The sequence below is a fragment of the Pseudomonas fluorescens genome (assembly GCF_000968015.1).
In the GTDB taxonomy this organism is placed as follows: Bacteria; Pseudomonadota; Gammaproteobacteria; order Pseudomonadales; family Pseudomonadaceae; genus Aquipseudomonas; species Aquipseudomonas fluorescens_W.
This window is the reverse complement of record NZ_LACH01000021.1, coordinates 4,777-107,323: the sequence shown is the minus strand read 5'-3', so window position 1 is coordinate 107,323 and position 102,547 is coordinate 4,777. Positions and strand designations below refer to the sequence as shown.

Genomic DNA, 102,547 nt, shown 5'->3' with positions numbered 1-102,547 from the left:
CCGTGAAGAACCTTTTTTTTGTTGTTTGCGTCTAACGTATCTGATGCTTGTGCAACAAACGGTAGAAGGTCGGCCTGGATATCCCCAGCACCTTGGCGGCGATGCTCAAATTATCGCTGTGGCGGTTAAGTACATCGCACAAGGCCTGGCGCTCTGCCCGGTGCTTGTAGTTTTCCAGTGTGCCCATCGGCGCGGCAATGGTCTGCTGGCTGATCAGCCCAAGGTCTCGCGCTTCGATCTGCCGGCCTTCGGCCAGTACCAACCCGCGACGTACCCGGTTGGCCAGCTCGCGCACATTGCCCGGCCAGTCATGCTTGCCCATGGCAATCAAGGCGTCTTCACTGAAGCTGCGCGGACGGCGGCCGGTTTCATGGCTGTAGAAATGGGAAAAGTGGTTGGCCAGCATCGACAGATCGCCATTGCGCTCACGCAGGGGCGCGGTCGCGACCTGCAACACGTTCAGGCGATAATACAGATCTTCGCGAAAGCGCTTCTTCTCGATCGCGGCCTCAAGATCGACATGGGTCGCGGCCAATACCCGCACATCCACGGGAATCGGCTGACTGCCGCCCACCCGCTCGATGTGCTTTTCCTGGAGGAAACGCAACAGGTTCGCCTGCAGCTCCAGGGGCAGATCACCGATTTCGTCGAGAAACAGCGTGCCGCCGTGAGCCGCTTCGATCCGCCCGACCTTGCGTTGATGGGCGCCAGTAAAAGCACCCTTCTCGTGGCCAAACAGTTCGGACTGGATCAAGTGTTCGGGAATTGCGCCGCAATTGATCGCGACAAAGGGTTTGCTGTGACGTTGGGATTGTCGATGGAGCGTGCGGGCGACCAGTTCTTTACCCGTACCGCTTTCACCACGGATCAATACCGGAGACTCGGTGGGCGCCAGCTTGCTCAGCAACTTGCGCAGTTCGCGAATGGGTTTGCTGTCGCCAAGCAACTCGTGTTCAGGCTGATCAATGTGAACGGTGCCCTGCCCACGCAGGCGGGCCATCCCGAATGCCCGGCCCAGTGTCACCTGAACCCGGGACACATCGAATGGCAAGGTATGGAAATCGAAAAACCATTCACAGACAAAGTCTCCTACATTCTGCAATCGCAGGACTTCCTGGTTGAGTACGGCGATCCACTCGGTACCGCTATGGCTGATCAGCTCTTTGACGGCTTCCGGGCGTTCGAGGTGAAAAGGCTGCAAACGCAACAGGCCGACATCGCAGGTTTTGTCGGCGACGTTTTCCAAGGTGCAGCTGTCAACGTCCCAACCCACAGAGCGCAAAACCGGCAGCAGACGATGGCAGTCGTCGCAAGGATCCACTACTAACAGACGTCGTAACGCAGGCGCTTCGATCATGACTGTTCCTTGGCGCCAAATTTATGAAATATTATTAAAAACAGTCGTTTGGCGGACCTGGCTGTAACGTTAGCAATAATTTGACGTGACCTTGTACCGTTTGACTATAGAGCAGTCGCGTTATTAGTTATAAGAAGCGACTTAGTGAGTTGCCTAACGACGCCTTCCTTTCATTCAGCTTTCAATTCCTGTCCACACCTTGAGCCAATGAAAGAAAGTTGATATTTCTTTTAATTGTATGTGACCCGCCCCCCGGTTGCGGGCATCAGTACAAGTAACCAGCCGAACGGTAAGCCCAACCGACGGCACATCACTTGATTGGGCATACAGAGAGAAAAACCCATGAACGCCCCGCTCCGCATCAACGAAGCTCTTTTGATTGCCGACCGCGCATTCCAACCGTTCCAATGCGTGGCCTGGGCCCCACAAGACGGCAATGGCGAACTCAGCCTGACCGTCATCGATCGCACCAACACCCGCAGCATCGGCCGTAAGCAGATCCCAAGCAGTGCCTATACCGATCCTGCGCAACTTGAATGCCTGCTTGAAGCGGCGCGCGCGGAATTGAGTGAGGAGGGTTACAAACTCCAATCATGGTCGATGCCACACTAAGCGTTTTGCGGGTTACTAAACGGTAACCCGCACCCTCCCCGATTAATATTCGAACTTACACACGCCCAACTACTTGGCAGGCTTGTCAGTGGGTCGAAAAGACACTGTTCTGGCACACAGCGACCCTCCGTCTGTTAGTTATGACAGTTGTGCATCCAGTCGTTCAGGGATTGAATGTTTCCTTATACAGTCGCCACCCAAACTCCCGGTTCAGGACGACTCGCAAGGAGCTGCGTGCATGTCAATCCAGACCGAGTTTGCATTACCGGAAACACTGAGCGACGCCGGAAAACTTGATACAACTTTTGCCTCGGCTGGCAAAACCCAGGTGTATTTCGCTGGCAGCCTCTCAAGCATGGCCAACGGGGTCGCGATTGATTCACATGGCAGGTTGTTAGTCGCGGCGAAGATCGGAACGCCAGGCGGTAGCCGCTTCGGCGTGGCACGCTTGCTCGAGGACGGCTCGGCAGATCTGGCGTTCGGCAATCAAGGCAGCGTCATCGGGCAATTTGAACACGGCTTCGAGGCCATGGCCGGCAAAGTCCACGTACTGCCTGATGGGCACATTCTGGTAGCCGGCCTGCACTACGAAAATGCTCACCGGACACTGCCCGCCCTCGCCCTGTTTGATCAGCATGGTCGACCGGCGCAATGTTTTGGCGACAATGGCCGCTACGTCGTGCGTCTGCCGGGCGGTCTTTCCCAAGGCGTACGTGACACCTGGCTACCCCCCGGCGTACCGGGCGCAGAAGCTTGTGATTTCTGCGTGCAGGAAGATGGTCGAATACTGCTACAGGCCAATCATCACTTCGAACTGTCCGATCATGTCGGCATCCTGATACGACTCAACACCGACGGCTCGCTGGACGACACCTTCAACGGTCGTGGCTTCGTGATGGTCAGGCACTTGTTGATGAACACCTGGCTCAGCAGCCTGATGGTGCAACGAGACGGGCGGATCCTGGTGGGCGGTTCGATCAACTTCCCAGAAGAAGGTCTGCTGGCCCGCTATCACACCGACGGCAGGCTCGACGATTGTTTCGCCGTGGATGGTTTCATGACCTTCAAGGCACGCGGGTACAGCGCTCAGGTCAGCCAGATCGTCCAACAGGAAAATGGCGATGTGCAGTGCTTTGGCAGCAGCCGCGAACCGATGCATTGCCTGGCACTGAAAGTACACAGCAACGGCCGCCCGGACATTCATTGCAATGGAGGCCAGCCCCAACTGCTGGAAATCGGTCACAGTGGCTGCCAGTGGACCGACGCAAAGGCACTGCCGGACGGTTGCGTGGTGACGGTCGGGGCCACGATCGGCGGCGTCGAGGCGGATTTCATTCTGGCGCGGCATCTCCCCGACGGGCAACTCGATCGCAGCTTCGGCAATGGTGCCGGCTGGGTTCGCACCCGCCTGAGCCGCAGCCTGGATACCGCAACTTCAGTGGTCATGCAGGCCGATGGAAACATCGTCGTCGCAGGCTATTCACTGGACGGCAACTATCGAGCGATCGTCGCACGCTACCTGGCGTAAGCCTGCACAGTTTTCCTACACTTGATCTTCCCTTCCGCTTACGGCAAGTTGCGCGCTTCTTAATTCAAGGAGTAGCCGATGCCCGGTTCAATGGCTCAGGCGTTCGCGCACAATTTTCTCGGGCATTCACCCCGCTGGTACAAGGCAAGCATTATCGGCTTCCTGATTCTCAACGCATTGACGCTGTGGACCGTAGGCCCGGTGGTGGCCGGCTGGCTGCTGGTGCTGGAGTTCATCTTTACCCTGGCCATGGCGCTCAAGTGTTATCCGTTAATGCCCGGAGGCCTGCTGTTGGTCGAAGCACTGTTGCTGAAGATGACCACGCCCCAGGCACTCTACGACGAGCTGGTGCACAACTTCCCGGTGATCCTGCTGCTGATGTTCATGGTGGCCGGCATCTACTTCATGAAAGACCTGCTGCTGTTTTTGTTCTCACGACTCCTGCTCGGGGTTCGCTCCAAGGCGCTGCTGGCATTGATGTTCTGCTTCCTGTCGGCGTTTCTGTCGGCGTTTCTCGATGCCTTGACCGTGACCGCCGTGATCATCAGTGCAGCCGTCGGGTTTTACTCGGTGTATCACCGCGTCGCCTCCGGCAACGATCCGCGTCAGGACAGTGAGTTTGGCGATGACCAGCACCTGCCCACCCTCCATCACGCCGACCTCGAACAATTCCGCGCCTTTCTGCGCAGTCTGCTGATGCACGGTGCCGTGGGTACCGCACTGGGCGGTGTTTGCACATTGGTCGGTGAGCCGCAAAACCTGCTGATCGGCCATGAGATGGGCTGGCACTTCTCTGAGTTCTTTCTGAAAGTCGCCCCGGTTTCATTGCCAGTCCTGGTGGCCGGCCTGGTGACCTGCGTCCTGCTGGAGAAACTTCGCTGGTTCGGTTACGGCACGCTGTTGCCGGACAACGTGCGTGCGGTTCTGGCCAATTACGCCGCCGAAGATAATGCCGAACGCACCTCGCGCCAACGTGCGGCGCTCATCGTGCAGGGGTTGGCAGCGCTGATTCTGATTGCGGGGCTGGCGTTCCATATTGCTGAGGTCGGCCTGATCGGCTTGATGGTGATCGTGCTGATCACCGCCTTCACGGGTATCACCGACGAACACCGTATCGGCAACGCGTTCAAGGACGCCATGCCGTTCACAGCGCTGCTGGTGGTGTTTTTCGCAGTGGTGGCGGTGATTCACGATCAGCAACTGTTCACACCTTTGATCCAGTGGGTGTTGGCGCTGCCAGCGGATCAACAACCGGGCATGCTGTTTATTGCCAACGGCTTGCTGTCGGCCATCAGCGATAACGTGTTCGTCGCGACCATTTACATCACCGAAGTCAAACAGGCCTTCATCTCTGGCCACATGAGCCGTGAGCATTTCGAGACGCTGGCGATTGCGATCAACACCGGCACCAACCTGCCGAGCGTGGCGACGCCCAATGGTCAGGCTGCGTTTCTGTTCCTGCTGACCTCGGCGATTGCACCGCTGATTCGCCTGTCGTACGGGCGGATGGTGTGGATGGCGCTGCCGTACACCGTGGTGATGGGTGTACTGGGGTGGTACGCAGTGAGTTTCTGGCTGTAACACCAATCAACCTGTAGGAGCTGTCGAGTGCAACGAGGCTGCGATCTTTTGATGTTGCTTTTACAAGCGAAGATCAAAAGATCGCAGCCTCGTTGCACTCGACAGCTCCTACAGGGGTTTCAGCGTTTCAGGATATAGCGCTCGATTGCTTGCGCCGCGCCGTCCTCGGTATTGGCGCCCGTCACCACGTCTGCCTGGCGCTTCACCGCTTCTTCCGACTGCCCCATGGCGATCGACAAGCCTGCGCGATGGAACATCGGAGGGTCGTTGCCGCCATCACCCAGCGCCGCGGTCTGCTCCAGCGGCACGCCGAGAAATTCGGCCAGTGTCGCCAGTGCCGCACCCTTGTTGGCTTGCATCGCGGTCACGTCCAGATAAATCGGCTGTGAACGGGAGACCTGTGCCTGGCCTTCCACTTTGGGCAGCAGCAGCGCTTCCAGCTCAATCAACAACGGCGCGTTGTTGCTGGTGGCGACGATCTTGTCGATGCGTTCCAGGTACGGCTCAAAACTCTCCACCACCACTGGCGGATAACCCAGGCCGTGTTGTTCACGAGGCACCATTGGGCCGTTCGGATCTTTCAGCAACCAGTCGCCACCACTGAACACCCAGATTTCGATGTCCGGCCGGTCGGCAAACAGCGCCAATGCCGTCAGCGCCGCCGTTGCCGGCAAGTAATGTGCGACCAGCAAACTGCCATCCGGGTTGACGATGGTGCCGCCATTGAAGGCTGCCGTCGGCAGGTCGACGCCCAGGGCTTCAATCTGCTGCAACATGGCTTTGGGTGGACGACCGGTGGCCAGGCTGAACAGCACGCCGGCTTCGCGCAAGGAGCGGACCGCTTCGATAGTGCGTTGGCTGAGGCTGTGATCGGGCAGCAACAAGGTGCCGTCCATGTCGCTGAGCAGAAAACGGATGGGCTGTTGCGTCGGCTCACTCATCCGAGGCCGTGCCAGACGCGACCGTCGCGAGTCAGCAGATCTTGCGCAGCCTGCGGGCCGTCTTCGCCTGCGGCATAGCTTTGCACGCTCGTGTCCTGCTGCCAGGCATCAAGGAAAGGCTGCACGGCGCGCCAGCCGTTCTCGATGTTGTCGGCGCGCTGGAACAACGTCTGATCGCCGGTCAGGCAATCGTAGATCAGGGTTTCATAGCCGGTAGACGGCTGCATTTCAAAGAAATCCTTGTAGGCAAAGCCCAGTTCGATATTGGCCATTTTCAAGGCCGGGCCGGGCCGTTTGGCCAGCAGATCGAACCACATGCCTTCGTTAGGCTGAATCTGGATTCGCAGATAAGTCGGTTGCAGCTCATCGACCTCGGTATCGCGGAACTGCGCATACGGCGCCGGTTTGAAGCAGATGACAATCTCGGTATCGCGCACGCTCATGCGCTTGCCGGTGCGCAGGTAAAACGGCACGCCGACCCAGCGCCAGTTGTCGATCATGACTTTCAGCGCAACGTAGGTTTCGGTATTGCTGTCGGGCGCCACGTTGTTTTCCTGGCGATACCCCGGCAACTCTTTGCCGTCGACTTCACCCGCCGTGTATTGGCCGCGCACCGAGTTGGCCAACGCTTCCTCGACCGACCAGGGCCGAATCGCACCAACTACCTTGGCTTTCTCGCCGCGTACCGCATCGGCGCCAAAGGCGGCCGGCGGCTCCATGGCAACCATCGCCAGCAATTGGAACAGGTGATTGGGCACCATGTCCCGCAAGGCGCCGGTGTTTTCGTAAAAACTGCCACGGGTTTCCACGCCAACGGTTTCGGCGGCGGTGATTTGTACGTGGTCGATGTAGTGATTGTTCCAGAACGCTTCGAACAAGCTGTTGGAGAACCGGCTGATCAAAATGTTCTGCACGGTTTCCTTGCCCAGATAGTGATCGATCCGGTAGATCTGGTTTTCCGTCATCACCTTGAGCAAGCAAGCGTTCAAGGCTTCGGCAGTGGGCAGATCGGAACCGAAGGGTTTTTCGATCACTACCCTTCTGAACGCTTCTGGCGATTCTTGCAGCAAGCCGGCGGCGCCGAGACGACGCACCACTTCGCTGAAAAAACGTGGCGCAGTGGCCAGGTAGAAAACGGCATTGCCGGTGCCGCTGGCGGCGATTTTCGCCGCCAGGGCTTGATAGGTGCTGTCGTCCAGGAAGTCGCCCTGGACGTAGCTGATGCCTTTGGCCAACTTGGCCCACAGGTCGGGGTCAAGGGCTTGATCGCCCTTGCCGACCTTGGCGGCCACTTCGGCCCGAATGAAGTCTTCGAGTTTTTTCGCAAAGGCTTCATCGGTGATGGCGTTGTGGTCAACGCCGATGATCCGCAGTCCATCCCCAAGCAGACCGTCACGACTCAGGTTGTACAGCGCCGGCATCAGCAGACGCTTGACCAGATCACCATGGGCACCGAACAGAAACAGCGTGGTCGGTGGTGCGGGTTCTGCCTTGGATTTATTGCGGATCAGACGGGTCATTTTTTCGAAGTCTCCACGTGGCCGCCGAAGCCGAAGCGCTGGGCCGAGAGGATCTTGTCGCCAAAGGTGCCTTGCCCGCGCGAACGGTAGCGGGAGAACAGCGAGTTCGACAGCACCGGTACAGGCACCGATTGCTCCATGGCGGCTTCGATGGTCCAGCGACCTTCACCGCTGTCAGCCACCGAACCCGAGTAACCGTCGAGTTTCGGGTCGCTGGCCAGCGCGTCGGCGGTCAGGTCGAGCAACCAGGACGACACGACGCTGCCACGACGCCAGACTTCGGCGATGTCGCCGACGTTCAGGTCGAAACGCTGGTCTTCCGGCAGGTTGGTGCTGGCCTTGGTCTTGAGGATGTCGAAGCCTTCGGCGAAGGCCTGCATCATTCCGTATTCGATGCCGTTGTGGATCATTTTCACGAAATGGCCCGAACCGGCCGGGCCTGCGTGGATGTAACCGCGCTCGGCACGATCGTCTTCGGACTTGCGGTCCTTGGTCCGAGGAATGTCGCCCAAGCCCGGTGCAAGGCTGTCGAACAGCGGATCAAGGCGTTTAACCACCTCGGCTTCGCCGCCGATCATCATGCAGTAACCGCGCTCCAGGCCCCAGACGCCGCCGGAGGTGCCGACGTCGACGTAGTGCAGGCCTTTTTCCGAGAGGGTTTTCGCCCGGCGGATATCGTCCTTATAGAAGGTGTTGCCGCCGTCGATGATGGTATCGCCAGCTTCGAGCAAGGTGCTCAGGGTGTCGATGGTGTCTTCGGTCGGTGCGCCGGCCGGCAGCATGACCCACACCGCACGTGGCTTGGCCAGGCCAGCGACCAGCGCCGGCAGGTCGATGACGCCAGAGGCGCCCTCTGCGGCCAGGGTGTCGACAAAGGCGGTATTGCGGTCGTAAACAACGGTGGTATGCCCGTTGAGCATCAGGCGCCGCGCAATATTGCCGCCCATGCGGCCCAGTCCAATAATCCCGAGTTGCATGTGCTGATGCTCCCTACTACAAATAATGTGTGTCAAAGGTTATAGCCCAACGCGACTAATGAGGGTTAGTCCAGAGCGCTGGCACATAGTTTCCGGGCATTGTGCCCGATCCAGATTGATAACGTCGGTAATCGTGCCGAAGACACAACGACCATGAAAAATAAAAAAGTTCCCTTCGAGGGCAAAAGAAATCAAAATCGCAGCCGATAGTAAATAAGCACCGATGTCGGGGCGGATTTACAGTTGAGACAGCCATTTGCGAGGTGAGCAATGGGCACATTACAAGCAGCACGGCCAGCACAAACCCTTTACGTCACGATCCGTCGCGATGAATTGCGCCAGTTGAAAGACGAGCGCGAGCAGTTGAAGCAGGAGCTCGCGCAATTGCGCTTGTTGACACAAAGCAATCAGGCCCAGCCTTTGCCCGTCACTTACCGTGTGCCTCACGCCTGATCCCCTCGCTTGATTCGGAAGCAGCCCTGCTGTTTCCGACCTGCCATCCCCCTTTTGACAAACCCGGAAACTCACGAAGTTTTCACATCTGCCTGTTGATACTCCCGCGCCCTATTCCCGCTCGGTATCCGCGCGGCGACCGTTCGTCGGTGACTTTGATGTCCCGACGATGGAAGTGATGACTGGCTGGAGCGCCGAATGGCTTTGTTTAAACGCAGCAATACGTCTGCGAATGGTTTCGACTGGACAGGATTTCTCTGGCTGTTCCTGTTCTTCTGGTATTTTTCCGGCATTACCCAACTACTGATCCAACTGACAGGCACCTCCGGTTTTACCGGGTTCCGCCAGGCCTTTGTGATGAGCGCCATCTGGCTTGCGCCGATGCTGCTGTTCCCCAAACAAACACGTGTCATGGCTGCACTGATCGGTGTGGTGCTGTGGGCCTGCTCGATGGCCAGCCTGGGTTACTTCTTCATTTATCAGCAGGAGTTTTCCCAAAGCGTCATCTTCATTATGTTCGAGTCGAACGTCTCTGAAGCCGGCGAATACATGACGCAGTACTTTGCCTGGTGGATGGTGGCGGCGTTCCTCGCTCACACCGCTTTCGCTTACTTCCTCTGGACTCGCTTGCGCCCGGTGTACATGCCTCGTGGTCGGGCACTGGTGGCTGCAACGGCGATTGTGGTCGCCATCGTCGGTTATCCGCTGGTCAAGCAAACCGAGCGTACCGGCAGCCTTGCCGGCGGTTTCGAGAAGTTCGAATCCCGAATCGAGCCCGCCGTGCCTTGGCAGATGGCCGTGGCCTATCACCGCTACCTCGAAACCCTGGCCGGCATGCAAGACATGCTCAAGAGCGCCAGCAAGATCCCTCCCCTGCACAATTTCAAAGATTCGACGGCCAATCAGCCGGCGACCCTGGTGCTGGTGATCGGTGAGTCCACCAACCGTCAGCGCATGAGCCTCTACGGCTACCCTCGGGAAACCACCCCGGAGCTGGACAAGCTCAAGGATCAACTGGCGGTCTTCGATAACGTCATCACCCCGCGCCCTTACACCATCGAGGCGTTGCAGCAGGTGCTGACCTTCGCCGACGAAGAAAGCCCGGACCTGTATCTGTCGACTCCGTCGCTGGTCAGCATGATGAAACAGGCAGGCTACAAGACCTTCTGGATCACCAACCAGCAGACCATGACCAAGCGCAACACCATGCTGACGACCTTCTCCGAGCAGGCCGACGAGCAGGTGTACCTGAACAACAACCGCAACCAGAATGCCGCCCAGTACGATGGCGACGTGATCGAGCCGTTCAACAAGGCCTTGGCCGACGCTGCTCCGCGTAAACTGATCGTCGTGCATTTGCTCGGCACGCACATGAGCTATCAATACCGTTATCCGTCGTCCTTCGATAAGTTCAAGGACCGCAACGGTGTTCCAGACGGCGTGCGCGACGATCAGGTGCCGACGTACAACAGCTATGACAACGCGGTGCTGTACAACGACTTCGTGGTCTCGAGCCTGATCAAGGACTACGCCAAGTCTGATCCCAACGGGTTCCTGCTGTACCTCTCCGACCACGGTGAAGACGTTTTCGACTCGCCTGGCCACAGCACCCTTGGGCGCAACGAAAGCAAACCGACGGCGCCGATGTACACCATTCCGTTCATGGCCTGGGCCTCGCCGAAATGGCGCGAAAACCATGACTGGAGCTTTGCCGGTGATCTGGGACGGCCTTACAGCAGCTCGCACCTGATCCACACCTGGGCTGATCTGGCGGGTCTGAGTTTTGATGAACTGGATCGCAGCAAGAGCCTGGTCAGCGACAGTTTCAAGCCACGGCCATTGATGATCGGCAATCCTTATGAGCGCGAGCAAAAGGCATTGATCGACTTCAGCCTGATGAAACCCAAAGCCGTGGCAGCCATTCCGGCAGTCGTTCAGAAATAACCCTGCAGAACCTGTGGGAGCGACCTGTGGCGAGGGGATTTATCCCCGTTCGGCTGCGAAGCAGTCGCAAATCCGGTGAATACGGTTTTTCTGAAACACCGTAATCACAGGTTCAGGGCCGCTTCGCGACCCAACGGGGCGGTGCGACGTTTCGCTAAATCCCCTCGCCACAGGTAGCTCCCACATAATTTGTGTTGCCCGAAACCTCGCAAAGATAGTAATTATTCTCGTTTACACCTAAATCCCGCCTCTCCCCTTCGTCTTTGAACAAACGGAATTTTTCCCTCGAAGACAAGGAGTCGGCTGCGATGTTCGCGCCTATCACCCGTTCCATGACCTTTTCCCTCGGCCTGTGCAGTGCCGTCCTGTGCCCCGACTTGCTGGCTGAAACCGGCCCAGAGAAAGAGCCCGGCCGCACCCTCGAACTGGGCGCCACCCATGTCACCGCCCAAGGCTTGGGCAGCACCACCGAAAACACCGAGTCGTACACCACCGGCGCCATGAGCACTGCGACGCGCTTGAACCTGTCGATCAAGGAAACGCCGCAATCGGTGTCCGTGGTCACGCGTCAGCAAATGGACGATTTCAAACTCGGCACGCTGTCCGAAGCCATGAGCCAGACCACCGGCATAGTCGTTCAGCACAACGATTCGGACCGGGTCAGCTATTCGTCCCGGGGTTACTCGATCACCAATTTCCAGATCGATGGCATGCTGAACACCTTCAGCTACATGAAGTCCGATTCAGACACCATCATCTACGACCGCATCGAAGTGGTTCGCGGTGCCACCGGCCTGACCACCGGCGCGGGCGACCCGTCGGCCACCATCAACATGGTGCGTAAACGGCCGACGGCGCAGTGGCAAGTCCAGACCGGTGTCAGCGGCGGCAGTTATGACGACTACTACAGTTATCTGGATGTCGGCGGTCCGCTGGCGTTCGATGGCCGTTTGCGCGGACGCAGCGTGCTGGCCTATCGCGACAGCGATTCGTTCCGCGACAAGTACCAGCAACAACGGGAGGTCGGTTACGGCATTCTCGAAGCCGACCTGACCGATGACACCGTGTTGGCCGTGGGTTACGACTATCAGAACAAACACGTCCAGGGCACGTCCTGGGGCACGGTGCCGTACTGGAACGCCGACGGTGGCAAGGCCAACCTCGGACGCTCCACCAACATGGCCACGTCGTGGAGTTCCTGGCCGCTAAAGGACAAAACCGCGTTCGCCACGCTGGAACACCAATTAGGTGCCGGCTGGCACGCCAAGGCCGCCTACACCCATCGCGAGAGCGACACCGACGGCAAGATCTACTACGGCGGCGGGGGGTTTCCCGAGGCAGATCGCAGTGGCATGAGCGCCAACGTCAGCCACATGCTCAGTACGCAAAAAATGAAGGCTTATGACTTCAATGTGGCTGGCCCTTACTCGCTGTTCGGGCGGGAACACGAAATGATGATCGGCTATGGCGAGGCCGAACGCCGGGAAGATTCCCCCTACATGGTGGACGGCCCCAGGGCGGCGGATTACGAAAGCATCCGCGACTGGAAGTACATGGGTGACATCGCCAAGTTTCCCGACACGGTCACGCGCCTTTCAGGTTCAAAAGACAGTATCCGTCAGAAGGCCGGTTACCTGGCCACTCGCCTGAGCCTGACGGATGACCTGCACGCCGTACTCGGCAGTCGTTACGGCAGCTGGAAAGCGTCGAGCAAGACCAACAAGTACGACAACAACCTGCAACTGAGCAGCGTCGATGCCACCCGCCAGGAACACAACGACATATGGACGCCCTACGCCGGGCTGCTCTACGACCTCACCCCCGAATACACGGCGTACGTCAGTTACACCGACATCTTCAACCCGCAAGACAATCGCGACAGCCATCGCAAATACCTCGAGCCAGTAGTGGGCAGCAACTATGAACTGGGGCTCAAGGGCAGCTTGCTGGAAGAACGCCTTAACCTCGCCACCGCGCTGTTCTGGAGCAAACAGGACAACGTAGCCGAACTCGACGATTCGGTACCACCGGACCCGGTCACCGGCGAGGAGTTCTTCAAGTCAGGCGGCAAAGGCAACAAGGTTAAGGGCTTCGAAGCCGAGCTCTCGGGCGAGGTCATGGCCGGCTGGAACATGACGGCCGGCTACACCTACACCCATTCAGCCAACGGCGAAAAGAAACGCGCCAATACCAACCAGCCGCTGAATATGTTCCGGCTCTCCACGGCCTATCGTCTGCCCGGCGACTGGCAGGCACTGACCGTGGGTGGCGCGGTGAACTGGCAGAGCGATGTGTTCCGCACCGCCAGTCGCCCGGTGGGACGTAATGCCGACGGTGCGGTGATCACCGAACGGACGAAGATGCGGCAGGAGGCCTACACCGTGGTCAAACTGATGTCGCGGTATGAATTCGACAAGCACCTGTCCGCCTCGCTGAACGTCGATAACCTGTTCGACAAGAAGTATTACGACAACGTCGGGTTCTATAACGGTGTGTTTTGGGGGGACCCGCGCACGGTGACCTTGAGCCTGGACTGGAAGCTCTAGGCGCGGGTAATTCCCATTTGACGGAATCGGCGGATAATGTCCCTTCGACATTGCTTCATGGACGAAAGGACCCGACAACTCGTAGTGGGGTACACCATGAAACGTACAACCATGATCCTCGCTGGTCTGATGATGTTCAGTTCAACCGCTGCATTCGCCGAAGGTGGCGCTGAACGCATGCGGTATTACTTTGAGAGCCTGCGGCTCAGCCAAGAGGCGAATCAAAGTAACGCCAGCAACACGGCTGAAATCCGGGTTCCGGATGATCAAACTGCGCAAGTGACAGAGCACTACAAACCGTAACGACAAAGGGCGTCCTGATGGACTAATGCCAGTCAGTTAAGGGCGTGAACACCGCAACCTCTGTGGGAGCGAGCTTGCTCGCGATAGCGACAGGTCAGCCAGCATAGATATTGAATGTTGCGCCGCCATCGCGAGCAAGCTCGCTCCCACAGGTTTTGCTACTTAATTGATCGGCATTAGTCCTAATGGACGCCCTTATTTATGCCCGTAACCTTAAAGCGTCTTGGTCCAGAACAACATCCGACCGTGCGCCGGGTCAAACATGCCTGCGGCAAAACCGAACTTGCCATAGGAAGCCTGGGCGACTGCATTACCTTCCAGCACCTCCAGTGTGATTTTGCAGCAACCGCGCTGGCGAGCGATGTCCTCGACCTTTTGCAGCATCTTCTGGCTCAACCCCAAGCCGCGAAACTTCGGCATCACCGACACATCGTGGACATTGACCAACGGCCGACAGGCGAAGGTCGAGAAACCTTCAAAGCAATTGACCAGCCCGGCCGGCTCGCCGCCGACAAAGGCCAGAACGCTGAACGCGTGCGGACGTTTGGCCAGTTCCGCCGGCAGTTGTTTCAACAAGTCGGCGGACAACGAGTGGCCGCCACCCATCGGGTCTTCGGCGTAACCATTCAGCACCAGCCCAATAGCCTCGGCATGCACCGGATTGGTGTAACTGGCCTGAAGCACAAGAATTTCTGCGGATTCCATTTCCACCCTCGTTCACACATTAAGTTGCCCCAGTGCATCTCGCACTGAAGGGCCGACCGACAATATCGCGGGCACAGCCGTGTCGACAACCCGATCCTGCTGTAATTTTTCGCTCAAGCGCCCCAGATCAGCGCCTCGGTCCACCCCAGCTCAGCAAAATCCTCAGCCCTCAGGCCTGACTCACCGGCACAGAAAAACTCGTCCAGTTGCGGTGGTTTGACCGGGGTGCCGCTGAGCATGGCGTGAACCTGCCCGCGATGATGGATCTGGTGCTCGAACAGATGGGACAGCAGGCGCAAGCGGCTGTCATGTTGCGGCGTGTCCCGGGCGATGGTCACGATCTTGCCGAGGTCCGCATCGCGCATTTGCTCGCAATAAGCGATCAGTCGAAGGTCTACCAGCGTTTGTTCGCGCTTGAGGTCTACTGCGTGCGTAAACGGCTCGTCCTGGTTGAAAAACACATAGCATTCGGGATGCGGGTCATCGCCGCGCAACTCCCGCTCCAGCGCATCCACGTAAAACCAGTCGCAGGTCAGGATGTGATTGAGGGTAGCGCGCAGACTGGGAAAGAAGCTGACCCGCGGTGCCGCCAGATCGGCCGGGCCCAACTGGCTCCAGGCCTTGGCGAGTCGATGATTGGCCCAGGCGTTCTGATAGGCCATGGTCAGCAAATGGTGCGACAAAGGCTGATTCATGTTCGCGGCTCCTTGTTCAAGCTTCGGCGAAGCGTTGCAGCTGCATTTCCTGTAAACGGCTGAGGGTGCGGCGGAACGGAAACGCCAGATAACCTTCGGTGTACAACGACTCCATGGGCACCTGCGCTTCGAGGCACAGCGGCACCTTGCGGTCGTAGCACTCGTCCACCAGGGCGATAAAACGCCGTACACCGTCGTCATGCACCGACAATTGCGGCAACTCGCGATCGCCCGCCACCACCCGTTCGACGCCGTCTTCAGTGCCTCGGGCGATGCGCCCTTCGCGCTTTTGCGCGCTGAGGTTGGGCACGTCACTCAACAGAATAGCGCTGAAGGTGTCGCACAGGGCGATGAAATCCATGGCGGCAAACGGCTGTTCACAGAGATCGGCGTAACGAGTCCAGAGTACGGTTTGACTGGCCTGCACGACATTGAGTGAGCGGTAGCCCACCTTGATCGGGTCACTGGACACCGACTGGCCGACGGTCAAGGCCTTGAACACTTCACCCAGAGCGCTGGGTTGCCCCGGTGCCGCCACCCAGTAACGTTGCAAACCTTTGCCTGGGTGCAGGCGATGATCTTCGCCGCCATCCACCGCAATCACCTGCATATGTTTCTTGATGGCTTCGATGGCGGGCACGAACCGGTCGCGATTAAAGCCATCGGCGTACAGCTGGTCCGGTGGCTGATTGGAGGTGCAGACCACCACCACGCCCTGCTCGAACATCACCTGAAACAAACGCCCGAGAATGATGGCGTCGCCAATGTCGTTGACGAACAGTTCGTCAAAGCACAGGACCCGCACTTCCTCGCTCAGTTCGCGAGCCAGCGCCTTCAACGGGTCGGCGGTGCCGGTGAGCTGAAACGAACGCTGATGCACCCAGCCCATAAAGTGGTGAAAGTGTTGGCGACGGGCCGGGACCTTCAGGCTTTGGTAAAACCGGTCCATCAACCAGGTCTTGCCGCGCCCGACCGGGCCCCAGAGGTACACGCCAGTGATCGGCGTGCGCCCTTCATGCAGCGCCTCGTAGCATTTCTGCAGCGCCCACACGGCATGTTCCTGGGCTTCGTCCTGGACGAAGCCCTTCTGTTCGATGGCGTGTTGCCAGGCGCTTAAGGGGGAGTCGACATTCATGCGCGGCAGTATACGTCCTGTAGCAGCTGGCGCAGCCTGCGTTCGACTGCGAAGCGGTCGCCATCGGAATCCCGGATCTTGCTGATTTACCGAGTTCTCAGGTTTCACGACCGCTACACGGTCGAACGCAGGCTTCGCCAGCTGCTACAGGGAGATGTCTAGCCGGGCAATCTTGCCCTGTTCATTCAGGCGAAACATATAGCGCAATTCCAGCGGGCTGCCGGGAAACGTTCCAGAGATCAGGTTATGCACCAGCACTTTGCCGGTGCGCAGTTGCACGTCGAGCACTTCAACCCGTGGCTGGTAACGCTGGGCTGTGTCTTGCATCCATTGCGCGATGGCGTGAGTGCCGACCTGGTGCTGGCCTTCATCGAACACATTGGCATCCTCAGCGAAAAAACTGGCGACCCGCGAGGTGTCGCAGGCATTGGCCGCAGCAATGTAGGCGGCGATGGCGGGTGCCAATGAAGAGGCGGGATTGGACATGGTTACGGCTCCTTGTTTGTTGATTCTGGAGCCATGCTAAAACAAGCCTGTGTCAGTTCTTGTCAGGAGTGAAGCGCCCTGCTTCGTCCAGTTGCATCTGCTTGCGCCAGGTGCGCAGCAGGTCGCTGCGCCGCCCCGGATAACGCTCGCCCTGCTCGTCCGCCGCCGAGATCCGGTCGGTGCGAAAGGTGCGATAGGCGCTGCGCAATTCACACCAGGCGACGATGATTCGCACCTCGTTCAGAAACCCCAAAGCCAGCGGCCAGATCAACCGTTGACTCGGCACCTGGTTGGCGTCTGCGTAATCAATGTGCAGCTTGATCTGATCGCGGATGGCCTGGCGAATCACATTCAGTGGCACGGCGTTGGGCGCAAAGCCATAGCCGGGCGGCCCCGGCAACACCGTCGGGTTGCGTAACGCGTCCAGCGCTTCAGGCGCCAATACCGCAGCAATCTTGGCCAGCGCATCCGCCGCCGCCTTGCTCAACACCTCATCCCCGCGCTGATCCACATAGCGCAACCCCAGCACGATGGCTTCGGTTTCATCGGCGTTGAGCATCAACGGCGGCAGAAACAAACCGCTGCGCAGCACATAGCCGATCCCCGCTTCGCCGTAGATGGGCGCGCCAAGGGCTGTGAGTTCGGCGATGTCGCGGTACAGCGTGCGTTCAGAAATTTCCAATTCGCCGGCAAGTGTCGCCGCGGTCACCGGACGACTTTTGCCGCGCAGCACTTGCAACAACGTCAGTAAACGAGTGGTCCGCGACACGATTGGCAGGCTCTGTCCGTAAAAGTTGTCGGAGCTTAGCAGAGCCCCCTGTCAGAAAGTGGCAGTAGCAATGAGGCCGGTGGTCGGCCTTTCTCTTGCGAACGGGAAAGCGCCTTGACGGAAAATATTACTCGTATCATATTAAATACATGTCGACAGACATTTATATTCGACCTCAACGCTTTTTCCTTCAGGAGTCATCCCATGCATTACAAAGTCTTCGGCCGAAAAACCGGCTTGCGGGTCTCGGAACTGGCGCTGGGCGCCGGTAATTTCGGCACCGGTTGGGGTCATGGCGCCGAGCGTGACGAAGCCAAACGCATCTTTGATGGCTACCTGGAGGCCGGCGGCAATTTCATCGACACCGCCAACGGCTATCAGGCTGGCCAGTCGGAAGCCATGCTCGGCGAGTTCATCGCAGCGGAACGGGATCGTCTGGTTATCGCCACCAAATACACCCTGGGGACCACGCCGGCTGCGGGCATTTCCCACACCGGCAACAACCGCAAGAACTTGGTTCGCGCCGTGGAAGAAAGCCTGAAACGACTCAACACCGACCACATCGACCTGTTCTGGGCCCACATGAGCGATGGCGTGACGCCGATGGAAGAAATCCTGCGCGGTTTCGACGATCTGGTGCGCGCTGGCAAAATTCATTACGCCGGGTTGTCGAACTTCCCGGCGTGGCGCATCGCACGGGCCGATGTGCTGGCCGAAGTTCGCGGTTTCTCACCGATTGCTGCGATTCAGGTGGAATACAGCCTCGCCGAACGCACCGCCGAACGTGAACAGTTGCCGATGGCCGAAGCCTTGGGCCTGGCCGCGACGTTATGGTCACCGTTGGGTGGCGGCTTCCTCACCGGCAAGTACCGCACCAACGATGGCGACAACCGCGCCGCCAAACTCGGCATGCTGATCCACGCCGAGAAAAGTGCCCGTGAAACCGCCCTGCTCGACACTTTGCTGGCTGTCGCCGCAGAACTGGGCGCCAGCCCGACGCACGTGGCCATTGCCTGGCTGCGGGAAAAAGCCAAGCGTTCGACCACGGCACTGATTCCGATTCTCGGCTCGCGCACCCGTGAACAACTGGATGCGACCTTGGGTGCTTTGAATGTGCAATTGAACGGGGATCAACTGTCGCGGCTTGATGGGGTCAGCGTTGTGGCGATGGGCGTGCCCCATGAATCCATTGCCGGGTCGATGGCGCGATTTACCGGGGCTGAAACCCTGGATCTGCCAATCATCCCAGTGGCCTGACACAGATCAAATGTGGGAGCGAGCTTGCTCGCGATAGCGTCCTAACATTCAACACATCTGTTGTATGTACCGGCCCTATCGCGAGCAAGCTCGCTCCCACATTTAGGTTTGTGTGTTACCGGTCGACTTTGTGTTTAGCGGCATAGAGGCACAGCATTTCCATCGCCAACGTCGCCGCCGCCAGTGAGGTAATGTCCGCACTGTCGTAGGCCGGCGCGACTTCCACGACGTCCATTCCCACCAGATTGATCCCGCGCAAGCCACCGAGAATTTCCAGCGCCTGCACCGTGCTCAAGCCGCCGCATACCGGCGTTCCGGTGCCTGGAGCGAAAGCCGGATCGAGGCAATCAATGTCGAACGTCAGGTACACCGGGTGATCACCGACCCGCGCCCGAATGGCCTCGACGATCGCATCAACACCACTTCGATGCACTTGCCGCGCATCCAGCACTTGAAAGCCCTGGTGATCGTCATTGGTGGTGCGCAACCCGATCTGCACCGAACGCGACGGATCCACCAACCCTTCCTTGGCCGCGTGCCAGAACATCGTGCCGTGATCGACGCGCTTGCCGCCTTCGTCCGGCCAGGTGTCGCTGTGGGCGTCGAAGTGGATCAACGACAGCGGACCATGTTTGCGCGCATGGGCCTTGAGCAACGGATACGTGATGAAGTGATCCCCGCCGAACGTCAGCATCGCGCTACCGGCATTGAGAATGTGCTCGGCATGGGCTTCGATGCTTTCCGGCACCGACTGCGGTGTGCCGTAATCGAAGTCGCAATCGCCGTAGTCGATGACCGCCAGATGGTCGAACGGGTCGAAGGTCCATGGCCAATGGCGTTCCCAGGCAATCCCGGTGGACGCGGCACGAATGCCGCGTGGTCCGAAACGCGCGCCGGGGCGGTTGCTGGTGGCGGTGTCGAACGGGACACCGCTGACCGCTACATCAACGCCGCGCAAGTCGCGACTGTAGCGACGACGCATGAAACTGGTGATACCGGCGTAGGTACTTTCGGCGGCGGTGCCGTAGAGGCTGTCGCGGGTCATGGCCTGATCGTTTTGCATCGGGACGTCCATCTCGGGTTCCTTATTATTGGCGGCTACGGAAAGTGGTCCACACACGGGTGCGCTGACGCATGTCCTTGAGGCTCATGCTGCGGTCGGCGTACAGCCGGTCACGCACGTCGGCGGGTGGGTAAATGTCCGGATCGGTGCGCACGGCTTCATCCACCAGCGGCGTGGCGGCCTGGTTGGCGGTGGCAAAGAACAAGGTGTTGGTCAGCGCCGCAACGGACTCCGGACGCAACATGAATTCAATGAACTGGCGTGCGGCTTCGGGATGGGGCGCGTCCTTGGGGATCGCCAGGTTATCCTGCCACACGATCGTGCCTTCCTTGGGAATCCGGTAGGCGATTTCATAGGGCTTGTTGGCCTTGCGCGCCTGATCGGCGGCCATGCTGGCGTCACCGTTATAGGCCAGGGCCAGACAGATGCTGCCGTTAGCCAGATCGTTGATCTGCCGTCCGCTGGCGACGTACAACACGTTAGGCTGCAACTGATGCAGCAACGCTTGCGCCGCGTCCAGGTCGTTCTTGTCCGTGCTGTAGGGATCTTTACCCAGATAGTGCAACGCCAGGCCGATCACCTCCTGCGGCGAGTCAATGATCGCGATGCCGCAGTCCTTCAGCTTGCTGGCGTACTCCGGTTTAAACAGCAGGTCCAGGCTGTTGAGCGGCACGTTCGGCAAGCGTTTGCGCACCGCTTCGACGTTCATCCCAAGCCCCAGCGTGCCCCAGGTATAGGGCACTCCGTAGAGATTGCCCGGGTCGACCGCGGCGAGTTTTTCCAACAGATCGGGATCAAGGTTGGCGTAGCCCTTCAGGCCTTCGTGAGGAATGGCTTTCAGCGCCCCGGCCGCCAACCCGCGTGCCAGAACACTGGACGACGGCACCACCACGTCATAACCGCTGCCACCGGTGAGCAGTTTGGTTTCGAGCACTTCTGGCGCGTCGAACGTGTCGTAACGCACGTGAATGCCGGTTTCCTGCTCGAACCGCTGCAAGGTTTCCGGCGCCACGTAATCGGCCCAACTGTAGAGATTGACGACTTTTTCCTCGGCCTGAGCCGATACGGCCATGGCGAGAAACAGCGCGGATAAACACAACTTGAAGGTGGAAGCCATGACGAACACCTGACCAGAGGAAGTGGATGCAGAATGCGTCGTCGGATACATTGGTGAAATATCAAGTTTGTTATCCTGACTTTACCCCGGAGTAATGTTTGATGCTCGGCCAACTCCATGATCTCGATCTGCAACTGCTGCGCCTGTTCGTCAACGTGGTGGAGTGCGGCGGTTTCAGCGCGGCTCAGGGTGAGTTGGGCTTGAGCCAGTCGAGCATCAGCCAGCAAATGGCCAAACTGGAAACCCGGCTCGGCTATCGCCTCTGCAGTCGCGGCAAGGGTGGTTTCAAGATTACGCCCAAGGGCGAACAACTGCTCAGCGCGACTCGCAGCCTGTTCGAGTCCATCGAAGCCTTCCGCCACCAATCCAATGGTGTGGCCGGGCGTTTGATCGGCGAGGTTCGTTTGGGGTTGTCCGAAGCACTCGATCAATCCGTGCTGCAACGAGTGGCCGATGCGATCCGGCGCTTTCGTGAACGGGACGAATCGGTCCGCATCGAATTAATCAGCGCCATGCCCGGCGAAATGGAACGGTTGCTGCTGCAACAACGACTGGACCTGGCGATCGGCTATTTCTCACAAGTGCAAAGCGCTTTTGACTACCGCGAACTGTTTACCGAAACCCAGCACCTGTATTGCGCCCCCGGCCATCCGCTGTTCACCGACGATGCGCCTGACGATCTTGCGCTACAGGCTTGTGATCGGGTCGATCACCCTTACCGCTTCCTGCGCAGCGACGAGCCCTTCCAGGGGAAGATGTGTTCGGCGCGCTCGGAGCAAGTCGAAGGCACCCTCGCCTTCATTCTCTCCGGCAAGCATGTCGGTTATTTACCCGAACACTTTGCCCGCAGCTGGGAAGACAAGGCATTGCTGCGCGCCGTGCGCCGTGCCGATATGAGTTTCGACGTGGCATTCCATCTGGCCCGCCATCGCGCCCAGGTGCCAGGGGATGCACAAAAAGCCTTTGAAGAGGATTTGCGTGCAGCGTTTGCCTGAAAGTCAAAAGATCGCAGCCTCGTTTCACTCGACAGCTCCTACATTTGAAATGCGATCCCTGTAGGAGCTGTCGAGTGAAACGAGGCTGCGATCTTTTGATCTTTCGCTGCTTTCTGGCATCCTGCGCCTCCATTTTTTGACCCGTCCCCTGGCGCTTTCCTCGTGACCTCATCCGAACACGCAAAACCCCAGCCCCGTTCCGACTTGATTTACGGCCTCGACGACCGCCCGCATCTGACCGCCACCGTCTTCGCCGCCCTGCAACACGTGCTCGCCAGCTTCGTCGGCATCATCACCCCGACCCTGATCATGGGGGGCGCTCTCGGCCTGCAAAGCGAAGTGCCGTACCTGATCAGCATGGCGCTGTTCGTCTCGGGACTGGGCACATTTGTGCAGGCACGACGTTTCGGCCCGATCGGTTCCGGCCTGCTGTGTCTGCAAGGCACCAGCTTCTCATTCATCAGCGTGATTCTCAGCGCCGGTTTCCTGGTCAAGGCCCGGGGTGGCGGCACCGATGAGATCCTGTCGACCATCTTTGGTGTGTGCTTTTTCGCTGCCTTCATCGAAGTGGTGTTGAGCCAGTTCATCGGCAAACTGCGGATGCTGATCACCCCGGTGGTGACCGGCACGATCATCACGCTGATGGGCCTGTCACTGATCAAAGTCGCCATGACCGACATCGCCGGCGGCTTCGGTGCGACGGACCTCGGCGCCGCCAGTCATCTGGCCCTGGCGGCCCTGGTGCTCGGAACCATTGTGCTGTTGAATCGGGTCGATGTGCCGTTCCTGCGCCTCGGTGCAATCGTCATTGGCCTGGCCCTCGGTTATGCCGTGGCCTGGCTGATGGGTGACGTCAACTTCGCCAGCCTGCCCGACGTACCGCTGATGAGCGTACCGGTGCCGTTCAAGTACGGCTTTAACTTCGATTGGGTGGCGTTTGTGCCGGTGGCGGTGATTTTCCTGGTGTCGCCGCTGGAAGCCGCCGGTGACTTGACGGCCAATTCGATGATTTCCCGGCAGCCGGTCAAAGGCCCGATCTACATCCGCCGGATCAAGTCCGGTCTGCTCGCCGACGGCCTCAATTCGGCCATGGCCGCCGTGTTCAATAGCATGCCGATGGTGACCTTCGCCCAGAACAATGGCGTGATCCAGCTCACCGGCGTGGCCAGCCGCTACGTGGCGTTCTTCATTGCCGGTTTGTTGGTGGTGCTGGGGTTGTTCCCGATGATCGGCGCGGTGCTGCAACTGATGCCCAAACCGGTACTCGGCGGTGCTGAACTGGTGATGTTCGGCACTGTCGCCGTCGCCGGGATCAAAATCCTCGCCGAAGCCGGCCTGCATCGGCGCAACATGCTGATCGTGTCGATTTCGCTCGGCATGGGCCTGGGTGTCGCGGCGGTTCCGGAAGTGCTGCGCGAATTGCCGAAGGCGCTGCACAACATCTTCGAATCGCCGATCACCGTCGGCGCGTTGTGCGCAATCGTGCTGAATATCTTCCTGCCCGAAGAGTTCATTGAGCTGGAAGAGGACGATTTCGATCCGGAAGCCTCGATCCTGCGGGTCATGGAAAATCCGGATGTCCCGGCCAAGGGTGAACCCGTCTCGCCCGCCGCTGTCGCACCCTTGAACCGCTAGAAAATGCTCGAGGCCGAGCCACTGGCGGTTCGGCCTTTTCTTTAAGAGAGCATGTCCATGCGCAGTGTCCACGCCGTTATCCTTTCCCTGCTATTGCTCTCCCTGAGCGCCTGCGCCCTGCTGCCCAATCGCGACCCGCTGAACATCAACGTGGTCGGCTTCGAGCCGCTACAAAGCCAGGACATGGAAGTACGTTTTGCCGTGAAAATACGCGTGCAAAACCCCAACGAGACATCCATCAGTTACAACGGCGTGGCCCTGGACCTGGAAGTCAACGGCCAGCCACTCGCCTCTGGCGTCAGCGATCAATCGGGCTCGATTGCACGCTTTTCCGACACCGTGCTGACCGTTCCGGTAAGTGTCTCGGCGTTCTCCGTGCTGCGCCAGACCCTGGGCCTGAGCAAAACCCAAACCTTCGACAACCTGCCCTACGTCCTGCGCGGCAAACTCGCGGGCGGCTTGTTCGGGACGATGCGTTTCGTGGACAGCGGCAAACTCAGCCTGCCAACGCCGACGACCGGCACCTGGTGAGTCACCACAGCAGGTGTGAACGCCACAAATCAAATGTGGGAGCGAGCTTGCTCCGGGCGGCGTTCCGACGATGGCGACGGCACATTCAACATATTGGTTACCTGAACCACCGCTATCGTCGGAACGCCGCCCGGAGCAAGCTCGCTCCCACAGGGGTTATGCGTTGAAGCGGACGCCCGGTTTGGCGCGCTCATCGACTGTCAGTTCGAAGACATCCGGGCGCGCGTAGTGCCCGACCACGTCGTAGTCGTAACGGGCGCGGACCAAGTCATCGGTATCGATTTCCGCGGTGAGCAAACCGGCGCTGTCACGCAGCGGCCCCGCCAGAATATCGCCCATCGGCCCGACGATCACGCTGCCACCGGCAATCAATGGCCGGTCCGCAGGCCAGTTGGCGATCTCCACGCCCAAGGCTTGCGGTGAATCCTGAACCTGACAGGCGCTGACCACAAAGCAGCGGCCTTCATGGGCAATATGGCGCATGCTGACCTGCCACATTTCCCGCTCGTCCACCGTTGGCGCGCACCAGACCTCCACGCCTTTGGCGTACATCGCGGTGCGCAGCAGCGGCATCATGTTTTCCCAACACACCACCGCGCCTATCCGCCCGACCTGACTGTCGATCACCGGCAGCGTCGAGCCATCGCCTTTGCCCCAAATCAACCGCTCAGCGCCGGTGGGCATCAGTTTGCGGTGGTTGGCGACCAGCCCGGCCTGCGGATCGAAATACAACGCGGTGCAGTACAAGGTGCTGCCGGCGCGTTCGATGACACCGATCACCAGGTTCGCGCCGGTGCGCGCTGACAACCCGGCCAACGCTTCGGTTTCCGCGCCGGGCACGTCGATCGCATTGGCGAAATACCGGGCAAAGGCTTCACGCCCTTCCGGCAGCCGATAACCCAGCTGAGTACCAAAGCCCTCGCCTTTGGGGTAACCGCCAAGCAACGCTTCCGGCATGACCACAAGCGCCGCGCCGGATTCGATAATCGCGTTTTCCCAGGCAAGGATCTGTTCCAGGGTATCGGCTTTACCGCCGGGCAAAGAGCCGATTTGCAGTGCAGCAACGATTGACTTGGGCATCGCAGTAACTCCGAAAGCAATGAGGTGTTGCTCATTCTCAGGCGCCACGGGATCATCAATAAAGCCCCATTCACTGCTGAATGATATGAACCAAATGAATATCGCCACCGTCGATCTCAACCTGCTGAAAGTCTTCGAAGCGCTGCATGAAGAGTCCAGCGCCAGCCGGGCCGCGTTGCGTCTGGGCGTGACGCAATCAGCCGTCAGCGCCGCACTGCGAAGGCTGCGCGAGGTGTATGGCGATCAGTTGTTTGTGCGTACCGGCCGCGGACTAGCGCCCACGCTCAAGGCCAACCAGTTGAAACCGGTGGTCAGCGATGCCCTGAACAAATGCCGGCAGAGCCTGGCGATGGTCGATCCGGCCGCCCACCATTACGACGGGCGCTCGGTGACCGTGGGTATGTCCGATGATTTCGAAATCGCTTATGGGCGCCGGCTGATCGAGGAAATCGCCCGCGTCGCGCCGAAGCTGCGGCTGATCTTTCGTCAGACCCATAGCCAGATCGTCGCCCAGGCGTTGATGGAACGCAGCATCGATCTGGCGATCACCGCCGGTGGGTTTGCCGAGCGCTTGCTCAGCCGTCAGGTGTTGGGAGAAGGCGGTTATCGGTGCCTGGTGGACCCGATGAGCCTGACCGAGGGACAGCAGACCCTCAGCCTTGATGAGTTCGTCGCCCGCGAGCACATTCTGGTGTCGTCGGGCGGCTTTATCGGGATCACCGATGAGGGGCTGGCGGCGCTGGGGTTGAGTCGGCGTGTGTGCGCCTCGACCACACATTTTGCGGCATTGCCGCACTTGCTCAAGGGCAGTCAGGCCGTGGCAACCATTCCGGCCCATGCGGCGCAAAGTATTGCGGCGCTCAGCGGACTGGCGCTGCTGCCCTGCCCTCTGGCGTTGCCACGTTACCCGATCGAACTGGGCTGGCGCACCAGTACGCAGCTCGATCCGGTGGTGCTGAAAGTACGGGAAGCGATTGTCGCGAGCTTCGCGAGCGCGTAGGAGCTGCCGCAGGCTGCGATCTTTTGATTTTGGATTTTGCTTTTTTAAAACAAGATCAAAAGATCGCAGCCTGCGGCAGTTCCTACAGATATGTGTGTCGGGTTCAGGTTACTTGGCAGCCATCAGGCGATTGACTTCGCTACGCACCATGTTTGCAAATTCCGGTGGCGACATGCCGTCAAGTTCGGCACGGACCCACTCCGCCCATTTGCCTTTGCGCTTGGCGCGTTCACCGAACAATCGTGCGGCCTCGCCCTTGGACTTGCCCAGGTTGCTTTGCCAGAGATCGAACAGACGGGATTTCTCATCTTCGAGCGCAGCGCGCTCGGCAAGGGGTTTGTCGGCCAGATTGAAGCTCATGGGAGTTACCTGCTGCGTAAAATAGGCGACATCTTACACTGTAGGAAGAAATGTCCGACTCAGGATTTTTCGTCAGGGTTGGGTCAACGCGAAATCCACTGCAACTTTTTCGCTGAAGACAGACTCCATTGATCACTGCCCATTTATCTGCAAGGAGTATCTCAATGGCCCGGAAAACCGCCGCACAAATCGCCGAAGACCAGATCAAGGATCAAGCCTTCAGCGAACTTCAGGCTCTGATCGAAGAGTCGGAAAAGCTGCTCAAAAGCAGTGCCTCGCTTGTCGGTGAGGAAGCGGACACACTTCGCGGGCAGATCGCCCTGAAACTTCAGCAGGCTCGGGACTCCGTCACCAGCGTTCGTGACCGGACCAAACCTGCGGTCGAAGCCACTGAAACCTACATCGGTGGTCACCCGTGGCAAACCGTGGCGATCTCTGCCGGTTTCGGCCTGGTTGTCGGGTTGTTGCTCGGTCGGCGGTAAGCGGTTCTGCTTTAGGTACAAAAGCAAAAAGGCGAGCATTGCGCTCGCCTTTTTCATGCCCGGCTTTTATGCAGACTGAGAGTATGCAGGACTCAGAGCCCGGCCAACGCCCGCAAATTCGCCAACGTCTGCGCGTCGAGCGGGATGCCATCGGTGCTGGCCTTGGCTCGCTGGAAGTGACGTCGATCACCCGGCAAACGCTTGAGCCCTACCCCGTGCATCTGCCGGACCAGCTCCTGACTGCGCTCGGCAAAACTCTGCCCGGCCGCCTTGCTCGGGTCGATCACGATCAACAGTTGGCCCGTCCACGGTGTCTTGGCGCCCGGATGATTCGACCAATCGAACTCGAAGGAAAAATTGCCGCCGGTCAACGCCGCCGCCAACAGTTCCACCATCATCGACAGCGCCGAGCCTTTATGCCCGCCAAACGGCAGCAACGCGCCGCCCTCAAGAATCGCTTTCGGGTCCTGGGTCGGCTGGCCAAGACCGTCCACACCCATGCCTGGCGGCAAACGCTCGCCCTTGCGTGCGGCGATCTGCACATCGCCATGGGCAATGGCGCTGGTCGCCAGGTCGAAGACAATCGGATCGCCGTCAGCCCGAGGCGCGGCGAAAGCAATCGGGTTGGTCCCGAACAGCGGACGATCGGCGCCGTGCGGCACCACGCAGGTCATGCTGTTGACCACGCTCAGCGCCACCAGACCTTCATAGGCAAAGGGCTCGACATCCGGCCACAAGGCGGCGAAATGGTGGGAGTTACGAATCGCCAGCACCGCAATGCCAGCGCTGCGGGCCTTCTCCACCAACAGTGCGCGTGCGGCCGCGAGGGCCGGCTGGGCGAAACCATTACCGGCGTCGACCCGGACAAAACCCGAAGCCACGTCCTCGACTACCGGCACGGCCTGGCCATTGACCCAGCCGCTCTGGAGCGTCGATACGTAACCGGGAATGCGGAACACGCCATGGCTATGGGCGCCATCGCGTTCGGCGCCAGCGCAGTTGAGGGCCAGAGTCCTGGCCACCTCGGCGGAGGTGCCATGGCGCTGAAAAATCTGCTCAAGCAAAAGAACGAGCGCGTCGAAATCGAGCGTTTGAGTGTTCGAACTGACGGCCACTTCGGGCGTTGCGGTCATCTGAAGCTCCAGTTTTATTATTGAGTACGGGCAACAGGGTGAAACAAGGTTGCAGGGCAACCCAAAACAGTTGTCGATTAAGCGCTGTTTTACCGGCGTCCTGTCAAGTCTCGACAGCTTGTTCGGCTCAAGCAATATGTACCGCACCCAAGCGTTCCACTGACCGTACTGTTTTCCTCAATCCAACGACCGGCGATTACCCGCCGATCGCAGCACATTGAGGAAAACCATGATTGCTCCCCCACTACCGTATTTTTTCGACGAGGCAGAAATCGCATCCAGAGCCAGACAGCCCGATGATCGCGAAAAGGCACTGTCCTTCACGATTGATGACCTGAAGTGGTTGCAGGTTGTTTATCTGGCGACGCATGAAATCCGTATCGCCAATATCAAGCCCATGCACGTCGACCGGTTGCTTTTAAGCGTGCCTGATGCACCCAATATCCCCCTGGCCGGCGCTTTTGCCATGAGCCGGCCCAACGATGGAGAAGTCACGCTCTACACACCGTGGAAAGGCCTGATCAAATTCGCGGACATGGAGGACCTCAAAAGCAGACTCAAGGAATGGTTGGCACAGCCCACCGGGAAGCGTGAGCTGCTGCGCTTTCTCTCCATCGAGCAACGCAGCGCTTTAGCTGCCGCCACTGCGCCAGACATTGCCACGCAAGCAATCGACGGTGCAGTGTTCCAGGCTCAGGAACTCACCCTCGAGCGCAATCAGGCTCAGAACATCAAGACGATGTTGGGTGAGCTGGTCAAGCTGCCAACGCTGCAATCGATGCTGGACGAGGCCCTCAAGAACGCGCTGCACAAACCGTTCCCCAAACTGGACCAGCGCCTTACTCGACTGAAGAGCTTTGTCAGGACGATTTCAGCCTCCAACGGCAGCGATGACCCGCACACGCTTTCCTCGTATTCACTAAGCGATGCCCTGCTGCATTACTACCTGACCAACGAGTGGCCGACTGGCGATTCCAGAGTCTTTTCCAATCCCCAACACAGTGTGAGCAGCGACGCCGATAACCAGGCCTGGGAAAGCGCAGTCAAAGAGATCGCACAAAGTTTTACCCCTCACTTGCAGAGCCTGCTCAAGACGTTCTGGAACACACCGATGTTCAACGGGCGGTCACGCTCGGAGTTTTTTGCCGAGGGTTTGCGCGATACCTTTCACGTGAAGCTTTTGCTTCAGCGCCAGCAAGGTGTTCTAACGACGCAGGAATACCTGCGACTGATGAATGTCAGCCTCGAACCTGAAACCGTCGATCCGCTTCGCATCGAAAAAGTGCGTATCACCGCGCCCTTCAAGCATTACGCACAACTGGCCTCGACCTTGATGATCGGCAGCCGCGAAACCCTGGGCTTTCTGTACACACAGTCCAGAGGCATCGAGGCAACAAGCGACCTGCCCGCTGTCAGGAGAATCGTCCTGGAGATGATGAAAAGCGAAGGCCACGAAGACACGCTGCTCAACTTCATGTCTTCGGACGAACGCGGCACGTTTCTTTCATTGGCGCCGGATGAGCGTGTCATTGCAGGTGAATCGATCATCGGCCCAGTGTTTGAACAATTGATGGACGACATCCTTGGCAAGCAACGGGAGAACCTGTCCCACGCGCTGAGCCGTTACCGTGAAAGCGACGGTACACAGGATCCCCATGCCTTGATCGACAAAGCACTGGATGTCCGGGGACTGATCGACGATCGACTGCTGGCGGCCGATGCCGCAGGACGCTGGAGTACACAAACCGACCAGCGCTGGAGCGCGCAACCGGCCACCGTTCGTGCCGAGTCGGCAAAAGAGCAACTGGCCCGACTCTCCTCCGTTAAGGTGGCGCTCGACCAACTCCTCGAAAACCACCCGGCTATTCCCGCAACAACCCGCACGTTTGCCGAAGTGCAGCGTATCGTCAATTCATCACTCGGGAGCCTGCAATCGAGCTTCACTCACACTCTGTCAACGGCATTGCGCAGTGAATTGAAGCTGCACACCGTCATGCGCACCCTGAGTGCGACGGAACAGGCGATCATCAAAACCGTGCTTGATACCCCGGTACGCTTGCAGCGAGCGGCATTGAACGGCTTTTTGCCGGACGTATTTTCCTTGGCGTTGAAGGCAAGCGAAGCCACGGCCCCGTTGAAACTGGCCAGTTGTTTTGTGCTGACTGAACGTGGAGGCCTGGACCCGATGCATTCGGGCAAGGCGATTTTGTGGACGCCGGCGTCGGGATTTGAAGCGTTCAGGGCATTGACTCCGTTGCTGACCGAGCTGGATCGACGCCTCAAGGACGCCGATGATCGCACCACCCTTCTGGAGAACCTTGGACGTGGCGAGAGAGTGGTTGGGCAGACCTACACCCTCGCCCCACTGCAGCGAATAGATCAGTCTTTTCTCGATCAGGTGCAAAAGCCCTATGTCCAGCTGGACCAGGCGTGCGTCACCCGTGCGCTGGCCACGAAGCTCCCCGCGAAAACCCTGGCCAGTCTTCTGAACCTGGTGGCGCTACGCCAACCGATGACCGGGCTGCTCCGTGCGACGGACATTGCCCAATCCCTCACCACTCAGCAAAAACTGCCCGCATGGCTGGCCAAGGCGTCCATCAAAGATCAGATATTGCATGGAGAGTTGCTTCAGCAATACCTCCACAATGTCACCAACGACCAGGACTACCTCACCGGCATACGCTCCTTGGCGCGCACGGCGCACCACGCACTTGAAAAACAACTCAAGGCAGATACGTTCGACATTGATCCGGACAAGGTCCAGGTCCTGATCAGCGCACGCCCGAGGTCTGCGGCCAGCACTCAAACCTTGACCGACTTTGCATTGACCCACTTCAAGAATCTGGACATAACCCATTTCAGACTGGTGTCGCTGGATACCGCCGTGATTCCCGAGGACATGGACCAAAGTTACATCAGAAACCTGATACGAAACTTGAAGCTGGGTGAACATCAACAAAAGACATTGAACGAAGCCTTTGCAGACACCCAAGCGAATGCGACGGACCGCAAGAAGAGGTTTTACGCACAATTACCCTGGCAGCTGATGCACTACGCCCATTCGGAAAAACTGCAAGAGCGCCTGAGCGAAACCGGGTTTGACCTTATTCGCCAAGTCATGGATATGCCCGACGCCATCGCCCGCGCGGCTGTCGACGGTGCCCACGCGATCATCCGCCCACTTGAAATCCTGGGTATCAAGAGCGAACAGGCGATTAAAGTACCAGGCGTCTATCTGATCGGCTCATCGGCCGACAGTGCAGCGCCACAGGTCCTTCTCGCGCCTCACAGCCCTCGGCACGGAGTGAAAGAATATAAGAATGAAACACAACTGCTGACAGAACTGAAGACTCGCGGCGGTCTGCTCGACTGGGTACTCATGAACCTTGCGCAGCCTGATCGGATACTGCTTGAGTACAGGATGGCGACCTCCAGTAACCGCCTCCCCGAAGTGACGCTGGCGTCCAATCCGATCAAGGGGAATCTGTTCAAACACTTGTTCAACGACAACGTCGGGGTATTAACCCGATTGCTTGGTTGTCAGACCGATGACAACAGGCAGGGTGAATGGGCAACCATCAAGCATGTGCTGGGTGAAGATTTGCACGAGGCATTTACGTTCTTGACGGGCAAGCTTGCCTATCCGATCACGGTGTGGCGCAGTTACCAAGACATCAAGCAGTCCGCAGAGGACCTTCAAACGCACAAATGGGGAGCGGCGATAAAGGAATTTATCAGCGGCATTGCACAACTGGCCTCGTTGCGGCAATCGATGGCGAATCCAGTGACGGAGCCTTCGACGACCAGCGCGCCGGCGCCAGGAACGCCTGACGCTCGACTCAAATGGCAGGCCATCGACTTCACCGCACGCGAGCGCACGCAGTTGAAGCGTCATGAAAGCATTGACGTCGATCTGGGTTCACTGACACACGACTCCAGGCTTGGGCTCTACTCTCATCCGTCGACAAAAAAACACTACGGGCCGGTTGAAGGCAAAGTGTATCCCGTCGAAAAGCACGGCCCCCGCTGGCGTATAGGCGACACAAAAAACCGTGGCCCTTATCTACGTCTGAACGAATCGAAGCAATGGGTTCTGGACAGGGAAACACCGGCGCCCCGCTTCAGCCTCATCAACCGGGTACAGAGCGCAATATCGGTCTGGGTAAGTATTAATGTCGAAGCCCATGGAATGCGCCAAATCCGTCAAATTTTTCCGCAAAAGGCTCGTCAGATTGACGAGGCGCTGGATCTGGCAACCACCTATGCATGGAACAGCTTTCGCAACCTGCAACGGCTGAAAACGTCTGACGGCACGGTAACCCCCGTGCATCGGCTCATCATGGATTTTATCGACGTGCCCGCAGTGACAGACGCACATGTGGAGAAGATCGAAAAAGTCCTGGGCGACGTTTTTGCGGCCTTGTTGGAACCGACACTCAGAAAGCCGAATTCCAGGCGTTTTGTGATCGGAAAACTCCTCGATAGCGCGGAAAACTCCTACGCCTTCACCCTTCCAAAGGACGTAAAAAGGAAAATTTACCTGACAGAGAAATTCTTCTTTCCCAATTTCGACTTCTACCGTCCACACCTGTCCGACGCCGCCTTCCCCATCAACACTCATGCCCGGGCGGCAACCCTGATCCATGAGGTTTCGCACATTGCCTGCAATACCGAAGACATTTCTTATCTCGATACCGGCAGACCGTTCGTCGACCTGATAGGCGCGGCCAGTCCTTACGCCACTGACCTCAAGACGGCCTTAAGCGATCTTCAGGGCAGCGCATTGTCAATCAAGACGCCTTATACACAGCTGTTCAAAGTCCTGAACACTGATGACGGTGAATGGGAAGACCTGGGTAACACTTCTGATGAAAATACTGATCGGATAAAGAAACATATCTTGACCTTGACCGGCCAGGACAACCTCAGCGGTGCCCGCACAACCTTCAAAAAAGACCCACTGATCCGACTGGGGGTGCAACTCGCTAACGCCGACAGCGTGACCTGGCTGATCACTCATCTGGGGCGCCAATTGCACACCAGCACCCCGTGAGTTCTAAAAATAAGTGCCTGTTTGATGGGTAAATGCCATGACGGTTGTTCTCGCAGACTTCCTCACAAGGTTAGAATGCAGGAAATCAGGATGAGTCAATGACCGACAACCCTCTCTCGCAAGCCCAATATGACGCAATCACCGATGCCGCTGCGCATTGGTGCATGCGTCTGCATGCCAACGATTGCACTGCTGAAGAGCGGCTGGCGTTCGAGCAATGGCATGACGCTCATCCGCTTCACGCGTTCGAGTACGAGGCCATGCTGGAGATCTGGGATGTCGCGGGGGACCTGCCACGCCCAGAAACCGTGGTCCCGATGGTCCGCGCCAAGCCTGCTACACCTTGGCGCACCTTCGGTATCGCCGCCGCGGTTTGCGCCCTGGCATTGCCGCTGGCGGCCTATAGCGGCTGGAACCTGGGCTGGCTACCCAATGCCTACCAACATTTCGAGGCGAACGACAATGTCCGCCAGATCACCCTGAGCGATGGCAGTCAGGTGGAACTGAACCTGGGCAGTGAGCTGACGTTCAGCAACTACAAGGATCAACGCCGGATTACGCTGAAAAAAGGCGAAGCCTTCTTCAGCGTCAGCCATGACACTCGACACCCCTTCATTGTCAAAGCGGCCGAAGGCAGGATTCGCGTCACCGGAACCAAATTCAACGTCTGGATGTATGAAGATCAGGTACGCGTGAACCTGATAGAAGGTTCGGTGCTGGTGAGCAGTAATGACGCCGTTACAGGTGACGGTTTGCGCCTCGAGCCAGCGATGCAGGCTAGCTATAGACGCGGCGACTTCACTCCCCGGATCAGTCAGACTTACGACAATGACAACTCACTGGCCTGGCGCAGCGGAAAACTGGTGCTCGATGATCTGGCGCTGACCGACGCATTGCCATTGATCAATCGCTACTTGAGCAAACCGGTGATGGTAGCCGACCACAGCACTGGCTCGATTCGCATCGGCGGCATCTACAACATCAAAGAGCTCAACAACCTGGTGGCGTCCCTGCCCAAGGTGTTGCCGGTCTACCTGACCCGCAACAAGGATGGCAATCCGGTCCTCAATTCCATTCCGCAACAAGCCCCAAAAAGCTGAAGGCCGCGACCTTTTGCAAGGTGCGGCCTTCATTCTTCGTTCAAACACCCTCAGCGTTACTGTACGGCCACCTTCCCGGCTTTTTCATCCTGTTCGCGGATCGTCTGAACCTGGTACTGCGGATCGGACGTGATCTGCTGTTCGGTGAACGGCAACACACTCAACTGCTTCCTGGAAAATGCCAAGGTCTGATCTCTGGAGTACTGCGAGGCCGGGTCACTGGATAGCGAGAATGCCAGCAGCCCCTGGGCCTGCGGTCCCTTGTCATCGAAAGTCACGACCTGCAAATAGCTGGTACCGCTGACGACCTCGAGTTTCCCGTCGGTTCTCGGCACGCTCTGAATGGCGTTATAAACGCCAAGAGTGCCAGGTCCACCGTGAATCGGCGTCTGCTGGCCGCCGCTGCTGACCACCTGGATATCACCCCAGCGACTATCGGCCTTGAGCCCCATCTTGTTCACCTGAGCGACCGACGCCAACATCGCTTCGCGAACTGCCGTTGCGACTTCCGGACGATCGACCGCCAGGCCACGCGGGGTGTGTTGCGGGTCTTTCGGATCGAACGCCACACGCCACAGATCAGGCGTTTCCTGTAGCGACGCCATGACATCCTGGAAATGCACAAACCCCAGGCCACTCTCCAGATTCGCACTGCGATCCCAAGCCTTGAGACTGGCACACAACGGCGCGAGCGCAGGCGCATCGGTACCCAGTGCCGCCGCACAGAACTGCAGCAGGTCCGGCATCACTTGTGCCGCCTGATACACCTGGTCGTCCATCACCATGTGTTGCAAATCCGTCGCGGCTATGGGACCTGCCTTGTTCAACGTATTCAGGCGATCCAGTGCAAAGCGTGAGCGCAGCCCCAATGGCTGGCCATCCTGGCTGATCAGGGGCGAAAAACCGGTGAGCGGTTGCGCCGGGTTGGCCATCCAGGCCGAATCGTTGGAGTGCTGCACAAAATCCTTGCGCAAGAGCTGCGGCAACTTGTCGGCCGCAAAAATGCCTTTTTGTGCAGCCGTCGGGTCGATGTCCCAGGCACACGCACTGTTGGAACCGTCGAGAACGATCATCTGCAACCCGGCCCGCGGATCACTGCATCTGGCGAGTTTGTCGGCACTCACGTTCGGCACGACCGAGAGGTTCATGTACAGCGTCTGCCCCTGATCATCCGTCGCCAGGGTGTTGACCCACGGGATCCCCTGGATCTTGTGCACCGAGGCCTGCAGATCCTTGAGGCTGACCGCGCGATTCATTGCATACCACTGCTGCAAGACCCGGCCGTTTTCCAGATTGGCGTCGCGCAAGCTGTAGGCGAACTGGTTGTCCCAGTCGAGCTTTCCGGGCCATTGCACGATCGGGCCGAACTGCGAGCTGTAGACCACATGAGATACCGGTCTGGTCTGGCCATCCGGTTGTTTCACGTTCACGGTCAGGGTCTGTTTCTTCATCGGCAATGACTTGCCGTCGAGTAGATAACGGGTCGAATCCTTGGGATCGAGTTGCAGGCGATACAAGGTGAAATGCTTGGAGGAGTCCACCGTGTGGGTCCACGCCAGGTGCTGGTTGAAACCGATGTTGATCATCGGCAACCCCGGCAGCGCCGCGCCCATGACGTCCAGTTTGCCGGGAATGGTCAGGTGCATTTGATAGAAACGCATCCCGCCGACCCAAGGGAAATGCGGATTGGCCAGCAACATGCCGCGGCCATTGAACGAACGTTCACTGCCGACCGCCACGGCGTTGCTGCCGCGATCCAGTGCAAAACGCTGCATGCGCGAGGCGGCCACCTGGAACGACACCGGGTCGCCTGCCACATGAGCCACGGCTTTGGGTGGCGTTGCACCGGCCAATGCTTCGGCAAACTGCCCTACTCCGCCTTCGACCAACAGGCGCCGCGTCAACTTGACCAGATCCTGGACGGTAATCTCGCGCACCCAGTCGCCCTGACACTGCGGCGGCAAACCCTGCACCCGACGTTCTGTCAGCGAACGGTTATAGCCCGCCACATACCCTTCAATGAGATCGCGCACTGGCGGGGTTTGCGCCTGCCAGAAACCCTCGACGGCCCGTGGTGTGTTCAGCCAATTGAAAAACAGATCGCTGACCAGGTTTTCGCGTTCTTCGACCGTGAACTGATCCGGGCCGAAATAGCGTGAACGTTCGCCGTTCACGGTAGTGATTTCATTGGCCAGCAGGCACAGGTTGTCCTGAGCGTAGGCGTAACCAACGCCATAACCGAGCCCGCGCTCGTTGTCGGCACGGATATGCGGCACACCGAAACTGGTCCGGCGAATGTCGGCGCTCGCCTGCTCCGGCTGACTGCGTGCGTTTGCCGCAAGACTCAAGCCCACCAACAAGCCTGCAAGGCTCAACCGGGTTAACTGCCTGGAAATAATCACGCTCGCTCCTGATCGAAAAGACAAACACCCTGCGTCATACACGCACTGCGCCTTTCCCTAGGAACGAAACAAATGACAAAAATTTAGGCCGTGAAAGGCGCTTTTTTACGGCCGTCTCACAGGCTGCTAACGTGATGGAGACAAAATTTCTACATTCGGGGCTTCATTATTTGCCCTGCTCGTACGTCTTATTGAGTGAGAGCACCCATCACATTTCCTGGCCGGCTCGGAAAAGGAGTTTTTGCATGTACAACTCGCAACTGCCAACGGACGGTAGCAATGCGCCACAGGGCTCCGCCATGGGCTCCGGTGTTTTCACTCAACGGGGCGAGCGCAATGGCAACGAGCGGATCAGGCTGCTGCTCAAAAGCTATGGTCTGCGAACCAGTCTGATCCGCCTGAAAGTCATCGACGCCTTGCTGACCGCCGCCGAAAGCGACCGTAGCCTTGGCGTGCGCGGCGTGCACAGCCACTTGCTGGACCTGGATATTCCCCTGTCCTTTCTCAGTGTGCGGGAAGTGTTGAAGCGCTTGTGCAGCGAAGGCGTGATCACGCTCAATGCAGACAAAAGCTACAGCCTGCATCCGCACGCTGCTGCCATGCTCCATCGCGAGTGATCCGCTCAAGGCGCGTCGTTCAGGGTTTGACCTTGCGACGCATCATGCCATTGATCACCACCACGATCACCGCCACGCCGATGGCGATGTACTGAAACAGCTTCTCGCTGATGACGCCTGCGTTTTGCAGATACGAAAGGCCGAACATGATCCCCAACACCACGAGGGAGATCAGAATCGAGTATTTCAAACGTTGCGACTGAGTCATTGCGAGTTCCTGAACCTGAAAAATGTATCCGGTTTGTATCAGAACGCATGCCAAGCCCCTACCTTTCTCCGGGGATGGGACGCTACAAACGGGGTCTCATGTTACAGCCGATGAAGAGTTTTGGCTTCATAGTGGCGATAACCATGAGGATTTTGAAATGTTCCGTCGAATCACACTGCTGATTCCCCTGCTCGCTCTCCTGACACTGAGCGGCTGCATCGTTTTCCCCCACGGCGGCTGGCACGGCGGTCACCATTACGACCGTGGCGGGCCGGGTTATTACCAGCATCGATAAGGGTTGGTTGTGTCATAAAGCGTGAATAAATGAACATTCATTCGTAAGACAAATACCCCACCCAATAACTACTGAACAAATGCCCGCCCTGTCGCGGGCATTTTTCGTACATGCCTATTCACTTCTTATTTCCTTTCCTGTGCCCATCGAAACATAGCGATAACCATTGAAGCTTTCGGTCTTAATAGTCCATTTGAGCTATTGATATTCGATGATTACTCTCGGTGCATCGCAATAAACCCGCTATTGAATTTTGAGCAAAAACAGGGATGCCATGCACAAGCCTTTAATCAATATCAGCCCCCACCATTTGTTTGGCTTTTGCCTTGCAATCACTCTGTTCGAACTGCTGACCTATATGGCCAGCGACATGATTATGCCGGCCATGTTGACCGTCACCCGACAACTGGATGCGAGCCCCGACCATGTCCCCTACGCCTTCAATCTTTATCTGGCCGGCGGCATGCTTCTGCAATGGCTTATCGGGCCACTGTCTGATCACTTCGGTCGCCGCCGGATGCTGCTCATCGGCTGTGCGGTATTCGCCCTGGCCTGTGCCGCAGCGTTCAACGTGCAAAGCATTTATGCGTTCAACGGCTTGCGACTGATTCAGGGCATGGGGTTGGGGTTTGTCATCGCGGTCAGCTACCCGGCCCTGCAAGAAGTTTTCTGCGAAGCCGACGCGGTCAAAATCATGGCGTTGTTGGGGAACGTTGCGCTGCTCTCCCCGCTTCTGGGGCCGTTGCTCGGCAGTCTGCTGCTGGAGTGGTTGTCCTGGCGGGAACTGTTTTTACTGCTGGGTATCAGCGGCGTGATCATCTGGCTCGGGCTTTACCTGTGCATGCCGGAAACCGTGGGCACCCTGCGCCACGACGGTCAGCGACTGGAAGCCGTGCGCTTTGAATGGCACGGCACTGTGCGCCGCTATGCCGCGTTGCTGACTAACCCGCAATTCCTTTGCGCCGCAGTCGCACTGGGCGTGATGAGCCTGCCCTTGATTGCCTGGATCGGGTTGGCGCCGCTCTTGCTGATCCACAACCAGGGGCTTTCAACCCTGCACTATGGCCTGTGGCAAATCCCGGTGTTTGCGGCAGTCATTCTCGGCAATCTGATCCTCAACCGACTGATTGCCAACATTGAACTGCCATCACTGATCCGATACGCCCTGTGGCCGTTTTGCGGCGGGGTCATCGCGCTAGTCACCGTCAGCTTCTACGGTGCTTCGACAGTCGTGCTGATCAGTTGCCTGACGCTCTACGCCGTGGGGCTGGGCATGAGCAATGCCGCGCTGTACCGGCTTGCGCTGTTCGCCAGCGACGACAGCAAAGGTCTGGTCTCGGCCATGATCGGCATGATCTCGATCGCCGTCATGGGCGGTGGCGGCTCGCTTATTGCGGCCGCCGGTGCCGGTGACAGCCACGAATCGTTCGCTTGGATGGCGGGTATCGCGGGGCTTCTGTGCCTGGCACCCCTAAGCCTGTTTCTGCGGCGCTCTCACATCGCGCTTGCCGTCTGACACCACACAGTAGGTCTATTGATGATCCATTTACCCCACACCGATGCGCTCTGCGCGTTAGCGCAACCCTATTGCCTGGATTCCGTACCCGAGGGTCTGTTTGACCAGGCGATGGGGGAAATCAGCCTGTTTCATTGTCACCACACGCCTGGCTACGAACGCTGGCTAAACGCCAACGGGCTAGAGGCAAAGGACCTGGAGACACTGGATGACTGGTCCAGGTTGCCACCGATTTTCGCCAACTATTTCAAACGTCACGTGTTGTTCGGCCCCACCGGCGAAGGCGCGCTGGAGCTGACATCGTCTGGCACCAGCGGCCAGAAAAGTCGCATGCGCTATGACCCTCGCAGCATGGCTGCGGCTCAAGGCATGGTGAGCCACGTTTTCCGGCACTACGGCTGGGATACGCCGGACAGCCCCTGCAACTACTTGCTCCTGAGCTACGAGCCCGAGGCGGCCATCACCTTGGGCACCACTTACACCGACCAGTTTCTCTGCAGCTATGCGCCCGTCAATCGGGTCGTCTACGGATTGCGCCGGACGGGTGAAGGTCACGAGTTCGACCTGTTTGGCGTGATTCGCGCCTTGCAGGAGTTTGCCGACGAGGGATTGCCTGTGCGGATTCTCGGATTTCCTGCGTTTCTTTCCCATGCGCTACACCACATGGAAAACACCTGCGCACCGAATCTCAAGTTGCCCGCTCAGTCACTGGTGTTTTTGGGGGGTGGCTGGAAAACCCAGGCAGCACGAGAGATTCCCCTGCTTGAGTTGTATGCCCGAATCAATCGGCAATTGGGTGTCGACCTGTCCCGCTGCCGGGATGGTTACGGTGCCGTCGAGCATGCCGTGCCCTATATCCAATGTGCCCGCCATCATTTTCATGTCCCCATTTACTCGAAGGTTTTCGTGCGCAACCCATCCGATTTCACGATCCAGCCATACGGCCAGCGCGGCTTGCTGGAATTCGTCTCCCCATACATTTCGTCAAGCCCTGCTCACGCGGTGGTCATGGGCGATCTCGCGACATTACACCCCGGCGCACATTGTGGATGCGGCCTGACGACCGATTGGTTCGAGCTGCACGGACGCGCTGGCACCACCGCTAGCCGCAGCTGCGCCATGGCGGCTTCCGAATTGCTGGGAGGGGCTTGATATGTACCTCATCAATGGCCAGCTGCGTGACGATGTCACCCCGGAAAGCGCCCTCGACAGCCTTCGAAAACAAATGCCCGGATTGCTTTCTGCACCGATCGACAGCGAGACCGTCATCGAAACCGCGGCTCGTTTCGCCACGCAACTACAGACTCGCAGCCTGAACCTGCCTCTGGACGACGATCAATGTCAGGGGCTGATCGAGTTCTGCCAGCGCAGCAACCTGAGTACGAAGCTTGAGCGGGAACTGGGTTCGCAACCCCGTTCGCTGAGACGTATCGACTACCGGCAGCCACACTTTGAAAGCTGGCACCCCCTGGGGCTGGTGGTGCATGTGACGCCGGGCAATGCGCCGATGCTGGCGTTCTGCGCGGTTCTCGAAAGCCTGCTGGCCGGTAACATTAACTGGTTACGCCCCAGCGCCAGCGATGCGGGTTTGACTGCGCAATTGCTGGCTGCCTTCGTGAAGTGCGACACCCGTGGCAGGCTTGCCGAATTCGTCGCTGTGCTGCCCGTGGGCACTTCCCGGATAGCCGAACTCTGCGCTCAGGCCGATGGCGTGTCAGCCTGGGGCGGTGAAAAGGCGCTCAAGGCGATTCGTCAGCAGATCCCCACCGGATGTCGCTGGATCGATTGGGGGCATAGGATCAGTTTCGCTTATCTGTCGCCTGACGCGGCCAACGCTTCGGCGCTGGATGCGTTGGTGGATGAGGTTTGCAGTCTGGATCAGCAAGCGTGTTCCAGTCCGCAATGGGTGCTGGTGGACAGCAACGATCCAGCCATCCTGCAGGACCTCGGCAAGCGTTTGAGCGAAGCCTTCACGCGTCGTGCGTCGCACTGGCCGGCGTTGGTGCCCACGGACCAGGAAGCGTGCGAGATCACCACCCGCACGGCCATGGCGCAACTGGATTACTGTTTTGCGAACCAGAGCGGCCAGGTCTGGGCCGGCGACGGATGGCGGATCATCTGGGAACACCATCAGACGCTCGCGCCTTCGCCGCTGTTTCGTACAGTGCTGCTCAAACCCGTGCCGCAACACTTGATCGCCGAGACGCTGTTGCCCTGGCGCACCGTCCTGCAAAGCTGCGCGCTGATTTGCTCTCCGGCAGAAACGCCAGGCCTTGTGCGAACGCTGGTCAACGCTGGGGTCACCCGTATTGCGCCTTGCGCGGGGATTCATGACGGCTACGCCGGTGAGCCCCATGATGGCGTATACGCGTTGACGCGTCTGAGTCGCCGCCTCTCGGTGAGTCTGGCACCTGAGGTGCTGACGGGCCGTGCAACGCTCGACCTGGTCCCGCCCGCCCCCGACACCGCCCATGCGCCGATCATGGACAAAAACACCTTCACGACCCAGCCGATGGGCGTCGCGGCGCAATTGTATTTTCGCTCAGGAGGGAGCAGCGGCACTCCGGCCCTCGCCGGCTTCAGCTATCGCGACTTTCAACGGCAGATGCGCGCAGCGGCCGACGGCCTGTTCGCCGCCGGGCTCGATCCTTCACAGGACCGGGTCATGAACCTGTTTTACGGCGGCAGCCTGTACGGAGGGTTCCTCAGTTTTACCAAGATACTGGAACAGATGGGCGTCACACATTTCCCCATGGGTGCGCCCCAGGACGATGACTTCTGCGAAATCGCCCAACTGATCGTCGACCAGCGAGTCACCGTGCTGATTGGCATGCCGAGTACCTTGCATCGTCTGTTCTTCAACGAGCAGGCCCGACTCCGCGCGTACGCAGGTATAGGCAAAGTGTTCCTCGGCGGCGAGCATCCGGGCCAAACCAGCCTGAGCCTCATGGAAAGCTGCGGGGTCTCGATGATCCGCTCGGCGATTTATGGCTCCGTCGACGCCGGTCCCTTGGGGCATGCGTGCGCAGCCACCGCGAACGGGGTGTTTCACTTGATGTGCGATACCCAGCATCTGGAAATTGTGCAGAGCGAACGGGATGAACCGGTTCAGGCCAATGAGATCGGGCGCCTGTTGTTTACTTCACGAGCACGGCAAGGCCAGACCGTGCGCCGATATGATGTGGGCGACACCGGTCGCTGGATACCTGGAGCCTGCCCGTGCGGTCTGGACTCTCCCCGATTCGAACTGCTCCAGCGCCACGGCAAACTGGTGCGAATGGGCACGGAGTTCATTTCGCCTTCGGCTCTGCAGGATAGTGTCGGCGCACCCATTCAGATTGTTCTCGACTACGCCCCTGATGGCGTCGAGCGGCTGACAGTTCTAACGGATGCAGACGCTGATCAGCTTCATAACGCATTGCTGAACCATGAAGCGCTGGCCAATGCCGTAAACGCCAAACTGTTAACTGTCGAAGTTCAAGTGTGCACGGAGCAAACGTTCACTCGAAACAAACACAGCGGCAAAACACCGTTGGTTATTGATAAAAGAAAATAAACCATCACCCACTACTCACAGTTTGTCTTAAACCATCAAGACGCCTGATAAAAAGAGAGCATCCAGTGAAATCAACTTATTCGCTCGAACAACTGCTGCCTTATATACGACAACATTCAAATTTCTACCGCCAGCAACTGGAACACTTACCGCCGCACGGTATTACACTAAAAGATCTACCGCTGACCAATGCGGCAGACTATTGGGCTGACAGCCATGATTTGAGTCATTGGCCGGTCCTGACCGGAAAGATCGACGATGCGCTGGCGTTTAAAACCGGCGGATCGACCAGCCAGGGCAAACTGACGGTGTACACCTATAGCGAATGGCAAGTACTGGTCAGTACGTTTGGAGAAAGTTTCTCCTCTCAGTTGAACGACGGCGACCGTGTCGCCAATCTGTTTTTTTCCGGTGATCTCTACGCCAGTTTTCTGTTCATCCACGACGCCCTGGCACATGTCAGGCGATCCATTTGCGAATTTCCGTTTACCGGACACGTCGAGCTGGATGTCCTGGCCAATGCGATTGATCAGCACCGGATCAACGTGCTGGTCGGCGTACCGGCACAGCTGCTGCGATTCGCGGCCTACCTTAACCAGCATCGGCGAGTATTGTGCGGGGTTGAAACGTTGTTGTACGGCGGCGAAAGCCTGTTTGCCCCGCAGTTGGCAATCCTCACCGACGTGTTTCCTAACGTGCGCATTGCTTCCATTGGCTACGCCAGTGTAGACGCCGGCCTTATCGGGGCCAGCGGGCGCGACTGCGCCTTGGGCGAGCATCGGGTGTTTGAACCACACACCGTGCTGGAGATCGTCGATGAGCTCACCGGCGAAGTCATCGAAGAATGCGATCGTACCGGATTGTTGGTGGTGACCAATCTGACTCGCCGGCTCATGCCACTGCTGCGTTATCCGGTGGGCGACCGCGCGTGCTGGCGCGAACCCGGCTCAACCCCGAAGCGCAAATTCGCCCTCAAGGGACGTAGCGCACACAGCCAGCGCGTGCGAGTCGGGGTGCTGTCGCTGCTGATCGATGACATCCAGCAGATCGTCCAACGCATTGCCCACAACGACCAATGGCAATTGCTGATCGAACATGACGGATACAAGGATATTTTGTGTGTGAAGTGGGTTCCCTCAGCGCTATCAATGGCCACCGTACCGGTGTGCCGAGCGTTGTACGAGGCGCTGGTTGAACACTATCCCGCCATCGAGGAACTGAGCCGCGAGGGTCTGTTGGAGTTGCGAGTGCTGTCCTGCGATGTCGCAGCACTAAAGCTGCACCCACGTTCCGGCAAACAACTGCGGGTCCTGGACTTGCGCATTTATGACGCACCGTCGCCGGAGACTGCGTGATGCCACATTTGATTTTTCGACCCTATCGGCCATCCGACGCACGTGCCGTGAGCCAGTTGTTTCGCGAGGTCTATGGCGATCATTACGTTCAGCCGGATGTTTACTTGCCGAATATGATCAATCAGCACAATGCCGAGAGGCGCTGGAAGTCGATGCTGGCGGTGGACGGCATACGCGTTCTGGGCCATGCAGCGCTGTGCCATGACACTCTTTCGGACACTACAGAACTCGCCCTGAGCGTGGTGCATCCCGCCGCGCAGGGCCAGAATATCGCGACCCGTCTGGGCCGGGAGTTACTGTCGCGGTCACATTCTCTGGGATTCAAGGGCGTTTCGATCAAACAAGTAACCCACCATCCTTACACGCAACGCATGGCAGCCAACATCGGCTTCCACAGCACGGGTTTGCTTCCTGACTACGTCCCTTCGCCCTTCGCTGAGCCACTGCCGGAAACCATCGTAATGGGGTGTTACGTTGTCGAAGGACATACGCGACCGCTCCCCGACATCCCATGGCCTGACAGCTGCCGGGGGTTTATGCAGCACTTGTGTTCCGTGTTCGGGACTCATCCGGACACGACGCCGTTGTCTTCTCTGCCCTTGCAACTCAAGCAACACCATAAAAGATTCGACATGGTCATTCAGCGTTTGACCAAACGTCTGCTTGACCAGATCGGTCAATTGCCCCGGCACTGGCTGATCTCGGCCAGACTTCAGATGTCACTGCTCTTTGCCCAGGACTTTCGCAATTTGGCGGCCCTTGGCTTCACCTTTACCGGGCTGATGCCTGCACCTGGCAGTAAAGGGTGGTTCGCCCTGTTTCATCGAGGGGTACTGGCTCGGCACCTCAACCTGCACTGCCCGCGCATGCAACAACTGCATGATGACTTACAGCAAATCGCCAACATGCACAGTAGCGGCGAACAACGCCCGCTCAGGCGCGTGAGTCTTTTCGATAAAAGTCATTGCCCGGCTGCGCGCAAAGCTCCACCAGCCAGTCGACAAACACCCTCACCCGCCGGGACAACTGGCGGTGTGGCGGGTAGAGCGCCGTCAGCGGCATCCCCGGTGTCGGCACCGTCCTGAGAACTTCGCACAAACGGCCTTCGCTCAGCTGGCGGGCTACGTGGTAGTACGGAGTCTGGACCAAACCATACCCCGCCTCACAAGCGGCCAGATAACCATCGGCACTGTTGACCGAGACTTGCTTGGGTAGATTAATGACCTGAACCTGATCATTGACCATGAACTCCAGCCCATACCGCTTGCCGTTGCTGCTGGAGAAGTACTCCACCATCTGATGGCCTCCAAGGTCAGCCAGGCACTGAGGCGTTCCGAATCGCTTCAAGTAGTCGGGGCTGGCACACGTGACCTGGTCCAGCATGGCCAGCGGCCGCGCCACCAGAGAATCGTCCAGTGCGTCGCCGCCCCGCAGCACGCAATCGACGCCTTCGCGTATCAGGTCGACAGGCCGGTCATTCAAGCCGATTTCCAGCTCGATCAAGGGATACCGGGCAGTAAATTGCGGCAATGCCGGGATCACCATCAAGCGTCCTACGCCCGCTGGCATGTCCACGCGCAACAGTCCCTTGGGGTTGTTGCGTGCAGCGCTGAACACCGCTTCGGTTTCCTCCAGGTCCGCCAGCAACCGCACGCAACGAGGGTAATAGGCCGCGCCGTCGAGCGTCAGGCTGATCTGCCGCGTCGTGCGTTGCAGCAGTTGCACACCGAGATGCGCCTCCAGTTGCTTGATCAGAATGGTCACTGAGGCCCGGGGCAATTGCAGGCTATCCGCCGCCTTGGCAAAGCCGCCCAATTCGACGATTCGAGTGAATACGCGCATGGCGTTAAAACGGTCCATTGCTTTTGCTTACCGGCTGATTATTTAGAAATTACGAACAGTGATAGCAGTTTTAGCCGGTTTATCTTGTTTCTGTCGAGGTCAACAATGGACTCCACATTCACAGGGAGCTGATTTCATGCACACACGTCAACTGGGTAAAAATGGTCCACAAGTGAGCGCGATAGGTCTGGGCTGCATGGGCATGACCGATTTCTACACGACTGGCGTGGACATCCGCGAAGCCACGGCCACTCTGCACCGCGCGCTGGAGTTGGGGATCAACCTGCTCGACACCGCTGACATGTACGGCCCGCACACCAACGAAGAACTGATCGGCAAAGCCATCGTCGGCAAACGCGACCAGGTGTTTCTGGCCAGCAAATTCGGGATCGTCCGCGACCCGGGCAATCCGGTTGCGCGAGGCGTCAACGGCCGACCGGAGTACATTCGCGCCTCTATCGACGGCACCCTGAAGCGCCTCGGTGTCGAGACCCTGGATTTGTATTACCAGCACCGCATCGATCCGCAGGTGGCCATCGAGGAAACCGTCGGCGCCATGGCCGACCTGGTGAAAGCCGGCAAGGTTCGGTACCTGGGTTTGAGCGAGGCCTCGGCCGCAACGCTTGAGCGGGCACACAAGGTTCATCCGATCAGTGCACTGCAAAGCGAGTATTCGTTGTGGAGCCGCGATCAGGAGGAAAACGGTTGTCTGGCTGCGTGTCAGCGACTGGGAATCGCCTTCGTCCCCTACAGCCCTTTGGGCCGTGGTTTTCTCACCGGAGCGCTGAAAAGCCCTGATGATTTTGCGGCAGACGACTACCGTCGTTTCAGCCCGCGTTTTCAAGGCGAGAATTTCGCCAGGAATCTGTTGCTGGTGCAGCAAGTGCAGGACCTGGCCGCAGAAAAAGGCGTGACCGCCGGTCAACTGGCACTCGCATGGGTACTGGCTCAGGGTGATTACGTAATCCCGATTCCGGGGACTAAACAACGTAAATACCTGGAAGAAAATGTGGCCGCGCTGAACGTGAAACTCAGCGGTGAAGACTTGCAAGCGCTGGAAGCGATATTCCCGGCCAATGCCACGGCTGGCTTACGTTACCCGGAGGAAGTCATGAAGTTGCTTGACCGGTAACCAACACCTGGCCCGCTGCGTCACACCGAAGAACAAGTGGCCCTCGATCGACGAACTGGTGAAAAGCGGTCAGGCCAGCGAGATCAATACCCAACAACTGCTGGAAGCCAACAGTCGCGTGAGCGCGATCATGGGGCGGTTCAAGGTCCGTTAACCGCTCTTGAGTTACCCACGCTCCCTGTGGCGAGGGGGTTTACCCCCGTTGGGCTGCGAAGCGGCCCCATAAAATCTACGACTGCTGTGCAGCCGAACGGGGGTAAACCCCCTCGCCACAAATGATTTTGCGTTAGCCGTATTACTTCGAAACAATCTCCTGCCTCGATGCCGGCTAAAATGGTCAGAATGCATTTTTTTGGCCGCCATTCGAAACGAGATTCCCCATGCGAACCCACCTGCGTCTGGTCGCCCTGAGCGCCCTGTTTATTTCCTCCCTGGCCCAGGCCGCCGACCTGATCCCGATCGAGGTTCACCGCGATGCCAATTGCGGTTGCTGCAAAAAATGGATCAGCCATCTGGAAGCCAACGGCTTCAAAGTCGACGATCACGTCGAAGCCAACATGAGCGAATTCAAGCAACAGCACGGCGTGCCTCCGCGCCTGGCGTCGTGCCATACCGGCTTGATCAACGGCAAATTCGTTGAAGGTCATGTCCCCGCCGATCAGGTGCTGGCCTTGAGCAAGCGCGACGATCTGTTGGGCGTTGCCGCCCCCGGCATGCCCATGGGTTCACCCGGCATGGAAATGGACGGCATGAGTGATGCGTATCAAGTGATCGGCCTGAAAAAAGACGGCACTGACGTGGTGGTGGCGGACTACCCCGCCCATTGATGTTTGGTGCGTACTTCGGGCTGTTCTTCGCCGCATTCGGTGCGGCAACCTTGCTGCCCTTGCAGTCCGAAGCGGTGTTGGTGGGGCTGTTGCTCAGCGGCAAGTATTGGCTCTGGTCGCTGCTCGCCGTGGCGACATTGGGCAACGTTCTGGGGTCACTGCTGAACTGGTGGCTGGGGCGCGGTATCGAGCGGTTTCGTGATCGGCGCTGGTTTCCGGTCAGCCCGCGCCATCTGGAAAAAGCCCGGGTTCATTATCAGCGTTACGGCCAGTGGTCGTTGCTGCTGAGCTGGGTGCCTGTGATCGGTGATCCGCTGACCTTGGTGGCCGGTGTGATGCGCGAGCCGCTGGGGCGATTCCTGCTGATCGTGACCCTTGCCAAAGGCGCCCGTTATGGTGTGTTGGCCATGGCCACAGTGGGCTGGATGGGTTGAACGATCATCCACGGCGATTGCCTGTGTTTAATGTCGCCCTAATCATGCCGATCCAGCATCGGCCGATTTCCAATGGAGTTCCCCATGTCCCTCACCCGCTCCCGCTGGCTGCCCGGCCTGCTGCTGACCGCTGCATTGCCTGTCATCGCCCACGCCGAAGGCCCGGAATATGGACCGCAGCTGCAGGGTTTCGAGTACCCCTACACAGTCAAGCATTTCGCCTTTGAGTCCCAGGGTAAATCCCTGCAAATGGGTTATATGGATGTCGCTGCTCACGGCAAGGCCAATGGACGCATCGTGGTGCTGATGCACGGCAAGAACTTCTGCGGTGCCACTTGGGACACTTCGATCAAGGCCCTGAGCGAGGCCGGTTACCGGGTCATCGCCCCGGATCAAATCGGTTTTTGCACCTCCAGTAAACCGGACAACTATCAGTACAGCTTCCAGCAACTGGCGACCAACACCCAGCAACTGCTCAAGGCCCTGGGCATTCAGAAGACCAGTATTCTCGGGCATTCCACCGGCGGCATGCTCGCTACCCGCTATGCGCTGCAATACCCCGATCAAGTTGAACAACTGGCACTGGTCAACCCCATCGGCCTGGAAGACTGGAAAGCCCTCGGCGTGCCCTATCGCACGGTTGATCAATGGTATGAGCGCGAGCTGAAACTCACGGCCGAAGGCATCCGCACCTATGAACGCAACACCTATTACGGCGGCCGCTGGAAACCTGAATTCGATCGCTGGGTAGACATGCTCGCCGGGCTGAACAAAGGGCCGGGGCATACGCAGGTGGCGTGGAATTCGGCGCTGATCTACGACATGATCTTCACCCAACCGGTGTACTACGAGTTCAAGGACCTGAAGATGCCGACCTTGCTGCTGATCGGTACATCCGACACCACCGCCATCGGCAGCGACATCGCACCGCCCGAGGTCAAGGCGAAACTCGGTCACTACAACGTCCTCGGCAAGCAGGTGGCAAAACTGATTCCCCGGTCGACGCTGGTCGAATTCCCCGGCATGGGCCACGCGCCGCAAATGGAAGAACCGGCACAATTCCACCAGGCCCTGCTCGCCTGGCTGAACAAAACCAACCCCGTTCATTGATGAGGTAAGGCTGATGGCAGTGCAGATTGCGGTGATTGATGACTGGCAGGACGTGGCCCGTGATGTGGTGGACTGGTCGGTGCTGGACGACATCGGTGAAGTGAGCTTCCTCCATGACTACCCTGCCGACAACGAAACCCTGGCGGCACGGCTAGGCGAGTTCGAGGTGATCTGCGTGATGCGCGAGCGCACCCGTTTCGACGAGGACCTGCTGCGGCGCTTACCGAAACTCAAGCTGCTGGCCACTGGCAGCATGCGCAACGCCGCGCTGGACCTGAAAGCCGCCGCAACGCTGGGCATTCAGGTCTGTGGCACCGACAGTTACAAGCACGCCGCGCCGGAACTGACTTGGGCGCTGATCATGGCGGCGACCCGCAACCTGGTCGTCGAAGCCAACGCCCTGCGCGCCGGTTTATGGCAGCAAAGCCTGGGTGGCGATCTGCACGGCAAGACCCTGGCGATCCTCGGTCTGGGCAGCATTGGCACTCGCGTTGCCCAGTTCGGTCAAGTGTTCGGCATGCGGGTGATTGCCTGGAGCGAGAACCTGACCGCCGAACGTGCGGCCGAGGTCGGCGTGACCTACGTCAGCAAGCAGGAACTGTTCGAACAGGCCGATGTGTTGTCGGTCCATCTGGTGCTCAGCGATCGCAGCCGAGGCTTGGTGGACGCCCAGGCGCTGGACTGGATGAAACCCTCGGCGCTGCTGGTCAACACGGCCCGTGGTCCGATTGTCGATGAGTCCGCGTTGATCAAGGCGTTGCAGAAACGGCGACTGGCAGGCGCTGCGCTGGACGTGTTCGAGCAGGAACCCTTGCCGCCTCATCATCCGTTCAGAACCCTGGACAATGTGCTGGCCACGCCCCACGTCGGGTATGTCAGCCAGCAAAACTACCACCAGTTTTTCTCGCAGATGATCGAGGACATTCAAGCCTGGTCTGCGGGACAACCGATTCGGTTATTGGGCTAGCCGGTTCTATAGCCGGCAGCCGCCGAGTGATGGACCTGATCTTTCATGACAGTGCTCCAGATCGACAACGAATGCTGTCGAGCATAACGCTTCGATTTGAGCTTTCCTTGCACAGACCGCCAGAACGAAATGAATAATTGTTCACCCTGCGGTGTTCATCTTTCATCGCCCCTGAGAGTTAACCTGTGGAGCATCGCCCATGAACACCCGTTTCGCTGTGTTAACCGTCCAGTTGCTGCTGGCAGTCGCATTGTCCAGTTCGTTGGCGTTCGCCAATGGTGGTGGCGATGAAGCCCCCGCACGACCCAATTGCCCCAAAGGGCAGGTCTTCGACTCCCGGTCGCAAAAATGCCTCAAGCAAACCAGCAGCCTGGTACCAGACGCCGAGCGCACCGATTACGCGTATCGACTGGCCAAGGACGGTCGCTACGAGGAAGCGCTGGCCCTGCTCGACACCCTCAAACAGCCAAACACCGCCAAAGCCTTGAACTATCGCGGCTACGCCACGCGTAAACTGGGGCGGACCGACGAAGGCATCGGTTATTACCTGCAATCGGTCAAACTTGACCCGCACTACGCACAAGTTCGCGAATACCTCGGCGAAGCGTATGTGATCAAAGGTAGGCTGGACCTCGCTCAAGAACAGTTGCAGCAAATCAAATCCATCTGCGGCAGCACCACCTGCGAGGAATACCAGGACCTGGCCGAAGCCATCAACGATTCATCGAAAACCTGACACACCGAGCAGACGGAGGTCGCCATCGCCAGCGATCAGGCAATACGGGCAGAACTGGGCCAGCACCTGGCGCGTTTATGGCGCTACGGCCTGCTGTTGTCCCGGCAACGGCATGTCGCCGAAGACCTGGTGCAGGCCACCTGCGTGCGGGCGCTCGAGCGTGCCGGGCAGTTTATCCCGGGCTCGCGCATGGACCGCTGGTTGCTGAGTATTCTGCACTCGATCTGGCTCAACGAAGTTCGCTCCCGAAGAGTGCGTCATGGACAAGGGCTGGTGGATGCCGACAACGCCTTGTCGTTCGATGGCGAGTATGCGGCGCAAACCCATGTCCTCGCGGCTCAGGTGATTCGGCGCGTTGATGCCCTGCCCGAAACCCAACGCGAAACGGTGTTTCTCGCCTACGTCGAGGGCTTGTCCTACCGCGAAGTGGCCGACGTGCTGGACGTCCCCATCGGCACTGTCATGAGTCGCCTGGCTGCGGCACGCGCAAAACTGGCCGAATACCCGCCATTGCACACCGTGCCGAACCCTTCCACAGGAGAACGTCGATGAACGATCACGCACGCCCGACGGTACCCTCGGATGAGCAACTGGTGGCCTACCTCGACAACCAGCTCGACAACGAACAGCGCACCCGCATCGACGCGGCCATTGCCGAGAACCCGACGCTCAACCTGCGCCTGCAATGGCTGGCCCGCAGCAACCTGCCGTTCAAGGCGGCCTACGACGAGTTGGGCCGACAGGCGCCCGTGGACCGCTTGCAATCGATGCTCGACACCTTGCCTTCACCTGAACGCCCAGCCATGAATCGGCGCTGGTTTCTCGCGGCGGCCGCCGGGTTGGTGTTGAGTGGTGTGGTGGCGGATCGGCTGTTCCTCGGTTGGCGGTTGAGCCAGCAAAAGGAAAACTGGCGCGGGCTGGTGGCCGAGTACATGTCGCTTTACGTGCCGCAAACCCTGGACCATCTGGCCACTGACGAAGCCGCTCAGCGAGCGCAACTGCGGACCATCGATGCACGTCTTGGCCTGAATCTTGTGCCGGCGAAACTGGCCCTGCCACGGTCCGAGTTCAAGCGCGCGCAAATACTCGAGTACGACGGTGTCGCCATTGCCCAAATTACCTACCTGGACCCGACGCACGGCCCCATGGCGCTGTGCGTCACCCGCTCCAACAGCGGCAGCCGGCATTTCGCCCAGGAGCGCCGGTACGGGATGAACATTGTCTATTGGGCTGACATGGAACATGCCTGGATGTTGATCGGGCATAACCCGGTGGCGGATCTGGAGGACATGGCGAAATTGTTGAGAGGCCGGCTGAGCGCGTGATTGGTTTTGTCACTAGGCTGGGGGCTCATTTCAGGCTGAGGTGGGCAACCACAAACGGAACCGTGCCCCACCCAGCGGCGACGCTTCGACGGTGAGCGTACCGCCCTGAGCCTCTAGCGCCCGTCGACTGATCGCCAACCCCAGACCAAACCCGCCAGTCGCCCGATCCCGACTGCGATCCAGTCGATAGAACGGTTCGAAAATCCGCTCACGCTCCTCATCCGGAATACCGATCCCGTCATCGTCCACCCAGATTTCAGCCCCCTTGGCACACACCCGCACACCAATCTGAATGCGTTTTTCGCAGTAGCGCATCGCATTGCGCAGCAGGTTCTGAATAGCGCGGGCAGTCAGTCTTGGGTCGAGGGCGAAGCGTTCAAGTTGTCCGTGCAGGAGCACATCGATAACGATGTCCGGGGATTCCAGTTCTTCGTCGACGCTGCCAAGGATGCTGTCGATAAATTCATCCAGCGACACCTCGACCCGCTCCGGCAGCCGCGCCGGGTTTTGCAGGCGGCTGTAGGACAGCAGTTCCAGCACCAGCTCATCGAGCTCGCGAATGTGCGCGACCAGACCTTGCAGACGCTCGCGGCTGGCGGCGGGTAAATCGTCGGACAGTGCCAGCGCCAGGCCGAAATCCAGTCGTGTCAGGGGCGTGCGCAATTCGTGAGAGACGGCATTGAGCAGGTCCCGCTGCTGGTTGAGCAAGTTCTCGATATCACCGGCCATGGTGTCGAAGACGTTGGCCAGGCTGCCGATGTTGGAGCTTTTGGAAATCTGCGTGCGCTCGCTCAAGTGGCCTTTGCCGAATCGTTCAGCCGTACCTTTGAGGCGTTCCAGGTCGTGCCAGTGCGGGCGCAACCACAGCAACAGGCAGGCGAGCATGGTCGCGCCGATCAGCACGTTGATGCTCCAGTACAACAGGCTGACGTCCATCGGGTCTGGCGGCACGACCATCTCCACCACCGTCCGCTCGTTCAGCGGCGACACCGCCAGGGTGCGCCAGCCCCAGTCGCCAATGCGCACGACGTGCTCGCCACGCTGCAAACGCTTGCGCTCATTAGGGGTGAAATCGGCATCGTCGTTACCGGTCAGGACGATGTGCAGGGGCTGGAATTCCTTGTCCATCTCCGCGGCCAAGGCCGGCCACTGCTCCGGGGGCACGGCGTGAAACTGTTTGACGATGAGGGTTTGCAGCCCGCGGGAATAATCGAGGTTGTAGGTGACAAAGCGCTCCTGGAAGACCTTGATCACCACGTCAGGCACCAGATAGATCGCCGCGCTGTACGAAACGATGGTCACCAGGTACAGGCGAAACAGGATTCTGAACATCGACTCAGCATTCCCACTCGGAACGGCTGAACAGGTAACCCTTGCCCCACACGGTCTTGATCTTGCGCGCCTCGCCGGCGTGGTCGTCGAACTTGCGCCGCAGCTTGGAAATCGCCACGTCCACCGAGCGATCGGTGCCATTGAACTCGATGCCGCGCAGGCGTTGCAGAATCTGGTCGCGGCTGAGCACTTCGCCGGCATGCCGAGCGAGCACCACCAGCAGGTTGTATTCACCGCTGGACAGCTCGACCAGTTGCTCACGCCAGGTCACGGTGCGCTCGGACAGGTCGATGCACAGATTGCCCATCAGAATGCGGTCATTGGCCGTCTGCGGTTCAGTGAGGCTGCTGCGCCGCAACAACGTCCGCACCCGGGCCAGCAACACGCGCGGTTCGCAGGGTTTGGTGACGTAGTCGTCGGCGCCCATTTCCAGGCCCAGCACCTGATCGTGACTGTCGTCGCGGGCGGTGAGCATCAGGATCGGCAACGTGGCCGAATCGGCGCGCAGCAAGCGGCAGACTTGCAGGCCATCGAGCCCCGGCAGCATCAGGTCGAGGATCACCAGGTCCGGCGGATTGACCCGCGCACGTTCGCGCACATGGTCACCACGGCTGATCACGCTGACGCTATAGCCGTTGCGTTCCAGGTAACTGGCAATCAATTCGGAGAGCGCGGTGTCGTCTTCGACCAGGAGGATGTTGGGCATGGGTGTTTCCAAAAAGTGCAGTGGCGCCAGATACACCGCTATCGCGAGCAAGCTCGCTCCCACAGTGTCCGGTGGTGTTCACAAAGTCTGTGTCCACTCAGATCCCTGTGGGAGCGAGCTTGCTCGCGAAGGCGGCCTGACCGTCGCAAAAAGTTTCAAGCCGTGAAGGATATACGCCTGCGCCCGCCCGTGAGTAAAACCCTTACACAATTTCACACCGCGCCTACAAAGCTTCACCGCTACCCTCGTCGTCTCCCCGTAGGATGCTGGGGGTCATTATTGGGGTATTACATGTCAAAGTATCTGCTTGCCAGGCTCAGCCTGATTGCACTGGCGGTGACGCTGAGCGCTTGTGACAAGGCCTCCACGGCCGAAGAACAGGCACCTCTGGCCACGGTTCGCATCGAAACCATCCAGGCCAGCCCCTTGTCGATCACCAGTGAACTGAGCGGGCGGATTGCCGCGCCACGGATTGCCGAAGTCCGTGCCCGGGTTGCCGGGGTGGTGTTGCAACGGGCGTTCCGTGAAGGCAGCGATGTGAAAAAGGGCGAAGTGTTGTTCCGAATCGACCCGGCGCCGTTCAAGGCAGACCTGGACAGCGCCGAAGCGGCGTTGCGCAAGGCTGAAGCCAATGCGTTCCAGGCGCGCCTGCAAGAGCAGCGTTACGCGCAGTTGATCGAAGGCAATGCCATCAGCGGTCAGGATTATGACAACGCCCGGGCCAATGCCCGGCAAACCGCTGCCGACGTCGCCGCGAACAAAGCCGCCGTGGAGCGGGCGAAACTCAACCTGGGTTACGCCACGGTCACGGCGCCGATCTCCGGGCGCATCGGCCGTGCACTGGTGACCGAAGGCGCACTGGTCGGGCAGAACGAAACCACACCGCTGGCGTTGATTCAGCAACTGAACCCGATTCACGCCGACCTCACCCAATCGACCCGCGAACTCAACGACCTGCGCCGGGCATTCCGTTCCGGCCAGTTGCAGCAGGTCGGTCAGGATCAGGCCAAAGCCACGCTGATCCAGGACGACGGCAGTCTCTATCCGTTGCCGGGCAAGCTGCTGTTCACCGACATCACCGTCGACCCCGGCACCGGTCAGATCATTCTGCGCAGCGAATTCCCCAACCCGGACCTCGACTTGCTGCCGGGCAGCTTCGTGCGCGTGCGTCTGGAGCAAGCGGTCATTCAGCAAGGCATCAGCGTGCCGCAACGGGCCATTCAGCGTGACAGCGCCGGCATCGCCCAAGTGCTGTTGCTCGACGCCGAACAGCGGGTCGGCCAGCAACCGGTCGAACTGGGCGCCGTGCAGAACGATCGCTGGATCGTCACCGCCGGACTCAAGCCCGGTGACCGCATCGTCACTGAAGGCCTGCAACACGCCCGCCCCGGCGAAAAAGTGCAGATCGACGACACCCCTCTTCCACTTGCCCAGGCTTCTGGTCAGTAAGCAGGACGCTTTTTTATGCCGCAGTTCTTTATCGATCGCCCGGTGTTCGCCTGGGTGGTTGCGCTGTTCATCCTGTTGGCCGGCGCCCTGGCCATTCCACAGTTGCCAGTGGCGCAATACCCCAACGTCGCGCCGCCGAAAGTCGAAATCTACGCCGTGTACCCCGGTGCTTCGGCGCAGACCGTGGACGAAAGCGTGGTCAGCCTGATCGAGGAAGAACTCAACGGCGCGGACCATCTGCTGTATTTCGAATCCCAAAGCAGCCTCGGCAGTGCGACCATTACTGCAACGTTCCAGCCGGGCACTGACCCGGAAATGGCTCAGGTCGATGTGCAAAACCGTCTGAAAGTGGTCGAGTCGCGCTTGCCTCAAGCGGTGACGCAACAAGGTTTGCAGGTGGAGAAAGTTTCCGCCGGTTTCCTGCTGCTGATCACCCTCACCTCCAGCGACGGCAAGCTCGACGACGTGGCGCTCAGCGATTACCTGGCGCGCAACGTGATGAACGAGATCAAGCGTCTGGACGGCGTCGGCAAGGCGCAGCTGTACGGTGCCGAACGGGCGATGCGGATCTGGATCGACCCGCAGAAACTGATCGGTTTCAACCTGACCCCGGCTGACGTCAACGCCGCCATCGTCGCGCAGAACGCACAAGTGTCGGCGGGCAGCATCGGCGACTTGCCGACCCGCACCACTCAGGAAATCACCGCGACCATTCTGGTCAAAGGCCAGTTGTCTACGCCGGAAGAGTTCGCCGACATCGTCCTGAAAGCCAATCCCGACGGCTCAACTGTGCGCATCAAAGACGTGGCACGCGTCGAGATCGGCAGTCAGGAATATCAGTTCTCCACGCGCCTCAACGGCAAACCGTCGACCGCCGTCAGCGTGCAGTTAGCACCGGGCGCCAATGCCTTGAGCACTGCCACATTGGTGCGGGCGAAGATGGACGAATTGGCGCGCTACTTCCCGGCTGGCGTGGAATACAAGATCCCGTACGACACCTCGCCCTTCGTCAAAGTCTCGATCACCAAAGTGGTTTACACCCTTGGCGAGGCGATGTTGCTGGTGTTTGCGGTGATGTTCCTGTTCCTGCAAAACATCCGCTACACGCTGATTCCAACCCTGGTGGTGCCGGTGGCGCTGATGGGCACCTTTGCGACCATGTTGGCGTTGGGGTTTTCGATCAACGTGCTGACCATGTTCGGCATGGTGCTGGCCATCGGCATCCTGGTGGATGATGCGATTGTGGTGGTGGAGAACGTTGAGCGCATCATGGCCACTGAAGGCCTGTCGCCCAAAGAGGCAACGCGCAAAGCAATGAAGCAGATCACCGGCGCAATCATCGGCATCACGCTGGTGCTGGTGGCGGTGTTCATTCCGATGGCGTTCATGCAGGGTTCGGTCGGGGTGATTTACCGGCAGTTCTCCTTGTCGATGGCCACCTCGATTCTGTTCTCGGCGTTCCTCGCCCTGACCTTGACCCCGGCACTGTGCGCAACGTTGCTCAAGCCGATTGCCAAGGGCGAACATCACGAGAAGCGCGGATTTTTCGGCTGGTTCAACCGGCGTTTCGAGCAACTGACCGAGCGTTATCAGGGCTGGGTCGCCTATGCGTTGAAACGCTCTGGCCGTTACCTGCTGATCTACGGCGTGCTGCTGATCGGATTGGGGGTGTGCTTCAGTCGACTGCCCTCCTCGTTCCTGCCGGTGGAGGATCAGGGTTACACCATCACCGACATCCAACTGCCACCGGGCGCGAGCAAGAACCGCACGGTGCAGGTGGTTGAGCAAATCGAAGCGCACAACGCCACTGAACCCGGCGTTGGCGACAGCACGGTAATTCTCGGTTTCAGCTTCTCCGGCAGCGGCCAGAACGCGGCGTTGGCGTTTACCACGCTCAAAGACTGGTCTGACCGGGGTAGCGACGACTCGGCCAGTTCCATTGCCGATCGCGCCAACATCGCGTTGAGCCAGATCAAGGACGCCGTAGCGTTTGCAGTACTGCCGCCGCCGGTTGACGGTCTGGGCACCTCCAGCGGTTTCGAGTTCCGCTTGCAGGACCGTGGCGGTCTTGGCCACGCCACGTTAATGCAGGCGCGTAGTGAATTGCTCGCTGCCGCCGAGAAAAGTCCGATCCTGATCAACGTGCGCGAAAGCGCGCTGGCCGAAGCGCCGCAGGTGCAACTGGTCGTCGACCGCAAACAGGCGAACGCGCTGGGTGTGTCCTTTGCCGACATTGGCAATGTGCTGTCCACCGCCGTCGGTTCGGCCTACATCAACGACTTCCCCAATCAGGGGCGGATGCAGCGTGTGGTGGTTCAGGCTGAAGGCGATCAGCGCAGTCAGGTCGCCGATCTGCTGAAGATTCACGTGCGCAACAGCACCGGGAAAATGGTCCCGCTGTCGGCCTTCGTCCAGGCCAAATGGACTCAAGGCCCGGCGCAATTGACTCGCTACAACGGCTACCCGGCGATCAGCATTTCCGGGGAACCGTCGCCCGGTCACAGCACCGGCGAAGCCATGGCCGAAATCGAACGGCTGGTGGCGCAAGGGCCGGCGGGATTGGGCCAGGAATGGACCGGGTTGTCGTTGCAGGAACGCTTGTCTGGCAGTCAGGCACCGATCCTGCTCGGGTTGTCGCTGCTGATCGTGTTCCTGTGTCTGGCCGCGTTGTATGAGAGCTGGTCGATTCCGACCTCGGTGCTGCTGGTGGTGCCGCTCGGCGTGCTCGGCGCGGTACTGGCCGTGACCTTGCGCGGAATGCCCAACGACGTGTTTTTCAAGGTCGGGCTGATCACCATCATCGGCCTGTCGGCGAAGAACGCGATCCTGATCATCGAATTCGCCAAGAGCCTGTACGACGAAGGCCACGACTTGATCGACGCCACCCTGCAAGCCGCGCGCCTGCGCCTGCGGCCGATTGTGATGACGTCGCTGGCGTTCATTCTCGGTGTGGTGCCGCTGGCGATTGCCACCGGGGCCAGTTCGGCGAGCCAGCAAGCCATCGGCACCGGGGTGATTGGCGGGATGATCACGGCGACGCTGGCGGTGGTGTTTGTGCCGGTGTTTTTTGTGGTGGTGATGAAGTTGGTCCGCAAGCGGCATAAAGACCTCTAACCCACACCACCGGCCTAATGTGGGAGCGAGCTTGCTCGCGATGAGGCCATAACAGTCAATATCTATGTTGGCTGTTACGCCGCCATCGCGAGCAAGCTCGCTCCCACAGGAAGCCTCATCGCCTATAGCTTGGTGGTCACAACGGGATGCGCTGGGCTAAGGTGTTTGCAAAGCCCTGACGCATCGAGTTCACATGCCCTTCCTCGCCCGCACCCACCCTCGCCTGTCCGCCGCCACCACGCTCGGCATTGCCGTGGGCATTCTGGCGCCGGCCGACTCGATCATCAGCAAAATCCTCTTCGGCTGGAATGCCGGAGTCTGGACTTACCTGATCCTGATGCTCTGGCTCACCGCGCGCGCCAAAGCACCGGATGTGAAGCGCATTGCCGAGGTCGAAGACGAAAACGCCGGGCTGGTGCTGTTTGTCGTGTGCATCGCGGCACTGGCCAGTCTGGCGACCATCACATTCGAACTGGCCGGCAGCAAGGATCTGGAAACTACCCGCAAGCTCATGCACTACGGTTTCACCGCCCTCACGGTGATTGGTTCATGGCTTCTGATTGGCGTGATCTTCAGCGTGCACTATGCGCGGCTGTATTACACCTGGGACGGCAAGGAACCGGCCCTGCGTTTTGCCGAAGGGCTGACCACCCCAAACTATTGGGACTTCCTGTATTTCTCGTTCACCATCGGCGTCGCAGTGCAGACATCGGACATTGGTGTCGCCACCCGGGATTTGCGCAAGATCGTTCTGGCGCAATCGTTGATCGGGTTCGTGTTCAATACCGCGATTCTGGGCTTTTCGATCAACATTGCAGCAGGGCTGTTCGGCTGAAAATTCTACCAACTCATCGGTGTTCTGCTGTTTGTGTCTCGCTGCGCAGCGCTTTATAACTGATTAATCTTTACATCTGACGCTACTTGCGGTTTTGCAGGATCAAGTGCCAGACAGGAACGTCACGCCGCGTTAGAAAAATCACAATATTTAGCAGCTGTAAACTGTCAACCCTGACAGTTTACAGCTAGGCCAGATTTAAGTTTCCATACAGCATCCAGGATTAGGACTGCTCAGTCTTTGGATGCCTCTAACTATCATGTATGGAGATAAACTCATGAGCTTCGCAGCCCGGGCCTACGCGACAATTCAACCAACCGTTGCGCAAACGTTCTTGTCCGCCACGATAAATGGCGATTCTAATCCCCGATATATACACAGCAAAATTCCTGAGCCACTGAGTTTCCGCTCAACCTCTGCACCTTCGCTCGATTTGGTGGATTATCCCACCGGCAAGTATTGGCGGCTAAGCGCAGGCCATACCGAAAATGGCATGACGCGTTCTATCGAAGTTGTTTTTTATACAAAGCCTGAAACAGGCAGCCTGCCCATATCTTTGGATAGCGAACGTATCGCAATAACTTACTATTCGCACCCTGTGAACGGTACTTTACACGTAGGAGTCAGCGGCACTCTCAACATCCAAGTTGACGAATCCGAAAAAACACTATCCGGAACTTTCGTCGGCACATTTGACCATGGGGGGGAGAGCGGCGGTGAAGTATTCCCTATTTCTGCAGAATTTTTGACCGATAACGTCGACTTGCGCCGAAAGTAAACTGCCCTCAACAAGTAATAAAAAAAGGAAGCTTTTAAGCTTCCTTTTTTATGCAGCAGATCTGGTTAAAAGTTATAACTCAAGCCCACGCTTCCTCCCAGCTCCTGGTCAACCTTGGTGCCACGACTGGTACCGAGTTCTGCATAAACCTGCCACTTATCGTTCGCCGGTATCCAGTTCAGCCCGCCGGTCAACTCCAGGCTGGTGCTGGACAAATCATTGTTGAAGTCAGTGTCGTTCACACTCACACGATTACTGTTGACAAACTCATGGCTGACGGCGGCATGCAGTCTGGGCTGAATCTTGCCGCCGTTGTCCAGAACCAATTCACGGCCAACGGTCATGCCGACCTTGCCAAGCAAAGACCGGGTCTCATCGCTGTCCACATGCAATCCATTGTCCAGACGGTACGTTTTGCCCTCCACAGCCGCCGCACCGAGCTGTGCAGAAGGTTCGATGAAATAGCCTTTGTTCAAGACGATGTGCTTGCCGACCTCGACAGATCCGCTCACGCCCAGGTTATCGAAATTGCCCTTTGTTCGAGAGTCATCACTCAGTGTGACCTTAACGTCGTTATTGAAACGGTTGACCTTGGCGACGGTATCCACGTAATACCCGGTCTCTTCGTCATACCAGGTCAGGTAAGTGCCCAGATAAACGCTATCGATCGAGCCAGAACTGCCGCGCGTCAGATCCAGGCGAGTGGTGCTGTAACCACCAAAGGCGCCGATCAGCCATTGACCGTCACCCACCGCCGACAGAGGCGTATCCACACCCACGGAGACTCCTGTCTGATTTTGTTTATAGCCGTCACCGTATGCATTTTTGACGTTGTACTGATTTCCGTAAGTACGTATCCAGACACCGGATGTCGAGCCTTGAGAATCCGAGTCCAGGGCAGCGACGGATCGCGCCCGAGGCTGGGTGCCGGCCATGCGGCGGTCGCCGAGGCGAGTATTAAGGGTAGTCATTTCAGCATAAATCACTGTGGGGGCGGTGCCGGCAATTGCCAGGGCTGTTTTTGACCCCGTGCTCGGACTTGACGCATCGGGTTGCAGGAACAGCCCTTCGCCTTCTTTCACCAGTTTGTAGGCTAAAGCACCGACATCCACCTGACCGTTTTTCAAGGAAAACTGCGCATCCCCCGCGGCGATGTTGCCCACCTTGACCGGTGCGCCACTGACCGGCTCGCTGGCAGTAGCAGCCACCACCAGCTCATGCTGGCCGGAGGCGGATTGCGTGACATTCAAAAAATCCGTCTCTCCGGTAGCAACATCCGTGTCCATGAGGAACTGACCATTGCCTGACAGGTTGGCTATGTCCAGGCGAGTGAACGCCTGATTCGTCCCGAAGCGTACGCTGCCGCCCTGCAGGTCGAGGCGGGTGAGAGCGTTGCTACCGACCATGTTCCACTCTGCACCACGACTGATCGACATGTTGCTGACGCCGGTGACGGCGCCATGCAAGACCGCGCTATTGTCCAGCGTCACCACGCCGGCTCCGGAACCCTGGATGTTGCCGGTCAGGGAGCTTTGCGTATCGAGCGTGACCGAATCAACGTTGACCAGATTGCCGTCAAGGCCCGCACCGTTTCGCAACAGTACGCTGGCCTCTCCACCCTCAGCGACTTCGATGTTGCCAGACAGCTTGCTGTTGTCGACCTGGAATCGGGCAGCGGCGCCATCGATTACCTCCAGGATATTGCCGTTGCCTCCGATCAGGCTGGAACCGTTGTTTACTTCAATCAATACCGGCTGGCCGGCTGGGGTAGAAAAATCGACACTGATCGCAGCGCCAGCGCGTCCTTGCACGGTTGATCCGTCCAGCTTCAACTGGCTCTGCCCCATAACATCGCCGGGATTCAGCACAGTATCTTCCCCGAACATGACGCCATTGAGCCCACCGATAATCCGGCTGCCTGCGCTGACATTAGCGTGGCCACCGAACAGTTCCAGACCGATGCCATCCGAATCCGTCCCTTCCATCCGGGTATCAACCAGGTTCAGGGTGCTGAGCGACGTAACCGCAGCACCGGATATGCCTCCGAGCAAAGTGCTGTTGGACACGGTCGCCGTTGATCCTACCGGTATTTGCAGGTCGCGAGCCAAAGACATTGCCCTGCCTTGACTGGTCAACGTACTGCCGGTGACCGTCGCCGAACTGTCAGTCAATGCGAGTGCGGCATCAAAACCTGTGCTGGTCACCGAGGACTGGGCCAGATTGACGTGGGCATCAGCAGATGCGTCTATCTGTGATGTGACAGCGGTATCGGCGTTGAGTGTTCCACCACCGACGCCGATATTCAGCGCACCGGCACCGTTAATGTTTAGAGTTGCCGTTGCGGGGATAAACCACGCTTCAGGCGTTGCACCACTGGAGATAGTTTCCACCTCTCCCGGCAGAAGATTTCGCGAATAAGCGGACTCTGAAACGGCCATTATGGCCACTGCATAAGAGAGCACACCTGTAAACTTTATAACTGTCAGTCCTCGTATCTTTTCAAACTTCATAGTCACTACTCTCTGAGTTCTGTCGAGACGGTAGAAAGACGATTCACAGAGATGCTCCATAAGACGTCCGTCGTTGGCCGCGCCGGAGAATACCTACAACTTAGAACCTTCTATGTAGGACTATTCCTTTTATGAGTTGGATTTATTCCTTACCTGCGAAATACAATCTGTGCTTTTGACGACAGACAGCGACAGCACTGCCGGGAGAGCCATTCTCTCCCGGCGAATTCAGCTCTGAACTTTTATGCGATGGTTATGGTGCGGGAGCCCAACCCGGTTCCGACTCACAGTACAAGAAGTCGGCATTGAGCAAATAAATCGTCATTTCCGTTACTCCCGATGTGGGCACAGTCGGTGTCGAATACCAGATTTTCGCATAACCAGCGTAAAAGTCATCGGGATCCGGGGTTGTCGGTGGAGGTACTGGAACATTGCGAATCACCGGATCATAAGGCCCAACATCAAAGATCATCCCGGCCGTCAGCTCAGGAGTGGTAATTGCCCGAGTTTCGGTGAACTCAGTATCAGTCGGCGCCGGCGTTAAATAATCATCCGTGCGGAACCCACGCCAGTTGAAGGTGATATCCATACCGGCGACGAAATGGCTATTTGGCGGAATCCGGAATCTCGCTACGTGATCAGTACCGGTCAAACTCTCGCAAATGATGAACGGATCTACAGTGCCATCTGCGGGCGGCCGTACGAACTCCGGTGCATCCAGATTGATGATTACCGTATTGATCGTCAGCTTTGTTTCTGCCGCTTTCTGAATGTTGTTGCGATTGGGATTTTCAACTTCCCACCAGATTTCCTGCTCCCCTAGACCACCTGGGCCGACGATGCTGTAAGGCAGATCAAGTTCAATTTCTGTATTGATATTGCCTGTCGTCAGCGGCTCGGAAACCACGACGACTTCGCCCATATCTCCCCGGTACTTAACGGTTACCATGTCACCCAATTCCGGATCTGGCCATATCGCGCCACTCACGGGTGTAAGATCAATATAAATCGTAGCGGTTTGATTGACATCCTGCGGGCCGAGTGTGTTATCAACGACAGGAGGTTGGCCCCGCACGATCAATTGTTTGAACTCAGTATTGAACTCACCGGGCGGATTAATCAGATCGACCGGATAAGGGGTACCGGCCACCGAGTAGTCCGTATTTACCGTTGTCTGCGAATCGCTGATAGAGCTACCGCCACGCATTAAATCAGCCTTGACCAACACGGGCAGCTCGTAGACTGTACCAATCTGTTTCGAGAAATATTCGTTTCGCAACTTTGCCCAGGGAATGGTGAATATCAGTTCATTGAGGGTATTGAACGGAAGGTCTTCGGCTGTTTCATCCCCCCACTTCAAACTCACGCTGTCAGTGTTGAGTGCGTCTGTCGGCCGCGCGACCCTTACCGTAACACCTGCACGCACATCGTTCAGATCTACAAGACCGTCCGAGGCCGATGGGACGACCGGATCACCCAACACAGGTAATGGCAGAAACCTCAAGTTCCTGTAGTTCACCGAATAGTTGCTGAAGTTGCCCGCCACATCGGTAAGGCGAAACCAGATCTGAACCCTGCCTGTGGTCACAGCTCGCAGCACTGGAATCGGAATCGTCACTTCACCGTCGGGAGGGACAACGGCATCGAAGATGGGCGCCACCTGAGGGGGGTCGGTTCGGGTGCCCGCCGCATAAAGTGTGAGGCGGTCTGTTGCCTGAAAATTGGGGTAAGTCAGGTCGACATCAACTATCAACCCGTTCGCATTGCCCGGGAGAACCGCCCACGTATCGTCGATTAGCGTACTGGGGGTCGGTGCATTGGGAAAGGTCACCAGCGGGGTCGACTTCGCGCCGGGAGTTGCCCCAGGGTTTGGTCCTGTCTGTACCGGTTTCGCTTGCCAGGGCGCGGTACGGTCAATGAACAACTGCGTGACAGCTGATGACAACGGGTTGAGGCCCCGCTCAAAAAGAACGCACCGCACCCAAATCGGTGTCGGGCCAGCTGGCGTTGCATTCTCTCCCAGATTCTGGGCAGGTAATGTGACCGAAAATTTAGGAGGCCTGGTCGCTACAGCACCGAGCGGAACACGTGGAAGCCTTGTGAAGTCTGACGGAAGTGGATTAGGAGGTGGCTGGGTTCGTGTGAACTCCAGCGCCACCTGATCACGACCATTTGGTGTCAGCCAGACGCTTGTATCCAGTAACAGCGTGAGATCGCCCCCCACAGGAATTGCAGCCAAAGGAATAATATCGGAGTTGGGGCCGCGACCATCCGGTAATTCAGGAGTAGGAGCAACCAGTATTCCATTTTCCTGTCTCGATGTCCCAGCTTGATAAATTGTCATGTGCTTTCTCCATTACGCTAAAAAATCAATATCAATCCTTACATCATCGACAACAGCGTTTATCGCCAACATCAGTCGCTTTTCAGTTACAGCAACGCTCTTACTTCATCCAACTTGCATCCGAACAAAAACCACTGATACCCGGAATGACTCTGTCTATTTTCACCAGCCCTGTAAAAGAGCTGAAGATGGGAATCCCATTGCGCAACAGCAAATAACTTACGGTGGCAGAATCGTTGTCACGCATAGGTTCGATATGCGGGACAAACGGTTGTATAACGATCGAAACCGGCTGTTTGTTGGTGACATCTGTTACCGTCCCGGTGAACGTAAATGCAGGCGTCAAAGCCGTCCCTGATCCGTTTAAAGAGTCCCACCCCTGCCAAACCAGCTCGATGACATCCAACAGTTGAAAACGATTGTCGAACGGAACAAGGATGCGTATTCCCTCCCAAACATATAAAGAATCAGGATCCTGAGGATTGTCTTTAGTGCAGTAGATATAGCCCCAACGGCTCGCATCGGGAAAAGTTGCTTCTTTTAGCACTTTTGGCGGCGCAACAATTGCAAACGTCAAGCGCCGTGACGGGGACGTCGTAATGTTGACCGAACGAACCGTGTACATGATTTCAAACGTAGGCAGATCTGGAAGTGATGTCGACCCTATCGGAATAAGAAACTCCGCTGCATCATCGGCAACGCCATAGTTGCGTTGCGCAATCGAATTGGGGTTTCCAACCAGGAAGATTTCGACACGATCAATACGAGCGTCTGTTGGGAACGCCGGCCAGCGGGGAATGATGCAAACAATGCCATTTTGTTTCGCATCGTCCGGCAGTGTCCCAGCAGAATCCGCTGGGTCGACTCCCCGCACCCGAACAGGGTCAAGTAGTACGCCCGCATCGGAGGTGCTCCCTGCTGCAAGTGGGTCAATAGGTGGTGGCATGAATAATTTCTCGCTTTGTTGTATTGCCCTTCACGTGCAAGAAATTAAGCGCCGACATCCGGGCGTTGACTACTGTCAAATCTGACAGGTAAAGCCACCGTCTGTCGGAAATCATCAGGTATCTGACCGGTCACTCAACACAATCCAGTTGACTGCGACGGTACCGATGGTGTTTCCTGAAACCGGTTTCAGAAGCATGATGTTCAGAACTGCAACGACACCAATAACAAGGTCCACCACCGTGAACGATTTCTCCGCCGCCCAGCGCAGCCGCGTGACCATGCTCGACGTCGCCGAACACGCCAAGGTCTCCAAGGCCAGCGTCTCGCGCTTCATCGGCGATGACCGCGCCCTGCTCTCCGATGCCATCGCCCTGCGCATCGAGCAGGCAATCGCCGAACTCGGCTATCGCCCGAACCAGATGGCCCGCGGCCTGAAACGGGGGCGCACTCGCCTGATCGGCATGCTGGTGGCCGATATCCGCAACCCTTATTCGATAGCCGTGATGCACGGGGTGGAAACCGCCTGCCGTCAGCACGGCTACAGCCTGGTGGTGTGCAACACCGATCGCGATGACGAGCAGGAACGCCAGCACCTGGCCCTGCTGCGTTCCTACAACATCGAAGGGTTGATCGTGAACACCCTCGGTCATCACCGCGACGAGTTACGAGAACTGCATCGGGAAATGCCGCTGGTGTTGGTGGATCGCAAGGTCGAACAACTCGAGAGTGATCTGGTCGGGCTGGACAATCCTGCCGCCGTTGAAATGGCCCTCACCCATTTGCAGGAGCGCGGCTATCGCGATGTGCTGCTGGTGACCGAGCCGTTTGACGGCACCAGTTCGCGGATCGAGCGGGTCAGCAGCTTCAAGGCGCAGATCGAACAACGCCCGGCCCTGCGAGGCACCCTCGTCGAGACCGGTAGTGAACTGACCGCCCAACTGAAAACCTTCCTCGAAACGCCAGGCCCCGGCCCGAAAGCGCTGTTCTGCGCCAACGGAATCGCTGCGTTGGCCAGCACCCATTCGTTGCGTGAACTGAAGTGCAATCTGTTCGAGGACGTCGGCCTGATCGCCCTCGATGATCTGGACTGGTACCCACTGGTGGGCAGCGGGATCACCGCCCTCGCCCAGCCGACGGCCGAGATTGGCGCCAGCGCGTTTGAGTGTTTGCTCAAGCGTTTGCGCGGTGATGTCGGGGCGGTGCGGACCCTGGATTTTTCGGCGCGGTTGATTGTGCGTGGGTCGACCCTTGGAAACTCTCGGTGACTGGACTGGCCCCATCGTCGGATCGCCGCCCGGAGCAAGCTCGCTCCCACAAGTGCACCGCGTTCTATGTGGGAGCGAGCTTGCTCCGGGCGGCGATCCGACGATGAGGCACTGAAGAACACCGCACAACTCCACATCAATATTTTTTTGAACAAAAATGAAACCGGTTTCAGAGGTATACAACAATGAATAAACCACCCGTTTCCATCAGTCTGTCGAGCTACGGCGCCGACCTTGTTCGCCAACGCGGCCAGGGCAGCTTCATCGAGGTGTTGGCAGCAGCTGGCGCCACGTGCATCGAATGGCGCGAAGAACTGCTGACCGTCGAAGACCCCGCGCAACTGGCTGACGCCACTCAGGCCCAAGGCCTCGACAGCGTGTATTCCTCGCCGATGGAATTGTGGCTGGCCGGCCAGTCCAAACCCAATCCCGAACTGATCAGCGCACTGCAGCACGCCCAGGCATTCGGTGCCAAATGGCTGAAAGTGTCCCTGGGCTATTTCACCGACAACAGCGACCTCCAGACCTTGGCCCGCATACTGGGCAAAAGTGCGGTGCAGTTGCTGGTGGAAAACGATCAAACCCTGCACGGCGGTCGCATCGAGCCGTTCCAACGGTTTTTCGCTGAAGTCGAGCAACACAACCTGCCGGTCAAAATGACTTTCGATATAGGTAACTGGCATTGGCAAGACCAGTCGGCCGCCAGCGCCGCGCGGTTGCTCGGTCGCCACGTCGGCTACGTGCACTGCAAAGCCGTGACACGCCGGGCCGACGGCAAACTGGTCGCCATACCGCCGGCCGCCAGCGACCTGCATCTGTGGGAACAACTGCTGAGGCACATGGCCCAAGGCGTCATGCGCGCCGCGGAATATCCGTTGCAAGGCGACGACCTGGTGCAGTTGACCACTGAGCATGTCGCCACCCTCGCCCGCCTCGGTCAAACCCGTTTGGAGAGCGCTCATGTCTGAGATCGATATCCTGTCGTTCGGCGAAACCATGGCGATGTTCGTCGCCGAGCAGAACGGTGATTTAGCCGACGTTGGCCACTTCCACAAACGCATTGCCGGGGCCGACAGCAATGTCGCCATTGGCTTGTCGCGGTTGGGTTTTAACGTGGCCTGGTTGAGCCGGGTGGGCGCTGATTCGCTGGGACGATTCGTGATCGAGACCCTGGAGAAAGAAGGCCTGGATTGCAGCCACGTCGCCATCGACACCGCACACCCCACCGGTTTTCAACTCAAGTCGCGCACCGACGATGGCAGCGATCCAGTGGTCGAGTATTTCCGTCGTGGGTCGGCGGCGAGTCATCTGTCGCGGCAGTCGATCGTACCTGAATTACTCAACGTCCGGCACTTGCACGCCACCGGCATTCCGCCGGCGCTGTCCGAAACGGCGCGGGAAATGTCTTTCGAGTTGATGACCCGCATGCGCGATGCCGGGCGTAGCGTGTCCTTCGACCCGAACCTGCGTCCGAGCCTGTGGGCCAGCGAACAACAGATGATTACCGAGATCAACCGCCTCGCTGCCCTCGCCCATTGGGTGCTGCCGGGGTTGAGCGAAGGCCGCTTGCTGACCGGTTTTGAAGACCCGGCCGACATCGCGGCGTTTTACCTCGACCTGGGCGCCGAAGCCGTCGCGATCAAACTGGGCCCGCACGGTGCGTATTACCGCACCCATCTGGATCAGGGGTTTGTGGCGGGCGTGCCGGTGGAAACGGTGGTCGACACCGTCGGTGCCGGCGATGGATTTGCCGTCGGCATGATCAGCGCCCTGCTGGAAAACCACAGCTTTGCCGACGCCGTGAAGCGTGCCAACTGGATTGGCAGCCGCGCGGTGCAGAGCCGTGGGGATATGGAGGGGTTGCCTGATCGATCCGAAATGATCGCCGAATTTGAGGCCGCCTTCGCGAGCAGGCTCGCTCCCACATGGGATCGCATTCCAACGTAGCTCCCTGTGGGAGCGAGCCTGCTCGCGAAGAGGCCATAACAATCACTGAAGATTTAACCCGTTACCTGCTGCGACAAAAACAACAAGCTCAGGAGCACCACTATGAAAACCGCAACACTCGCCGCCCGCCGCTGGTGGTACATCATGCCCATCGTGTTCATCACCTACAGCCTGGCGTACCTGGACCGCGCCAACTACGGGTTCGCTGCCGCCTCCGGGATGGCTGCCGACCTGATGATCACGCCGGGCCTGTCGTCGATGCTTGGCGCACTGTTCTTCCTTGGCTACTTCTTCTTCCAGGTGCCGGGCGCAATCTACGCCCAGAAGCACAGTGTCAAGAAGCTGATTTTCGTCAGCCTGATTCTCTGGGGTGGCCTGGCCACGTTGACCGGGATCGTCTCCAACGCCTACTGGCTGGTCGTGATTCGCTTCATGCTCGGCGTGGTCGAAGCCGCGGTGATGCCGGCGATGCTGGTGTACCTGTGCCACTGGTTCACCCGTGCCGAACGCTCGCGCGCCAACACCTTCCTGATCCTCGGCAACCCGGTGACCATGCTCTGGATGTCGGTGGTGTCGGGCTATCTGGTGCAGCATTTCAGCTGGCGCTGGATGTTCATTATCGAAGGTCTGCCGGCGGTGCTTTGGGCATTTATCTGGTGGCGTCTGGCCGATGATCGTCCCGCTCAAGCCAAGTGGCTGACCGATCAAGAGAAGCAGGATCTGCAAAGCGCTTTGGCTGCCGAACAGGTCGGCATCAAAGCGGTGAAGAACTACGCCGAAGCCTTCCGCTCGCCGAAGGTGATCATCCTCGCCTTGCAGTTTTTCTGCTGGAGCATTGGCGTTTACGGCTTCGTACTTTGGCTGCCGTCGATCCTCAAGGCCGGTGCGCAGATGGACATGATCGAGGCCGGTTGGCTTTCCTCGCTGCCGTATCTGGCGGCGGTGATCGGCATGTTGCTGGTGTCCTGGGGCTCGGACAAATTGCAGAAGCGCAAACGCTTTGTCTGGCCGCCACTGCTGATCGCCTCGATTGCGTTCTACGGATCCTACGCTTTGGGCGCCGAACACTTCTGGTGGTCCTACACCTTGCTGGTGATCGCGGGTGCCTGCATGTATGCGTCGTATGGACCTTTTTTCGCCATCGTCCCGGAAATTCTGCCGGCCAACGTCGCGGGTGGCGCCATGGCGCTGATCAACAGCATGGGCGCGCTCGGTTCGTTTGGCGGTTCGTATCTGGTGGGCTACTTGAACAGCTCCACCGGCTCGCCGGGTGCTTCTTATCTGTTGATGAGCGGCGCGTTGATGCTCTCGGTGGTGCTGACGATTTTTCTCAAGCCCGGCGCCAGTGACCGGGTCGTGGCCAAGGCCGTTGTGCAACGGTCGACGGCTGCTCATTCCTGAATTGAAGTTGAGATGAAGACGATGAAAAAGCAGGTTGTGTTGTACAAGAAACTCTCGCCGCTGCTGATGGCTCGCCTGCACGAGCAGACCGAGGTGACGCTGATCGACAACCTCAATGCCGACGGCCTGGCAACGCTGCGCGAGGCCCTGCCCCGCGCCCACGGGTTGCTCGGTGCGAGTCTGAAGCTGGATGCCGGATTATTGGATCTGGCACCTGACCTGGAAGCCATCGCCAGCGTCTCCGTGGGGGTCGACAACTACGACATCGACTACCTGACCGAACGACGGATCCTGCTCAGCAACACCCCGGACGTGCTCACCGAAACCACCGCCGACACCGGTTTCGCGCTGATCCTGGCGACCGCCCGGCGCGTGGTGGAACTGGCGAACATGGTTCGCGCCGGCCAGTGGAACCGCAATGTCGGCCCGACGCAGTTCGGTACCGATGTGCACGGTAAAACCCTTGGCATCATTGGCATGGGGCGGATCGGTGAGGCGTTGGCCCAGCGCGGGCATTTTGGTTTTGGTATGCCGGTTATCTACCACAGCCACTCGCCAAAACCGGCGGTCGAGCAGCGATTCAACGCGCAATACCGAAGCTTGCCGGAGCTGTTGCAGCAGGCGGATTTCGTTTGCCTGACATTGCCGCTGACCGCTGAAACCGAAGGGCTTATTGGCGCGGAGCAATTCGCCCTGATGCGCCCAGAAACCATCTTCATTAACATTTCACGGGGCAAGGTGGTGGACGAGGTGGCTCTGATCCAGGCCTTGCGTGACGGGCAGATTCGCGCTGCGGGGCTGGATGTGTTCGAACGCGAACCGCTGAACACCGACTCGCCGCTGTTGCAACTGAACAACGTGGTAGCGACGCCGCACATTGGCTCCGCGACGCATGAAACGCGGGAGGCGATGGCCACGTGTGCGGTGGACAATCTGCTGGCGGCGCTGGCGGGTGAGCGGCCGAAGAATCTGGTGAATGCCGGGGCTTGGAAGGCTTAAGGAATCTAGCGTCTGTCAAGCAGTCATCGCGAGCAAGCTCGCTCCCACAGGGTTTTGTGAACGCCAAAGATCCCATGTGGGAGCGAGCTTGCTCGCGATGAGGCCGGCAATGGCAACGCAAACTTTCAGGCCCGGCGCGCCTCCAGAAGGTTCGCCGCACACAACGCTATCCGCTGGCACGCATCCGCCAGCTTCGGCTGATCCACCACCAACCCCAACCGAATATGCCCCGCCGCACTCGGTCCGAACGCTTCACCCGCCAGCACCGACACGCCATAACCTTCCAGCAGCCGCTCGGCAAAACTCTGGGCACACAACCCGGTCTGGCGTACATCGATCATCACGAACATCCCGCCATCAGGCCGAATCGGCCGGATGCCCGGGCAATCACTCAGGCTCGCGCACACCAGGTCGCGACGCTGGCGATACTCCTCGCGCATCAACGCCACTTCCGGCAGATCCTCATCCAGCGCCAATTGCGCAGCGTTCTGAATGAAATCCGGAATGCCAAACAGCATGCACAACGACAGGTGCACCAAGTGTTCGGCCAAGGGTTTTGGCCCGATCACCCAGCCCACTCGCCAACCGCTCATGGCGTGGGATTTGGACAGGCTATTGATGGTCGCGGTGCGCTCGGCCATGCCCGGCAGGCTCGCCGGGCTGATGTGCTCGCCTTCGTACAACAGATCGCTATAAACCTCGTCGCTGATCAGCCACAGGTCATGACGAATACACAGCGATGCCAGTTCCTGCCAGACCATCAGCGGCAAACTGGCGCCGGAAGGATTGTTCGGACTGTTGAGCAAAATGGCGCGGGTCTTGGGTGTGATCAGCGCTGCGACATCCGCCGGATCGACCCGAAAGCCGTTTTCGGGGCGCACCGCCACCGGCACCACTTTGGCTGCGCAGGCACCAAACACGCCTTCATAGGTCACGTACATCGGCTCGGCGACGATCACTTCATCGCCCGGGTCGAGCAGGCATTGCGCGACCGAATACACCGCACATTGCGCGCCCGGCAGCACGATCACATGATCGGCATCCACCGCTTGACCACTGCGACGTCGATGGCGGTTGGCAATGCTGTCGCGCAACCCCCGACTGCCCCGTACTGACGGGTAGTGGGTGTCACCGGCCAACAAGCTATCGATGCACGCCTGGACGATGGGCTGCGGCGTATCGAAGTCGGGATCGCCGATCGATAGCAGCAGCACATCAACGCCCTGCTCGATTAATTCCAGTGCTCGGTCATGAATCTGCCAGGCCGCTGCGCCGTCACCGGCAATTCGTTTGGTCAAGGCTGAATAGCGCATGTAATTCTCCAGTCGCGCGGGTTCCAAGCCTCAACCCTATCTCAAATCACGAAACGCGCCACCATGGCATTTAAATCCACGGCCAGGCGCGACAGTTCGTGAGTGGCGGCGCTGGTCTGATTGGCACCGGCGGCGGACTGGGTGGCCAGGTCGCGGATGTTCACCAGGTTGCGGTCAACTTCGCGGGACACCTGGGCCTGTTCTTCGGACGCGCTAGCGATTACCAGGTTGCGTTCGTTGATCAATTGGATCGACTGAGTGATCTGCTCCAGCGCAACGCCGGCGGCGCGGGCCATTTCCAGGGTGCTTTGGGTGCGTTGATTGCTTTGCTGCATTGAGGAGACCGCTTGGCCGGTGCCGTTCTGGATGCCGGCGACCATTTTTTCGATTTCCTGGGTCGATTGCGCGGTGCGATGGGCCAGCGCCCGGACCTCGTCCGCCACCACCGCAAAACCGCGCCCGGCTTCACCGGCACGGGCGGCTTCGATTGCAGCGTTCAGTGCCAGCAGGTTGGTCTGTTCGGCGATAGCGCGGATCACGTCCAGCACCTTGCCGATGTCGCGCCCCTGAGTGGCCAGGCCTTCGATCATCACCGAGGTGTTTTGCACATCGTGGGTCATGGTCTGGATCGCGCCGACAGTTTCCACCACACGGTCACGACCTTCGCGGGCGGCCTGGGTCGACTGGTTGGAGGCTTCGGACGTCGACACCGCGTTGCGCGCGACTTCTTCCACGGCGGCGGTCATTTCGTTGACCGCGGTGGCGGCCTGTTCGATTTCGTTGGTCTGCTGTTGCAGACCGCGGGACGCTTCTTGGGTGACCGTGCTGAGTTCTTCAGCAGCGGCACCCAGTTGGGTGGCGGAACCGGCGATCTGTTCGATGGTTTTGCGCAGGCTGGCCTGCATCGTGGACAAGGCGCCGAGCAAACGGGCCGGTTCGTCCTTGCCGTCGACCTCAATGACATTGGTCAGGTTGCCGCCCGCGATGGTTTGCGCCGCCTGCAACGCACGGTTCAGCGGTGTGACGATGCTGCGGGTCAGCAGCCAGGCCAGCAGCACGGTCATCAGCGCCGCGATGACCGCCACGACGATGATGCCGGTAATCGCGCTGTGGTACTGCTCGCCCGCTGCGGCCGATGCGGTTTTCGCATCGGAATTATTCAGCGCCACCAGTTTGTTCAGTTGCTCGCCCATCTGGTCCGTACCGTCCTTGATCCGGGTGTTGATCAGCGTGCGCATCTCATCGAGCTTGTTCTGGCGCGATAGCTCCAGCATCTGGGTCTGGGCTTGCAGGTAGCTGTCCAGCGTTGCCGTGAACGTCTTGTACAGCGCGGCCTCTTCCGGGGTGGCCGACAACGCGGCATAACTCGATTGTGCGCTGCGAACCTTGTCGACCAGCACGCCGATACGCGTCTGGGCTTCCTGCAACGCGTTCGGATCACGGTTGACCAACACCCGGAAAGAAAGAATGCGCAGACGCAGGACGTTTTCCGTCAGGTTGCCGAGATACCCGACGCTGGGCAGCTGCTTGGTTTCCATGTCGATGGAGGCTTGATGGATGCTCGTCATGCGGTTCACCGCAAACACACCCAGCACGATGACGAGCAAGGCAATGAAGGCAAAACCCAGGAAAGCTCGAGGCGCGATATTCAGATTACGCAGTGACATAGGATGATTCTCGGGTGATGGAGCTACGAGCATCCTTGCGTGATCGCTGAATGGCGGGCGGTGGCGCACGCGCGTTCAGTTTGGCGCCACTGTTGGAATAGGTTTGTGTGCGCCTGATAGCTGTATCGGCAGGGGATGAGGATTTTTGCGGGGCGTTGAGAAATAAATTTCAGGAGGTTGTAGCAGCTGCCGAGCCTGCGAGGCTGCGTTCGACTGCGCAGCAGTCGTTAATCCGGCCACCGGTTTTTCCTGACACACCGCGCCGCATGACTTCACGACTGCTTCGCAGTCGAACGCAGCCTCGCAGGCTCGGCAGCTGCTACAGGTGATCGTACGGCTTCAGGGTTTGCGAGCGGCCACCCGCCAAACCCGCGCAATATCACTCGCCCGTTCCCGCAACAACCGTGGTGCCTCGGCACACGCACGCTCCAGCGTCATCGGTCCACTGGCCAAGGCAAACGCGGCATCGATGCCATGTTCGTACAGCGCCTGATAACCCTCACCCAGTGTTCCGGCGAGGACGATCACCGGCACGCCGTGCTGCCGAGCAATGCGCGCCACACCAAACGGTGTCTTGCCACGCAGGGTCTGAGCATCGAAACGGCCTTCTCCGGTGATGACCAGGTCGGCGCCCTTGATCGCATCGTCCAGGCCGACCAGTTCGGCGACCACGTCGACCCCGGCCTTGAACTGCGCCCCCAGAAACGCCTTGGCGGCAAACCCCAGGCCGCCTGCCGCACCGCTGCCCGGTTCGTCACGTACGTCTTTGTTCAGGACCTCAGCGCAGCGTTCGGCAAAGTGCCCGAGCGCGCGATCCAGTTGTTGGACTTGCTCGGGTGATGCCCCTTTTTGCGGGCCGAAAATCGCAGAGGCACCTTGAGGGCCGCACAGTGGACTGTTGACGTCGGCGGCGATGTCGAAGCGCACCTCGGCCAGGCGCGGGTCGATTTCACTCAGATCAATGCGGGCCAGCTGTCCAAGCGCCAGACCACCCGGTGCCAGTGTTCGGCCATGCGCGTCCAGCAGTTTGACGCCCAAGGCTTGCATTGCACCCGCCCCGCCGTCGTTGGTGGCGCTGCCGCCAATCGCCAGAATCACCCGTTGCGCCCCGGCATCGAGCGCCGCGCGGATCAATTCGCCGGTGCCGAACGTGCTGCTGAAGCACGCATCACGCTTGCCCGGCGGAACCAGTTGCAAGCCACTGGCCTCGGCCATTTCGATGATCGCGGTGTGGCTCTGGGGCAGCCAACCCCAAGCGGCCTCAACCGTTGCACCGAGTGGCCCACGAACGGGGGTCTGGCGCAGTTCGCCCTCGCACGCCGCCAGAATCGACTCGACGGTCCCCTCCCCGCCGTCAGCCATCGGGCATTTGACCAGGAGCGCATCGGGCCAAACCTGCGCCAACCCCAGAGCAATGGCATCAGCCACACCCTGGGCACTCAGGCTGTCCTTGAACGAATCGGGGGCGATGACGATTTTCATGCGAATTCTCCAGTTCCAATGCGTTCCATGCTGCCAGCAGGCACGAACAATAACGCCGGTCCGCTGCACAAGCGGCCATGTCGATTATTGTTCATTTCCACAAAACCCTCTCCATTCCTACCGATCAATGTAGGAGCTGCCGAAGGCTGCGATCTTTTGATCTTGCTCTTTTCGGCTCGCTTAAAATCAAGATCAAAAGATCGCAGCCTTCGGCAGCTCCTACGGGGATCGTATGTATCAGTCGGTTTGGGGAAGGAGTTGCACGCCGAGGTAAAGCGCGAGCATTCCGTCCAGCTTTAACGGATCAACACCGCTAAGCTCGGCAATCCGCTCCATCCGGTAGCGCAAACTATTGCGATGGATGCCCAGCGCATCGGCACACGCCTGGCTCTGACCATCGTGATCGCACCAGCTGCGCAGGGTCGCCAGCAGTTGGCCGTTGCCATCCTTGGCGATGACTTTGCGCAGCGGCTTGAGCAACTCGTCCAGTGCGTCGTCGTTGCGGTGCCGCCAGAGCATCACCGGCAACCGGTAACGGTTGAGCGTCAGTAAACGGGAATGCGGCAGCACATCTCGCCCATAAGCCAGCAAGTCGCCGACACGTCGATAGCAACGACGCAGCCCGGACAGCCCATCGGCCTGTCCACCCACGGCAATGCGCAGAATGTTCCAGCCGAGGCCGTCGAGTTTTTCCAGCAACCGATCGTTCTCGATCGCCTGCGCGGCGGGCCGGCACCAGAGCAACGACGACTTGGCCGAACTCACGCACCAACTGTCCGGGTAACGCGAAGTCAGCCAGGCACTGAGCGCCTCGACGGTTTGCCCCGGGCCGTGTTCCATCCCTAACTCGAACAGGTACGGCACCCGCGTGATCTGCGGCTTGAGCCCCAGTTGTTGCGCTTCGTCGATCAGGCGCGGCGAATCCCCGGCCTCACTGAGCAGCAACGCCAGCAGATCGTCGCAACGCTGTCGTCGCCATTGCTGCTCAGCCTGCTGATTGCGCTGGCCGACCAGCATCTCGGCGGTCATCCGCACCAGCTCGGCATAGGTGCGCAATTGCTCGGGTTCACCGGTGATGCCCAGCACGCCAATCAACCGTTGATCGAGTAACAGCGGCAGGTTGATGCCCGGCTGCACGCCTTTCAAATGGATCGCGGTCTGGGCGTCGATTTCCACCACTCGCCCGTTGGCCAGCACCAGTTGCGCGCCTTCATGGCGGGTGTTGACCCGCTCCGGTTCGCCGCTGCCGAGAATCAGCCCCTGGCTGTCCATGACGTTGACGTTGTACGGCAGGATGGCCATCGCCCGGTCGACGATGTCCTGGGCCAGGTCGTGATCGAGTTCGAACATAGCGGGGATCCTTGAAAGCGTGATGGAGCGGATTGTTCACCCGCACAGGCCTTGGTTGCAAACCCTGTGCTCAGGCACAAAGACAATGACCCAAGCGGTGGTCGAGACTCACCGGGCGGTCAACGTTACCCTTGCATCGCAAAAAATCATAATAAAGAGAGAGCCCGCCATGTCACAGAGCGCCGCCGCTACCCAGGCCATCGTTGACGAAAAAAACGCCGTCTACAAACGCATTACCCTGCGTTTGATCCCCTTCATTTTCATCTGCTACCTATTCAACTACCTCGACCGGGTGAACGTTGGATTTGCCAAGCTGCAGATGCTCGACGCACTGAAATTCAGCGAAACCGTGTACGGCCTCGGGGCCGGGATCTTCTTTATCGGTTACGTGTTGTGTGGCGTACCGAGCAACCTGGCCCTGACCAAATTCGGCCCGCGCCGCTGGATCGCGCTGATGATGATCGTCTGGGGCTCGCTCTCGACCTGTTTGCTGTTCGTCACCACACCGACCGAGTTCTACACCTTGCGCCTGTTCACCGGCGCGGCTGAAGCCGGGTTTTTCCCGGGCGTGGTGCTCTACCTTTCGCAGTGGTTTCCGACCTTCCGCCGGGGCCGCATCATGGCGCTGTTCATGTCGGCGATCCCGGTGTCCGGCCTGCTCGGCAGCCCGTTTTCCGGCTGGATTCTCAACCACTTCGGCGCAGGCCAGGCGGGTTTGGCGGGCTGGCAGTGGATGTTCCTGCTGCAAGGTATCCCAACCGTGATCCTCGGCGCCCTCGCCTACTTCCTGTTGAGCGACAGTTACGCCAACGCTAAATGGCTCACGCCGTTCGAGCGCTCGGTGCTGGAAGCCGACCACGCCGAAGACCTGGCCAACAAACCGAAAACTACCACCGACTCGCTGCAGGCCGTGTTCAAGAACCCGGCGATCTGGGCCTTCGGCCTGATCTACTTTTGCATCCAGAGCGGCGTCTACGCGATCAACTTTTGGCTGCCGTCGATCATCAAAAACCTGGGCTTCAGCGATAACCTGGTGATTGGCTGGTTGAGTGCGATTCCGTATCTGCTGGCGGCGCTGTTCATGTTGATGGTCGGCCGCTCGGCGGACCTGCGTAAAGAACGCCGCTGGCATTTGGTGGTGCCGATGCTCATGGGTGCGGTCGGTTTGCTGATCGCTGTGAACTTTTCGACTACGCCGGCCATCGCCATCCTCGGCCTGACCATCGCCACTATGGGCGCCCTCACCGGCCTGCCGATGTTTTGGCCGGTGCCGACTGCGCTGCTGAGCGCGGGCGCTGCGGCGGGTGGTTTGGCGTTGATCAACTCCATGGGGCAGATGGCCGGTTTCCTGAGTCCGTATCTGGTGGGTTGGGTCAAGGACAGCACCGGGTCGACCGATGCCGCGCTTTACCTGCTGGCGGGCGTGATTGTTTGCGGGAGTTTGTTGGCGTTGCGCATGACGCGCACGTTGCGGGTGTAACGCGCTGACCAATCCCCTGTGGGAGCAAGCTCGCTCCCACAGTTTCGTCCGGGGATGTTCGATATTTCCGTTTGCTCCGCCCCACCATTCTGGTATTTGATTGAGCCTTTCTCCCACCGGTAAAAGGATTTCGTCATGAGCTATCGCACGCTGGGTCATTCGGGTTTACAGGTTTCCACCCTGACTCTGGGTACCATGATGTTCGGCGAACAGACCAGCACCGAAGATTCCCTGCGGATCATCGACAAGGCCTGGGACCAGGGCATCAATTTCATCGACACCGCGGACGTTTACACCAACGGCCGCTCCGAAGAGATCGTCGGCGAAGCGATTGCCGGTAACCGCCACGAATGGGTGCTGGCGACCAAGGTCGGTTTCGGCCCGGTGGACGGCGTTCCAAACCGCAGCGGCCTGAGTCGCAAGCACCTGTTCAATGGCATCGATGCCAGTCTGACTCGCCTGGGCACCGATTATCTCGACATCTATTACCTGCACCGCGAAGATCACAACACGCCGCTGGAAGTCACGGTGTCGGCCATCGGCGATTTGATCCGCCAGGGCAAGATTCGCTATTGGGGGTTGTCGAACTACCGTGGCTGGCGCATCGCCGAGGTGATTCGTGTGGCCGACCAACTGGGCGTCGACCGGCCGGTGATCAGTCAGCCGCTGTACAACATCGTCAACCGCCAGGCGGAAACCGAGCAGATCACCGCCGCGCAAAACTATGGCCTGGGCGTGGTGCCTTACAGTCCGCTGGCTCGTGGTGTGCTCAGCGGTAAATACGCGCCGGACGTGAAACCGGATGCCAACAGCCGCGCCGGCCGCGCAGACAAACGCATTCTGGAAACCGAATGGCGCGTCGAATCCCTGCGCATCGCTCAGCAGATCCAGCAGTACACCGAGGGTCGCGGCGTGGGCATCGTCGAATTCGCCATCGCCTGGGTGCTGAACAACAGCGCCGTCACCTCGGCCATCGTTGGGCCGCGCACCGAAGAACAATGGGATGCCTACACTAAGGCGCTGGCGGTGAAGATTACGGCTGAGGATGAGGCGTTTATTGATTCGCTGGTTGTGCCCGGGCATGCGTCGACGCCGGGGTTTAATGATGTGAGCCACTTTGTGTCTGGGCGTAAACCGCGCCTGGCTTGAGATTTATCGCGAGCAAGCTCGCTCCCACAGGGTTCTTAGGTCGATCACGGTCAAATGTGGGAGTGAGCCTGCTCGCGAAGGCGGTCTGACATTCAAAGCGATGTGGTAAATATCGATCACCCGCCCAATATTCAGCACAAAAACCACGTATCCTCTGCGCCCGTTTCACGTTCAACTTCGCGAGGACAGTTTGTCTAAAGGTATCGCTCTATCGGTTTCAGCCTCGGTGCTGTTTGCCGTCATGTATTACTACACCTCGCTGCTCACGCCTTTGAGCGGCGTGGAAATCTTCGGTTGGCGAATGCTGCTGACCCTGCCATGCATGACCGTGTTTATGGTGGTCTCCGGTGAATGGAAACGCGTGGTCGCCCTTTTTCGGCGGCTGGTTGGCCAACCAAAACTGCTTGCCGGCCTGATCCTTTCCGCGACGCTGCTTGGCTTGCAACTCTGGCTATTCATGTGGGCGCCGCTCAACGGCTATAGCCTCGACGTGTCCCTGGGCTACTTCCTGTTGCCGCTGTCCATGGTCCTGACCGGGCGGGTTGCCTATGGCGAGCGACTGTCTTACCTGCAAAAGGTTGCCGTGTTTTTCGCGTCCCTCGGCGTGCTGAACGAGCTGTATCAGGTCGGCGGATTTTCCTGGGCGACCTTGCTGGTCGTCATCGGTTATCCGCTCTACTTCATCCTGCGCAAGCGACTGGCGACCGACAACCTCGGCGGTTTGTGGATGGACATGGCGTTGATGTTGCCCGTGGCGTTCTGGTTCGTTCAGGGCGGTGAACAGGGTTTCGCCGTGTTCGATCAACACCCATGGCTGTCGCTGCTGATCCCCCTGCTCGGGGTGATCAGTGCTTCGGCGCTGGTGGTTTACATCATCGCCAGTCGGCTGCTGCCGTTCAGCCTGTTCGGGTTGTTGAGTTACGTCGAGCCGGTGCTGTTGCTCGGCGTCGCGTTGCTGCTGGGGGAAAGCATCAAGCCCGGTGAGTGGCTGACCTACATCCCGATTTGGTTGGCGGTGGTGGTTCTGGTGTTCGAAGGGTTCAAACATCTGGTCCGGCATCGACGAAAATCGATGTAGGACCGGCACGAAAAAGCCCGGCCAGCATTGCTGCTGACCGGGCTTTTTTACATCTGAAACGGCTTAGTCGGTGGAGAGCACGCCACGACGAACCTGGTCGCGCTCGATGGATTCGAACAGAGCCTTGAAGTTGCCCTCGCCGAAACCATCGTCGCCTTTACGCTGGATGAATTCGAAGAACACCGGGCCCATCAGGGTTTCCGAGAAGATCTGCAACAGCAGACGCTTGTCGCCTGACTCGGACGAACCGTCCAGCAGAATGCCGCGCGATTGCAGTTGATCAACCGGCTCACCGTGGTTCGGCAAACGACCTTCAAGCATTTCGTAGTAGGTTTCCGGCGGCGCGGTCATGAAGCGCATGCCGATGCTTTTCAGGTGATCCCAGGTCTTGATCAGGTCATCGGACAGGAAGGCAACGTGCTGAATGCCCTCGCCGTTGAACTGCATCAGGAACTCTTCGATCTGACCGGCGCCCTTGGACGACTCTTCGTTCAGCGGGATGCGGATCATGCCGTCCGGCGCGGTCATGGCCTTGGAGGTCAGGCCGGTGTATTCACCCTTGATGTCGAAGTAACGGATCTCGCGGAAGTTGAACAGCTTCTCGTAGAAGTTGGCCCAGTAGGCCATGCGACCGCGATACACGTTGTGGGTCAGGTGGTCGATGATCTTCAGGCCAGCCCCGACCGGATTGCGGTCAACGCCTTCGATGAACACGAAGTCGATGTCGTAGATCGAACTGCCTTCGCCGAAACGGTCGATCAGGTACAGCGGCGCACCGCCGATGCCTTTGATCGCGGGCAGGTTCAGTTCCATCGGGCCGGTTTCGATGTGAATCGGCTGGGCGCCCAGTTCCAGGGCCCGGGCAAACGCCTGCTGGGCATTCTTGACGCGGAACGCCATGCCGCACACCGACGGACCGTGCTCGGCCGCGAAGTACGAAGCGACGCTGTGCGGTTCGTTGTTGAGGATCAGGTTGATCTGGCCCTGGCGATACAGGTGCACGTCTTTGGAACGGTGGGTCGCGACCTTGGTGAAGCCCATGATCTCGAAGATCGGCTCCAGGGTGTTCGGGGTCGGCGATGCGAATTCGATGAATTCAAAGCCCATCAGGCCCATTGGGTTTTCGTATAAATCTGCCATGGTCGGCGCCTCATCATTTTCTTGTCAATTAACGGATCGTTAGTTGCTAGCAATGCTGAGACCGGCGGGTGGCGCGCAGGAGATGCCCCGCACGCTGCGGGCGAGGAAGTCACCGTAGATCAATTGAAACCCGAAACTCTTCATTGTCGACCCAAGGCTCTTGCGGGCGAGGCTTCTGCTGCCAGAAGACGATTATTCTTATATGCGTAACCCGATTCTACACAGCGTAAATCGGTTTGTCCGCCTTCTGTATCAAATCCCCTTTTTCCCTGCCCGCGCAAGGGGTTTGTTGCACAGGATAATCCCCACGAGGATCAGCCCTCCTCCCAGGCATATCGTCAGGGTCAACTGCTCGCCCAACAGCAGCGCACCGAGGATCACCGCGGTCAGCGGGTTGAGGGCGATGAACACACCTGAACGCGTCGCGCCGATTTTGCGAATGCCGTCGTAATAGCCGATATAGGCCAGCGCCGAACCCAATACGCCCAGGTACATCAGGCTCATCCATTGCGTTGGTCCGAGGCTGGCGAGTGCAGCAACACTCAACTCACCGCGAACAGCACTGGTGACCCATAGCATCAGCGTGCCCAACAGAATCGAGTACGTCACCGTTTGCACCGGGCCCAGGGTTTGATTCAGATCTTTGGAGAACAGCGAATAAACGCCCCAACCGAGCACACAGCCGAAGATCAACAGATCGCCGATCCACGCGTCGGCGTTGCCGGCCAGCAATTGCGGGTCGCGGCTGACGATCACCAGGCTCGCCCCGGCAATGCAGATCGCGATTCCGACAACTTTTGCTCGATTCAAGCGCTCCTTGAACAACAGCCATGACGCCAGCCCGATCACGGCCGGGTTCAACGCCACGATCAATGACGCCCGCGAAGCATTGATGTAGTGCAGACCATAAAAGAAGCACAGGTTGTAGAAAAAGATCCCGAAAAAACCCAGCAGCGTCAATTGCAGCCATTGCCTGGGGCTGGGCCTTGCGAGCGGCACGCGGGCCAGTAGCAGAAACACCAGCAACGCCACACTGGCCAGCAAGAATCGCAGGCTGGCGGCAAACAAGGGGCTGAGGCTGTCGGCCAGAAACCGCCCGGCGACAAAGGTGCCGCCCCAGATCATGGTGACGGCAGCCAGTTTCAGATAAACCGGCACATCCGAAGGGTTGGACAGGCTCTGCTCATAGGTCGTCATAGGTTTCCAGAACCAGAAGTCGGGGGAGATGACGTATCATTCGACTAATACCTTCTCATCGTAAAATGAGTAAATACTCATGACCCTGACCCAACTGGAGATATTTTCTCTGGTCGCCGAGCTTCACGGTTTTACGGCGGCAGCCAATCGCTTGGGGATTTCCCAATCCGCGGTCTCTCACGCCCTAAAGTCGCTGGAACAGGAATTGGGCGTCGAGCTGCTGCGCCGGCATCAGTCCCGGGTCGAACTCAGCGACATCGGCCACCAGCTTTTGCTGCGCGCCCGGGCGATGCTGGGCCTGGCCAACACCTTGCGCCAGGAAGCGGCCGATGCTCGCGGAATGAAACGCGGCACCTTGCGCATCGGCTCGTTTGGCCCGACCTCATCGATCAAACTGCTGCCGCTGATCCTGCAGCATTACCGCGCGGCTCACCCGGGCATCGAGGTCCACATTGACGAAGGCCCGGACCGGCAGGTGATCCAGTGGCTGGAGGAGCGTCGGATCGATATCGGCTTCGTGGTGTTGCCCGAGGAGCGGTTCGACACCTTTGCGCTGATCGAAGACCAGATGGTCGCGCTGCTGCCCGTCGATCATCCGCTGGCCCGTCGCGACAGCCTGACCCTGAGCGATTTGTGCAACGACCCCTTTGTATTGACCGAGGCCGGTTCGTCGGAACTGGTGTCGCGACTGTTCAGTGCCGCCCGGCTGACTCCCAACATCCGTTATCGCTGCTCGCAACTGCTGAGCACGCTGGACACCGTTGGCCGAGGCGATGCGTTGACCGTCGTCGCCGAAGGCTCATTGCCCGATGGTCGCGACAGTCGCTACGTGAAAAAACCGCTATCGCCACCGGTCACACGCCAAGTTGGACTGGCGGTACTCGACCAGCGCCAGTCATCCCCAGCGGCGCTGGCTTTTATCAAACTGGCCGAGCGCCTGAACTACCGTTGAGCGGCACACGTGCCGAGGGCCAACTATCATGGCCTCTACCTGAACTCTTCTTGGAAGGCGTCCCGTCCTGCCAGCAATTGAGAGCCCTATTTCATCGTGACAGGTTTCGCAAATGCCACTGACCGCCCACGGCGTGAACTTCCTGCAAGGTTATCTGTTCGGCCCGCCGATGCCCGGCGCGGACTTCATTAACGCATTAAGTCACCATTAACTAGCGACGCTAAGCCACGAGACAAGGAGATCGCCCACCATTTGAATCAAAATACTACTGTTGTTACATGAAGAAAAAGACAGGATTTACTCTTGGCCAATTAACTACTACAATTTTTCATGCCTGCTCTAGATTAGCAGGTGAGCCATTATCACCGGGTCGCTTCAAGGCTCTTGGCTTATAGCTTTGTTTGCGGTTGGTATCAGCCAAACACACTATTGGAGTAAAGATATTGTCCAGACTCGCTGAATTTCGTGCAGCTGAAAAGGCCCTTCAAGAGCAGCTCAAGCAGCTGGAAACCTTGAAGAATGATGCCGGGCTCAAGAAAGAAATCGAATTCGAAGAAAAGCTCCAGGGGCTGATGAAAACCTACGGCAAGAGCTTGCGCGACATCATCGCCATTCTCGATCCGAACCCGGCAAAATCCGGTCTGCAACAGGCAACGCCTAAAACCCGCCGCGCTCGCGTGGTCAAGGTTTATCAGAATCCGCACACCGGTGAACTGATTGAAACCAAGGGTGGCAACCACCGCGGCCTGAAAGCCTGGAAGGAACAATACGGTGCAGCTACCGTTGATTCCTGGCTGCGTGGCTAAGCACTCGCGGTGACAAAAAAGCCCTGCCAATGCAGGGCTTTTTCATGGATGCCTTCTAAATGCAACGATTGGCGTCGATCAACTCATTACTTGCTGACTAACTTTGTGCTTAATCCGTTTGGGTATCTAAAGATTTCAGAATGCGCTGCAACCGGCAGCCATTGAAATATTTAACTAAAGTTTCAAGCTGTTACGGGCCGCGTCTATTTCTTCCTGACTTGCCTTGAAAACCTCAGCCTGCCCCGCGTAGGAAAGAACATAGGCCTTATCGGCATCCACGGCGGCAACCAATGTTTGAGAGAGCACATGCCGTCCGTTCTGCGTGATTGTGCAGGTAGTTTCCAGCGCTGATAAGCGGCTCAACGTCGTCGGGTGAATCTTGTTGCAGACACTTTGATAACCGCCTTGAGAGAAGTCCTTCTGCACCGATTTGCGCATCTCTAGCAAGACACCTTGCAGATTCACCTGATGACCACTTTCCACCTGAGTCATGGTCAACTCCATCACCATTACCGGCGTGCCGTCTTGATCGTTTTTCACCGCTCGCTGACGGGACACCTGGGCGTTGGCGTCATCTTGCGGGACGGTTTCGACCTCCCAGCCGTTGGGCCAGGTCATGATTGGCTCGTCTGCGTGAGCGCCGTTAACACCTGAAAGCACGCAGATCAGGACGAACATCGATTTACAGAAACGAATCATTGCAATGAACACTCACGGATTGAACCGTAAAGTCTGAGCCTCGCCCGTCTGTCAGGCAATAGCCGACGCTTTGGGTTTGGTGATGTCCGAGCCCTTGCGTATCATTGTCGCCATTCGTTAGCCCCACTTATTGTCCGGAGGGCCCATGAGCCTGCACGAATTGAACACTTTCCCAGGCGTGACTGCCCAACCTGACACCGCCACCCAGAAGTTCGTCTTCAACCACACCATGCTGCGGGTCAAGGACATCACCAAGTCGCTGGATTTCTACACGCGCATTTTGGGTTTCTCACTGGTGGAAAAACGCGACTTCCCGGAAGCCGAGTTCAGCCTGTACTTCCTGGCGCTGGTCGATAAAAACCAGATCCCCGCCGACGCCGCTGCCCGCACTGAATGGATGAAGTCGATCCCCGGCATTCTCGAACTGACCCACAACCACGGCACCGAGAACGACGCGGATTTTGCTTACCACAACGGCAACACCGACCCGCGCGGTTTTGGCCACATCTGCATCTCGGTGCCGGATATCGTCGCTGCCTGCGAGCGCTTCGAAGCGCTGGGCTGCGATTTCCAGAAGCGCCTGAATGACGGCCGCATGAAGAGCCTGGCCTTTATCAAAGACCCGGATGCGTACTGGGTCGAAATCATTCAGCCTGCACCGCTGTAAAACTCACCGCAGATCCCCTGTGGGAGCGAGCTTGCTCGCGATAGCGGTAGATCAGTCGATATCAATGTTGAATGATAAACCGCTATCGCGAGCAAGCTCGCTCCCACATTGGAATCTGCAAGACACAAAAAACCCCATGATCGCTCATGGGGTTTTTGTGTTTTCAGCGTCGGGTTTTATGCCGGAGCCGAGGTCCGGATCAAGTGATCGAATGCGCTCAAGGAAGCCTTGGCGCCCTCGCCCACCGCAATCACGATCTGCTTGTACGGCACGGTGGTCACGTCACCGGCAGCGAACACGCCCGGCATCGAAGTCTCGCCACGGGCATCGACGATGATCTCACCGCGAGGCGACAACTCGATGGTGCCTTTGAGCCAATCGGTGTTGGGCAGCAAACCGATCTGCACGAAGATCCCTTCCAGCTCGACGGTACGCAACTCGTCCGACTGACGATCCTTGTAGCGCAAGCCGTTGACCTTCTGACCGTCGCCCAACACTTCAGTGGTTTGCGCACTGGTGATGACAGTCACGTTCGGCAGGCTGTGCAACTTGCGCTGCAAGACCGCATCGGCGCGCAACTGCACGTCGAACTCCAGCAGTGTTACGTGGGACACGATGCCGGCCAGGTCGATGGCCGCTTCGACGCCGGAGTTACCGCCGCCAATCACCGCCACGCGCTTGCCTTTGAACAGCGGACCGTCGCAGTGCGGGCAGTACGCCACGCCTTTGTTGCGGTATTGCTGCTCACCCGGGACGTTCATTTCACGCCACCGCGCACCGGTCGCCAGGATCACAGTCTTGGCTTTCAGGGTCGCGCCGCTGGCGAAGTGGACTTCGTGCAACTCGCCGTTCTTGCCCGGCACCAACTTGTCGGCGCGTTGCAGGTTCATGATGTCGACGTCGTATTGCTTGACATGCTCTTCCAGCGCCACAGCCAGTTTCGGCCCTTCAGTTTCCTGCACGGAGATGAAGTTCTCGATGGCCATGGTGTCGAGCACCTGCCCACCAAAACGTTCAGCTGCCACACCGGTACGAATGCCTTTACGAGCCGCGTAGATCGCGGCCGAAGCACCGGCCGGGCCACCGCCGACGACCAGTACGTCAAAAGCTTCTTTCGCACTGATCCTCTCGGCCTGACGCTCGATGCCGCTGGTGTCGATCTTGGCGAGGATCTCTTCCAGGCCCATACGACCCTGACCGAAGTTCACGCCGTTCAGGTAAATGCTGGGCACGGCCATGATCTGACGGTCATCGACTTCGGCCTGGAACAACGCGCCGTCAATGGCGACGTGGCGGATGCCCGGGTTAAGCACGGCCATCAGGTTCAATGCCTGGACCACGTCCGGGCAGTTCTGGCAGGACAGCGAGAAGTAAGTCTCGAAGTTGAACTCGCCTTTGAGCGAACGGATCTGTTCGATCACTTCGACGCTGGCCTTCGAAGGGTGACCGCCGACTTGCAGCAGGGCCAGCACCAGGGATGTGAATTCATGGCCCATCGGGATGCCGGCGAAACGCAGGCTGATATCGGCACCCGGGCGGTTGATCGAGAACGATGGTTTACGTGCATCGTCACCGTTGTCGAGCAAGGTAATTTGGCTGGAAAGACTGGCAACGTCTTTCAGAAGAGCGAGCATTTCCTGGGATTTCGCACCGTCGTCGAGGGATGCAATGATCTCGATCGGCTGGGTGACCCGTTCCAGGTATGACTTCAACTGGGCTTTAAGATTGGCGTCCAACATACGGGCGATTTCCTTTCTGGTATTTCATAAAAAGCAGACATAAAAAAACGCCCGAGCGAATCTCGCCCGGGCGTTTTTGAGGGCGGTTGCAGCTTACTTAGGTGCGGAAACCCGCCCTGATGATGCGATCCACAGACTTAGATCTTGCCGACCAGGTCCAGGGACGGAGCCAGAGTGGCCTCGCCTTCTTTCCACTTGGCTGGGCAAACCTGGCCTGGGTGAGCAGCGACGTACTGGGCAGCCTTGATTTTGCGCAGCAGCTCGGAAGCGTCACGACCCACACCGCCGTCGTTCAGTTCGACGATTTTGATCTGGCCTTCAGGGTTGATCACGAAGGTGCCACGGTCAGCCAGACCTGCTTCTTCGATCAGGACATCGAAGTTGCGGGAGATGGCATGGGTCGGGTCGCCGATCATGGTGTACTGGATTTTGCCGATGGCTGGCGAAGTGTTGTGCCAGGCAGCGTGGGCAAAGTGAGTATCGGTGGAAACGCTGTAGATCTCGACGCCCAGCTTCTGGAACGCGTCGTAGTTGTCAGCCAGGTCTTCCAGTTCGGTCGGGCAAACGAAGGTGAAGTCGGCTGGGTAGAAGAACACGACAGACCACTTGCCTTTCAGGTCAGCGTCCGACACTTTTACGAAGTCGCCATTTTTGAAGGCGTCAGCTTTGAACGGTTTAACTTGGCTGTTGATGATAGGCATCGATGACTCTCCGTCAGGGTTGAAAAGTGTGGTTGAGAAGTTGATGGAGTGAATCCTACCGACTCGATTGCCGGATGGCTCATTGGCAAAGCTCATGCTGCTCATTGGTTTTCGCTATTAGCCGGACGTATTAATAGAAGAAAACTTACTTAGCAGCGCCAATGGTTTTTTCCGCGAGCGGTGTCATCCCGAGAAACGGGCTGGCTTCAACATAACGCATGGCGGACTTCATATCCTTCCAGCCCACGTAACTCATCAACGACTTCAAGTCCCACCCGCTCTGATGAGCCCAAGTGGCAAAGCCGCGCCGCAAGGAGTGACTGGTGTAGTGCTCGGCCGGGATGCCAGCACGCTCCAGCGCCTGGCGCAGTAACGGGATCACGCTGTTGGCGTGCAACCCCTCCTCGCTCAGGTGACCCCAACGGTCGATACCACGAAACACGGGGCCGCGAACCAACGCGGCTTCGGTGATCCAGTCGATGTACGCCTGCACCGGGCACAGACGCTGCAACGCAGGCGTCTGATAGGTCTTGCCGAGGTTTTCGCGGTCGCTCTTGGATCGCGGCAAATAGAGCGTGATGCCTGAGCCGGCAGCCGCTTGCACGTGCTTGATCTGTAACCGGCACAACTCATCGCTCCGAAAGCCGCGCCAGAAGCCCAACAGAATCAGCGCCCTGTCGCGTCTGGCCCGCAAAAGGGCCGGTTGATCGTGCTCAGATTTTGCGATTTGCGCTTCTTGCTCCAACCAGGCAACCACTTGTTCCAGATGCTGAAGCTGTAATGGCTCGGCCTGTTTTTCTTGAGCCGGGTGCAGCGCGCGAATGCCCTTGAAGACCTTGCGCACCACCGGAGCCTTGGTGGGGTCAGGAAAACCCTGACTGTTGTGCCATTGCGCCAGAGCTGACAAACGCAACTTCAAGGTATTGATCGACAGCACGCCTGCGTGAGCGACGAGGTAGCGCGCGACGCTGTCGCTGGTCGCCGGCAGAAAGCCGCCCCAACTGACTTCGAAATGCTCGATAGCCGCCCGATAGCTGCGACGGGTGTTGTCGCGGGTGGCGGCTTGCAGGTAACGATCCAGCTCAGTCATCGGCTCAACTCTCTAAAACGTACCGCTTTGGCGGGTGAAAACGCGCCACAGGGCTGATCATACGGGGTAATACCAGTATATCCCGCGTGAATACCAAGCGTATTTTAAGTTTTACATTAGCGTGGTACATTGTGTACTTAAGTGGCATGTACCACAGTACGAAATCGTAGGAGAACTCATGGCTCGTGGCGGCGTTAATAAAGCAGTGGTCCAGGCAGCACGCTTGGCAATTTTGGCTCGCGGCGAAAACCCCAGCATCGACGCGGTACGGATCGAGATGGGCAATACCGGCTCAAAAACCACTATCCACCGCTATTTGAAGGAACTGGATGACGGCAGCGAGCGCGTCGAAACGCCTTCCGAGCCCATTGATGATGAGCTGGCAGGCTTGGTCTCACGCCTGGCGCAACGCCTCAAGGAACAGGCACAAGAGCCCATTGATCAGGCACGCGCGCAGTTCGATCAGCAGCGAAAAGAGCTGCTAATACAGCTGACGGAAGCTCGACAAACCAATGGCGAATTGCATCAACAATACGAGATTCAAAGCCTGGCACTGACCCAAGAGTCCGAGGCCCTGCTAGAAACCCGCGCCATGCTGCAGACCGAACAAACCCGCAACGCCGGTCTGAACCAGGCGCTGGCCGATTTCGAATTACGCTTGCAAGACAAGGATGAGCAGATCCGCTCACTGGAAGAAAAGCACCTGCACGCTCGCGACGCCCTGGAACATTATCGCAACGCCGTAAAAGAACAGCGCGAGCAGGAACAACGCCGCCACGAAAGCCAGGTGCAGCAGATTCAGATGGAGTTGCGTCAGGCCCAGCAGAGCGCACTGGTGCGCCAGGATGAGATCACACAACTACACCGCGACAACGAGCGCTTATTGACGGAGAACCGTGGCACCCTGAGAGAGTTGAGCCTGCTGCAGGATCAACTCAAGCAAACCAACGTTCGACAGGATCAGTTGCTGGAACAGGTGAACCGCATCGACAGCGAACGCACCCTCCTCCAGGAACGCTTGCGCGCTGCCCTACTGGAAAGCCAGTCGCTGAAACAGAGCGTCGACGAGCAGTCGCAGATCAACAAAACGCTGGAAATTGAGTTGCTCAAGACTCAGGCGAGTCTCGATGAGAGCGTGCGCCTGGCGGCCGTCATTGCGACAGCGCCAGACGCATCAGAGCCCCAAAAGGACGATTAACCCGCGACTGGCGTGCGCATGGTGACGAACTCTTCGGCAGCAGTCGGGTGCACGCCGATGGTTTCATCGAAATCGCGCTTGGTGGCGCCAGCTTTCAAAGCGATCGCCAAGCCCTGCACAATTTCCCCAGCATCCGGACCGACCATGTGACAGCCCAGAACCTTGTCGGTCTTGGCGTCCACCACCAGTTTCATCAGGGTGCGTTCCTGGCATTCGGTCAGGGTCAGTTTCATTGGACGGAAGCGGCTTTCGAAGATCACCACATCGTGACCAGCCTCGCGGGCCTCTTCCTCGGTGAAACCGACCGTGCCGATGTTCGGCAAGCTGAACACCGCGGTCGGGATCATCTTGTAATCGACCGGGCGATACTGCTCAGGCTTGAACAAGCGACGCGCAACGGCCATGCCTTCGGCCAGTGCGACCGGCGTCAGCTGAACCCGACCGATCACATCGCCAAGCGCCAGAATCGACGGCTCAGCCGTCTGATACTGCTCGTCGACCTCGACGAAACCTTTCTTGTCGAGTTTGACGCCGGTGTTTTCCAGCCCAAGATTGTCGAGCATCGGACGTCGACCGGCGGCGTAGAACACACAGTCCGCCTCCAGCTCACGGCCATCCTTGAGGGTTACCTTCAGACTGCCATCGGACTGCTTGTCGATACGTTCGATGTCGGCGTTGAATTGCAGGTTCATGCCGCGCTTGGTCAGTTCTTCCTGCAGGTGTTTGCGCACTGCACCGTCGAAGCCGCGCAGGAACAGCTCACCGCGATAAAGCAACGTGGTGTCGGCGCCCAGACCGTGGAAGATCCCGGCGAATTCGACGGCGATGTAACCACCGCCTACCACCAGAACGCGCTTGGGCAGCTCTTTGAGGAAGAATGCCTGGTTGGAACTGATTGCATGCTCATGCCCCGGAATTTCCGGAATCTGTGGCCATCCACCGGTAGCAATCAGGATGTTTTTGGCGGTGTAGCGCTCGCCATTGATCTCGACCTGGTGCGGATCAACGATTTTGGCGTGGCCTTCATGCAAGGTCACGCCGCTATTAACCAGCAGGTTGCGATAGATGCCGTTCAGGCGATTGATCTCGCGATCCTTGTTGGCGATAAGCGTCGCCCAATCGAATTTCGCTTCGCCTGGCGTCCAGCCAAAACCCGAAGACTGCTCGAAGTCTTCGGCGAAGTGCGCGCCGTAGACCAGCAGCTTCTTCGGCACACAGCCGACGTTCACACAAGTGCCACCCAGGTAGCGGCTCTCGGCTACAGCCACTTTCGCGCCAAAACCGGCAGCAAAACGCGCAGCCCGCACACCGCCGGAACCGGCGCCAATCACATAAAGGTCAAAATCGTAGGCCATTTTTTCAATCTCCTCGGCAGTCCACAAGCATACCCGCAGACATCCGTTGGGCAAGCGCTGCAAACGATATGGGGACGGAAAATGAAAAAGCCACCCGAAGGTGGCTTTTCAATTCAAGCGGGTCAGAGCCTATTAGTAGGCCTTGCCAGTCTTGTAGAAGTTCTCGAAGCAGAAGTTAGTGGCCTCGATGTAGCCTTCAGCGCCACCGCAGTCAAAACGCTTGCCCTTGAACTTGTAGGCAATTACGCAACCGTTTTTCGCCTGCTTCATCAGGGCGTCGGTGATTTGAATCTCGCCGCCTTTGCCTGGCTCGGTTTGCTTGATCAGCTCGAAAATATCCGGCGTCAGGATGTAACGACCGATGATCGCCAGGTTCGACGGTGCGTCTTCCGGGGCTGGTTTTTCGACCATGTTGCGAACACGGTACAAATCATCAGCGATCAGCTCACCCGAGATCACACCGTACTTGTTGGTTTCCATAGGATCCACTTCCTGGATCGCAACGATGGTGCAGCGATACTGCTCGTACAGCTTGACCATCTGGGTCAGGACACCATCGCCTTCGAGGTTGACGCACAAGTCGTCCGCCAGCACGACCGCGAACGGTTCGTCGCCGATCAGCGGGCGGCCAGTCAGAATGGCGTGGCCCAGGCCTTTCATTTCGGTCTGGCGAGTGTAGGAGAACGAGCACTCGTCCAACAGTTTACGGATGCCGACCAGGTATTTTTCCTTGTCGGTGCCCTTGATCTGGTTTTCCAGCTCGTAGCTGATGTCGAAGTGGTCTTCCAGAGCGCGTTTGCCACGACCGGTAACGATGGAAATTTCGGTCAACCCAGCGTCCAGTGCTTCTTCGACGCCGTACTGGATCAGTGGCTTGTTTACCACCGGCAGCATTTCTTTGGGCATGGCTTTAGTCGCTGGCAGGAAGCGAGTACCGTAACCGGCTGCTGGGAACAAGCATTTCTTGATCATAAAAGTCCTTGATAGGGCTGTGTGTACGAGTTTCGGCGCAGTCTAATCAGGCGGCGTGCACCTTACAATGCCCCGCACTGGCCAACCAATGCCATCATAGAGAAATATTCTCGCGGATAGTTCCCGAGATAGCTCCGCAGCCTTTATAGATAGCACAGACCATCAGATCTGCACGGCCGCGAATCGCACAACCCTACACCATCAGCACCGGTTGAGCGCATTTGGCGCTATCATTGCGCGATTGAACCAGCCAACGAGGCAGATAGATGTCGGTAGCAAAAAGTGTCAACGGGTTCCTGATCAATCAGGCGAAAGACGGCCAGTGGTGGGTAGACAGTGCCAGCGGCGAGAATATTGCCGGGCCTTTCCCGACCGAGGCGTTGGCGATTGAAGTGGCCTCCGTATTGGAGCTCGAACACCCAGCCCCGAAGCGTCGCGGCAAGGACAAGCCCTGAGAAGCACCCGACTCGACCCAAGCCCTGCTCGCGCAGGGCTTTTTTGTGATTGCCTGCAAACAAGTGGCCATTCGCTATAACCTTTTGATGCCAGCGCTGTCACAGCCTCAGCCCCTTCATCCTGACGACGACAACGACATGAATAAATTTCTGCCCCTGATCGCGGTACTGGCCCTGAGCGGCTGCGCCACTTCGGAAACGACCTACCTGAACAACGGCGAGCAAGGCCTGGCGATCGACTGTTCCGGGGAAGCCAATTCCTGGGCGACCTGCTACGAAAAAGCCGATGCCTCTTGCGCCGGCACCGGCTATCGGATCGTCGGTACCGACGGAACACCTTCGACCAAGGAAAGCGAGAAGACGCTGGGTGTCGACGTCGGCAACTACAAGAACCGCAGCGTCGTGGTGGTCTGCAAGTAAGGCGCACTGCCCTACATGTGAATTTCGGCGAACTTGATCCCGAGACCGCGCACCGTCTCGATCAATTCATCGAGGCTGCTGAAGGATTCGACTTCGTCGTTTTCATCCACCAGAAAATAACTGCGCCCGGCGCTTTTCTTGAAAAACACGATCCATTCTCCCGGATTCGCCGGGTTCTGAATCACGTGGGTGGCAGAGATGTGACCCTCTGCATGGCGCTCCCGTACCTGCTCTCGCTTCATGCTCGACTCCAGAAATGACAATGCCGCCAAAGCGCTGCTTTGGCGGCATCGGTGCTGACGGGCGACAGTCTATCAGCCAGAAATGCACGCAGTAGCGGCATTGCGTACATCCATGGGGCGCAACGGCACATTGGAAATGCGCTCATGCAGCTTGATGCTGCTGCCAGTGGAGCGGTCTTCGATATCAAATACCGCGGCCGGGCCCGAGGAGAACTTCTGCGGCACGATGACTCGCATTCCGTCCTTGTGCGGCTCGACTTGCAGGGCGCCCCGGCTGCTGGCCAGTTTTTCGGTCAGGCATTGCGCGTATTCATGAGGTTTCTTTCCTGAAATCACGCTCATGGTGGGCAGCGTCTCACTGATCTCCGAGACACTCGCACAACCACTCATCGCTATCGCCATAGGCAGGACCAGTACACCCCACTTCATACAACACCTCCGATAAAGACACTCCGACAGTACAAATGCTGTTTTTCTCCGAGGCTTGCTGCGTTTATCGCACATAGAATTCCGTATAACTGGTTTTAATTGTCAAAGCAGACCTCGACGACCGGATAATAACCCGTTCGGGCTGATAAACTGCGCCAATCGCACATGCTATCGTTTTGATTTTGTAGAAAAAGCCCTTCTGGAGGCGCCTCATGAAATTTATCCACCAGCGCGAGCACCTCAACGAAGACGACATCGTCGTCATCCAATGCTCCCAAACATGCAATATCCGCTTGATGAACGACGCTAATTTCCGCAGCTTCAAGAATGGCGGCCGCCACACTTACCACGGTGGTGCATTCGACACCTTCCCGGCCCGGATTACTGCGCCAAGCACCGGTTTCTGGAACATCACCATCGACACGGTCAACCGTCGGCCGATCAGCGTGACTCGCAAACCGACCCTGACTCACACCATCAAGATCATCCGCCGCTCCAGCACGAAACTGAGCTGAGTGACACCCAAACACCAAGACAAGCAGGTATGACCGTGGCCCAAACGACCAAGTACGTCATCAAATACAAACTCAATGGTGAGCGTCGCTTCGAATTTGCCCAGCTTGAAAACGGCACCGAAGAAGAAGCCAAGGCCGCGCTGGATGCTCTTCATGGCTCGAGCGAAGACGTCATCAGCGAAATAAGCGTCAGCAAGGCGTTGTAACGGGATCCGGAGCGACAACATGGACGTCTGCTCCTGCCTCTGTAATTCAACCGCAAGCGCCGGAGTGTTCCCTCCATTCCCGCTCCCTAGACTGGCCACCTCAACCTTTGGTTAAGGAGTCAGAACATGCTTACTTCCTCGATTCGCTTCATCAGCGGCACTTCCAGCCTTGGCGTCTTGCTGCTCGCGTTCAGCGCCGAGGGTTTGTGTGCGCTGTTGATCGGTGATGATCTGGCAATGCTGGAACGCGATCTTTCGCAACGCTTCCCCGGCCAACAAGCACCGCAGCGCGATGAAGGCTTGATGCCTGCGCTGGAGCAAACCCTGCGCCACCTCGAAGACCCGCGCACCACCCTGGATTTGCCGCTGGATCTGACAGGCAGCGTCTTTCAACGGCGAGTCTGGGAGGCCCTGCGGCAAATACCGGTGGGTGAAACCGCCAGCTATCTGGATATCGCGCGACAACTGGGTCAACCCACGGCTTTTCGGGCGGTGGCCAATGCCTGCGGAGCAAACCCGCTGGCGGTTATCGTGCCGTGCCATCGGGTGCTGCGTCAGGATGGCAGCCTCGGCGGCTACCGCTGGGGGCTGGAGCGCAAACGGCAACTGCTGGAACGTGAGGCGCAGCGATGAGCGAGCGTTCTCTCGACGGACTGGACTGGGAAGCGCTGGAACAGCAACTCGATCAGGATGGCTGCGCGATCATCCGGTCGCTGTTAAGCCACGAGACGTGCGATGACATCAGCGCTCTGTATGCCAATGCCGAACCATTTCGCTCGCAAGTGATCATGGCTCGTCACGGCTTTGGCCGTGGCGAGTACAAATACTTCCGGTACCCGTTGCCGGATATCGTCGCCCGTTTGCGCAGTGCGCTTTACCCGAGACTGGTGCCAATAGCCAATCGCTGGTACGAGCACATGGACCTGCCGACCCGTTTCCCGGAAACCCATGAAGCGTTCCTCGAACGCTGCCATGCCGCCGGTCAGGAACGCCCGACGCCGTTGTTGCTGCAATATGGACCGCAGGACTACAACTGCTTGCATCAGGACCTGTACGGCGAACACGTCTTCCCGCTGCAAGTGGCGATTCTGCTGTCAGAGCCCGACGACGATTTCACCGGTGGCGAGTTCGTGCTGACGGAACAGCGCCCTCGAATGCAGTCGCGTCCCCAGGTCATTGGCCTGAAGAAAGGTGACGCGCTGATCTTTGCCGTCAACCAACGACCGGTCAAAGGCGTTCGTGGCTATTACCGAGTCACCCTGCGCCACGGCGTGAGTCGCCTGCACAGTGGAAAACGGCATACCCTTGGAATCATCTTTCACGACGCGTTATGACCCCATGAACCCGATCACCTTCGACTTGTTTGCCGACGCCGAACCCCAGCAGCAACCCAGGCTCGATCGGATCGGCGAACAGTCCTGCGTCCTCAGAGGCTTTGCCCTGCCCTGGCTGGATCAGTTGCTGCCCGCACTGGAGGCCGTTCTGGCGGCGGCACCGCTTCGGCAGATGATCACGCCCGGGGGCTTTACCATGTCGGTGGCCTTGAGCAGTTGCGGCGCGCTGGGCTGGACCACCGACCGCAGCGGTTATCGCTATACCCGCCATGATCCGCTGAGCGGAAAACCCTGGCCGAAAATGCCCGAGGTGTTTTTTGAACTGGCACAAGCGGCGGCACGGGAAGCAGGGTTCGCGGATTTCGTGCCTGATTCCTGCCTGATCAACCGCTATGTTCCCGGAGCCAAGATGTCATTGCACCAGGACAAAGACGAAACTTCCTACGCAGCGCCCATTGTTTCAGTGTCCCTGGGATTGCCGGCGATGTTCCTGTTCGGCGGCTTCGAACGCAGCGATAAAAGCCAACGGGTGCCGCTGTTGCATGGCGACATTGTGGTCTGGGGTGGTGTGGATCGCTTGCGTTATCACGGGGTCTTGCCGATCAAGGATGGCCAACACCCGCGACTGGGCGAACAACGGATCAACTTCACTTTTCGTACCGCCGGGTAAGCCTTCGAATTCGACCGCAAGACCCGGGGTGCAGCGACCCCGTCGGCTGGTTAATCTGCATGAAACGGATCAACGGACATGAAGCCATGACAAGCCATTCGACAAAGATCGCCACCGAGAACGATCCGCGCTGGGCCGCCGTGGTCGCGCGTGATCCCCGGGCAGACGGACAGTTTGTGTATGCGGTGAAAACCACCGGCATTTACTGCCGCCCCAGCAGCCTGGCGCGCTTGCCTAAACCGCAGAACGTCGAGTTCTTCGACACGGCCGAGCAGGCGCAAGCCGCGGGTTATCGCCCCAGCAAACGCGCCGCGAAAGATCAAAGCGACGTCGCCGCGCAACATGCCGCGACCGTCGCGGCCGCATGCCGCCAGATCGAAACCGCGGAGAATCTGCCTGTTCTAAGCGAGTTGGCTTCTGCTGCGGGCCTGAGTAGCTTTCACTTCCATCGCGTGTTCAAAGCGGTGACCGGTCTGACGCCCAAGGGCTACGCCGCGGCCCATCGCTCCCGCAGGGTCCGTGAGCGACTCGCAGACGGGGGCTTAGTGACCGACGCGCTGTATGACGCCGGCTTCAACTCCAACAGTCGTTTTTATGAAGCCGCCGATCAGTTATTGGGCATGAAACCCGGTGATTACCGTGCGGCCGGTCAGAACAACGACATTCGTTTTGCCGTCGGTCAGTGTTCCCTGGGGGCGATCCTCGTGGCGCAGAGTGAACGGGGTGTTTGCGCGATCCTGCTGGGCGATGATCCGCACCAATTGGTCTGCGATCTGCAAGACAAGTTTCGGCGTGCGAATTTGATTGGTGCCGATCACAGTTTCGAGCAACTGATCGCCAAGGTTGTAGGTTTTATCGAAGCGCCGGCCCTGGGCCTGGACTTGCCGCTGGATGTTCGTGGCACCGCTTTTCAAGAACGGGTCTGGCAAGCCCTGCGGGAGATTCCCGTCGGCAGCACCGCCAGCTACGCCGATATCGCTCAACGAATCGGCGCGCCAAAAGCGATGCGCGCCGTGGCTCAAGCCTGCGGCGCGAACAACCTGGCGGTGGCGATTCCGTGCCACCGTGTGGTGCGCAGCGACGGCAACCTTTCAGGCTATCGCTGGGGCGTGGAGCGCAAGCGTCAGTTGCTTGAGCGCGAAAACCCGTCCGAGTCCTGAATGCCGATATAGACCGACACTGAATCCGGGCTGGTATAGACCTCGAAGTCTGTGGCGAACGTGCGGCAAACCTGCGGGTTGTCCTTAAAGTAGGCCCAGATCAGGCCCCACGTCTGAATGACGCTGTCTGGCATCGCCCCTTTGGCGCTGAACACCAGGTATTCGCCTCCCTCCACCTGAACCTGCGCAAAGTCCTCGGAGGGCGCGGTGACCGCCACCCCCGCAGTCACATCGAAGTGGCCTGAAGCGTCGGACTCGTAGTTGGAATAGACGCCATACACAAAGGTATCCGGCTGCTTGTGAGCGATCTTGTCGAAGATTCCCTCAACGTAGAATTGTTCCCACATAGGGCCGATGCGCGCCGTGCCTGGTTGCTGCTCTGCGGCATTGCAGGTGCGCACTTGCAGCCCCGAGACGCTAAAGGGCCGCACTTCACGCTGCTTTACATCCATGGTCGATAATCCTTGTCTCTGTAATTGGTCTGTTTGATTTAGGGTGAAACAGTCAACGATTGACGTCGACCACCACCCGCCCACGCAATTGACCGGCGAGCAATCGCGGTGCAGCCTCGATCACTTCGCTCAAGCCGATTTCGTGGCTGATCAGCGGCAACAAGGTAAAGTCTAGATCCTTGGCCAGACGATTCCAGGCCAGTATCCGCTTGGCTTTTGGCTGAGTCACGCTGTTGATCCCGGCCAGGGTCACGCCGCGCAAAATGAACGGGGCGACTGAAGCCGGGAAGTCCATACCTTGCGCAAGGCCACACGCGGCGACAGTGCCGTTGGCCTTCGTGCTGGCACAGGCATTGGCCAGGGTGTGGCTGCCGACCGAGTCGATGACCGCCGCCCAACGCTCCTTGGCCAAGGGTTTGCCCGGCTCGGACAGCGTGGCGCGGTCGATGATTTCGCTGGCGCCTAGTTGCTTGAGGTAGTCGTGTTCAGAGGTGCGGCCGGTGGACGCGACCACCCGATAACCGAGCTTGCTCAGCAGTGCGATGGCGAAACTGCCTACACCGCCATTGGCACCGGTGACCAATACGTCGCCCTGCTCGGGTGTCACACCATTATGTTCCAGCGCCAGGATGCTCAGCATCGCCGTGTAACCCGCCGTGCCGATGGCCATCGCTTGCGCCGCGGTGAACTCCTTGGGTAGCGGAATCAACCAGTCGCCATTCAAGCGAGCCTTCTGCGCCAGTCCGCCCCAATGCCCTTCGCCAACTCCCCAGCCATTGAGTACAACCTGATCACCGACCTTGTAGTCCGGATGCCCGCTGACTTCGACAGTCCCTGCCAGATCGATCCCCGGCACCATTGGGAATTTTCGCACCACCGGGCTGCTGCCGGTGATCGCCAAGCCATCCTTGAAGTTCAGCGTGCTGTACGCCACACGCACTGTCACATCGCCCTCGGGCAGTTGATCGTCATTGATCTCTTGCAGTGTGGCCCGGTAACCGCTGTCGTCTTTGTCGATCAAAATGCCTTGGAACATTGCTGCCTCCAGATGGAATCACTCAGTTGTCGTGCAGTTGGAATAACACATAGCCACATTTCACCGTACTCGACTTTAAGCCAAGAGTGACGCACGGAATGAAAACTCGACTGGCCTTGCATCGGTCATTGCTGATACAAAAACGGTCCTACCGTCCCTGCCCTGTTATGACGTCGGAGAATCCTTCAAATGAGCAAATGGCCAGACACCCGCATTCTTGACCTGCTTGGCATTGAGCTGCCGATCATCCAGGCGCCCATGGCCGGTGCGACCACTTCGGCCATGGTTATCGCAGCCAGTAATGCCGGCGGCCTGGGCTCGATGCCGGCAGCCATGTTGAGCATCGATCAGTTGCGCGAGGAGCTGAAAACGATTCGTCAACACACTCAGCGCCCGATTAACGTCAACTACTTCTGCCATCAGACTCCCGCCGCCGATGAGCAGCGCGCTCGAGACTGGAAGACTCTGCTGGAACCCTACTACCGGGAACTTGGCGTGGACTTCGACACGCCGACGCCAGTGTCCAATCGAGCGCCGTTCGATAGTGCGGCTTGCGAAGTGATCGAAGAGTTTCGCCCCGAAGTCGTGAGTTTCCACTTCGGTCTGCCGGAAAAGTCCCTGCTGGATCGCGTGAAAGCCACTGGAGCGAAAATCCTTTCCTCAGCCACCACCGTCGAAGAGGCCATCTGGCTCGAACAGCAGGGTTGTGACGCGATCATCGCCATGGGGTACGAGGCCGGTGGCCATCGGGGCATGTTTCTCAGTGATGATCTGAGCAGCCAGGTGGGCCTCTTTGCGCTGGTGCCACAGATCGTCGATGCGGTGAAAGTGCCGGTGATTGCTGCCGGCGGGATTGCCGATGCGCGAGGCGTCGCGGCGGCTTTCCTGTTAGGGGCTTCGGCGGTGCAAGTGGGCACGGCGTACTTGTTCACGCCAGAGGCGAAAGTCAGCGCGTCTCATCACAAGGCGTTGCGCACGGCCAAGGAAAGTGAAACGGCCGTCACTAACATTTTCACCGGACGCCCGGCGCGCGGCATTCTCAATCGGGTGATGCGCGAACTCGGGCCGATGAGCGACAAAGCACCAGCGTTCCCGCTGGCGGGTGGTGCGCTGATGCCGTTGCGTGCCAAGGGGGAAGCTGATTTCAGCAATCTCTGGGCGGGTCAGGCATTCACGCTGGGCGTTGAAATGACCACAGCAGAACTGACCCGGCGTCTGGCTGAGGAAGGATTGGCCACGTTGGTTCGTCGGTAAGACACGTCCGTGTAGCAGCTGGCGCAGCCTG

The 102,547-nt window shown here is 58.6% G+C and carries 93 protein-coding genes and 1 pseudogene; 56 read left to right on the top strand and 38 right to left on the bottom strand.

Going from position 1 to position 102,547, the window contains the following annotated elements; all coding sequences use genetic code 11:
- Positions 1-31: 31 nt before the first annotated feature.
- Positions 32-1,357: a sigma-54 dependent transcriptional regulator gene (locus tag VD17_RS12835; RefSeq protein WP_046054132.1), complete on the bottom strand. Its 1,326-nt coding sequence runs from the start codon at positions 1,355-1,357 to the stop codon at positions 32-34.
- A gap of 342 nt (positions 1,358-1,699) precedes the next feature.
- Here VD17_RS12835 and VD17_RS12830 point away from each other — a divergent pair, with 342 nt between their 5' ends.
- From VD17_RS12830 to nhaB, 3 genes are all read left to right on the top strand, one after another.
- Positions 1,700-1,969 (top strand): hypothetical protein, encoded by a 270-nt coding sequence (locus tag VD17_RS12830; RefSeq protein WP_008149930.1) that lies wholly within the window; start codon positions 1,700-1,702, stop codon positions 1,967-1,969.
- A gap of 238 nt (positions 1,970-2,207) precedes the next feature.
- Entirely contained in the window at positions 2,208-3,497 is a 1,290-nt protein-coding gene (locus VD17_RS12825; protein ID WP_046054131.1) for a hypothetical protein, read from the top strand.
- A 78-nt stretch (positions 3,498-3,575) separates the two neighbouring features.
- The gene (gene nhaB, locus VD17_RS12820; RefSeq protein WP_046054130.1) at positions 3,576-5,078 is read left to right on the top strand and encodes a sodium/proton antiporter NhaB; all 1,503 of its coding nucleotides are present in this window, start codon (positions 3,576-3,578) and stop codon (positions 5,076-5,078) included.
- Positions 5,079-5,197: 119 nt separating this feature from the next.
- Here nhaB and VD17_RS12815 read toward each other — a convergent pair whose 3' ends face one another.
- Genes VD17_RS12815 through gnd form a run of 3 tightly spaced genes read right to left on the bottom strand, consistent with a single transcriptional unit; the run spans position 5,198 to position 8,516 of the window.
- Entirely contained in the window at positions 5,198-6,019 is an 822-nt protein-coding gene (locus tag VD17_RS12815; protein ID WP_046054129.1) for a Cof-type HAD-IIB family hydrolase, read from the bottom strand.
- Positions 6,016-7,539, bottom strand: a complete 1,524-nt coding sequence (gene zwf, locus VD17_RS12810) for a glucose-6-phosphate dehydrogenase (RefSeq protein WP_046054128.1) — start codon at positions 7,537-7,539, stop codon at positions 6,016-6,018. The genes VD17_RS12815 and zwf overlap by 4 nt, the downstream gene beginning before the upstream one ends.
- On the bottom strand, positions 7,536-8,516 hold the full coding sequence (gnd, locus tag VD17_RS12805; RefSeq protein ID WP_046054127.1) for a phosphogluconate dehydrogenase (NAD(+)-dependent, decarboxylating): 981 nt from the start codon (positions 8,514-8,516) through the stop codon (positions 7,536-7,538). Before gnd ends, zwf begins: the two co-directional genes overlap by 4 nt.
- A 270-nt stretch (positions 8,517-8,786) precedes the next feature.
- On the opposite strand from gnd, the gene VD17_RS12800 reads away from it, so the two are divergent.
- The 4 genes from VD17_RS12800 to VD17_RS12785 all read left to right on the top strand — a co-directional run bounded on the left by VD17_RS12800 (position 8,787) and on the right by VD17_RS12785 (position 13,762).
- Positions 8,787-8,969 (top strand): DUF6026 family protein, encoded by a 183-nt coding sequence (locus VD17_RS12800; protein ID WP_046054126.1) that lies wholly within the window; start codon positions 8,787-8,789, stop codon positions 8,967-8,969.
- A 198-nt stretch (positions 8,970-9,167) separates the two neighbouring features.
- Complete coding sequence (locus tag VD17_RS12795; RefSeq protein ID WP_046054125.1) at positions 9,168-10,913, top strand: phosphoethanolamine transferase CptA; 1,746 nt, start codon at positions 9,168-9,170, stop codon at positions 10,911-10,913.
- Positions 10,914-11,221: 308 nt separating this feature from the next.
- Positions 11,222-13,459: a TonB-dependent siderophore receptor gene (locus VD17_RS12790; RefSeq protein WP_046054124.1), complete on the top strand. Its 2,238-nt coding sequence runs from the start codon at positions 11,222-11,224 to the stop codon at positions 13,457-13,459.
- Positions 13,460-13,555: 96 nt separating this feature from the next.
- Positions 13,556-13,762, top strand: coding sequence for a hypothetical protein (locus tag VD17_RS12785; RefSeq protein ID WP_046054123.1), 207 nt, complete (start codon positions 13,556-13,558; stop codon positions 13,760-13,762).
- A gap of 213 nt (positions 13,763-13,975) precedes the next feature.
- Here the strand turns inward: VD17_RS12785 and VD17_RS12780 are convergent, their stop codons facing one another.
- The 5 genes from VD17_RS12780 to VD17_RS12760 form a co-directional block, all read right to left on the bottom strand.
- Positions 13,976-14,467, bottom strand: coding sequence for a GNAT family N-acetyltransferase (locus VD17_RS12780; protein ID WP_046054122.1), 492 nt, complete (start codon positions 14,465-14,467; stop codon positions 13,976-13,978).
- A gap of 113 nt (positions 14,468-14,580) precedes the next feature.
- Positions 14,581-15,162 carry a DinB family protein gene (locus VD17_RS12775; RefSeq protein ID WP_046054121.1) on the bottom strand — a complete coding sequence of 194 codons (582 nt, stop codon included), beginning with the start codon at positions 15,160-15,162 and terminating at the stop codon, positions 14,581-14,583.
- A 16-nt stretch (positions 15,163-15,178) separates the two neighbouring features.
- Positions 15,179-16,297: a cell division protein ZapE gene (gene zapE / locus VD17_RS12770; RefSeq protein WP_046054120.1), complete on the bottom strand. Its 1,119-nt coding sequence runs from the start codon at positions 16,295-16,297 to the stop codon at positions 15,179-15,181.
- 144 nt (positions 16,298-16,441) lie between these two features.
- Positions 16,442-16,783 (bottom strand): nuclear transport factor 2 family protein, encoded by a 342-nt coding sequence (locus tag VD17_RS12765; protein ID WP_046054119.1) that lies wholly within the window; start codon positions 16,781-16,783, stop codon positions 16,442-16,444.
- A 52-nt stretch (positions 16,784-16,835) separates the two neighbouring features.
- Positions 16,836-17,552 carry a helix-turn-helix transcriptional regulator gene (locus VD17_RS12760; RefSeq protein ID WP_046054118.1) on the bottom strand — a complete coding sequence of 239 codons (717 nt, stop codon included), beginning with the start codon at positions 17,550-17,552 and terminating at the stop codon, positions 16,836-16,838.
- A 204-nt stretch (positions 17,553-17,756) separates the two neighbouring features.
- On the opposite strand from VD17_RS12760, the gene VD17_RS12755 reads away from it, so the two are divergent.
- The gene (locus tag VD17_RS12755) at positions 17,757-18,809 is read left to right on the top strand and encodes an aldo/keto reductase (RefSeq protein ID WP_046054117.1); all 1,053 of its coding nucleotides are present in this window, start codon (positions 17,757-17,759) and stop codon (positions 18,807-18,809) included.
- Between the two features lie 115 nt (positions 18,810-18,924).
- On the opposite strand, the gene speB is transcribed toward VD17_RS12755, so the two are convergent.
- Positions 18,925-19,884 carry an agmatinase gene (speB, locus tag VD17_RS12750; RefSeq protein WP_046054116.1) on the bottom strand — a complete coding sequence of 320 codons (960 nt, stop codon included), beginning with the start codon at positions 19,882-19,884 and terminating at the stop codon, positions 18,925-18,927.
- Positions 19,885-19,897: 13 nt separating this feature from the next.
- A complete protein-coding gene (locus VD17_RS12745; RefSeq protein ID WP_046054115.1) occupies positions 19,898-20,989 on the bottom strand; it encodes a polyamine ABC transporter substrate-binding protein in 1,092 nt (363 codons plus the stop codon).
- Positions 20,990-21,090: 101 nt separating this feature from the next.
- Here VD17_RS12745 and VD17_RS12740 point away from each other — a divergent pair, with 101 nt between their 5' ends.
- The 3 genes from VD17_RS12740 to VD17_RS12730 all read left to right on the top strand — a co-directional run bounded on the left by VD17_RS12740 (position 21,091) and on the right by VD17_RS12730 (position 24,150).
- Positions 21,091-21,984 (top strand): LysR family transcriptional regulator, encoded by an 894-nt coding sequence (locus VD17_RS12740; RefSeq protein WP_046054114.1) that lies wholly within the window; start codon positions 21,091-21,093, stop codon positions 21,982-21,984.
- A 162-nt stretch (positions 21,985-22,146) separates the two neighbouring features.
- A complete protein-coding gene (locus VD17_RS12735; protein WP_046054113.1) occupies positions 22,147-23,619 on the top strand; it encodes a nucleobase:cation symporter-2 family protein in 1,473 nt (490 codons plus the stop codon).
- Positions 23,620-23,676: 57 nt separating this feature from the next.
- Positions 23,677-24,150 carry an LEA type 2 family protein gene (locus VD17_RS12730; RefSeq protein WP_046054112.1) on the top strand — a complete coding sequence of 158 codons (474 nt, stop codon included), beginning with the start codon at positions 23,677-23,679 and terminating at the stop codon, positions 24,148-24,150.
- Between the two features lie 156 nt (positions 24,151-24,306).
- On the opposite strand, the gene VD17_RS12725 is transcribed toward VD17_RS12730, so the two are convergent.
- Complete coding sequence (locus tag VD17_RS12725) at positions 24,307-25,230, bottom strand: carbon-nitrogen hydrolase family protein (RefSeq protein ID WP_046054111.1); 924 nt, start codon at positions 25,228-25,230, stop codon at positions 24,307-24,309.
- A gap of 85 nt (positions 25,231-25,315) precedes the next feature.
- On the opposite strand from VD17_RS12725, the gene VD17_RS12720 reads away from it, so the two are divergent.
- Positions 25,316-26,230 (top strand): LysR family transcriptional regulator, encoded by a 915-nt coding sequence (locus tag VD17_RS12720; protein ID WP_046054110.1) that lies wholly within the window; start codon positions 25,316-25,318, stop codon positions 26,228-26,230.
- Positions 26,231-26,338: 108 nt separating this feature from the next.
- Here the strand turns inward: VD17_RS12720 and VD17_RS12715 are convergent, their stop codons facing one another.
- Positions 26,339-26,590, bottom strand: coding sequence for a hypothetical protein (locus VD17_RS12715; RefSeq protein ID WP_008155229.1), 252 nt, complete (start codon positions 26,588-26,590; stop codon positions 26,339-26,341).
- A gap of 164 nt (positions 26,591-26,754) precedes the next feature.
- Here VD17_RS12715 and VD17_RS12710 point away from each other — a divergent pair, with 164 nt between their 5' ends.
- Positions 26,755-27,072, top strand: coding sequence for a DUF883 family protein (locus VD17_RS12710; protein WP_033055096.1), 318 nt, complete (start codon positions 26,755-26,757; stop codon positions 27,070-27,072).
- Positions 27,073-27,164: 92 nt separating this feature from the next.
- Here VD17_RS12710 and VD17_RS12705 read toward each other — a convergent pair whose 3' ends face one another.
- Entirely contained in the window at positions 27,165-28,205 is a 1,041-nt protein-coding gene (locus VD17_RS12705; RefSeq protein WP_046054109.1) for an Ldh family oxidoreductase, read from the bottom strand.
- Positions 28,206-28,434: 229 nt separating this feature from the next.
- On the opposite strand from VD17_RS12705, the gene VD17_RS12700 reads away from it, so the two are divergent.
- Together VD17_RS12700 and VD17_RS12695 are read left to right on the top strand one after the other, a co-directional pair.
- On the top strand, positions 28,435-33,258 hold the full coding sequence (locus VD17_RS12700) for a dermonecrotic toxin domain-containing protein (RefSeq protein ID WP_046054108.1): 4,824 nt from the start codon (positions 28,435-28,437) through the stop codon (positions 33,256-33,258).
- Between the two features lie 98 nt (positions 33,259-33,356).
- On the top strand, positions 33,357-34,358 hold the full coding sequence (locus tag VD17_RS12695) for a FecR family protein (protein WP_046054107.1): 1,002 nt from the start codon (positions 33,357-33,359) through the stop codon (positions 34,356-34,358).
- A 56-nt stretch (positions 34,359-34,414) separates the two neighbouring features.
- Here the strand turns inward: VD17_RS12695 and pvdQ are convergent, their stop codons facing one another.
- On the bottom strand, positions 34,415-36,760 hold the full coding sequence (gene pvdQ, locus VD17_RS12690; protein WP_046054106.1) for a bifunctional acylase PvdQ: 2,346 nt from the start codon (positions 36,758-36,760) through the stop codon (positions 34,415-34,417).
- Between the two features lie 245 nt (positions 36,761-37,005).
- Between pvdQ and VD17_RS12685 the strand changes: the two genes are divergently transcribed.
- On the top strand, positions 37,006-37,377 hold the full coding sequence (locus tag VD17_RS12685) for a fe2+ zn2+ uptake regulation protein (protein WP_046054105.1): 372 nt from the start codon (positions 37,006-37,008) through the stop codon (positions 37,375-37,377).
- Between the two features lie 19 nt (positions 37,378-37,396).
- On the opposite strand, the gene VD17_RS12680 is transcribed toward VD17_RS12685, so the two are convergent.
- Positions 37,397-37,585 (bottom strand): hypothetical protein, encoded by a 189-nt coding sequence (locus VD17_RS12680; RefSeq protein WP_033055104.1) that lies wholly within the window; start codon positions 37,583-37,585, stop codon positions 37,397-37,399.
- 157 nt (positions 37,586-37,742) lie between these two features.
- Between VD17_RS12680 and VD17_RS32185 the strand changes: the two genes are divergently transcribed.
- From VD17_RS32185 to VD17_RS32910, 6 genes and pseudogenes are all read left to right on the top strand, one after another.
- On the top strand, positions 37,743-37,880 hold the full coding sequence (locus VD17_RS32185) for a hypothetical protein (RefSeq protein ID WP_008155215.1): 138 nt from the start codon (positions 37,743-37,745) through the stop codon (positions 37,878-37,880).
- A 274-nt stretch (positions 37,881-38,154) separates the two neighbouring features.
- Complete coding sequence (locus tag VD17_RS12675) at positions 38,155-39,396, top strand: MdfA family multidrug efflux MFS transporter (RefSeq protein ID WP_046054104.1); 1,242 nt, start codon at positions 38,155-38,157, stop codon at positions 39,394-39,396.
- A gap of 21 nt (positions 39,397-39,417) precedes the next feature.
- Positions 39,418-40,548, top strand: a complete 1,131-nt coding sequence (locus VD17_RS12670) for a LuxE/PaaK family acyltransferase (protein WP_046054103.1) — start codon at positions 39,418-39,420, stop codon at positions 40,546-40,548.
- 1 nt (position 40,549) lies between these two features.
- Positions 40,550-42,952, top strand: a complete 2,403-nt coding sequence (locus VD17_RS12665) for an aldehyde dehydrogenase family protein (protein ID WP_046054102.1) — start codon at positions 40,550-40,552, stop codon at positions 42,950-42,952.
- Positions 42,953-43,017: 65 nt separating this feature from the next.
- Positions 43,018-44,307 carry an AMP-binding protein gene (locus tag VD17_RS12660; RefSeq protein WP_046054101.1) on the top strand — a complete coding sequence of 430 codons (1,290 nt, stop codon included), beginning with the start codon at positions 43,018-43,020 and terminating at the stop codon, positions 44,305-44,307.
- Positions 44,307-44,687: pseudogene (locus VD17_RS32910) on the top strand (GNAT family N-acetyltransferase); the annotation flags it as partial. The gene VD17_RS12660 and the pseudogene VD17_RS32910, both read left to right, overlap by 1 nt.
- Positions 44,688-45,240: 553 nt before the next feature.
- Here the strand turns inward: VD17_RS32910 and VD17_RS12645 are convergent.
- The gene (locus VD17_RS12645; protein ID WP_046054098.1) at positions 45,241-46,167 is read right to left on the bottom strand and encodes a LysR family transcriptional regulator; all 927 of its coding nucleotides are present in this window, start codon (positions 46,165-46,167) and stop codon (positions 45,241-45,243) included.
- Positions 46,168-46,285: 118 nt separating this feature from the next.
- Here VD17_RS12645 and VD17_RS12640 point away from each other — a divergent pair, with 118 nt between their 5' ends.
- The 9 genes from VD17_RS12640 to VD17_RS12605 all read left to right on the top strand — a co-directional run bounded on the left by VD17_RS12640 (position 46,286) and on the right by VD17_RS12605 (position 52,680).
- Entirely contained in the window at positions 46,286-47,281 is a 996-nt protein-coding gene (locus VD17_RS12640; RefSeq protein ID WP_046054097.1) for an aldo/keto reductase, read from the top strand.
- Entirely contained in the window at positions 47,271-47,435 is a 165-nt protein-coding gene (locus tag VD17_RS32180; protein WP_185753144.1) for a hypothetical protein, read from the top strand. The genes VD17_RS12640 and VD17_RS32180 overlap by 11 nt, the downstream gene beginning before the upstream one ends.
- Positions 47,436-47,661: 226 nt before the next feature.
- Positions 47,662-48,108 (top strand): DUF411 domain-containing protein, encoded by a 447-nt coding sequence (locus VD17_RS12635; RefSeq protein WP_008155198.1) that lies wholly within the window; start codon positions 47,662-47,664, stop codon positions 48,106-48,108.
- The gene (locus VD17_RS12630; protein ID WP_046054096.1) at positions 48,108-48,542 is read left to right on the top strand and encodes a YqaA family protein; all 435 of its coding nucleotides are present in this window, start codon (positions 48,108-48,110) and stop codon (positions 48,540-48,542) included. The genes VD17_RS12635 and VD17_RS12630 overlap by 1 nt, the downstream gene beginning before the upstream one ends.
- A gap of 84 nt (positions 48,543-48,626) precedes the next feature.
- A complete protein-coding gene (locus VD17_RS12625; RefSeq protein WP_046054095.1) occupies positions 48,627-49,652 on the top strand; it encodes an alpha/beta fold hydrolase in 1,026 nt (341 codons plus the stop codon).
- 13 nt (positions 49,653-49,665) lie between these two features.
- Positions 49,666-50,619, top strand: a complete 954-nt coding sequence (locus VD17_RS12620) for a D-2-hydroxyacid dehydrogenase family protein (RefSeq protein ID WP_046054094.1) — start codon at positions 49,666-49,668, stop codon at positions 50,617-50,619.
- A gap of 199 nt (positions 50,620-50,818) precedes the next feature.
- Positions 50,819-51,355 (top strand): tetratricopeptide repeat protein, encoded by a 537-nt coding sequence (locus tag VD17_RS12615; protein WP_046054093.1) that lies wholly within the window; start codon positions 50,819-50,821, stop codon positions 51,353-51,355.
- Between the two features lie 54 nt (positions 51,356-51,409).
- Positions 51,410-51,907, top strand: a complete 498-nt coding sequence (locus tag VD17_RS12610) for a sigma-70 family RNA polymerase sigma factor (protein WP_221174432.1) — start codon at positions 51,410-51,412, stop codon at positions 51,905-51,907.
- Positions 51,904-52,680, top strand: a complete 777-nt coding sequence (locus VD17_RS12605) for an anti-sigma factor family protein (RefSeq protein ID WP_046054092.1) — start codon at positions 51,904-51,906, stop codon at positions 52,678-52,680. Before VD17_RS12610 ends, VD17_RS12605 begins: the two co-directional genes overlap by 4 nt.
- 30 nt (positions 52,681-52,710) lie before the next feature.
- On the opposite strand, the gene VD17_RS12600 is transcribed toward VD17_RS12605, so the two are convergent.
- Positions 52,711-54,012, bottom strand: a complete 1,302-nt coding sequence (locus VD17_RS12600; RefSeq protein WP_046054091.1) for an ATP-binding protein — start codon at positions 54,010-54,012, stop codon at positions 52,711-52,713.
- A 4-nt stretch (positions 54,013-54,016) separates the two neighbouring features.
- The gene (locus tag VD17_RS12595; RefSeq protein ID WP_008155184.1) at positions 54,017-54,718 is read right to left on the bottom strand and encodes a response regulator transcription factor; all 702 of its coding nucleotides are present in this window, start codon (positions 54,716-54,718) and stop codon (positions 54,017-54,019) included.
- A 291-nt stretch (positions 54,719-55,009) separates the two neighbouring features.
- On the opposite strand from VD17_RS12595, the gene VD17_RS12590 reads away from it, so the two are divergent.
- From VD17_RS12590 to VD17_RS12575, 4 genes are all read left to right on the top strand, one after another.
- Entirely contained in the window at positions 55,010-56,167 is a 1,158-nt protein-coding gene (locus VD17_RS12590) for an efflux RND transporter periplasmic adaptor subunit (RefSeq protein ID WP_046054090.1), read from the top strand.
- A gap of 15 nt (positions 56,168-56,182) precedes the next feature.
- The gene (locus tag VD17_RS12585; RefSeq protein ID WP_046054089.1) at positions 56,183-59,281 is read left to right on the top strand and encodes an efflux RND transporter permease subunit; all 3,099 of its coding nucleotides are present in this window, start codon (positions 56,183-56,185) and stop codon (positions 59,279-59,281) included.
- A gap of 193 nt (positions 59,282-59,474) precedes the next feature.
- Positions 59,475-60,116 carry a DUF1345 domain-containing protein gene (locus tag VD17_RS12580; protein WP_046054088.1) on the top strand — a complete coding sequence of 214 codons (642 nt, stop codon included), beginning with the start codon at positions 59,475-59,477 and terminating at the stop codon, positions 60,114-60,116.
- A 277-nt stretch (positions 60,117-60,393) separates the two neighbouring features.
- Positions 60,394-60,894, top strand: coding sequence for a hypothetical protein (locus VD17_RS12575; RefSeq protein ID WP_046054087.1), 501 nt, complete (start codon positions 60,394-60,396; stop codon positions 60,892-60,894).
- A 65-nt stretch (positions 60,895-60,959) separates the two neighbouring features.
- Here VD17_RS12575 and VD17_RS12570 read toward each other — a convergent pair whose 3' ends face one another.
- From VD17_RS12570 to VD17_RS12560, 3 genes are all read right to left on the bottom strand, one after another.
- The gene (locus tag VD17_RS12570; protein ID WP_046054086.1) at positions 60,960-63,404 is read right to left on the bottom strand and encodes an autotransporter outer membrane beta-barrel domain-containing protein; all 2,445 of its coding nucleotides are present in this window, start codon (positions 63,402-63,404) and stop codon (positions 60,960-60,962) included.
- Between the two features lie 253 nt (positions 63,405-63,657).
- Positions 63,658-65,748 carry a hypothetical protein gene (locus VD17_RS12565; RefSeq protein ID WP_046054085.1) on the bottom strand — a complete coding sequence of 697 codons (2,091 nt, stop codon included), beginning with the start codon at positions 65,746-65,748 and terminating at the stop codon, positions 63,658-63,660.
- A 100-nt stretch (positions 65,749-65,848) separates the two neighbouring features.
- Complete coding sequence (locus VD17_RS12560; protein WP_046054084.1) at positions 65,849-66,694, bottom strand: hypothetical protein; 846 nt, start codon at positions 66,692-66,694, stop codon at positions 65,849-65,851.
- A 241-nt stretch (positions 66,695-66,935) separates the two neighbouring features.
- Between VD17_RS12560 and VD17_RS12555 the strand changes: the two genes are divergently transcribed.
- From VD17_RS12555 to VD17_RS12535, 5 genes are all read left to right on the top strand, one after another.
- On the top strand, positions 66,936-67,961 hold the full coding sequence (locus tag VD17_RS12555; protein ID WP_046054083.1) for a LacI family DNA-binding transcriptional regulator: 1,026 nt from the start codon (positions 66,936-66,938) through the stop codon (positions 67,959-67,961).
- A 185-nt stretch (positions 67,962-68,146) separates the two neighbouring features.
- Entirely contained in the window at positions 68,147-68,929 is a 783-nt protein-coding gene (locus tag VD17_RS12550; protein WP_046054082.1) for a sugar phosphate isomerase/epimerase family protein, read from the top strand.
- Complete coding sequence (locus VD17_RS12545; RefSeq protein WP_046054081.1) at positions 68,922-69,908, top strand: sugar kinase; 987 nt, start codon at positions 68,922-68,924, stop codon at positions 69,906-69,908. The genes VD17_RS12550 and VD17_RS12545 overlap by 8 nt, the downstream gene beginning before the upstream one ends.
- Before the next feature lie 102 nt (positions 69,909-70,010).
- Entirely contained in the window at positions 70,011-71,309 is a 1,299-nt protein-coding gene (locus VD17_RS12540; protein WP_046054080.1) for an MFS transporter, read from the top strand.
- A 21-nt stretch (positions 71,310-71,330) separates the two neighbouring features.
- The gene (locus tag VD17_RS12535; RefSeq protein ID WP_046054135.1) at positions 71,331-72,308 is read left to right on the top strand and encodes a 2-hydroxyacid dehydrogenase; all 978 of its coding nucleotides are present in this window, start codon (positions 71,331-71,333) and stop codon (positions 72,306-72,308) included.
- Positions 72,309-72,433: 125 nt separating this feature from the next.
- Here VD17_RS12535 and VD17_RS12530 read toward each other — a convergent pair whose 3' ends face one another.
- The 4 genes from VD17_RS12530 to VD17_RS12515 all read right to left on the bottom strand — a co-directional run bounded on the left by VD17_RS12530 (position 72,434) and on the right by VD17_RS12515 (position 78,120).
- On the bottom strand, positions 72,434-73,621 hold the full coding sequence (locus tag VD17_RS12530) for a pyridoxal phosphate-dependent aminotransferase (protein ID WP_046054079.1): 1,188 nt from the start codon (positions 73,619-73,621) through the stop codon (positions 72,434-72,436).
- A gap of 41 nt (positions 73,622-73,662) precedes the next feature.
- Positions 73,663-75,288, bottom strand: a complete 1,626-nt coding sequence (locus VD17_RS12525) for a methyl-accepting chemotaxis protein (RefSeq protein ID WP_046054078.1) — start codon at positions 75,286-75,288, stop codon at positions 73,663-73,665.
- A gap of 339 nt (positions 75,289-75,627) precedes the next feature.
- Positions 75,628-76,770, bottom strand: a complete 1,143-nt coding sequence (locus VD17_RS12520) for a glycerate kinase (RefSeq protein ID WP_046054077.1) — start codon at positions 76,768-76,770, stop codon at positions 75,628-75,630.
- A 237-nt stretch (positions 76,771-77,007) separates the two neighbouring features.
- Complete coding sequence (locus tag VD17_RS12515; protein ID WP_046054076.1) at positions 77,008-78,120, bottom strand: sugar diacid recognition domain-containing protein; 1,113 nt, start codon at positions 78,118-78,120, stop codon at positions 77,008-77,010.
- Positions 78,121-78,289: 169 nt separating this feature from the next.
- On the opposite strand from VD17_RS12515, the gene VD17_RS12510 reads away from it, so the two are divergent.
- The 3 genes from VD17_RS12510 to rarD all read left to right on the top strand — a co-directional run bounded on the left by VD17_RS12510 (position 78,290) and on the right by rarD (position 81,827).
- On the top strand, positions 78,290-79,600 hold the full coding sequence (locus VD17_RS12510; RefSeq protein ID WP_046054075.1) for an MFS transporter: 1,311 nt from the start codon (positions 78,290-78,292) through the stop codon (positions 79,598-79,600).
- Between the two features lie 135 nt (positions 79,601-79,735).
- Positions 79,736-80,749, top strand: a complete 1,014-nt coding sequence (locus tag VD17_RS12505; protein ID WP_046054074.1) for an aldo/keto reductase — start codon at positions 79,736-79,738, stop codon at positions 80,747-80,749.
- A 190-nt stretch (positions 80,750-80,939) separates the two neighbouring features.
- Complete coding sequence (gene rarD, locus VD17_RS12500) at positions 80,940-81,827, top strand: EamA family transporter RarD (protein ID WP_046054073.1); 888 nt, start codon at positions 80,940-80,942, stop codon at positions 81,825-81,827.
- Between the two features lie 63 nt (positions 81,828-81,890).
- Here the strand turns inward: rarD and hppD are convergent, their stop codons facing one another.
- The gene (gene hppD / locus VD17_RS12495; RefSeq protein WP_046054072.1) at positions 81,891-82,967 is read right to left on the bottom strand and encodes a 4-hydroxyphenylpyruvate dioxygenase; all 1,077 of its coding nucleotides are present in this window, start codon (positions 82,965-82,967) and stop codon (positions 81,891-81,893) included.
- Positions 82,968-83,219: 252 nt separating this feature from the next.
- Positions 83,220-84,164 carry a DMT family transporter gene (locus VD17_RS12490; RefSeq protein ID WP_046054071.1) on the bottom strand — a complete coding sequence of 315 codons (945 nt, stop codon included), beginning with the start codon at positions 84,162-84,164 and terminating at the stop codon, positions 83,220-83,222.
- 79 nt (positions 84,165-84,243) lie between these two features.
- On the opposite strand from VD17_RS12490, the gene VD17_RS12485 reads away from it, so the two are divergent.
- Together VD17_RS12485 and VD17_RS12480 are read left to right on the top strand one after the other, a co-directional pair.
- The gene (locus VD17_RS12485) at positions 84,244-85,116 is read left to right on the top strand and encodes a LysR family transcriptional regulator (protein ID WP_046054070.1); all 873 of its coding nucleotides are present in this window, start codon (positions 84,244-84,246) and stop codon (positions 85,114-85,116) included.
- Between the two features lie 443 nt (positions 85,117-85,559).
- Positions 85,560-85,922, top strand: coding sequence for a histone-like nucleoid-structuring protein, MvaT/MvaU family (locus VD17_RS12480; RefSeq protein ID WP_008155126.1), 363 nt, complete (start codon positions 85,560-85,562; stop codon positions 85,920-85,922).
- 174 nt (positions 85,923-86,096) lie between these two features.
- Here the strand turns inward: VD17_RS12480 and VD17_RS12475 are convergent, their stop codons facing one another.
- Complete coding sequence (locus tag VD17_RS12475) at positions 86,097-86,621, bottom strand: DUF4946 domain-containing protein (RefSeq protein ID WP_046054069.1); 525 nt, start codon at positions 86,619-86,621, stop codon at positions 86,097-86,099.
- A gap of 145 nt (positions 86,622-86,766) precedes the next feature.
- Between VD17_RS12475 and gloA the strand changes: the two genes are divergently transcribed.
- Entirely contained in the window at positions 86,767-87,288 is a 522-nt protein-coding gene (gloA, locus tag VD17_RS12470; RefSeq protein ID WP_046054068.1) for a lactoylglutathione lyase, read from the top strand.
- A 176-nt stretch (positions 87,289-87,464) separates the two neighbouring features.
- On the opposite strand, the gene ahpF is transcribed toward gloA, so the two are convergent.
- From ahpF to VD17_RS12455, 3 genes are all read right to left on the bottom strand, one after another.
- Entirely contained in the window at positions 87,465-89,027 is a 1,563-nt protein-coding gene (ahpF, locus tag VD17_RS12465) for an alkyl hydroperoxide reductase subunit F (RefSeq protein WP_046054067.1), read from the bottom strand.
- 137 nt (positions 89,028-89,164) lie between these two features.
- The gene (ahpC, locus tag VD17_RS12460) at positions 89,165-89,728 is read right to left on the bottom strand and encodes an alkyl hydroperoxide reductase subunit C (protein ID WP_007975937.1); all 564 of its coding nucleotides are present in this window, start codon (positions 89,726-89,728) and stop codon (positions 89,165-89,167) included.
- A 145-nt stretch (positions 89,729-89,873) separates the two neighbouring features.
- Positions 89,874-90,818 (bottom strand): site-specific integrase, encoded by a 945-nt coding sequence (locus VD17_RS12455; RefSeq protein ID WP_046054066.1) that lies wholly within the window; start codon positions 90,816-90,818, stop codon positions 89,874-89,876.
- Between the two features lie 178 nt (positions 90,819-90,996).
- Here VD17_RS12455 and VD17_RS12450 point away from each other — a divergent pair, with 178 nt between their 5' ends.
- Positions 90,997-92,016 (top strand): DNA-binding protein, encoded by a 1,020-nt coding sequence (locus tag VD17_RS12450; protein ID WP_046054065.1) that lies wholly within the window; start codon positions 90,997-90,999, stop codon positions 92,014-92,016.
- Here the strand turns inward: VD17_RS12450 and gorA are convergent.
- Both gorA and galU read right to left on the bottom strand, forming a co-directional pair.
- Positions 92,013-93,371, bottom strand: a complete 1,359-nt coding sequence (gene gorA / locus VD17_RS12445; protein ID WP_046054064.1) for a glutathione-disulfide reductase — start codon at positions 93,369-93,371, stop codon at positions 92,013-92,015. The genes VD17_RS12450 and gorA overlap by 4 nt on opposite strands.
- Positions 93,372-93,503: 132 nt before the next feature.
- Positions 93,504-94,343: a UTP--glucose-1-phosphate uridylyltransferase GalU gene (gene galU, locus VD17_RS12440; protein WP_046054063.1), complete on the bottom strand. Its 840-nt coding sequence runs from the start codon at positions 94,341-94,343 to the stop codon at positions 93,504-93,506.
- Positions 94,344-94,609: 266 nt separating this feature from the next.
- On the opposite strand from galU, the gene VD17_RS12435 reads away from it, so the two are divergent.
- Positions 94,610-94,798, top strand: a complete 189-nt coding sequence (locus tag VD17_RS12435) for a hypothetical protein (RefSeq protein ID WP_046054062.1) — start codon at positions 94,610-94,612, stop codon at positions 94,796-94,798.
- A gap of 138 nt (positions 94,799-94,936) precedes the next feature.
- A complete protein-coding gene (locus VD17_RS12430) occupies positions 94,937-95,218 on the top strand; it encodes a lipoprotein (protein ID WP_046054134.1) in 282 nt (93 codons plus the stop codon).
- Between the two features lie 11 nt (positions 95,219-95,229).
- On the opposite strand, the gene VD17_RS12425 is transcribed toward VD17_RS12430, so the two are convergent.
- A complete protein-coding gene (locus tag VD17_RS12425) occupies positions 95,230-95,460 on the bottom strand; it encodes a hypothetical protein (RefSeq protein WP_008155098.1) in 231 nt (76 codons plus the stop codon).
- A 72-nt stretch (positions 95,461-95,532) separates the two neighbouring features.
- Positions 95,533-95,889, bottom strand: a complete 357-nt coding sequence (locus VD17_RS12420; RefSeq protein ID WP_046054061.1) for a hypothetical protein — start codon at positions 95,887-95,889, stop codon at positions 95,533-95,535.
- 212 nt (positions 95,890-96,101) lie between these two features.
- On the opposite strand from VD17_RS12420, the gene VD17_RS12415 reads away from it, so the two are divergent.
- The 6 genes from VD17_RS12415 to ada all read left to right on the top strand — a co-directional run bounded on the left by VD17_RS12415 (position 96,102) and on the right by ada (position 99,774).
- Positions 96,102-96,404 (top strand): DUF1883 domain-containing protein, encoded by a 303-nt coding sequence (locus VD17_RS12415; RefSeq protein WP_024164534.1) that lies wholly within the window; start codon positions 96,102-96,104, stop codon positions 96,402-96,404.
- A 29-nt stretch (positions 96,405-96,433) separates the two neighbouring features.
- Positions 96,434-96,610, top strand: coding sequence for a hypothetical protein (locus VD17_RS32175; RefSeq protein WP_156363902.1), 177 nt, complete (start codon positions 96,434-96,436; stop codon positions 96,608-96,610).
- 126 nt (positions 96,611-96,736) lie between these two features.
- Positions 96,737-97,243: a methylated-DNA--[protein]-cysteine S-methyltransferase gene (locus tag VD17_RS12410; protein WP_046054060.1), complete on the top strand. Its 507-nt coding sequence runs from the start codon at positions 96,737-96,739 to the stop codon at positions 97,241-97,243.
- On the top strand, positions 97,240-97,944 hold the full coding sequence (locus VD17_RS12405; RefSeq protein WP_046054059.1) for a 2OG-Fe(II) oxygenase: 705 nt from the start codon (positions 97,240-97,242) through the stop codon (positions 97,942-97,944). Before VD17_RS12410 ends, VD17_RS12405 begins: the two co-directional genes overlap by 4 nt.
- Positions 97,945-97,948: 4 nt before the next feature.
- The gene (alkB, locus tag VD17_RS12400) at positions 97,949-98,614 is read left to right on the top strand and encodes a DNA oxidative demethylase AlkB (RefSeq protein WP_046054058.1); all 666 of its coding nucleotides are present in this window, start codon (positions 97,949-97,951) and stop codon (positions 98,612-98,614) included.
- An 86-nt stretch (positions 98,615-98,700) separates the two neighbouring features.
- Entirely contained in the window at positions 98,701-99,774 is a 1,074-nt protein-coding gene (gene ada / locus VD17_RS12395) for a bifunctional DNA-binding transcriptional regulator/O6-methylguanine-DNA methyltransferase Ada (RefSeq protein WP_046054133.1), read from the top strand.
- Here ada and VD17_RS12390 read toward each other — a convergent pair.
- Both VD17_RS12390 and acuI read right to left on the bottom strand, forming a co-directional pair.
- Positions 99,738-100,226 (bottom strand): GyrI-like domain-containing protein, encoded by a 489-nt coding sequence (locus tag VD17_RS12390; protein ID WP_046054057.1) that lies wholly within the window; start codon positions 100,224-100,226, stop codon positions 99,738-99,740. The genes ada and VD17_RS12390 overlap by 37 nt on opposite strands.
- Positions 100,227-100,278: 52 nt before the next feature.
- Complete coding sequence (acuI, locus tag VD17_RS12385) at positions 100,279-101,262, bottom strand: acrylyl-CoA reductase (NADPH) (RefSeq protein WP_046054056.1); 984 nt, start codon at positions 101,260-101,262, stop codon at positions 100,279-100,281.
- Positions 101,263-101,451: 189 nt separating this feature from the next.
- Here acuI and VD17_RS12380 point away from each other — a divergent pair, with 189 nt between their 5' ends.
- Positions 101,452-102,516, top strand: coding sequence for an NAD(P)H-dependent flavin oxidoreductase (locus VD17_RS12380; RefSeq protein ID WP_046054055.1), 1,065 nt, complete (start codon positions 101,452-101,454; stop codon positions 102,514-102,516).
- The last annotated feature ends 31 nt before the right edge of the window (positions 102,517-102,547 follow it).

Excerpts from the sequence above, each read along its gene's own strand:
- alkB (WP_046054058.1), top strand. The coding sequence starts at position 97,949 with ATGAACCCGATCACCTTCGACTTGTTTGCCGACGCCGAACCCCAGCAG.
- gorA (WP_046054064.1), bottom strand. The coding sequence starts at position 93,371 with ATGGCCTACGATTTTGACCTTTATGTGATTGGCGCCGGTTCCGGCGGT.
- VD17_RS12720 (WP_046054110.1), top strand. The coding sequence starts at position 25,316 with ATGAACCAAATGAATATCGCCACCGTCGATCTCAACCTGCTGAAAGTC.
- VD17_RS12730 (WP_046054112.1), top strand. The coding sequence starts at position 23,677 with ATGCGCAGTGTCCACGCCGTTATCCTTTCCCTGCTATTGCTCTCCCTG.
- VD17_RS12745 (WP_046054115.1), bottom strand. The coding sequence starts at position 20,989 with ATGGCTTCCACCTTCAAGTTGTGTTTATCCGCGCTGTTTCTCGCCATG.
- VD17_RS12415 (WP_024164534.1), top strand. The coding sequence starts at position 96,102 with ATGAAATTTATCCACCAGCGCGAGCACCTCAACGAAGACGACATCGTC.
- acuI (WP_046054056.1), bottom strand. The coding sequence starts at position 101,262 with ATGTTCCAAGGCATTTTGATCGACAAAGACGACAGCGGTTACCGGGCC.
- speB (WP_046054116.1), bottom strand. The coding sequence starts at position 19,884 with ATGGACGTCCCGATGCAAAACGATCAGGCCATGACCCGCGACAGCCTC.
- nhaB (WP_046054130.1), top strand. The coding sequence starts at position 3,576 with ATGCCCGGTTCAATGGCTCAGGCGTTCGCGCACAATTTTCTCGGGCAT.
- VD17_RS12715 (WP_008155229.1), bottom strand. The coding sequence starts at position 26,590 with ATGAGCTTCAATCTGGCCGACAAACCCCTTGCCGAGCGCGCTGCGCTC.
- VD17_RS12780 (WP_046054122.1), bottom strand. The coding sequence starts at position 14,467 with ATGGAATCCGCAGAAATTCTTGTGCTTCAGGCCAGTTACACCAATCCG.
- VD17_RS12620 (WP_046054094.1), top strand. The coding sequence starts at position 49,666 with ATGGCAGTGCAGATTGCGGTGATTGATGACTGGCAGGACGTGGCCCGT.
- VD17_RS12435 (WP_046054062.1), top strand. The coding sequence starts at position 94,610 with ATGTCGGTAGCAAAAAGTGTCAACGGGTTCCTGATCAATCAGGCGAAA.
- VD17_RS12560 (WP_046054084.1), bottom strand. The coding sequence starts at position 66,694 with ATGCCACCACCTATTGACCCACTTGCAGCAGGGAGCACCTCCGATGCG.
- VD17_RS12625 (WP_046054095.1), top strand. The coding sequence starts at position 48,627 with ATGTCCCTCACCCGCTCCCGCTGGCTGCCCGGCCTGCTGCTGACCGCT.
- VD17_RS12685 (WP_046054105.1), top strand. The coding sequence starts at position 37,006 with ATGTACAACTCGCAACTGCCAACGGACGGTAGCAATGCGCCACAGGGC.
- galU (WP_046054063.1), bottom strand. The coding sequence starts at position 94,343 with ATGATCAAGAAATGCTTGTTCCCAGCAGCCGGTTACGGTACTCGCTTC.
- VD17_RS12725 (WP_046054111.1), bottom strand. The coding sequence starts at position 25,230 with ATGCCCAAGTCAATCGTTGCTGCACTGCAAATCGGCTCTTTGCCCGGC.
- VD17_RS12645 (WP_046054098.1), bottom strand. The coding sequence starts at position 46,167 with ATGGACCGTTTTAACGCCATGCGCGTATTCACTCGAATCGTCGAATTG.
- VD17_RS12755 (WP_046054117.1), top strand. The coding sequence starts at position 17,757 with ATGCATTACAAAGTCTTCGGCCGAAAAACCGGCTTGCGGGTCTCGGAA.
- VD17_RS12485 (WP_046054070.1), top strand. The coding sequence starts at position 84,244 with ATGACCCTGACCCAACTGGAGATATTTTCTCTGGTCGCCGAGCTTCAC.
- VD17_RS12835 (WP_046054132.1), bottom strand. The coding sequence starts at position 1,357 with ATGATCGAAGCGCCTGCGTTACGACGTCTGTTAGTAGTGGATCCTTGC.
- VD17_RS12815 (WP_046054129.1), bottom strand. The coding sequence starts at position 6,019 with ATGAGTGAGCCGACGCAACAGCCCATCCGTTTTCTGCTCAGCGACATG.
- VD17_RS12670 (WP_046054103.1), top strand. The coding sequence starts at position 39,418 with ATGATCCATTTACCCCACACCGATGCGCTCTGCGCGTTAGCGCAACCC.
- VD17_RS32175 (WP_156363902.1), top strand. The coding sequence starts at position 96,434 with ATGACCGTGGCCCAAACGACCAAGTACGTCATCAAATACAAACTCAAT.
- VD17_RS12565 (WP_046054085.1), bottom strand. The coding sequence starts at position 65,748 with ATGACAATTTATCAAGCTGGGACATCGAGACAGGAAAATGGAATACTG.
- VD17_RS12675 (WP_046054104.1), top strand. The coding sequence starts at position 38,155 with ATGCACAAGCCTTTAATCAATATCAGCCCCCACCATTTGTTTGGCTTT.
- VD17_RS12490 (WP_046054071.1), bottom strand. The coding sequence starts at position 84,164 with ATGACGACCTATGAGCAGAGCCTGTCCAACCCTTCGGATGTGCCGGTT.
- VD17_RS12535 (WP_046054135.1), top strand. The coding sequence starts at position 71,331 with ATGAAAAAGCAGGTTGTGTTGTACAAGAAACTCTCGCCGCTGCTGATG.
- gloA (WP_046054068.1), top strand. The coding sequence starts at position 86,767 with ATGAGCCTGCACGAATTGAACACTTTCCCAGGCGTGACTGCCCAACCT.
- VD17_RS12585 (WP_046054089.1), top strand. The coding sequence starts at position 56,183 with ATGCCGCAGTTCTTTATCGATCGCCCGGTGTTCGCCTGGGTGGTTGCG.
- VD17_RS12540 (WP_046054080.1), top strand. The coding sequence starts at position 70,011 with ATGAAAACCGCAACACTCGCCGCCCGCCGCTGGTGGTACATCATGCCC.
- VD17_RS12580 (WP_046054088.1), top strand. The coding sequence starts at position 59,475 with ATGCCCTTCCTCGCCCGCACCCACCCTCGCCTGTCCGCCGCCACCACG.
- VD17_RS12635 (WP_008155198.1), top strand. The coding sequence starts at position 47,662 with ATGCGAACCCACCTGCGTCTGGTCGCCCTGAGCGCCCTGTTTATTTCC.
- VD17_RS12765 (WP_046054119.1), bottom strand. The coding sequence starts at position 16,783 with ATGTCCAATCCCGCCTCTTCATTGGCACCCGCCATCGCCGCCTACATT.
- VD17_RS12710 (WP_033055096.1), top strand. The coding sequence starts at position 26,755 with ATGGCCCGGAAAACCGCCGCACAAATCGCCGAAGACCAGATCAAGGAT.
- VD17_RS12545 (WP_046054081.1), top strand. The coding sequence starts at position 68,922 with ATGTCTGAGATCGATATCCTGTCGTTCGGCGAAACCATGGCGATGTTC.
- VD17_RS12455 (WP_046054066.1), bottom strand. The coding sequence starts at position 90,818 with ATGACTGAGCTGGATCGTTACCTGCAAGCCGCCACCCGCGACAACACC.
- VD17_RS12575 (WP_046054087.1), top strand. The coding sequence starts at position 60,394 with ATGAGCTTCGCAGCCCGGGCCTACGCGACAATTCAACCAACCGTTGCG.
- VD17_RS12570 (WP_046054086.1), bottom strand. The coding sequence starts at position 63,404 with ATGAAGTTTGAAAAGATACGAGGACTGACAGTTATAAAGTTTACAGGT.
- VD17_RS12640 (WP_046054097.1), top strand. The coding sequence starts at position 46,286 with ATGCACACACGTCAACTGGGTAAAAATGGTCCACAAGTGAGCGCGATA.
- VD17_RS12695 (WP_046054107.1), top strand. The coding sequence starts at position 33,357 with ATGACCGACAACCCTCTCTCGCAAGCCCAATATGACGCAATCACCGAT.
- VD17_RS12795 (WP_046054125.1), top strand. The coding sequence starts at position 9,168 with ATGGCTTTGTTTAAACGCAGCAATACGTCTGCGAATGGTTTCGACTGG.
- VD17_RS12420 (WP_046054061.1), bottom strand. The coding sequence starts at position 95,889 with ATGAAGTGGGGTGTACTGGTCCTGCCTATGGCGATAGCGATGAGTGGT.
- VD17_RS12530 (WP_046054079.1), bottom strand. The coding sequence starts at position 73,621 with ATGCGCTATTCAGCCTTGACCAAACGAATTGCCGGTGACGGCGCAGCG.
- VD17_RS12525 (WP_046054078.1), bottom strand. The coding sequence starts at position 75,288 with ATGTCACTGCGTAATCTGAATATCGCGCCTCGAGCTTTCCTGGGTTTT.
- VD17_RS12590 (WP_046054090.1), top strand. The coding sequence starts at position 55,010 with ATGTCAAAGTATCTGCTTGCCAGGCTCAGCCTGATTGCACTGGCGGTG.
- VD17_RS12505 (WP_046054074.1), top strand. The coding sequence starts at position 79,736 with ATGAGCTATCGCACGCTGGGTCATTCGGGTTTACAGGTTTCCACCCTG.
- hppD (WP_046054072.1), bottom strand. The coding sequence starts at position 82,967 with ATGGCAGATTTATACGAAAACCCAATGGGCCTGATGGGCTTTGAATTC.
- zapE (WP_046054120.1), bottom strand. The coding sequence starts at position 16,297 with ATGAATGTCGACTCCCCCTTAAGCGCCTGGCAACACGCCATCGAACAG.
- VD17_RS12700 (WP_046054108.1), top strand. The coding sequence starts at position 28,435 with ATGATTGCTCCCCCACTACCGTATTTTTTCGACGAGGCAGAAATCGCA.
- gnd (WP_046054127.1), bottom strand. The coding sequence starts at position 8,516 with ATGCAACTCGGGATTATTGGACTGGGCCGCATGGGCGGCAATATTGCG.
- VD17_RS12790 (WP_046054124.1), top strand. The coding sequence starts at position 11,222 with ATGTTCGCGCCTATCACCCGTTCCATGACCTTTTCCCTCGGCCTGTGC.
- VD17_RS12595 (WP_008155184.1), bottom strand. The coding sequence starts at position 54,718 with ATGCCCAACATCCTCCTGGTCGAAGACGACACCGCGCTCTCCGAATTG.
- VD17_RS12775 (WP_046054121.1), bottom strand. The coding sequence starts at position 15,162 with ATGAATCAGCCTTTGTCGCACCATTTGCTGACCATGGCCTATCAGAAC.
- VD17_RS12830 (WP_008149930.1), top strand. The coding sequence starts at position 1,700 with ATGAACGCCCCGCTCCGCATCAACGAAGCTCTTTTGATTGCCGACCGC.
- VD17_RS12430 (WP_046054134.1), top strand. The coding sequence starts at position 94,937 with ATGAATAAATTTCTGCCCCTGATCGCGGTACTGGCCCTGAGCGGCTGC.
- VD17_RS12425 (WP_008155098.1), bottom strand. The coding sequence starts at position 95,460 with ATGAAGCGAGAGCAGGTACGGGAGCGCCATGCAGAGGGTCACATCTCT.
- VD17_RS12410 (WP_046054060.1), top strand. The coding sequence starts at position 96,737 with ATGCTTACTTCCTCGATTCGCTTCATCAGCGGCACTTCCAGCCTTGGC.
- VD17_RS12785 (WP_046054123.1), top strand. The coding sequence starts at position 13,556 with ATGAAACGTACAACCATGATCCTCGCTGGTCTGATGATGTTCAGTTCA.
- VD17_RS12680 (WP_033055104.1), bottom strand. The coding sequence starts at position 37,585 with ATGACTCAGTCGCAACGTTTGAAATACTCGATTCTGATCTCCCTCGTG.
- VD17_RS12450 (WP_046054065.1), top strand. The coding sequence starts at position 90,997 with ATGGCTCGTGGCGGCGTTAATAAAGCAGTGGTCCAGGCAGCACGCTTG.
- VD17_RS12740 (WP_046054114.1), top strand. The coding sequence starts at position 21,091 with ATGCTCGGCCAACTCCATGATCTCGATCTGCAACTGCTGCGCCTGTTC.
- VD17_RS12825 (WP_046054131.1), top strand. The coding sequence starts at position 2,208 with ATGTCAATCCAGACCGAGTTTGCATTACCGGAAACACTGAGCGACGCC.
- VD17_RS12390 (WP_046054057.1), bottom strand. The coding sequence starts at position 100,226 with ATGGATGTAAAGCAGCGTGAAGTGCGGCCCTTTAGCGTCTCGGGGCTG.
- VD17_RS12475 (WP_046054069.1), bottom strand. The coding sequence starts at position 86,621 with ATGATTCGTTTCTGTAAATCGATGTTCGTCCTGATCTGCGTGCTTTCA.
- VD17_RS32185 (WP_008155215.1), top strand. The coding sequence starts at position 37,743 with ATGTTCCGTCGAATCACACTGCTGATTCCCCTGCTCGCTCTCCTGACA.
- VD17_RS12600 (WP_046054091.1), bottom strand. The coding sequence starts at position 54,012 with ATGTTCAGAATCCTGTTTCGCCTGTACCTGGTGACCATCGTTTCGTAC.
- VD17_RS12550 (WP_046054082.1), top strand. The coding sequence starts at position 68,147 with ATGAATAAACCACCCGTTTCCATCAGTCTGTCGAGCTACGGCGCCGAC.
- VD17_RS12510 (WP_046054075.1), top strand. The coding sequence starts at position 78,290 with ATGTCACAGAGCGCCGCCGCTACCCAGGCCATCGTTGACGAAAAAAAC.
- VD17_RS12605 (WP_046054092.1), top strand. The coding sequence starts at position 51,904 with ATGAACGATCACGCACGCCCGACGGTACCCTCGGATGAGCAACTGGTG.
- VD17_RS12380 (WP_046054055.1), top strand. The coding sequence starts at position 101,452 with ATGAGCAAATGGCCAGACACCCGCATTCTTGACCTGCTTGGCATTGAG.
- VD17_RS12615 (WP_046054093.1), top strand. The coding sequence starts at position 50,819 with ATGAACACCCGTTTCGCTGTGTTAACCGTCCAGTTGCTGCTGGCAGTC.
- VD17_RS12665 (WP_046054102.1), top strand. The coding sequence starts at position 40,550 with ATGTACCTCATCAATGGCCAGCTGCGTGACGATGTCACCCCGGAAAGC.
- ada (WP_046054133.1), top strand. The coding sequence starts at position 98,701 with ATGACAAGCCATTCGACAAAGATCGCCACCGAGAACGATCCGCGCTGG.
- VD17_RS12705 (WP_046054109.1), bottom strand. The coding sequence starts at position 28,205 with ATGACCGCAACGCCCGAAGTGGCCGTCAGTTCGAACACTCAAACGCTC.
- zwf (WP_046054128.1), bottom strand. The coding sequence starts at position 7,539 with ATGACCCGTCTGATCCGCAATAAATCCAAGGCAGAACCCGCACCACCG.
- VD17_RS12405 (WP_046054059.1), top strand. The coding sequence starts at position 97,240 with ATGAGCGAGCGTTCTCTCGACGGACTGGACTGGGAAGCGCTGGAACAG.
- ahpC (WP_007975937.1), bottom strand. The coding sequence starts at position 89,728 with ATGCCTATCATCAACAGCCAAGTTAAACCGTTCAAAGCTGACGCCTTC.
- VD17_RS12800 (WP_046054126.1), top strand. The coding sequence starts at position 8,787 with ATGGGCACATTACAAGCAGCACGGCCAGCACAAACCCTTTACGTCACG.
- VD17_RS12515 (WP_046054076.1), bottom strand. The coding sequence starts at position 78,120 with ATGTTCGAACTCGATCACGACCTGGCCCAGGACATCGTCGACCGGGCG.
- VD17_RS12520 (WP_046054077.1), bottom strand. The coding sequence starts at position 76,770 with ATGAAAATCGTCATCGCCCCCGATTCGTTCAAGGACAGCCTGAGTGCC.
- ahpF (WP_046054067.1), bottom strand. The coding sequence starts at position 89,027 with ATGTTGGACGCCAATCTTAAAGCCCAGTTGAAGTCATACCTGGAACGG.
- VD17_RS12630 (WP_046054096.1), top strand. The coding sequence starts at position 48,108 with ATGTTTGGTGCGTACTTCGGGCTGTTCTTCGCCGCATTCGGTGCGGCA.